General features: G+C 64.5%; 91 protein-coding genes, 1 tRNA gene and 1 pseudogene (1 of these 93 running past the window's edge). 33 read left to right on the plus strand and 60 right to left on the minus strand.

Going from position 1 to position 115,343, the window contains the following annotated elements; genetic code table 11:
• Positions 1-418 (minus strand): annotated as a pseudogene (locus tag GGR61_RS12820) (transposase); the annotation flags it as partial.
• Between the two features lie 70 nt (positions 419-488).
• Here GGR61_RS12820 and GGR61_RS12825 point away from each other — a divergent pair.
• From GGR61_RS12825 to GGR61_RS12835, 3 genes are all read left to right on the plus strand, one after another.
• Positions 489-887: a hypothetical protein gene (locus GGR61_RS12825; protein ID WP_167706739.1), complete on the plus strand. Its 399-nt coding sequence runs from the start codon at positions 489-491 to the stop codon at positions 885-887.
• A 92-nt stretch (positions 888-979) separates the two neighbouring features.
• Complete coding sequence (locus GGR61_RS12830) at positions 980-2,470, plus strand: DUF3987 domain-containing protein (protein ID WP_184621772.1); 1,491 nt, start codon at positions 980-982, stop codon at positions 2,468-2,470.
• 849 nt (positions 2,471-3,319) lie between these two features.
• The gene (locus GGR61_RS12835; RefSeq protein WP_184621774.1) at positions 3,320-4,036 is read left to right on the plus strand and encodes a MobA/MobL family protein; all 717 of its coding nucleotides are present in this window, start codon (positions 3,320-3,322) and stop codon (positions 4,034-4,036) included.
• Between the two features lie 361 nt (positions 4,037-4,397).
• Here the strand turns inward: GGR61_RS12835 and GGR61_RS12840 are convergent, their stop codons facing one another.
• Together GGR61_RS12840 and GGR61_RS12845 are read right to left on the minus strand one after the other, a co-directional pair.
• The gene (locus tag GGR61_RS12840) at positions 4,398-5,030 is read right to left on the minus strand and encodes a hypothetical protein (protein WP_260287747.1); all 633 of its coding nucleotides are present in this window, start codon (positions 5,028-5,030) and stop codon (positions 4,398-4,400) included.
• Between the two features lie 338 nt (positions 5,031-5,368).
• A complete protein-coding gene (locus tag GGR61_RS12845) occupies positions 5,369-5,779 on the minus strand; it encodes a hypothetical protein (protein ID WP_167706732.1) in 411 nt (136 codons plus the stop codon).
• 148 nt (positions 5,780-5,927) lie between these two features.
• Between GGR61_RS12845 and GGR61_RS12850 the strand changes: the two genes are divergently transcribed.
• The gene (locus GGR61_RS12850) at positions 5,928-6,125 is read left to right on the plus strand and encodes a helix-turn-helix transcriptional regulator (protein ID WP_228318198.1); all 198 of its coding nucleotides are present in this window, start codon (positions 5,928-5,930) and stop codon (positions 6,123-6,125) included.
• A 107-nt stretch (positions 6,126-6,232) separates the two neighbouring features.
• Here GGR61_RS12850 and GGR61_RS12855 read toward each other — a convergent pair whose 3' ends face one another.
• The 16 genes from GGR61_RS12855 to dtd all read right to left on the minus strand — a co-directional run bounded on the left by GGR61_RS12855 (position 6,233) and on the right by dtd (position 30,975).
• Positions 6,233-6,742: a JAB domain-containing protein gene (locus GGR61_RS12855; protein WP_184621925.1), complete on the minus strand. Its 510-nt coding sequence runs from the start codon at positions 6,740-6,742 to the stop codon at positions 6,233-6,235.
• The gene (locus tag GGR61_RS12860; protein ID WP_184621778.1) at positions 6,742-7,695 is read right to left on the minus strand and encodes a DUF932 domain-containing protein; all 954 of its coding nucleotides are present in this window, start codon (positions 7,693-7,695) and stop codon (positions 6,742-6,744) included. The genes GGR61_RS12855 and GGR61_RS12860 overlap by 1 nt, the downstream gene beginning before the upstream one ends.
• A gap of 416 nt (positions 7,696-8,111) precedes the next feature.
• Positions 8,112-8,873, minus strand: a complete 762-nt coding sequence (gene drmC / locus GGR61_RS12865) for a DISARM system phospholipase D-like protein DrmC (RefSeq protein ID WP_167706727.1) — start codon at positions 8,871-8,873, stop codon at positions 8,112-8,114.
• 1 nt (position 8,874) lies between these two features.
• Positions 8,875-10,731 carry a DUF1998 domain-containing protein gene (locus tag GGR61_RS12870; protein WP_184621780.1) on the minus strand — a complete coding sequence of 619 codons (1,857 nt, stop codon included), beginning with the start codon at positions 10,729-10,731 and terminating at the stop codon, positions 8,875-8,877.
• A gap of 2 nt (positions 10,732-10,733) precedes the next feature.
• Positions 10,734-14,708, minus strand: a complete 3,975-nt coding sequence (drmA, locus tag GGR61_RS12875) for a DISARM system helicase DrmA (RefSeq protein WP_184621782.1) — start codon at positions 14,706-14,708, stop codon at positions 10,734-10,736.
• Positions 14,709-14,716: 8 nt separating this feature from the next.
• The gene (locus GGR61_RS12880) at positions 14,717-16,594 is read right to left on the minus strand and encodes an ATP-binding protein (RefSeq protein WP_184621784.1); all 1,878 of its coding nucleotides are present in this window, start codon (positions 16,592-16,594) and stop codon (positions 14,717-14,719) included.
• Complete coding sequence (locus GGR61_RS12885) at positions 16,591-20,892, minus strand: type IIL restriction-modification enzyme MmeI (protein ID WP_184621786.1); 4,302 nt, start codon at positions 20,890-20,892, stop codon at positions 16,591-16,593. Before GGR61_RS12885 ends, GGR61_RS12880 begins: the two co-directional genes overlap by 4 nt.
• The gene (locus tag GGR61_RS12890) at positions 20,886-21,521 is read right to left on the minus strand and encodes a restriction endonuclease (RefSeq protein ID WP_184621788.1); all 636 of its coding nucleotides are present in this window, start codon (positions 21,519-21,521) and stop codon (positions 20,886-20,888) included. Before GGR61_RS12890 ends, GGR61_RS12885 begins: the two co-directional genes overlap by 7 nt.
• The gene (drmD, locus tag GGR61_RS12895) at positions 21,518-24,649 is read right to left on the minus strand and encodes a DISARM system SNF2-like helicase DrmD (protein WP_184621790.1); all 3,132 of its coding nucleotides are present in this window, start codon (positions 24,647-24,649) and stop codon (positions 21,518-21,520) included. Before drmD ends, GGR61_RS12890 begins: the two co-directional genes overlap by 4 nt.
• 19 nt (positions 24,650-24,668) lie before the next feature.
• A complete protein-coding gene (locus GGR61_RS12900) occupies positions 24,669-25,127 on the minus strand; it encodes a very short patch repair endonuclease (protein WP_184621791.1) in 459 nt (152 codons plus the stop codon).
• Between the two features lie 21 nt (positions 25,128-25,148).
• Complete coding sequence (locus GGR61_RS12905; RefSeq protein ID WP_184621793.1) at positions 25,149-26,198, minus strand: DNA cytosine methyltransferase; 1,050 nt, start codon at positions 26,196-26,198, stop codon at positions 25,149-25,151.
• Positions 26,199-26,385: 187 nt separating this feature from the next.
• Positions 26,386-27,594, minus strand: a complete 1,209-nt coding sequence (locus tag GGR61_RS12910; protein WP_167706708.1) for an integrase arm-type DNA-binding domain-containing protein — start codon at positions 27,592-27,594, stop codon at positions 26,386-26,388.
• 177 nt (positions 27,595-27,771) lie between these two features.
• Positions 27,772-27,847: transfer RNA gene (locus GGR61_RS12915), tRNA-Ile, on the minus strand.
• Between the two features lie 203 nt (positions 27,848-28,050).
• Positions 28,051-28,317: a DUF6566 family protein gene (locus GGR61_RS12920; RefSeq protein WP_184621795.1), complete on the minus strand. Its 267-nt coding sequence runs from the start codon at positions 28,315-28,317 to the stop codon at positions 28,051-28,053.
• A gap of 232 nt (positions 28,318-28,549) precedes the next feature.
• Entirely contained in the window at positions 28,550-30,427 is a 1,878-nt protein-coding gene (rpoD, locus tag GGR61_RS12925) for an RNA polymerase sigma factor RpoD (RefSeq protein WP_184621797.1), read from the minus strand.
• Between the two features lie 107 nt (positions 30,428-30,534).
• The gene (gene dtd / locus GGR61_RS12930) at positions 30,535-30,975 is read right to left on the minus strand and encodes a D-aminoacyl-tRNA deacylase (protein ID WP_184621799.1); all 441 of its coding nucleotides are present in this window, start codon (positions 30,973-30,975) and stop codon (positions 30,535-30,537) included.
• Between dtd and GGR61_RS12935 the strand changes: the two genes are divergently transcribed.
• The gene (locus tag GGR61_RS12935; RefSeq protein ID WP_184621800.1) at positions 30,974-31,990 is read left to right on the plus strand and encodes a lauroyl acyltransferase; all 1,017 of its coding nucleotides are present in this window, start codon (positions 30,974-30,976) and stop codon (positions 31,988-31,990) included. The genes dtd and GGR61_RS12935 overlap by 2 nt on opposite strands.
• A gap of 172 nt (positions 31,991-32,162) precedes the next feature.
• Here GGR61_RS12935 and GGR61_RS12940 read toward each other — a convergent pair whose 3' ends face one another.
• On the minus strand, positions 32,163-32,684 hold the full coding sequence (locus GGR61_RS12940) for a GNAT family N-acetyltransferase (RefSeq protein WP_184621802.1): 522 nt from the start codon (positions 32,682-32,684) through the stop codon (positions 32,163-32,165).
• A gap of 245 nt (positions 32,685-32,929) precedes the next feature.
• Here GGR61_RS12940 and ribA point away from each other — a divergent pair, with 245 nt between their 5' ends.
• From ribA to GGR61_RS12955, 3 genes are all read left to right on the plus strand, one after another.
• A complete protein-coding gene (gene ribA, locus GGR61_RS12945; protein ID WP_184407978.1) occupies positions 32,930-34,063 on the plus strand; it encodes a GTP cyclohydrolase II RibA in 1,134 nt (377 codons plus the stop codon).
• Between the two features lie 150 nt (positions 34,064-34,213).
• Positions 34,214-34,813 carry a PH domain-containing protein gene (locus tag GGR61_RS12950; RefSeq protein WP_184407979.1) on the plus strand — a complete coding sequence of 200 codons (600 nt, stop codon included), beginning with the start codon at positions 34,214-34,216 and terminating at the stop codon, positions 34,811-34,813.
• The gene (locus GGR61_RS12955) at positions 34,810-36,315 is read left to right on the plus strand and encodes a PH domain-containing protein (protein ID WP_184621814.1); all 1,506 of its coding nucleotides are present in this window, start codon (positions 34,810-34,812) and stop codon (positions 36,313-36,315) included. The genes GGR61_RS12950 and GGR61_RS12955 overlap by 4 nt, the downstream gene beginning before the upstream one ends.
• 106 nt (positions 36,316-36,421) lie before the next feature.
• Here the strand turns inward: GGR61_RS12955 and GGR61_RS12960 are convergent, their stop codons facing one another.
• Positions 36,422-37,480, minus strand: a complete 1,059-nt coding sequence (locus GGR61_RS12960) for a CDP-glycerol glycerophosphotransferase family protein (RefSeq protein WP_184621816.1) — start codon at positions 37,478-37,480, stop codon at positions 36,422-36,424.
• Here GGR61_RS12960 and GGR61_RS12965 point away from each other — a divergent pair, their 5' ends adjacent.
• Positions 37,481-38,305, plus strand: a complete 825-nt coding sequence (locus tag GGR61_RS12965) for a glycosyltransferase family 2 protein (RefSeq protein WP_184621818.1) — start codon at positions 37,481-37,483, stop codon at positions 38,303-38,305. It abuts the gene before it with no gap.
• On the opposite strand, the gene GGR61_RS12970 is transcribed toward GGR61_RS12965, so the two are convergent.
• The 5 genes from GGR61_RS12970 to def form a co-directional block, all read right to left on the minus strand.
• Positions 38,290-39,561 carry an O-antigen ligase gene (locus GGR61_RS12970; protein WP_184407983.1) on the minus strand — a complete coding sequence of 424 codons (1,272 nt, stop codon included), beginning with the start codon at positions 39,559-39,561 and terminating at the stop codon, positions 38,290-38,292. The two genes, GGR61_RS12965 and GGR61_RS12970, sit on opposite strands and share 16 nt — an antisense overlap.
• 152 nt (positions 39,562-39,713) lie before the next feature.
• The gene (locus tag GGR61_RS12975) at positions 39,714-41,435 is read right to left on the minus strand and encodes a glycosyltransferase family 39 protein (protein ID WP_184621820.1); all 1,722 of its coding nucleotides are present in this window, start codon (positions 41,433-41,435) and stop codon (positions 39,714-39,716) included.
• Between the two features lie 48 nt (positions 41,436-41,483).
• Positions 41,484-42,794, minus strand: coding sequence for a 16S rRNA (cytosine(967)-C(5))-methyltransferase RsmB (gene rsmB / locus GGR61_RS12980; protein WP_184621822.1), 1,311 nt, complete (start codon positions 42,792-42,794; stop codon positions 41,484-41,486).
• A complete protein-coding gene (gene fmt / locus GGR61_RS12985; RefSeq protein WP_184621824.1) occupies positions 42,794-43,717 on the minus strand; it encodes a methionyl-tRNA formyltransferase in 924 nt (307 codons plus the stop codon). Before fmt ends, rsmB begins: the two co-directional genes overlap by 1 nt.
• Positions 43,718-44,123: 406 nt before the next feature.
• Positions 44,124-44,636 carry a peptide deformylase gene (gene def, locus GGR61_RS12990; RefSeq protein WP_184621826.1) on the minus strand — a complete coding sequence of 171 codons (513 nt, stop codon included), beginning with the start codon at positions 44,634-44,636 and terminating at the stop codon, positions 44,124-44,126.
• A gap of 131 nt (positions 44,637-44,767) precedes the next feature.
• On the opposite strand from def, the gene GGR61_RS12995 reads away from it, so the two are divergent.
• From GGR61_RS12995 to GGR61_RS13035, 9 genes are all read left to right on the plus strand, one after another.
• Positions 44,768-45,904, plus strand: coding sequence for a LysM peptidoglycan-binding domain-containing protein (locus tag GGR61_RS12995; RefSeq protein ID WP_184621828.1), 1,137 nt, complete (start codon positions 44,768-44,770; stop codon positions 45,902-45,904).
• A 74-nt stretch (positions 45,905-45,978) separates the two neighbouring features.
• Positions 45,979-47,115, plus strand: a complete 1,137-nt coding sequence (gene dprA / locus GGR61_RS13000) for a DNA-processing protein DprA (RefSeq protein ID WP_184621830.1) — start codon at positions 45,979-45,981, stop codon at positions 47,113-47,115.
• A 42-nt stretch (positions 47,116-47,157) separates the two neighbouring features.
• A complete protein-coding gene (locus tag GGR61_RS13005; RefSeq protein WP_003484452.1) occupies positions 47,158-47,631 on the plus strand; it encodes a DUF494 family protein in 474 nt (157 codons plus the stop codon).
• Positions 47,632-47,672: 41 nt separating this feature from the next.
• Positions 47,673-48,407: a pilin gene (locus tag GGR61_RS13010; RefSeq protein WP_184621832.1), complete on the plus strand. Its 735-nt coding sequence runs from the start codon at positions 47,673-47,675 to the stop codon at positions 48,405-48,407.
• A gap of 41 nt (positions 48,408-48,448) precedes the next feature.
• Entirely contained in the window at positions 48,449-49,648 is a 1,200-nt protein-coding gene (locus GGR61_RS13015; RefSeq protein ID WP_184621835.1) for an RDD family protein, read from the plus strand.
• Between the two features lie 184 nt (positions 49,649-49,832).
• On the plus strand, positions 49,833-52,325 hold the full coding sequence (locus GGR61_RS13020) for a DNA topoisomerase I (protein ID WP_184621837.1): 2,493 nt from the start codon (positions 49,833-49,835) through the stop codon (positions 52,323-52,325).
• 6 nt (positions 52,326-52,331) lie between these two features.
• A complete protein-coding gene (locus GGR61_RS13025) occupies positions 52,332-52,895 on the plus strand; it encodes a Sua5/YciO/YrdC/YwlC family protein (RefSeq protein ID WP_184407993.1) in 564 nt (187 codons plus the stop codon).
• A gap of 89 nt (positions 52,896-52,984) precedes the next feature.
• The gene (locus GGR61_RS13030) at positions 52,985-53,740 is read left to right on the plus strand and encodes a DUF4124 domain-containing protein (RefSeq protein WP_184621839.1); all 756 of its coding nucleotides are present in this window, start codon (positions 52,985-52,987) and stop codon (positions 53,738-53,740) included.
• Entirely contained in the window at positions 53,737-54,393 is a 657-nt protein-coding gene (locus GGR61_RS13035) for a DUF4124 domain-containing protein (protein WP_184621841.1), read from the plus strand. The genes GGR61_RS13030 and GGR61_RS13035 overlap by 4 nt, the downstream gene beginning before the upstream one ends.
• A gap of 383 nt (positions 54,394-54,776) precedes the next feature.
• Here GGR61_RS13035 and GGR61_RS13040 read toward each other — a convergent pair whose 3' ends face one another.
• Entirely contained in the window at positions 54,777-55,553 is a 777-nt protein-coding gene (locus GGR61_RS13040) for an SDR family oxidoreductase (protein WP_184407996.1), read from the minus strand.
• 105 nt (positions 55,554-55,658) lie between these two features.
• Here GGR61_RS13040 and GGR61_RS13045 point away from each other — a divergent pair, with 105 nt between their 5' ends.
• Positions 55,659-55,874 carry a hypothetical protein gene (locus GGR61_RS13045; protein ID WP_184407997.1) on the plus strand — a complete coding sequence of 72 codons (216 nt, stop codon included), beginning with the start codon at positions 55,659-55,661 and terminating at the stop codon, positions 55,872-55,874.
• A 758-nt stretch (positions 55,875-56,632) separates the two neighbouring features.
• Here the strand turns inward: GGR61_RS13045 and sppA are convergent.
• The 4 genes from sppA to GGR61_RS13065 all read right to left on the minus strand — a co-directional run bounded on the left by sppA (position 56,633) and on the right by GGR61_RS13065 (position 62,021).
• Positions 56,633-58,534 carry a signal peptide peptidase SppA gene (sppA, locus tag GGR61_RS13050; protein ID WP_184621843.1) on the minus strand — a complete coding sequence of 634 codons (1,902 nt, stop codon included), beginning with the start codon at positions 58,532-58,534 and terminating at the stop codon, positions 56,633-56,635.
• Positions 58,535-58,619: 85 nt separating this feature from the next.
• On the minus strand, positions 58,620-59,996 hold the full coding sequence (locus tag GGR61_RS13055) for an MATE family efflux transporter (protein WP_184621845.1): 1,377 nt from the start codon (positions 59,994-59,996) through the stop codon (positions 58,620-58,622).
• 395 nt (positions 59,997-60,391) lie between these two features.
• Positions 60,392-60,979, minus strand: coding sequence for a DUF3106 domain-containing protein (locus GGR61_RS13060; RefSeq protein WP_184621927.1), 588 nt, complete (start codon positions 60,977-60,979; stop codon positions 60,392-60,394).
• Between the two features lie 4 nt (positions 60,980-60,983).
• Positions 60,984-62,021, minus strand: coding sequence for a hypothetical protein (locus tag GGR61_RS13065; RefSeq protein ID WP_184621847.1), 1,038 nt, complete (start codon positions 62,019-62,021; stop codon positions 60,984-60,986).
• Positions 62,022-62,490: 469 nt separating this feature from the next.
• On the opposite strand from GGR61_RS13065, the gene GGR61_RS13070 reads away from it, so the two are divergent.
• Positions 62,491-64,713, plus strand: coding sequence for a primosomal protein N' (locus GGR61_RS13070; protein WP_184621849.1), 2,223 nt, complete (start codon positions 62,491-62,493; stop codon positions 64,711-64,713).
• Between the two features lie 341 nt (positions 64,714-65,054).
• Here the strand turns inward: GGR61_RS13070 and GGR61_RS13075 are convergent, their stop codons facing one another.
• The 3 genes from GGR61_RS13075 to GGR61_RS13085 are packed head-to-tail and all read right to left on the minus strand — an operon-like array spanning position 65,055 to position 67,047.
• Positions 65,055-65,717 (minus strand): glutathione S-transferase, encoded by a 663-nt coding sequence (locus tag GGR61_RS13075; protein WP_276568260.1) that lies wholly within the window; start codon positions 65,715-65,717, stop codon positions 65,055-65,057.
• A complete protein-coding gene (locus GGR61_RS13080; protein ID WP_184621853.1) occupies positions 65,714-66,544 on the minus strand; it encodes an NYN domain-containing protein in 831 nt (276 codons plus the stop codon). Before GGR61_RS13080 ends, GGR61_RS13075 begins: the two co-directional genes overlap by 4 nt.
• Positions 66,541-67,047 carry a hypothetical protein gene (locus GGR61_RS13085; protein ID WP_184621854.1) on the minus strand — a complete coding sequence of 169 codons (507 nt, stop codon included), beginning with the start codon at positions 67,045-67,047 and terminating at the stop codon, positions 66,541-66,543. The genes GGR61_RS13080 and GGR61_RS13085 overlap by 4 nt, the downstream gene beginning before the upstream one ends.
• 118 nt (positions 67,048-67,165) lie before the next feature.
• On the opposite strand from GGR61_RS13085, the gene GGR61_RS13090 reads away from it, so the two are divergent.
• Positions 67,166-68,458 (plus strand): NAD(P)/FAD-dependent oxidoreductase, encoded by a 1,293-nt coding sequence (locus GGR61_RS13090; RefSeq protein ID WP_184621856.1) that lies wholly within the window; start codon positions 67,166-67,168, stop codon positions 68,456-68,458.
• Positions 68,459-68,510: 52 nt separating this feature from the next.
• Positions 68,511-69,125 (plus strand): trimeric intracellular cation channel family protein, encoded by a 615-nt coding sequence (locus tag GGR61_RS13095; RefSeq protein WP_184621858.1) that lies wholly within the window; start codon positions 68,511-68,513, stop codon positions 69,123-69,125.
• Positions 69,126-69,271: 146 nt separating this feature from the next.
• On the opposite strand, the gene rpoH is transcribed toward GGR61_RS13095, so the two are convergent.
• From rpoH to rhlB, 6 genes are all read right to left on the minus strand, one after another.
• Positions 69,272-70,147 carry an RNA polymerase sigma factor RpoH gene (gene rpoH, locus GGR61_RS13100; RefSeq protein ID WP_010370120.1) on the minus strand — a complete coding sequence of 292 codons (876 nt, stop codon included), beginning with the start codon at positions 70,145-70,147 and terminating at the stop codon, positions 69,272-69,274.
• A 198-nt stretch (positions 70,148-70,345) separates the two neighbouring features.
• Positions 70,346-71,071, minus strand: coding sequence for a uracil-DNA glycosylase (gene ung / locus GGR61_RS13105; protein ID WP_184621860.1), 726 nt, complete (start codon positions 71,069-71,071; stop codon positions 70,346-70,348).
• Positions 71,068-71,910, minus strand: coding sequence for a response regulator (locus GGR61_RS13110; RefSeq protein WP_184408008.1), 843 nt, complete (start codon positions 71,908-71,910; stop codon positions 71,068-71,070). The genes ung and GGR61_RS13110 overlap by 4 nt, the downstream gene beginning before the upstream one ends.
• 8 nt (positions 71,911-71,918) lie before the next feature.
• Entirely contained in the window at positions 71,919-72,869 is a 951-nt protein-coding gene (ftsX, locus tag GGR61_RS13115; protein ID WP_184621862.1) for a permease-like cell division protein FtsX, read from the minus strand.
• Positions 72,866-73,552, minus strand: a complete 687-nt coding sequence (ftsE, locus tag GGR61_RS13120; protein ID WP_184408010.1) for a cell division ATP-binding protein FtsE — start codon at positions 73,550-73,552, stop codon at positions 72,866-72,868. The genes ftsX and ftsE overlap by 4 nt, the downstream gene beginning before the upstream one ends.
• A 75-nt stretch (positions 73,553-73,627) precedes the next feature.
• The gene (gene rhlB, locus GGR61_RS13125; RefSeq protein ID WP_184621864.1) at positions 73,628-75,343 is read right to left on the minus strand and encodes an ATP-dependent RNA helicase RhlB; all 1,716 of its coding nucleotides are present in this window, start codon (positions 75,341-75,343) and stop codon (positions 73,628-73,630) included.
• Positions 75,344-75,541: 198 nt separating this feature from the next.
• Between rhlB and trxA the strand changes: the two genes are divergently transcribed.
• A complete protein-coding gene (trxA, locus tag GGR61_RS13130) occupies positions 75,542-75,883 on the plus strand; it encodes a thioredoxin TrxA (protein WP_184408012.1) in 342 nt (113 codons plus the stop codon).
• A gap of 216 nt (positions 75,884-76,099) precedes the next feature.
• A complete protein-coding gene (gene rho / locus GGR61_RS13135) occupies positions 76,100-77,956 on the plus strand; it encodes a transcription termination factor Rho (protein WP_184408013.1) in 1,857 nt (618 codons plus the stop codon).
• Between the two features lie 217 nt (positions 77,957-78,173).
• On the opposite strand, the gene GGR61_RS13140 is transcribed toward rho, so the two are convergent.
• The 7 genes from GGR61_RS13140 to GGR61_RS13170 form a co-directional block, all read right to left on the minus strand.
• The gene (locus tag GGR61_RS13140) at positions 78,174-79,046 is read right to left on the minus strand and encodes a hypothetical protein (RefSeq protein ID WP_039518532.1); all 873 of its coding nucleotides are present in this window, start codon (positions 79,044-79,046) and stop codon (positions 78,174-78,176) included.
• A 60-nt stretch (positions 79,047-79,106) separates the two neighbouring features.
• The gene (gene aceK / locus GGR61_RS13145; RefSeq protein ID WP_184621866.1) at positions 79,107-80,846 is read right to left on the minus strand and encodes a bifunctional isocitrate dehydrogenase kinase/phosphatase; all 1,740 of its coding nucleotides are present in this window, start codon (positions 80,844-80,846) and stop codon (positions 79,107-79,109) included.
• A gap of 269 nt (positions 80,847-81,115) precedes the next feature.
• Positions 81,116-83,347, minus strand: coding sequence for an NADP-dependent isocitrate dehydrogenase (locus tag GGR61_RS13150; RefSeq protein ID WP_184621868.1), 2,232 nt, complete (start codon positions 83,345-83,347; stop codon positions 81,116-81,118).
• A 402-nt stretch (positions 83,348-83,749) separates the two neighbouring features.
• Positions 83,750-84,313 (minus strand): hypothetical protein, encoded by a 564-nt coding sequence (locus tag GGR61_RS13155; RefSeq protein ID WP_184621870.1) that lies wholly within the window; start codon positions 84,311-84,313, stop codon positions 83,750-83,752.
• 63 nt (positions 84,314-84,376) lie between these two features.
• On the minus strand, positions 84,377-84,670 hold the full coding sequence (locus GGR61_RS13160; protein WP_184621872.1) for a LysM peptidoglycan-binding domain-containing protein: 294 nt from the start codon (positions 84,668-84,670) through the stop codon (positions 84,377-84,379).
• Between the two features lie 99 nt (positions 84,671-84,769).
• Positions 84,770-85,585, minus strand: coding sequence for an NADPH-dependent 7-cyano-7-deazaguanine reductase QueF (gene queF / locus GGR61_RS13165; protein WP_184621874.1), 816 nt, complete (start codon positions 85,583-85,585; stop codon positions 84,770-84,772).
• A gap of 169 nt (positions 85,586-85,754) precedes the next feature.
• Positions 85,755-87,071 (minus strand): M20 family metallopeptidase, encoded by a 1,317-nt coding sequence (locus GGR61_RS13170; RefSeq protein WP_184408019.1) that lies wholly within the window; start codon positions 87,069-87,071, stop codon positions 85,755-85,757.
• A gap of 260 nt (positions 87,072-87,331) precedes the next feature.
• On the opposite strand from GGR61_RS13170, the gene GGR61_RS13175 reads away from it, so the two are divergent.
• The 3 genes from GGR61_RS13175 (at position 87,332) to GGR61_RS13185 (ending at position 95,186) form a co-directional block, all read left to right on the plus strand.
• The gene (locus GGR61_RS13175) at positions 87,332-88,573 is read left to right on the plus strand and encodes an efflux RND transporter periplasmic adaptor subunit (protein ID WP_184621876.1); all 1,242 of its coding nucleotides are present in this window, start codon (positions 87,332-87,334) and stop codon (positions 88,571-88,573) included.
• Between the two features lie 93 nt (positions 88,574-88,666).
• Complete coding sequence (locus GGR61_RS13180) at positions 88,667-91,915, plus strand: efflux RND transporter permease subunit (protein WP_184621878.1); 3,249 nt, start codon at positions 88,667-88,669, stop codon at positions 91,913-91,915.
• Positions 91,916-92,045: 130 nt separating this feature from the next.
• Positions 92,046-95,186, plus strand: coding sequence for an efflux RND transporter permease subunit (locus GGR61_RS13185; RefSeq protein WP_184621879.1), 3,141 nt, complete (start codon positions 92,046-92,048; stop codon positions 95,184-95,186).
• A gap of 759 nt (positions 95,187-95,945) precedes the next feature.
• Here the strand turns inward: GGR61_RS13185 and GGR61_RS13190 are convergent.
• The 10 genes from GGR61_RS13190 to GGR61_RS13235 all read right to left on the minus strand — a co-directional run bounded on the left by GGR61_RS13190 (position 95,946) and on the right by GGR61_RS13235 (position 104,495).
• Positions 95,946-97,313 carry a VOC family protein gene (locus GGR61_RS13190; protein ID WP_184621881.1) on the minus strand — a complete coding sequence of 456 codons (1,368 nt, stop codon included), beginning with the start codon at positions 97,311-97,313 and terminating at the stop codon, positions 95,946-95,948.
• A 167-nt stretch (positions 97,314-97,480) separates the two neighbouring features.
• Positions 97,481-98,101, minus strand: a complete 621-nt coding sequence (locus GGR61_RS13195; protein WP_184621929.1) for a hypothetical protein — start codon at positions 98,099-98,101, stop codon at positions 97,481-97,483.
• Between the two features lie 153 nt (positions 98,102-98,254).
• Positions 98,255-98,836 carry a hypothetical protein gene (locus tag GGR61_RS13200; RefSeq protein ID WP_184621883.1) on the minus strand — a complete coding sequence of 194 codons (582 nt, stop codon included), beginning with the start codon at positions 98,834-98,836 and terminating at the stop codon, positions 98,255-98,257.
• Between the two features lie 120 nt (positions 98,837-98,956).
• Positions 98,957-99,715 carry an HAD family hydrolase gene (locus tag GGR61_RS13205; RefSeq protein WP_184408025.1) on the minus strand — a complete coding sequence of 253 codons (759 nt, stop codon included), beginning with the start codon at positions 99,713-99,715 and terminating at the stop codon, positions 98,957-98,959.
• Positions 99,716-99,925: 210 nt separating this feature from the next.
• Positions 99,926-100,333 carry an EF-hand domain-containing protein gene (locus tag GGR61_RS13210; protein WP_184408061.1) on the minus strand — a complete coding sequence of 136 codons (408 nt, stop codon included), beginning with the start codon at positions 100,331-100,333 and terminating at the stop codon, positions 99,926-99,928.
• 441 nt (positions 100,334-100,774) lie between these two features.
• The gene (locus tag GGR61_RS13215; protein ID WP_184408026.1) at positions 100,775-101,131 is read right to left on the minus strand and encodes an EF-hand domain-containing protein; all 357 of its coding nucleotides are present in this window, start codon (positions 101,129-101,131) and stop codon (positions 100,775-100,777) included.
• A gap of 225 nt (positions 101,132-101,356) precedes the next feature.
• The gene (locus GGR61_RS13220) at positions 101,357-101,734 is read right to left on the minus strand and encodes a hypothetical protein (protein ID WP_184621885.1); all 378 of its coding nucleotides are present in this window, start codon (positions 101,732-101,734) and stop codon (positions 101,357-101,359) included.
• Between the two features lie 335 nt (positions 101,735-102,069).
• On the minus strand, positions 102,070-102,267 hold the full coding sequence (locus GGR61_RS13225) for a CPXCG motif-containing cysteine-rich protein (RefSeq protein WP_006449379.1): 198 nt from the start codon (positions 102,265-102,267) through the stop codon (positions 102,070-102,072).
• A 586-nt stretch (positions 102,268-102,853) separates the two neighbouring features.
• Entirely contained in the window at positions 102,854-103,552 is a 699-nt protein-coding gene (locus GGR61_RS13230) for a M15 family metallopeptidase (RefSeq protein WP_260287816.1), read from the minus strand.
• Positions 103,553-103,688: 136 nt separating this feature from the next.
• Positions 103,689-104,495, minus strand: coding sequence for an N-acetylmuramoyl-L-alanine amidase (locus GGR61_RS13235; protein ID WP_184408029.1), 807 nt, complete (start codon positions 104,493-104,495; stop codon positions 103,689-103,691).
• A gap of 481 nt (positions 104,496-104,976) precedes the next feature.
• On the opposite strand from GGR61_RS13235, the gene GGR61_RS13240 reads away from it, so the two are divergent.
• The 6 genes from GGR61_RS13240 (at position 104,977) to GGR61_RS13265 (ending at position 111,700) form a co-directional block, all read left to right on the plus strand.
• Complete coding sequence (locus tag GGR61_RS13240; RefSeq protein ID WP_184621889.1) at positions 104,977-106,386, plus strand: SH3 domain-containing protein; 1,410 nt, start codon at positions 104,977-104,979, stop codon at positions 106,384-106,386.
• Between the two features lie 332 nt (positions 106,387-106,718).
• Positions 106,719-107,492, plus strand: a complete 774-nt coding sequence (locus GGR61_RS13245) for a L,D-transpeptidase family protein (protein WP_184621891.1) — start codon at positions 106,719-106,721, stop codon at positions 107,490-107,492.
• Positions 107,489-108,796: an APC family permease gene (locus GGR61_RS13250; RefSeq protein ID WP_184621893.1), complete on the plus strand. Its 1,308-nt coding sequence runs from the start codon at positions 107,489-107,491 to the stop codon at positions 108,794-108,796. The genes GGR61_RS13245 and GGR61_RS13250 overlap by 4 nt, the downstream gene beginning before the upstream one ends.
• A gap of 87 nt (positions 108,797-108,883) precedes the next feature.
• Entirely contained in the window at positions 108,884-109,381 is a 498-nt protein-coding gene (locus GGR61_RS13255) for a hypothetical protein (protein ID WP_184621895.1), read from the plus strand.
• Between the two features lie 170 nt (positions 109,382-109,551).
• A complete protein-coding gene (locus tag GGR61_RS13260) occupies positions 109,552-109,902 on the plus strand; it encodes a hypothetical protein (RefSeq protein ID WP_184621897.1) in 351 nt (116 codons plus the stop codon).
• Between the two features lie 619 nt (positions 109,903-110,521).
• Positions 110,522-111,700: a PQQ-dependent sugar dehydrogenase gene (locus GGR61_RS13265; RefSeq protein WP_184621899.1), complete on the plus strand. Its 1,179-nt coding sequence runs from the start codon at positions 110,522-110,524 to the stop codon at positions 111,698-111,700.
• 149 nt (positions 111,701-111,849) lie between these two features.
• On the opposite strand, the gene GGR61_RS13270 is transcribed toward GGR61_RS13265, so the two are convergent.
• The 3 genes from GGR61_RS13270 to tsaD form a co-directional block, all read right to left on the minus strand.
• On the minus strand, positions 111,850-114,021 hold the full coding sequence (locus GGR61_RS13270; RefSeq protein ID WP_184408036.1) for a glycoside hydrolase family 3 N-terminal domain-containing protein: 2,172 nt from the start codon (positions 114,019-114,021) through the stop codon (positions 111,850-111,852).
• A gap of 233 nt (positions 114,022-114,254) precedes the next feature.
• Positions 114,255-114,611 (minus strand): dihydroneopterin aldolase, encoded by a 357-nt coding sequence (gene folB / locus GGR61_RS13275; protein ID WP_184621901.1) that lies wholly within the window; start codon positions 114,609-114,611, stop codon positions 114,255-114,257.
• 80 nt (positions 114,612-114,691) lie between these two features.
• A protein-coding gene (gene tsaD, locus GGR61_RS13280; protein WP_184621903.1) for a tRNA (adenosine(37)-N6)-threonylcarbamoyltransferase complex transferase subunit TsaD crosses the window boundary here: on the minus strand, positions 114,692-115,343 show its 3' portion. The gene runs 413 nt beyond the window's last position; only the last 652 of its 1,065 coding nucleotides appear in the window; the start codon falls outside the window, past its right edge; it ends in the stop codon at positions 114,692-114,694.

Here is a 115,343-nt window from a genome sequence, read left to right on the forward strand (position 1 = left end):
AACGCAACGATGCGCTCGCGCAGTTCGCCATTGCGGTCTTCGCGTGGGCAATAGCGCAGCGCACTGGCGCTCATGCCGATCGCTGCCAAGGCGCGACGCTCGCTGGCACCACGCCCGATCCACTCGCGCACCAGCGTACGACGCGCCGGTGCGCTTACCACTTTTTTCGCAGCGCATCCTTGATCAGGTCGTTCTCGAACACCTGCTCGGCCAGCAACTTCTTCAGCCGCGCGTTCTCGGACTCGAGGTCCTTGAGCCGCTTGGCATCAGGCACGCTCATCCCGCCGAACTTGCTGCGCCACAGGTAGTAGGAGGCCTCGCTGAAGCCATGGCGCCGGCACAGGTCCTTGATCGCCACGCCGCTTTCGGCTTCGCGCAGAAAGCCGATGACCTGCTCGTCAGTAAAACGTTTCTTCACGTCCAATCTCCTTCGGGGTAGGGAATTGGACTCCAAACTGGCGTGCTACTCAAAATCGGGGGGACGTCGTATGAAAACCAGGAACGATATCTCAGCGGAAACTAAGCCGAAAGATGCGGAAGTGCGGGAAACCCGCATAGAGCGAGCGATTCGTCTACTGCAGACGACGGCTGGTGACAGCTTCCAGCTCAAGCTTCGGGAGTTCAAGGCCTTCTATCCAGGCGTTGTCGCCGCCCGCCACAACAAGATGAAGACCAAGCAGATCCTTAAAATCGTTGCCGATGGTGGGCTGAAGCTCTATCCCGCTCTACTAGAAAATCTGATGAAGGCAATGGAACGGATTGAGGGCATGCCTATCTGCCAGCAGTGCGGTCAGACCCTGAATACCGATGAAGCCGATACGAGCACGGGCATGTTCGGGTCGAATAGTGGCGAACAGCCACCGGAACCGCCGAGCGGACTTCCTTAAGCAGCCTAAGTAGTTCTCGACCGATCCGAAAACGACTCCAGCCCTCGGTCTCTGGACCGAGGGTTATTTGCCCATATCAACGAGAATCCAAAGTGAACAATTTCCAACACTCTTTTCCATTTGAAATGCTTCCCAAGGCTGGGGACTTCCCCCTTCCGAAATTCCAAGCCGCCATCCAGGAATGCCTCAACGCACGCAAAGTCCCAGTCAAGATGCCTTACTTCACAGCAGCCGCGGCTTATTGTTCTGCGGCTCAGTTGTTGTTTGACGTGGAAACACCGAACGGTGGCAAATTCGGAACCAACATCTACGCACTGGTAAGCGCCAATTCTGGCGAGGGCAAGACTAGTGTTCGCCATGATTTCTTCCGTGCCTTCGATGAAATCCAATCCGATCTCAAGCATCAGTTCAACCAGGCCGAAGCATCTTACCAACAGCAGGAAGATCGCTGGAAGCGCGAGGAACAAGTGCTATCGGCAAATCTAGCGACAGCTGTAAAGAAGGGACTAGACATTGAAGCAATTAAGGAGCGTTGCGATGAGCATGACCGCCGCAAGCCTGCCGGACCTCGCGAGTTTAACTTGTCCATGAAGGAGCCGAAGTACGCGCCGTTATTGCGAGCGCTGACAGACTTCCCTTGCACAACGATCATCTCAAGCGACTGCGCAATGTACCTCCGCTCCAGCATTCTTCCTTCCGACACGCTGTTTTGCGACACCTGGAGCCACGAGACGATCAATGACCCGCGTGTCAGCGTGGCAAGCTATTACTGTGAAGATCCCCGACTAGCCATGCTACTGATGATTCAGCCAAACAAGCTGGCCTCCATCGTTAAATCTGTGGTCGGAGCAGCGGGGCTGGATTCCGGCCTCTTCGCCCGTATGGTTTATTGCAACTCCGAACGCTCTAACGGTGGCCGCTTCTTGGACATCAATTCCGCCAATATGCCAGTGGAGACTCGCTATCGTGACGAGTTTAATCGCAACATGAAGGAGATTCTGCTCGAAGGAGTCCAAGCTATTTCTTCTCCCGGTTATAGCCGCAAGGTGCTGCGTTTTGGGACAGAGGCAGCCAAAATCTGGATGCTCTATTTCAACTACATCGAAGAGCAACGCCAGCTTGGCGGACGCTACGAAAGAGCAAATGACTGTGCTGCAAGGCTTGCGGAGAACGCGGCTCGAATGGCTGCGGGATTTCATGCAGCCGAGCGATTCGAAGGCGATGAAATCGGGGTGGAATGCCTTTTGAGCGCCATTGCAATCTGCGACCACTCCTCGCAAGACTATATGAAAACCTTCATCCCTGAAGATCCTGATGAAGTCGATGCAATGCACCTGTACGAGTGGCTGAGAGAGAAGCTAGGCAGTCAACCGACTCACAGCGTCGGTCGAGTCCCACTGCAAATGGATTACGATCGCGTTAGCACCGTATCTCGGCTATCTCCTTCAAGGCGCATGCGCGGCAAGAAGGTCCACAAGCTCCTGGATATCTTGGTAAGGAAGGGACTAATCGAGATTTTTTCAGTGCCGGGAGCACGTGGCCAGACTACTGAGAAAGTTCGTCTAATAAGTCGTCCCCAGTAGACGCCGAGCAGGCAGGCAGGGGGGGGGAAGTCGTGCAATCGTGCGAACCCTTCGCACGATTGCACGGTTACCTTAGGGTTGCCTGTCTGCTTGGTTCCTCCCTGGCACCTGTAGCGCCCTACTTCCATCTGCAGCCCACTCCCGCCCTTGAGTAGGCAGACCAGCGTTACCCCTTGACATGCCAACCACCGAGGACAGAGCTGGCCAGCACAATTATCTACACCGATTTACCTTCCAGTCTTTCACCAGAATTTTGGTAGCGCTTCTTTCCTCTCTCTCACAAAATTCACCGCACCTTATTCACACATTTACCGCGATTCCCTTCGGCCTTCTCGTGGCGATTCTTGGGCTAAGCCATACCCCGTTCCTGGTATTGATGCTTCTCCGCAACAGCCGTTAAATTCTGTGCCGCAGCAGACCCTCCAAGATAAGAATGAAGAGCATTTAACTTTTAGACCGCATTTATCCATATTCAGGAAGCGGTATGTTCTTTGACTATGGGAGCATGCCCTCCCCGAATTCAATCCACGGACACTAATATCCATAACCAATCCAATGCGGATATGGATAACTTCATCAGGCACATGAGTTCCCTCACTAAACCACACTCCCATCACGCTCTGTGATTGCCCACATTGATTCGCTGATCGGTATTTTTCTACCGAAAGGGTAACCGTATGTACGGATACACCGTACAGCCCCACACACCCCGATCAGACAACAGCGCACTCGCCTCCATTGGTGGCCTCTGTTGATCAACCACACATGGGGGAGGAATGAGGAGGCGCACTTAACGTTTCTCGAAATGTGTGCCTGCCCACGCCTTCCTGCGCAACCGGAGAAGCACCAGTGTTCGAGTTCCATGCAGAGATCAAGAAGGGCAACAAAGGTAGCGCCGCCGAGCACTGCCGGTACGATGCCCGCATGGGCAAGTGGGCTGCTCAAGATGACCTGCTCGCTTTTGCCTTCGGCAACATGCCCGAGTGGAGCCGGGACCATCCATTGACGTTCTGGAAGTACGCTGACGAGTGGGAGCGCAATGGCGGCGCCGCCTATCGAGAGTGGATCATTGCCCTTCCCAATCAGCTGAGCATCGAGACCAACATCGCTTTGATGAAGGAGATCGCGCAGGCTGTTGTCGGGCCACGCCCTTGGCAGGCCGCCCTGCATGGCCCAGAGGCAGAACTTGGCGGGTGCATCAATCTCCACTGCCATCTGATGTACTCCGATCGCCCTGACGACGGCACTGCACGTCCTGCCGATCGCTACTTCACCCGTTACAACCCTGCCCATCCCGAGCGTGGCGGCTGCAGGAAGCTCAGTGGCGGCAAGACACCGTTCGAGATGAGCCAGGATCTCGTCGCATCTAGGATGACGATCTGCACGATCATCAATCGGTACCTGGCCGAGGCAAGCTTATCGTGGCAGGTCGATCACCGCAGTTTCAGAGCACGCGGCATTGATCGCAAGGCCGAAACGCATCTGGGAAAAGCGCAGATCAGGCACATGAGCCAAGCACAACGGGATGAGTACGTCGCCAACCGCCAATCCGCCCACAGCTTGTGAGGCTCGGCTACAGACAGCGCTGTCATTAGTTACTTGGGGTCCGTAGCTTTTGCTAGCAGGAACTTAAGCTGCAACCGCCGTATTGCGCTGGAAACAACGCCAGATCAAAGCTTTACAACGTAGAGCCTATCCATTGTTCCTGGCGATTTCTGCTGGCATTGCTACAGAACGTAGAGCCAGAGGGCGCAAGCAAGAATACTCAAGGAGGTCCGTTGGCGGAGCCATTGACACTTTCATTGCGCTTAGCGGTCTCGGCCACCAGCCTCTTCTCCACATTGATAGCCTATGAAAAAAAATGGCTCGGTGTCGGTACTACGCAAAGGGAGCATCTGCTCCCTTTGCGTAGTGAGGCGGGCACAGATCAGGGAGATGGCTGCACCTGCAGCCACTTCCCTCCATGAAAAACGTACAAGCTTTCCTCTTCCGTCGAGGGGCAGCAGGCCGGATCATCCGGCCCTGGGACAAGCAACGTCACGTGCACGGTGCCTTCCTTCAAGCTCACCTTCTGGGCTGCGACCGCGAAGCCAGAAACCGACGTCGTGCCGGCCAGCTGCAACTGGGGACCTTCCTTGCGTTCGAATGCCGCCAGATAACCGCCCGCACCATTGCCGTTTCCGCTGCCCTCTAAGGTGTACAGGGCCACCACTTCCGGCTTGCCATCCCCGGTCAGATCGCCTTCGACTATCTTCCGCGCATCTTTGTACTCGGTTGCTCCCTCAGCCTTCTTCGCCTCCTGCGCGATGGCAGCATTGATGACCTCAGCGTCAGGTGTGATCTGGACAGCTTCCTGCGGAGGCACTTTCTCTGCCTCGGCTTTTAAGCCCTTGGCGGCATCGCACTGGATAGCCTCGGCCTCTGCTCGCTTGGTACCCGCCGGAACCTCGCAGCCAGCAAGGTTGATATCGCCGGCTTTCGTTACCTCATCTGCTTTGCCACACCCCGTTACGGCTAGCGCGGCTAGCAGGATCATCGCGGACCGGTAAATCTGCTTCATCTTCATTTCCTTATCGCTTCCTGCACTGTTATGCGGCATTGGCCAATTGATCGATGAAGTCCGGGGGCGGAGAGCCCTCGGACTGAATTGCAACAGTTCCTTCTTCCCCGTAATGCGCCTGCAGCTTGTCGAAAGCGCATTCGCAGACAGACTCGCTCCCTCCGCTGCTGGCACAGCTGCCGATGAATTCGCTGCGTGCTTGGCCGGCCCTGCTGATGCTTGGAGCATGCATCAGCAAGGTAGCCAGGACGCTGCACTGCGGGGACAGCAGCCGGTCAGCAGCTGATGGCTCTAGGTTGCCATCTGGATGGTTGTGCGTGAGCAGCCTCCAGTCGATCCTAAAAGATCGGGCCGAGCATCGACTTTTCATAAGACAAGAGCGTCTGAGAGTCGCCTTGGTCCGTTTCTACTCGGTAGCGGAAGTTGCGTTCGCGGCCTGGCTGGTAGTCGTAAGTGATGCTGGCTTCGCATTCGTAGACGTCTGTGTCCTTGTCATAACTCAGGACGCGGATTTTGGATACCTCGTAGTTGTCCGGGATTTTCCGGAAGGCCTCAACGTTAAACATGTCCATGTACTTCTTGGCTTCCGCGCTGCTCTCGTACCACGTCACGCGCTTCTCCACCGCTTTGACGATCACGTCATGGATCAGGTCCATGGTCTCGCTATCACCACAGTCAGGCGTGCCACCGACACAACCCGACAAAAGAACAGACACCAGCACCATGCTGACTGAGACGATTCCCTTCATTTGATTCCCCTGTGTTGTTAGGTGACCGAGTTGGACATAGGGCGATTGGGCTAGCTTAGACATCGCCAAATGCTAATTCTAGTATGTCGAATAGTAGTATTCAAACCCAGACCATCTCGCGATGGCTCGGGCAGCTCACGAAACTCGGTTGGTCACCGTCTTTGCTGGCAACGTCCGGCGATTGAGAAAGGAGCGCGGGCTGTCGCAGGAAGACCTTGCCGAGGCAGCCGGCGTCCACAGGACCTACATCGGTATGCTCGAGCGTGGCGAGAAGAATGTGACGATCTACAACATCGAGCGCATCGCACTGGCGCTTCGGGTTCGCCCCGGGTCACTTCTCGACTGACAGCAATCCTGTGGCCGGCCCTTCAGGGCTCGGCCACTGAACGTGGAACAAGACGAGTCGATGTACGGCGTGCTGTGCCGAGACCGACCCCAGAGCGGATGTCAGCCCTACACCCATCCCCGGGTAGCCATCGAAACCGCCTGGTGAGCCGTGACCACGAAATGGTCCAGCAGCCGGATCTCCACCAACTGCAAGACTGTCTTCAACTGGACCGTGACAGCTCGGTCGGCTGCTGAAGGCTCAGTGTGGCCACTCGGGTGGTTGTGAGCCACGATGACTGCCGCAGCATTCAAGGCCAGCGCGCGCTGGACAACGATGCGCGGATGCACCTCCGCACCCTCCACTGACCCGGAGAACAAACGCTCTACCCCGACGAGCCGGTGCTGGTTATCAAGGAAGGCAACCTCGAAGTGCTCCCGTATCTCACCGCCCAACCGCAGCCGGAAGAAGGCGCCGCATTTTGAGACATCCCCGAGTCGCGGCCCTGGCTCGCAGGCTCGCTGCTCGAGGATGCGCAGGGCGCGCGCGACGATCTTGTCATCCCGTGCCCGGATGACATCCTGCGATGGTGAAGGCCCGCCACCAGACGGAGCACATGTGCGTGTCTCGGCCTGCATCACGCCACCATCCCCATCACTTCCTCCCACGCGCGCTGCTTGATCTTGGCTCCCTGCCCAAACCAGGCCGCATCCCGGCGGTGGTCGTCACTTCGAGCACGTCGATGATGATCGACGTGCTCAGTGATGGCGTTGAGCAGACCCCAAGCCGTCGCTCGGCTGGAAGCAAGCCTGGATCCTCGCCCATCGCCCTCATACAGCGCGCGCACTTTGGCCACCGCCTGTTCGTTGACCACATGAGCCGCATCGGGAGTGGTGTAGGTCAACACACGGCGCAACAGAGCATCGGCAGCGTCTGGGTCTACGGGGGATTCGCAAAGAGCCTTCATTCGGTCGACGAAACCGCCCCAGGCCGAAACCGTAATGCCGAGCTGTCGCTTCACGAGGTCCGGATCGAAGTGGCTTCGGTGCGGCACCTTGATGGCGCCACCACTGTCTCCCAAGGCAACCGCAAGGGTGTTGTTGCAGACCACCCGGATGGAGGTGAACTGAGCCGTCGTGGCCAGCGTCCCATCACAGGCAGTGGCCAGGAGAAGATAGCCGTCCACTCTGTCTCTCCCCCGAAGCACGGTGCTCTGACCTGTCCTGGCCAGCGCCCAAAACTTGCGCCCTTCCCTCAGGACACCGGCCGTCTCGAGCTCAAATCCGTTGTACGCCGTCAGATCCCGGTAGAACTCCAGGATCTGGCCCGGCTGCACGACCTGGAAGCGCTTGGACACGACTGACAGGGGCAAACGCGTATCCGAGCGATAAAGCACCTTCTGCTCCGGGAAGGCATGGATCACGCCAAGGTTGTGGCTACCCGCAACGTAGCGCACCTCCGCCTCCTCTATCTTCCAGTCCATGCCCGCCTGCCGCTTCCATACGTCGATGGGCTGCCGCGGGGCCAGCCGGTTACCCACGCCTTGCCAGGGTATATCCCCGGCGTAGGCCATCGTTTCGATCAAGTGCATTTCTATCTCTTCGTTGTTGACGGCAAAAACGCACAGGGCCCGGACGACGCCGGGCCCTGTGCGGGGTGCCTTATGTAGTTGGGTTCTAGTCGAACGGGTCGACCAAGTCACCGCATCGGCTACAGGCCGCGCTCACGGTGCATTTGATGACCCCGGCAAGGACCGCCGTGGCCACCACCATCACGCAGTAGATCAGCTCGACCCTGCTCTTCATCCTTACAAGCTCCAACAGAGGCACTATGGGCGCAGCACCTAGACGCGAAGCCACATCACTGCAAGCTCCATGAGGGTGATATGGGTTCGAAATTTCGTCGAATCGTGGGCTGCGATATATCGCCTGGCAGACCTCTTATTGCGTCAGCTCACTACGGAACGACAACGGCCTAGCCGTAGCAGCTCCACTGAGTCTTAGTAAGTCAGACGGATGAAACCGTCCTCGTGTCCACTAACGCCTGCAAATGATCGTGGAGCGACCTTGGGATTTGCCCTCCCGTGAGGAGCACGCCTGCTTCCATATTCTGCTCCATCGCATGGCCGGTCAGGTTGGCGCTGGTGATGAAGCAAACCTCACCATCGGCGACCGCGACTTTGGCGTGAACCCGCCCGCTTGAGAACTTGGCCGCTCGTTCATGCCAAGCGAAGAGCTTCGCGGATGGGACCAGTGCGCGCAGCTTTCCAATCACGTCAAACGAGATGCTGCCGCCGTGATCCTGCGACGATTCGAGCAGCATTGAGATGCTCACGCCGCGCGAGCTGGCTTCGTTCAATGCCCTCACGATGGTCGAGACGTCATAGGCCACGAAGCTGCTGACGAACAAGGCCTGCTTGGCCGTACCGATAACTTGCAGTAGCGCCTGTTCGGTTCGTCGAGCGGAGACGAAGGGCGTAGTCGGACCCGTCCACACGAGTTCCGTGGACTGATGCTTAGACACGTTCTCGAACGCATGGCTGGCGGCGAGCAGCATCAAGGCCAGTTCACTGGAACCAACCGACGTGGCCTTCCAAGCATCGACGAGCCGTTCGACAGCAACCTTGGCCGTGGAAGTGCCGACGACATCCGACAGGGCGACGTTCGTCATCGGTCTCTCGGCCTTCCGAATCGCGCCTGCGAGCGCCCGAACCTTCTCCGGTGAAATGAGACAGGCCACGGCTGTGACGGTTTCCAGCAACCTTTCCATGTCACAGCCCCGCGAAGAACGCGGCATCGCCTCGTTCGAGGGTCTGTACCAGCAACGATCTGTCGAGGTATCGGTTGCCCCGTTCGCACGAGGTTTCGGCAACCAGGCTGCATGAATGGCAGGCTGCCGCGTGCAACGAACGGTCTTTGCCCGGATCGTGTTCCGAACAAAGCGGATCGGACGAACATATCTTCGATCGGTTCAGCGCCTGCCGGAGCAACCGACCGAGGTTTTCCGGCTTGCCGAGATCGACGAGGCCACCCAGCGTCCCATCGGAATCGGCTGCTGCCGTGTAGATGAGGATGCCCGCTTGGGGATTCGCGCCCGACACGTCGGCGTAGATGCGTTCGCGGATGCTCGCCGCGTTGTAGCCGCATTCCAGCGCCAGCTCGCGGATCAGCAGGTGCGAAAGCGTGTGGAGCATGGCGTACCGAATGCCGGGGTAGCCATCGTTCGGGTCGAGATGGCGTGAGTTGCGCCATCCGCGATGCCCCCCCTCAAGCATCCGATCGACATTCTTGACGCCAGCCTGCGCCTCCCATGTCCGCAGCGCTGCCTCATCGAACTGGATGAAGATGCCCTCACCGTGAACCTGATTCGCGGGCACCCAATCCGATTTGCGGCGCGCGAGGCCCGCCATATGCGGTCGCTCGTTCGGATCGCTCGATTCTTCAGGAGCCTCCACGCGGGTGAAACCCAACAAGGCATTGACCTCGCGCAGCCTCTCCAGTAGCAGCACTCTGTCGATCCGATTCTCGAAGCCAGTGGGCGTGGCCACTTTCTTGCTCATAAAGTGCGGGTAGTCGGCAGGCGGATTGGCCGACGTCAGCACTTCCCACTCCGGCCCCTTGATATCGGCCTCGCCGACGACCTCCTGCCCGCCACCGTTGCGATGGGCTTCGATGGCCGCCCAGATGTTAGGTGCCGAATGTTTTTCGATGCCCGGGAGTCCGCCAGTCAACTTCAGCGTTTGCACCACGATCGGCACCATAGCCTCAGCCGTGATTCCCTGAAAGACCGCCCATCCGTCCTGAATCAGTTGGCCGAGCGGGTCTTTGGCCTGCGGGATGGCAAGCGCCGACAGGGTGACCGGGAACCAACTGTTCGTCGAACCTAGCAGGACCGCTCGCGCGTCCTCGTCGCACTCCTCGTCGAAATGATCGAGGTGGGGATGCCTGCCTCGACAGCTCGGCAGGTTTTCCTTCCCTGCCTTGCCGAAGGCGTGCGCCATGCTGCGCGATGCGCCGCAGGCATCGCACTTCACCCACAGGTTCTCGGTCTGCAACGAAGCGCCGCTCTCGAAGAAGCGCAGCGTCCCCTTGCACGAGCTGTTGCCGCCGTGGACGAAGTAGCGCCACGGAAAATCGTCGAGGTGGCCGTCGCGGCAGGCCAAGAGGAAACGCGCCGGAACGGCGTCGGCATCCTTCGCGGGCTGGTCGCCCTTGGAACCACGGCACCCCTTGTGGACGAAACGGGTTCGCTCCGGGCGGAAACGGTTTTCCTTGATTTCGAACAGCCCCGCATCGAAGGGCGACAGCAGGCCACACTTCACACAGCGCATCCAGCGCGGGAACGGACGCACGGGAACACCGATGTTCGCCTCCGCCGACCACGGATCGATGAGTTCGCTCTTCTGGAACGGCGGCATGCGCAGGCTCTCCACCTGCGCACCGAGAACCTTGCGGACGGCGGCGAGCAGGCGCGGCTCACCAATAGGCTGGCAGCGGTCCTTCTCCCACTGGTCGATGCCCAACGTCACCACCGAGAGGTTCGGCAGATCGATCAGCGCGCCCGGCCCGTATGTCCAAAGCAGTTGACTGGGGCGGACTTCCCCGACAGGTGTTCTATTCGTGGTCATGGTCAGTCCTCGTCCTTCGGCACCGGACGCGGCTTCCACCCGTGATCGTCCGAGATGTGTCCCGTGTTCATGATCAGGCGCACGCCCGGCTCCACCTCGCGCATCGACATCGGCACCGTCCAGTTGTCCCACGCATGGATGCCCGGCGACTTGACCAGCCCGACCATCGTCGCCGCCTGTGCACCGCGCTTTTCGTAGGCCAGGGTGCGACCGGGCACGCTCACCTTCTTCGCCCATTCGTCCGCGCGCTCCTTCAGTTCACGCTCGGCCAGCTGCTTGATGGTGTTCGTCTCGCTGACATTCCATGCCCGCCGCACCAGCACGTCGATGGCCTCGGTGATCTCGGGCTTGTTGGACTTATCCAGTTCGCCAGCGCCCACGTTCGGGCTGAAGGCATCGTTCTCCAGACGCATCAGAGACAGGAGCGCGCCGGTTAGGCCGCGATCCATCGCCCGTGGCGAGAAAGGCGTCACCGACTGTGCTTCCACATGCTTGTAGAAGGTCGCGTGGTAATGCTCGAAGGTCTCGTAGTGTGAGAGGTCGCGCGGACGCGCCCATGTGAGCACCGTGCAGACCAAGCCGGGGAAGGAACGGCCCACGCGGCTGGTGGCCTGGATGTACTCCGCCGTGCCCTTGGGCTGACCGTTCACCGCCATCAGGCCCAAGCGATTCACGTCCACGCCTACCGACAGCATGTTGGTCGCCAGCACCACGTCGATCGCGCGGGTATCGCCCTCGCTCCATTTCGTCACGTACTTCCCGGTGGCCGCGTCGAGCACGGCCTTGAACTTGACCTCCAGATCGTCGAGGTACTTCGGGATGTCCTGGCTGGAGACGCGCGACGTCAGCTCACGGATAATATTGACGCTACGCTGCGCGAGTGCGGGCCGTTCGACCATGCTCATCTGCACACGGTAGGAACGTGTCTGCACGTCGTCCTCCGCCAGGCGCCGCATCCCGCCCAGTTCTCGCAACGAATTGAAGTAGCCGACCATCGTCATGTACGGGTCGGCGGGCTCGCCGAAACGATCGAACAGGGCCTGGGCTGCGGTAAGGAAGGCGGTATAGACGCGGATCAGCATCGCTGGCCGTGAGCTGCCGGGCGAGCAAACGCCGAGGTAGCGCCGTCCGGGCCGCTCTTCGATCGGGCGCTGCACCGAGAAGTAGTTGTCCTCCACGTCCAAGCCGTGCGGTGGGAACACCGACACGCGCCGCATGAACACGTTGTTCACCTGTTCCTTGGCTTTACGCACCGTCGCTGTGGACGCGACGATCTTCGGCTTGACCGTTTTGCCATCGAGCGTCCAGCCGGACAGCTCATCGACGGCAGATTCGTATAGCCCGACCATCGTGCCCAACGGGCCGCTGATGAGGTGGAACTCGTCTTGGATGATCAGATCGGGCGGGCGAAGGGGGCTGACATGCTTCACCACCGCCGCAGGTAATCCTTTCGCGGCACGATGACCTGTATTGCATTCGCAGTCAGGCCAGAGCAAACCGTGGCGCTCGCATTCCTGGCTCACACGACCGAACAGCGTGCGCACCTGACCACGCCACGCCATCATGGCGAACTTGTCCACGGTGGCGATCATCATCGTCGGCGGGCGGTGGTAGATCTCCTCGTCCACCGTCAGCACCGGGATGCCGGGGTGCGGCGACTTGCTGGATTTGCCACGGGAGAATTCGCAGTGGCCCTTCTTGTCGCCGCAATAGACCAGCGTGCGCCCGCGGTTCTTGTCGACTTCCACGTCGCGCCCCGGCGCGATGTCGGAGCCGCACCACGGGCAACTGGTCAGTTGCACGGGTGACGCCGCCCCGGCGTGGTGTTTGCCGGGATTGCGGATGTCCTCAATGGCGCGGTGGCTGTCATCGGTAGTGCCCGGCGTCACCTTGTTGCCGACCCACAGGCCGATGGTGAATGGCTCGTGGCCCAAGGCGGAATCGCCGCTGGCCAGTGCCTCTCGCCGCAGCATCTCCATCGCACAGATCAGCGCGGTGGCACGCTGGAACTGCTGCAAGGTCAGCAGGCGCAGCGTGTAGCGCATGATTACGGCCAGACCGCGCGAGCCGTCGTAGCCGCCGAGTTTGCCTTGCAAGCGGCGGATCGCCATCGTGAACGCCGCCACGCCCAGATAGGCTTCGGTTTTGCCGCCGCCGGTGGGGAACCACAGCAGATCGGCATGGGCTTCCATCGGCTGCACACGATCCGAATGCATGGGGTCGGCCAGCGACGGGATCGACAGCAGCAGGAACGCCAACTGGAACGGACGCCAGCTCCGGTTCTTCGGCAGGTCGAATTGATCGACCCTTACGTCTCGCCCACGCCGCACTTCGAGCGCGTACAGGCTTCGTACGCGCTGGATTGCCATCGCCCGATTGGCAAAACGGAAGGCGGCCAACGCTTTTTCATCATTCTTCAGCGTATCGATGCCCTGCTGCAAGCGCGATTGGATTTCCTGACAGCGATCCAACGCCTGCGCGGCCTGTGCGTCATATCCGACCACATCCTCACCGATGCGCTCGCGCTGCTCGGCGATCCATACCGCGTAGTCCTGCGTCAGCACGTTCAGGGCATCGACCAACTCGGTGACGCCAAGTGTGGCGAGCCGCTGCATGTCGAGCAGGCCACTCGCCAGCATCTCCTTCATCGCCGGGCGGTCGGCGGGATCAAGACCCGGTGTCTCCGTGACCTGTACCTCGTACTGCGGTAGCACGGTGGTGCGTACCTCGGTGGCCAGCGTCACGTCATCCGCCATCTCGGCGTGGACGGCGATGCCGTGCCCCACCGCAAACTCCACACGGTTGCGGTAGATCATCTCCAGCGATTCGCGTTCGGTGTCCATACCATCGGCGTCCAGCACGGGGCGGCGGCGAAAGATAGCCCCAGTGGCAGCCTCCACTTCCGCGCGCACGATCAGTTCCGGCTGGAACAGCCAGGCCGTATCGCGGTTAGTGTCAGGTTCCTGCTGCGTATTCACCAGGAACAGCGTCACCAAGCGGTCGCCATTGGCGTTCTTGGCGCGGACGGAACCCTGTATCCGCACCGCCGGACGGTTTGCATCCGGTGCCTGATGGTGAACCACACCTTCGGTCAGCGGCAGCACCAGCTTCCCGCCACAGGGAATGCGCTGCCAGACCTTGGCCTTCTGTCCATTGGGGCGAGTCAACTCGTGCTCCCCGTTGGGCACACGCTCGTAGCTGCCCCACCGCGCCTCGACCTCGATGCGTTCCACGTCGCCATCCACACAGAAGGTCATGCCAAAGCTGCTGGGCACCAGCGACTGATTGCTCGCGGCGTCGATTTCGTCCGAGCTGTCCGATTCGGGTTCCACCCGCCCGGTCGCCGTACCGAACTCGGCACCGGGTTCGTGCTGGCCGGGGACAATGGGGTCGGAGGGTTCCTCGACTTCGTCCTCGGCCAGCGGGCCTTCCAGCCCTTCAATGCCTCCCTGAGCATCATCACGCGGTGCCAACTTGCCGACCAGATAACGGTCGCGCACGCCCATGTCCAAGATGCGTTCGTGCGGGCCACCCGCCGGGCCGAGCAGGTCGTCCATCACCGCCAGTTGCAGCAGTTCACGGATGTAGGCTCGATCCTCGACCGGCGGCACGCCAGTGACGGTCTGGTGCAGCGCAGTGGACAAGGCCGCGACGAACTCGTCCCACTGGACGCGTCCGACGTTCCCCGACGATGGCGGTGCCAACGAAACACTGGCCACCGGCACCGGAGCGCCGGTGGCGGACAGCCGGTCAAAGAAGATCGTGGTGGTTTCGAGGTCGGAGCGAAGCCGCAGCACGTGCCCGGCACGGACGATCTCGCCGGCAGGATTGAGCACGAGCACCCAATCGTCCTCGGCAATGGCCTGATACAGGGAACTATCGCCCTTCAAGACCAGGGTGTAGGGCGCGAGCCTGCGATGGGTGCCGAGACCCTGATCGAAAGCAACCCATGCGTTGATGTTCGTACTCACAGACATGTAGAGCCTCACGCTTTCCTGATGGAAACGAGTGTTCCCAAGTGCGCCATGTTTTGCGCTCGGCTTTTTTTCTTGTAGCCCAGCGCATCACAAACTGCTTCGATCTTCTGGCAGAAGATGTCCGCATTCAGCGGAATCATCCACAGATCGCCGCCAGCTTTATCCCGATTGGTGCTCTGCCATTGCATCTCGTCATTGAGCGGATGCTCCGGTCTGAATGGGTGAATATTGAAAATCTTGTGGTCGACCTTGGTTATCCAAGACGCACCGACCTCCGTGATGGCTCCCCACGAGACCTTCGTGTTCTCGCTCGTCACGAAGAGCACGAAAATCTTCTGGGTCGAGTAGCTTTCAACGAAGAACTCTCGGAGGTAGTCATAAATCTCACGACCTTCCGGAACCCGGCACACCTCTTCGTCGCAGTTCGTGTAAAGGATGTCATCGGCAGGGACGTTGTTGAGAACCAGCATCTGATGAATGATGTCGGCAAACGGTTTGTCCGGATAGGTTTGGCTGATGAGGATTTTCTTCTTTTGGGAATCCACTGCCGCTTTCAGCCCGAGGTCTGGACTATTCGCGTTGATGGATTCGGAAATCGCCTTCTCCATCGCATCACGCGGAATCTTCACCCCCAATTTCGCCAGTGCGCTCGCCGCCTCTTCGCTGGCCTTCTTACGGAAGGCATCCACCGATGCCCGCAATCTGGCTTCGGCATCCCTCTGCACCTTCTCTTTCTGCTTCTTCTTCTCGGCGTTCAAGAGATCCGTGTATGTCTCTCGCCGCTTGAGAATATCGGCAAGCAATTCCCTTCTTACGTATTCGCGCACCGCTTCATAACGCGGATCGTCGGACTTGTAGCCCTGACGGTTGCTCAATGCCATGTCCGGCAATTCAGTCAACTCGAACAGATCGACGTGCAACTGGCCGACGACATAGACTTCGTTCAGCTTGTTCTGGCCGACGACGGGGAGAATGTTGAACTCGCCCATTTTTTCATTGGCGAACAGTGAAATGAAGTTGTCTGGAAAGTCGGTCATCTCCGCCTTCCGTCCGCGGGTGGTCTTGTAGGTTCCGATCCAACCCAGGACTTCGAGCGAGTATTCGTATTCCTTCCCGTCGTTGGCCTTCATGGTGACGGGCAAAATCTTCGCTTTCTGTGGCGAGACGAGATCGTTCCGCTTTTTCGGATAGCTGTCAGTGACTAGGTTGCCCAGTGATGCGAATCTGTCGCCCAGCGTGATCAGCGTGCATAGCTCGCCCATGACGCTGCGGTCGAAGTCGTCGATCGTCACGCTTTCGTTGCCGCGAATGACGTGTATCCGGAAGCCTGAATCGACCAGTGGGAATATCTTGAGGAGATTTCGCTTCACGGCTGCCAACGTCTTGTGCAGCCGATACTGCGGATGGCGCATGATGATGGCGGAGCCATGATTCTTGATGCGCTCGAAGACGACCTTGCCATCTGGAATGGCCTTCAGTTCATGCCCATTTTCCGGATGACGAGTCAGCACGAATCCCGACTTTTCCCCTTTGGCGACGGTCAGGACATCGACGTTCTCGGATACGGAAAGCGCCGCCAGCTTGCCGACGCCCTTGCGTCCCATTTTGCGGCGCTTTCTGGACTTCGTGAGTGAGTCCTTCTCTGTCGTCCTCGACACACCTGCCACATTCAGGTACTTGGTGATGTCGCCCGCCTTGTAGGACATGCCGTGGCCGTCATCTTCGACACGGATGTCCTCCTTGCCGGCAATGATGTAAACGTTCTTCGCGTCAGCGTCATACGCATTGGCGATCAACTCCGCCAAGACGTAGTAGATGTTCGTGTAGAGGTTCGGCCCAAGCAGTTCGAGGATGCGCGGATCGACTTCCAGTCGGTACTTTTTCATTCTTCTTCCTCTGCAAGGAAACGATAACGTGCGCCACGCCTTTCGCCTTGTCGCTCGACTTTTCCGCCCGTGATCAGGTCGGTTATCGCGGCGTTCCACTGACCGTCCGTGATGCCGGTGGCGGCGAGGACGTCGGCCTTGGCGTGCCAGCCGTCCTGCACACTCAGGAAACTGAGGATCGTCGTGGTGGGCGTCGCGCCATTGCTGCTGGCAGTAGTCCCTGTCCCGAAGTCGAGTGAGGGCTGAGCCGTTGCGGCGTTGGTGGTGCGACCGACACGCGGGGCACGCGTTAAAGCGCGTGGCGTGGTGTCGCCGTGCAACCCTTCGGCGACCTGTTCCTCGTAATTTTGGTGATTCAGCTCCAACAGGCGACGTAGTACCTCTCTTGCGAGTCCAGTCTCAAGCCCCAGGCGCCGGCCTCTACCGATCTCTCGAAACTCATACTCAACACTTAGGTCATTCCATCCGTACGCCAGCAGCACCTGCGAATCCACATCCTTCAAGGCGGCTCTAAGATCCAAAATGTCAACATCAGAATTGGCTCTGTCGTGAACCCTGTCCATTAAAGCGCCGATGCCATAAGCATGCGTACGCATGGCGGCTCTCCGCTTGGAGTCAAAAACTTCTGCGGCCCTTTCTATCCCACCCACGCTTCTAGGGTGGGGAAATGTCAAGTAGTCAGATGGGTTGTATCGGCGGCTCCCGCTAGGCATGGTCGAGCAATAAGCCCAACACCATTCGGCGTGGATAGACGAAATTAGTACCCCTAACTCGCGATAGCTTTCCGATGCAACAACCGTATGCGGCCCGGAAAATACCTGATCGGCGTCAACAAAACAGAATGCGAGATGCTTCGAGGGAGACGGTTGAAAAATTACTCGTGACAAGCCAGAAATTGCCGTATAAAGACTTGTGCATCTTTCAGCGTATTGCCACCATCGTTCGCGATATGGACGTCTCTTTTGCTTCTCTCGTTCGGGCCTCACTCTCTCAGCGATGCGACGAAGGCACTGCTCATAATCCTCGGCCACTTTGCCGTCAAAGCTTTCGGAGAAATTTTCCCTTGAGAGCGGCATGCCGCCGAAGTCAATGATAAATTTCTTAGCCTCTTGGGTGGGGCTGTCCACAAAGTCTTCGCCTCTCAGAAATTTCCTTATGATTTCTTGAGACTTCGATGAGCCTTCTATGAGTTCACTGGCTTCGTGGGATTCGAGCACAAAACCAGCCCCAAGAATATTTGAACCCTGAAACGCTCTTCCCTTGTTTTTAGCTAAAGCAAACGGCTCAGCAGATGCCGGCGCATCGGCGGTCAAACTTGCTCCAATGCTTTGGACCAACGAATTGCCGAGCCATACCTCTCCTTTCCATGTCCCACTAAAAATCCATGCAAGTGATATCGTCACTGCGGCGGCGCCGGGCCACTCAAGAAGTGGAATGGCTTTATATATCTGACATCCGGAATGGATTACCCTGTTAAAACCTGTCCTGCGACTATCTCCCTCTTTAACTGCGCTTGTTGCGATAAGTCCCCAAGTCCCATTTCTTCTGAAGATTTGGGACACTCTGATAAAAAAGAAGGCGCATAGGTTTGCATTCGCACTTCCGTCCGTGGTGACAATGTTGGTGAGGTATTCAACATAGCTCTGACCAAGAGCGGCACGCATTCTTCGCCCGCCGAGAAAGGGGGGATTGCCAACGATACCGTCGAAGCCTCCACGGTCGCGCCCGAACACCTCCGGAAACACCAACGGCCAATGGAAAGGCCGACGCGCGGGCTTGTCAGCGGGCAGATCGGTCGAAAGCGCCGCGACCGATCCCCTTCGCATCAAGGCGAGCATGTCGCGGTCGCCATCGATGGCCTGTCCAGCCTGGACGGTCAGCGAGGTCAGCGCGTTCTCCAAGCCTGCGCCATTGCCCCCCAACGCGAACACCTCGCCGATGAACGCATCGGCGATGCTCTCCGGCACTTCCAGCCTGCGACGTGCGTCGGCGTCCAAATGCGCCATCACTTCTACGTCGTGGATGTCGCGGATGGGCATTTCGCGCAACCGTTGCCGCAGTTCGATGGCCTCGCGCACGGCCTGTTCGATGTTCTGGCCGAATAGGCGTAGCTGGCCCTGGCCTGAGGGGGTAATCGAAAGCTGCGTAAGCTGATCCAACCGATGGATGCCGAGCAAGCTGTCGCCACAGCGCAGGTTGTGGTCGAGGAAGCCGAAGGGCCGCCCCTTCGCCAGCGTCACCAGCCAGATGGAGAGTTTGGCCAGTTCCACCGCCAACGGGTTCAGATCGACGCCGTAGAGGCAGCGTTCGGCGATGAAGCGACGGGCGACGACGGTGCGCGCCTCGGTGTCGCGCGGCAACACTTCGACGGTGGCATCGGCTTCGATCACTCGCCCATCGACGCCGACCGTGTGGCCGCGCGCTTCGGCGTGCGCCCATGCCTCCACCAGCCGGTCGGCCAACCACCGGCAGGCTTGCACGAGGAAAGCGCCCGAACCCATCGCCGGGTCGCATATCTTCAAGTCGAGCAGCTCGGCGGGTGATTTCAGCGCCCACGCCGCGCGTGGCGTGCCCTGCGCTGGGCCGACATAGGCGATGGGCGTGAGCGTTTCGGCGACGACGGCCTCGGTGAGGGACTTCGGCGTGTAGTGGGTGCCTGTCTCGCGCCGGTCGGAGCCGGTGGTGACGATGAAGGCACCGGCGGGATAGACCAATGGGTAGCCCCAAGGGTCGGTGCGCACCAAATGGCCGAACGGTTTGATACGGTCGCGCAGTGCTGTGTCGCCATTACAGGCCGTCAGCAAGCGATCGGCGAGCGCATCATCCACGGGGCGGGCCAGATCGTTGCGCACGCGGCTGGCGGAACTGCCGGAACGCTGCTGGAGCAGTTCGGCCAAGCGCGCGGCACCATCCAGCCGTGCGGATTCGAGTTCTGCCAACGTCACCCAAGGCGACTGGGCACTCTTGGTGCCGTCGAGTTCCAGCGTGACCTCGGCGGTGCGCTTGACAGTGCGCTCCAGCAAACCCTCATAGACGTAGCCGATCTGCTCCACGTCCAATGCCCGATACGACAGCGTGCGCCCCTGGAATTGCTGGATGGCTTCGAGCAACAACAACACCGTGCGGTTGTCGATCGGCAGTGGCTTAGCGACGTCGGTGCGCCAAATGGAGCCACGGGCGCGGCCTTCAAGGAAGGGGAAGCGGTCTGGATTGAACAGGGAGCCGCCCAGCGCGGGCAGGCGCAGGTTTTCATGCTCGATGCCACCATACACGGCGCGGAAGAGCGCCAGCATGCGCGACCACGCATCCCAGCGGCGCTCCAGAATCTCGTCCGATTCGGCGCGCAACTGCATGCGCAAAGTCGAGAGCGCGTAGTTGGCTTCGTAGCGTTCGTCGCCCAAGAGCAGCAGGCCCCGCTCTTCGGCGGAGAGCAGGAAGACCAGCCGCATCATCACCGTCAGCGCAGCTTCGTAGAGTTCGGCTTCTTTCACGCCGTGCAGCAGTTCGCGGTCGCGGTCTTGGTCGGCCTTGTCGAGCGACTGGATAAGCACTTCGACCGCGCGCCGCACCTGCTCACCCAAGGCGTCGGTCACTTCGTCCTGATACTTCAGAGAGCGGTCGAAGAGCGCGGGTAACCGTTCCGATTCATCGACGAAGAAGCGCCGGATGCCAAGTAAGTGGACGAAGGCTTGCAGGGTGACGGGTTCCTGCGCCCAGATGCGCGCATACCAACTGGCGAAGGTGGTGACCGCGCCCACTGGCGCATCGACCAGCATCCAGCGTTCGCCGTTGGTGACCAGCCCGAGACGGCAGCCCGTGGCGCGGCAGAGCGTCACCATGCGTTCCGCCGGTGTGCTGGCCCAGCCTTCCAGCTTTTTTGTGGCATCGAGATCGACGTCCGGCCCGTAGGCATGGACGAGCATCAGCGGCACGTCGCCATTGCCAACAGCGGCGAAGTCTGGTGCGAGGCTCACGCCGTGTTCGGGCAACGCGATGATCAGGTGCGTGGCGCACCGGTCTCCGCGTTTGAGTACATCGCCACGACCGTCGTCGTCGAGTTCCAGCCCGCGCGACAGCACTTCGTCGATCCATGCCGTGTGTAGATCGGCGAAGCGGGGATCGTCGGTTTCCAGCGCCTCGCGCCATTCGTCGTAGGCTTGCCGCAGCCGCTTGCGCTTGGCCGCATTGAGTTCTTCCAGTCCCTGTGGGAAGGCTTCTTTCAGAACGGGAACGGCGAGGAACGGGCCGGAAATCTCGATGAGCGAGAGCCAGTCGTGGTGTTGGATATGCGTCACCATTCGGGCTCTTCCACGAAAAATGTGATGGTGACGCCGTCATCGGTGCTCGACCAGCGATGCCCACATCCGCAAACCACGGAGGCATGGAGGTCGATATACGTTTTCAAACCGCACTCCTGGCAATGGATACGAGCGCATTTGCATCCTCGACACTGCCCTGCCAGCCACCAGAAAAACAAGCCATCAAGTGGAACTGCGCCGTCTTGATCTAGAACGATGCAGTCCACGCCACAGGCTGGGCACATCTTCCATTTGTCCGGAACAATCAGATCAAGAGCTTCTTCCACTGAGAGAAGCTCAAGGCCACATCCGACATGGTCTGCTTTCCTCTTGGCGGGCTCCGTCCATCCATTCGCTGCAACGACGATGGCTTTGTTGGCACCAACTGCATCTGCGAGGGCGAGAACTGACTCGACCTCTCTTACATCAATTGGGGTGGCATGAAACTTCGCATCGACGACCATCCTGAGTGAGTGCCCCTTGGCCTCAATTTCGATGAGCACGTCGATTTGCCGTGGCTGGCCGGTAATCTTGTCCGGAACCATAACGTTTCTTTTGACGTTACCGAAGTCGTCGATTTGCTCGTAGAACTCGGCGACGGCCTCCTGATACTCCTGCCAAGTCATCATTTCGCCACCCCCGATGCGGATTCAGGCACGACGAAGATCACCGCGACCGGGAAAGTGCGATCGTCGAGCTTGGCGTAGCGGGATTCGATGGTCTGCGTCTCCATCTTGCGCTCGTCGGGGATGCGCGCGAGGCGCGCTTCCAGCGCGGCGATGTCACGGCGGAGCTGCGTGCGTTCGTCCTCGGAGAAGAGCGAGAGCTGTTCGGGTTGCTCGCCTTTCTTCAACTCGGACTGGATCGCCTGCTCCAGTTCATCAAGGACGGTGCCGATGTCGTCGATTTCCTGCTGCTTGCGGGTCTGGAGCGTGTTGGTCAGGTAGCGGAGACGTTCTTTGGAACGGGCATCCACCGTTTTCAGGATGGCTTCCTGCTGACGGTCGAAGCGGACGCGGAGCGCATCGAACAGGGAGGGAACCGCCGTGATCGGCTTCGCTTCGTCCAACCACTGCTGGACACGGGTGACGCCTTCTTCGCGGCGGAAGGATTGGTCGCGCAGGTAGCCGCCCGATACCGTCAGTTCCTCGTGCAGCCGATGGTGGTTGCCGCCGGTGACGACCAGCCGCGAGACGACGACCACGGCGGGGCCATCGACGAGTGCATCCGGCACGGTACGGACGGTGACGCGGTGCAGTTTCTTCACGTCGTCCTGCGCCCAGATTTCGGCGCGCAGAAGGCGCAGGCACATCTGCACCAAGCGATGGTTCAGGTGGACGAGCACGACGTCGTCGCGGCCACTGGCGACGGCGTGGCCGAAAGTGATGGGTCGTATCTTCTGGGTGTGCGGGTGGCGCAGCCCTTCCAGACAGCGCGCCCACGAGCCGGATAGCGCAGGCATCCGGAAGACGCTGCCCGAAGGCGCGCCCGCCAGTTCGACGGGTTCTAGCGGCGGACGGCCTGCCAGCGCGAGGCCGGTCTTCACGGCCATCAGGACGTGATCGGGCGTGAGGTGGAAATCCTGCTTGGTGGTGAGCAGGCGTTCGTGCAGCTTGGCGACGCGCTCCTTCAACTCGCGCTCGGCGCGAACGAAGTTCTTGGCCCGTGCGATCCGCGCCTCAGCGAGACGAGTGTCCAAATCCTTCAAGGAGCCTTCGATCAGACCGGACATCTGCGGCGCGATGACCGGATTGACGCTGCCCATGTCGGCGCGCATCGAGTCCAGCTTTCGCAAGGCGCGCAGGATGTCCTCGCCGTGGCCGCCGACCGATGCGCCGTTCGGGCCGCCACCATCGACCGGATGCCAGATCAGCACTTCCTTCTCGCGCTGCCCGTGGCGGTCTATACGCCCGTTGCGCTGCTCCATCACGTTGGGGTTGTAGGGAATCTCCAAGTGGATGAGCCGATTGCAGTGGTTCTGCAAGTCGATGCCTTCGGACGCCGCATCGGTGGCGAGCAGGATGCGGACGGGCGAATCCTGCGGAGAGGCTTGGAACGCCGCCTTGATGGGTTCGCGCTCTTCTTGGGAGAGACCGCCGTGGAGCAGGCCGAGACGCTCACTACCGAAGCCGTGGCTGGCGAGGATTTGCTGCATCCACTGGTGCGTGGCGCGGTACTCGGTGAACAGGATCACCCGGCGGTCGTTCCACTCGCCGTTGGTCTTGAGATTGACCGTGAGCCAGTCGAGGATGGCTTGGGCCTTGGAGTCGGCCTGATTGCGAGCACGCTGCGCCCATGCCCTCAAGTCATCGAGCATCGCCCGCTGTTCCGGCGTCAGCGGCATCGAGCGGCGCGTGGCTTCCTCAATGGCTTCGGCGTGTGCGTTCTCGACTTCCCTGTCGTCGGCGTAGTCCTCGTCGGCCTTCAGGATGGCCTTGTGGAGGATGCGCTCGGCCATCGCATCCGGCTTCGCGGGCCGTACTTTGGACAACGAGGCGACGTGCTTTTCGAGCGTAGATGCGAATGCTGCTGGCGACGAGAGCAGGCGCTTCTTGAGGAGGCGATTGACGAAGGCCGTGCCGAAGCCGTTGCCCGCTTTCTCGGCGTCCTTTTCGCGGCTGGCGCAGTAGTCGTCCAGTTTGCGGTGAACTTCGCGCTCTTCCGCCGTGTAGGGGACTTCGAGCGCCTGCAAGGTGCGCCGGGCATACAAGGGATTACCGTCCGCATCGAGCAGATCGCTCTTCAAGCGACGGATCATCACCTGGCTCAGGCGCTTTTCGTCTGGGAGGATATTGCGCGCGAAACGCTGGTCGTCGAGCAGTTCCAGCAGCGAGGTGAACGACTCGGTGTAGCCGTTGTGTGGCGTCGCCGTCAGGAACAAACGATGCTGGAAATGCGGGCCGATGGCACGGACGAAGCGCGTGCGCTGGCTCTCCAGCGCGTAGTGCGCGCCTGCGGCGGGCGCGACGTTGTGGGCTTCGTCCACGACCAGCAGATCGAATTTGCGCGGATGGCCGACGTGCGGCGGGATCACGTCGCGCATGGTGCGCAAGCCCTCCCCGCCCTTGGCCCAATCCATCGACGTGATCAGACGCGGATGCGATGTCCACGGATTGGCGTGGATGCCGCGTTCGCGCCGCAACCGTTTGATGTAGTCCGTGTCCACCACGCGGAATTCGAGGCCGAACTTCTCGAGCATCTCGACGCGCCACTTCTCCTGAAGCGACGCGGGGCAGACGATCAGGACGGTGCGCGCGCGATGCCGCAACAGCAATTCCTGAATGACCAGACCTGCTTCAATAGTCTTGCCGAGGCCCACGTCGTCGGCGATGAGCAGGTTGACGCGCGCCATGTCGATGGCGCGCACCAGCGGGTCGAGCTGGAAGTCTTCGATGCTGACGCCGCTGCGGAACGGCGCTTGGAGAAATCCGCGGTCGGCGTTGGTGGCTGCGCCCCACCGCACGGCCTCAAGGAAGGCGTCGAGCATGCCCGAATCGTCCTGACCCGTGACCGAAGGCAGGCCCGCGCGCTCGATGACCTGAGCGCCCGGCTCGATCTCCCAGACGACTTCAAGTTCTTCGCCAAGACCGTCCTCGTCGATCGACGAGAGCGTCACGCAGTGTTGGGGCGCGGCGGTTTCCAGCCCGGCGGCATCGACGTCGGCCACCACCCATTGACGACGGCGCACCTCGACGAGCTGCCCTGGCTCGGGGCGAGCGCGATATGTCTGAGGTTGCCGTTCGTTCTGGGCATCCATGCGATGGCCATCTTCCTTATCAGTTCTTTTCGTTCACACCGGGCGACGTCGCGCGATGCTTCAAGTCGGCCAAAGCAACCAGTTGTGCGACGGTTTGGGCGGCCTCGGTCGGCGACTCGTGCGACCAGAATCGAAGCACCGTCCAGCCGAGGGATCGCAGACGGTCGTTCGTGTCCGCATCCCGTCGCTGGTTCGCTTCGATCTTTTCCCGCCAGAACTCCGCGTTCTGCTTCGGCCAGGTGGCGTGTTCTGGACAGCCATGCCAGAAGCATCCATCGACGAAGACCGCGATCCTTCGACCGGGAAACGCAACGTCGGCGACGCGACGGGGCTTTCTCAGCACTTCGTAGTCGATCCTGTAGCGCAGACCGATGCGATACATTTCCTGCCGCAGCGCAAGTTCGGCGTCCGTGCCCGTCTGCCTCACCTTCGCCATGCGGCGACTGACATCGGATGATGAGGGCACGAGTCCGGGCATCCAATAGTCCTCGTCAGTCCATCACTTGGCCGGAACCGACGCGAGGTGCTGGTCGATGCTGCGAGCGATGGCGCGACCGAGATCGACGGGCACTGCATTGCCGATCAGCCGACCGAGCACCTTGAAGCTGACCTCACCACGCTTCGGGATGAATTTGTAGTCGCGTGGGAAGCTTTGCAAGATCGCGGCTTCACGAAGAGAGATCGCCCGATCCTGCTCGGGGTGGCCGAAGCGGCCATTGCCGAACCCATAGCATTGGGTCGTCATCGTCGGCGCAGGCTTGTCCCACTCCATCCTTCCGTACACGCCTGGATATGTGCGACCGCTGTCGGCGCGGTGGCATTCAGCGACGAGGCTCTGCGGCCAATCGCGCCAAGTACCACCCGGCTTTGAAACCTTGATCCGCTTGAGGTTTGTGTCAGACAGCGTCGAGGTGACGTGCAGTTTGTCCTTGGGCGCAGACTCACCTGCGCTGAGAGGACGCAAGCGTCCGATGGCTTGCTTCACCGTCTTGGGTTTCTTTAGCGTCGGTTCAATCATCTTGATCTTGCCGTGCTTGGAGGCCAGCAACACCATCCGACGTCGCGTCTGCGGAACGCCATAGACAGAACTATCGACGACGTCGTGCCAAACCTCGTAACCGAGTCGTTTCAGCGTATCGACGAAGTCGTGAAACACCTCGTGCTTGGCGACGGTCGGCACGTTCTCCATCGTGATGACATCGGGCATCGCGCCTTCAGCGAGACGCGCAAACTGGTAGAGCAGACCCCACTTGCCATCCTTGCCATCGAGTTCGTAACGCTGAGCATACGTAGAGAACGGCTGGCACGGTGCGCAGCCCGCCAAGATCGTCACATCGGCGTCGCCGAACAACCCATTGAGTTCATCGGTCGTGACAGTGCTGATGTCACGCTCAAGGAATCGGGCTTTGCCGTTGTTCTGTTCATAGGGGAAGCGACAGGCGGGGTCGAGATCAATGCCCGCGACGACGGGGAACCCTTCCAAAATGAAGCCATGCGTCAACCCGCCTGCGCCGCAAAATAGATCGACACACGCAATTTTTTTTTTCATGCCAATCCCCCTTAGTTTCATCTCAATCGCTATTTGGGGGATCAATCTCCAGAGATACAAGAAATCCTCATCCCCCCATCCGGGCGTGCGCGGGTCGATTTTAGCCTGTTTCTCCCCAGTGCGATTATGCGACGGCGCCTTTGGCACTCAACTGCGTTCCGCATGGCCCGCCCAATAGATCAAAAGTTCAGCCTGCACGACGCATAGGAATGACATTGGCGTCGAGCCTCAGAGAATCCAGATAGTCCGCCCAGGACTGCATCATCTTGCGGCGCTCAGTCAGATGCGCAGTACGGTTGTAGGCGCGCCCCAGAGGATCCCGAACCGCGTGCGCAAGTTGATGCTCAATGTAGTCCGGTCGGAAGCCCAGAACCTCGTCCAGGACTGTTCTCGCCATAGCCCTAAATCCGTGACCGGTGATGGTGTCACCATCGAAGCCAAGATTCCGCAACGCCGCATTGATCGTGTTCTCACTCATCGGGCGCTTCGAACTTCTAACTCCCGGGAAAACAAATTCGCTCCGGCGCGTGAGAGGCTTCAGATCCTCGAAGATCTCTTTCGCTTGGGACGAGAGGGGCACGATGTGGGGTGTGCCTGTCTTGCTGGCAACAAAGCGCCACTCTGCTTTTTCAAGATCGACATCCTCCCACCGAGCCTTTCGCAACTCCCCAGGCCGCACGAAGAGCATTGGTCCCAGCTTCAGCGCCGCCAAGGTCACCGGCGACCCCTGATAAGAATACATTGCCCGCAGCAGATCACTGATCTGCGCAGGATCGGTCATGCTCGCGAAGTGTTTGGTCTGCGGTTGCTCCAACGCTCCGACCAAGCTATCGGCTGGGTTTGATGTCGCCCGTCCAGTGGCAATCGCATAGCGAAACACACGACTAGCAAGCGAGCGCGTCCGTTGCGCTGTCTCGGCAACGCCGCGCTTCTCCAGCTTGCGCAACGCCGCCAGCAGCACCGGCGCTGTCACGTCCGTGATCGGGATATGGCCGATGCTCGCCAGATCCTTCTCGATCAGGCGGCGCTCGCGTTTTACCGACCCTGGAGTCAGCCCCTCCTTGGTTCGCTTCTCAAGCAGTTCAATGGCTATCGCGCTGAAGGTAGATTCGGCTCGCTCGGTCTGCGCGGCTCGCTCGATACGAGCCACCTGGGCCGGGTTAGCGCCGCCCTTAACCAATGCCCGCAGCCGATCCCGCTCGGCTCGCGCCTCGCCGAGCGACATGATCGGGTACTCGGCCAGCGTGATCATGCTTGCCTTGCCCGAGTGGCGATAGCGATAGCGCCACACCTTCGACCCGGACGGCCGCACTTCGATGCACAGGCCATTCGTGTCGGCGACGCGGTAAGCGTCTCCGCGTGGTTTCAAGGAGCGCAGCTTGGTATCGGTCAGCATGTGAGTCAGACGATTGTGAGTCATCGGGCATAGACCATGTCCGTTGACTCACAGCCTGACTCACTTCGATCCTGAATTCAAGTGGATCAACTTGGACTGTGTTACACAAAAAAACCCGCATATAGCGAGGTTTCTCGGGGATCATCGGACTAATCCGGACAACCCTGGACTGCTTAGTGGTGGGCCCACCAGGATTCGAACCTGGAACCAAAGGATTATGAGTCCTCTGCTCTAACCGTTGAGCTATAGGCCCGGCGCGGGTGGGTTGCGAGATGCGAGGCATGTCGGACCTTCCAGCTGAAGCGAAAGTTTACCTGTCCGCGTGCGTCGCTGTCTGCTGTGCGTCGGCACCGTAACGGTCGATGGCCACGCTTACGCTGCGCAAACAAGAAAACCCAGCGGCAGCCGGGCTCTTCACGCGCAAATCCCGAATCCCGAATCCACCAATCCCAGCCGCTAGGCCATCTCGAGCTGCCCGTCGATCAACTGACGACCGGTACGGAACCCGTGCGCGATGGCGTCCTGATACGTCGCCCAACCCGGCCCCTGGCCGCCGACGCGTGGCTGGCGCTTGCCGCCGAGCGCATACACATCGACCCACAACGTCCACTTGGCGTCCGGGGCTGCCTGCTCGGCGCGTACGCGAATCTCGTGGTCGCGGTACGTGGTGGTTTCAAAGCGGCTTTGCCTACTCATAAGACGATCCCGTTTCCGTTCGCCCATCACGTTAGAAGTGCCGGGTAGAACGCGATGTGAGCTTGGGAGAAACCTCGCTTTAATGTTGCGGCACGGTGTTGCTTCGTCGCCGATACGTGAAGTCCACAGGATCGCGTCATCTCGCACAATGCGCCTTACGAGGATCTCCGAACACGCCTCGCCACCTGCGTGGCCCATCACGCAACAGCCCCGCGAGTGCGGGGCTGTTGTGATTTACTGCACGGATACGACCGAGATGTCAGTCGATGTCGAGGAACGAACGCAGCTGTTCCGAACGGCTCGGATGACGCAGCTTGCGCAGCGCCTTGGCTTCTATCTGACGAATCCGCTCGCGGGTGACGTCGAACTGCTTGCCGACTTCTTCCAGCGTGTGATCGGTGTTCATGTCGATACCGAAGCGCATCCGCAGCACCTTGGCCTCGCGCGGGGTCAGACCGGCCAACACATCACGCACCGTCTCGGAGAGATTGATGTTGGTGGTGTTGTCGATCGGGGACTCCACATTGGTGTCCTCGATGAAGTCGCCCAGATGCGAATCCTCGTCGTCGCCGATCGGGGTTTCCATCGAGATCGGCTCCTTGGCGATTTTCATCACCTTGCGGATCTTGTCCTCGGGCATGTCCATTTCCTTGGCCAGTTCTTCCGGCGTGGCCTCGCGGCCGAACTGCTGGAGCATCTGACGGGAAATGCGGTTCAACTTGTTGATCGTTTCGATCATGTGCACCGGAATACGGATGGTGCGCGCCTGATCGGCGATCGAACGGGTGATGGCCTGACGGATCCACCACGTCGCATACGTCGAGAACTTGTAGCCGCGACGGTACTCGAACTTGTCCACGGCCTTCATCAGGCCGATGTTGCCTTCCTGGATCAGGTCCAGGAACTGCAGGCCGCGGTTGGTGTACTTCTTGGCGATGGAGATGACCAGACGCAGGTTGGCCTCGACCATTTCCTTCTTGGCCTTGCGCGCCTTGGCTTCGCCATAGGCCATCGCACGGCTGATTTCCTTGATCTCGCCCAGGGTCAGGTAGTTGGCCTTCTCCATCTCGATCGAGCCCTGCTGCTCGGAGACGATCTGATCCTTGACGTCGCGCAGCGCCGACGACCACTTCTGCTTGCGCTTGAGGGCGTCTTCCACCCACTCCAGGTTGGTCTGATTGCCTTCCCAGGAACGGATGAAGTCCTTGCGCGGCATGCGTGCCACGGTGGTGGCCAGGTGCAGCACCTTGCGCTCGTGATCCTTGATGCCGTTGACCACGCCACGCAGCTGAGTGACCAGCGCATCGGTCAGCGGCAGCGGCAGCTTGAGCGTGGTGAAGATGGCGGCCATGTCCTCGCGCGCCTTCACCACCAGCTTGTGCTCGGCGCCGTTCTTGGCATAGACCTTCTTGAACTTGGCGTATTCGTTGGCCAGGTTCTCCATGCGCGTGGCGACTTCCAGCGGGTCCGGGCCGGTCGGGCCGGCCTCTTCCTCGGCAGCGTCGTCGTCGCCGTCTTCGGCGTCGTCATCGTCCGCAGCATCGTCTTCGGAAACGGCAACCGGGCCAGCGGCGGCCAGCGCCGCGGCAGCGGCGTCGGCTTCTTCGATCAGGTCGTTGAAGCCGACCACGATCTCGGCCAGACGCTTCTTGCCTTCCTTGTGCGCTTCGTAATCGGCGAGCAGCATTTCGGTCGACAGCGGGAACACGCCCAGCGCTGCCTGGACCTGGCTCAGGCCTTCTTCGATGCGCTTGGCGATGGCGATTTCGCCTTCGCGGGTCAGCAGCTCGACCGTACCCATCTCGCGCATGTACATGCGCACCGGGTCGGTGGTGCGACCACCTTCGGTATCAAGCGCGGTCAGCGCGGCGGCGGCTTCTTCGGCGGCGGTATCGTCAACTTCGCGGTTGCCGGTGTTGCCATCGTTGAGCAGCAGGGTTTCGGCATCGGGGGCAACTTCATGGACATCGATGCCCATGCCGTTGATCATGCTGATGATGTCTTCGATCTGCTCCGGGTCGACCAGGTCGTCGGGCAGGTGGTCATTGACTTCGGCGTAGGTCAGATAGCCCTGTTCCAGGCCCTTGCTGATCAGTAGCTTGATGTCGGATTGCTGGGCAGGACGTTCGTTGGCCATGAGTGCTCGCGCCACCGGCTTTGAGATTGGAAAGAGAACCTAGCATTATACCAGCGTGAAGCCCGGTCTGCCGGAATCAAGACGGGACCGCTGGTAGAACTGCGTTGCTAGGGTCTGAGGAGGAAGGTCACCGGGCCATCGTTGACCAGGTCGACAACCATATGGGCACCGAAGCGCCCGGTTTCCACCCCGCCGTGGTGTTTTTCGCGGCAGATCGCCACCAATTGATTGAACGCCCGTTCAGCCTCCTGCGGCGGCGCGGCGGTGCTGAAGCCCGGCCGGTTGCCGGAGCTGGTGTCGGCCGCGAGCGTGAACTGGCTGACCAGCAGCAAACCGCCGCCGGTATCGGTGAGTGAGCGATTCATCTTGCCGGCGTCGTCGCCGAACACGCGGTAGCCGAGCAGGCGTTCGGCCAGACGACGGATCTGCGCGTCGCTGTCGCCGGGCTCCACCCCGACCAACGCCAGCAGCCCTGGACCGATCTGGCCGACGATCTGCGCATCGACCGTGACGGCGGCGCGGGTGACGCGTTGGATCAGCGCAAGCATGGGCACTCTCAGGCGGCAAACTGTGCCGCGCAGCATGCCCAGCGCCGCCGGTACTGTCACGCATGGGCCTTCGTGCGCTGCGCTGTTTAGAATTGCGCGGATGAAACCAGATGTCCGCGCTCGCCTGCTGTACGCCACCGCCGCCACCGTGGGCCGCCTGCCGTGGCCGCTGCTCAAACGCGTGGCCGACGCGCTGGCCTGGACCTGGCGCAAGCTCAATGCGCGCGAGGCGCGCGTAGCACGCCGCAACCTGGAGTTGGCGTACCCGGAACTGAGCGCGCAACAGCGTGCGCAGCTGCAGGCGCAGATCCTTCAATCGACCGCGCGCCAGACGCTGGAAGTGCTGCGCACCTGGACCCGTCCGCCGGCCGACAACCTCGCGCGCCTGCAACGCAATGGCCAGGAGTTCTACGACGCGGCGCTGGCGTCCGGGCGCGGGGTGATCGTGGCGGCGCCGCACTTCGGCAACTGGGAGCTGCTCAACCAGTGGCTGTCCGAGCGTGGGCCGATTGCGATCGTGTATCGCCCGCCCCAATCCGAGGCGGTGGACGGCTTCCTGCAGCTGGCGCGCGGCGGCGACAACGTGCGCCAGGTGCGGGCCGAAGGCCCGGCGGTGCGGCAGTTGTTCAAGGTACTCAAGGATGGCGGCGCGGTCGGCATCCTGCCCGACCAGCAGCCGAAGATGGGCGATGGGGTGTTCGCGCCGTTCTTCGGCATTCCGGCCTTGACCATGACCCTGGTCAACCGACTTGCCGAGCGCACCGGCGCCATCGTGCTGTACGGCTGGTGCGAGCGCGCCGGGGCGGACCTGCAATTCGCGCTGCATGTGCAGCCGGCCGACCCGGCGGTGGCCGACGCCGACCCGGTGCGTGCCGCCAGCGCGCTCAACGCCGGCATCGAACGCATCGCCCGCCGCGACCCGGCGCAGTACCAATGGACCTACAAGCGCTACACGCTGCGCCCGCCGGGCAGCGGCGAGGCCAATCCGTATGCGACGCAGCGGCATCCGCATTAGCGGGTGCAACGCCGATACAACGGTGCAGTCCAGGGCGGTCTCGCCGCGGGCCGGTAAGCCGAGGGTCGGCAATGGATCGACGCGCGGAACGCGCCTGGGCGGCAGGCGATCTGGCGCTGCGTCAGCGCGGCAAGCGACAGGCTCCGGCATGAGCGGTCACTGGCCAGCCCACTCAATCGTCGTGCGGGTCGGCCGGCGTGGCCAGGATGCGCTGATAGAACGCCAGGTCCAGCCAGCGGCCGAACTTGAAACCGGCTTCGCGCACGGTGCCGGCATGGGTGAAGCCGAATTGTTCGTGCAGGGCGATGCTGGCCAGGTTGCTGGCATCGATGCCGCCGACCAGCACATGCACGCCGCGCTGTTCTGCCTCAGCGATGACGCCCTGCAACAGGGTGCGTCCGAGACCCTTGCCGCGATGGTCGCGGTGCACATAGACCGAATGTTCGACGCTGTACTTGAAAGCGGGCCAGGCGCGAAAGGTCCCGTAGCTGGCGAAACCCATCAAGGTGCCGTCGGCCGCCTCCACTCCGATGACCGGAAAGCCGCCTGCCCGCTTGGCCGCAAACCAGCCGACCATGCTTTCCGGAGGGCGCGGCCGGTAGTCGTACAGCGCGGTCGAGTGGGCGATGGCGTCATTGAAGATGTCCAGGATTGCGCTGGCGTGGCGGGCTTCGCTGCAGTCGATAAGAGACATGGGGTCCAATGCGGGCAGGGGGTGGTGGGATTAAAAGGCATCGCCGGGCGATGAACAACGCAGCCTGCATGCAACCATTCCACGCACATGGCGCAACACAATCTGCCAATGCTGGATGCAGCGTTCCACCCGGCCGTGGCGACTGGCGATTGCGAACCACGCAACAATGGCCGTACGCGGCAGGCAACGGCTGCGGCAGCGCCCCGCCTTGAAGCGGCCGTGGCAATCCCCATCTGGAGTCGTGCATGAGCAGCCCCGTCCCCTCCACCAGCGCACAGGCCTTCGGCGATCCGGCCGCGATCCGCTGCGAGCGCGCCGCCTCCGAACTGCGCGCCGGCCGCCCGGTGCTGCTGACAGCGGCCAGCGGGCAGGCGCGTGCGGTGCTGGCGCTGGACAGCAGCACCGCGCAGTCGTACGCGGCGTTCGCACGTGCGGCGCAGGGCCGCCACTGTCTGTTCATCACCCCGACCCGCGCCCAGGTGCTGGGCTTGAGCGCGCCGCAGGGCGCGCGCGTGGCGCTGGCCGGATACAGCTATGACCAACTCGCCGCCCTGGCCTACCTGCGCGACACCTCGGTGCCGGTGCAGTGGACGCCTGGCGATGCCCTGGACGCAGGCGCGGTGGAGATCGCGCGGCTGGGATTGCTGCTGCCGGCGATACTGGCGGTGGAGCTGCGCGATGCAGACGACCATGCCGCCTTCGCCGGTTGCCAATCACTCACCCTGGACGATCTGGATACCGGCTGCGCCATCTCCGCCGCAGCCGGCTACGAGCTGGTAACGCGCACGCCGGTGCCGTTGCGTGGGCTGGGCATGAGCGAATTCGTGGTGTTTCGCGGCGGCGTGGCGCAGCGCGACCAGGTGGCGATCGTGGTCGGCCAGCCGGACCTCTCGGCGGCGGTGCCGGTGCGCGTGCACTCGTCCTGCCTGACCGGCGACCTGTTCGGCTCGCTCAAGTGCGATTGCGGCGACCAGTTGCAACACGGCCTGGCCAAGTTGAAAGACCTCGGCGGCGGCGTGCTGCTGTATCTGGACCAGGAAGGCCGCGGCACCGGCATCGCCGCCAAGATGCGTGCCTACGGTTACCAGCATGCCGGCCTGGACACCATCGATGCCGATGCGCAGCTGGGCTTCGGCCCGGACGAGCGCCGCTACGGCAGCGCGGTGGCGATGTTGCGCGGCCTGGGCATCGGCCGGATTCGGTTGTTGACCAACAACCCCGCCAAGGCCGAGCGCCTGCGCGCAGCCGGCATCGTCGTCGAGGAGCGCATCCCGGTCACTGGCGACATCACCCCGGAAAACGAGCAGTACCTGCGCACCAAGGCTGCGCGTGCCGGCCACGCGCTGGATGTGGACGCGCTGATTCTGGCCGCCCAGTAACCGCAGCCTGCGCCCGCGACACGGCGGCAGCGTCTGCCTGCGCCGCGCAGCGACTCACGCATGCGTGGCCCTGCAAGGCTGGCGGCCTTGACGGCTGGCCAGCGTCGACAGGCCACAGGCCCGTCATCGAGCAGGACACCCTGCCCCTGGATGCGCCCGCCCTCGGCGCCCGGCTATGCTTGCGCACCGCTTCTGCAGGTCAGCCTTGTGCACGACGTTCCACCGCCGCACCCCGAGGTCATCGTCCCTGCTGCTGCCGCAGCGGTTCAGGCCATCGACTACACGCAGTGGCAATCGCTGCCGCGACGCGGTGCGTATGTGGCCGGCGTCAACGGCGCACTGGCCGGCGGCGGTGCCGGGGCGATCGCCGCCAGCGTCACGGCCATGGTGATGCACGCCTGGCACTACTGGCCGCTGGTGCTGGGCCTGACGCTGATCGCCGCGCTGCTGGGTGCGTGGTTCGCTGTCAAACGCCACCGCCTCACCCACTGGAAACTGGACGATCACGGTCTGGCGCTGCAACGCGGGCACCTATGGCAGAGCGACACGCGCATTCCGATCTCGCGCGTGCAACACGTGGACTTGCGGCGCGGCCCGATCGAACGCGCCACGCAGCTGACCACGCTGGTGGTGCACACCGCGGGAAGCCGGCTTAACGCGGTGGGGCTGTCCGGGCTGGATCAGGGCGATGCCGAGCGTCTGCGCGACCGCCTCGCCCACCAGCTCGACCACCACGACGACGCGCTGTGAGCACCATCGAACACCCCGGCCATGACGAACAGCGCCTGCATCCGCTGTCGTGGGTGTTCGTGCTGCTGCAACAGATCCGCCAATTCCTGATTCCGCTGGCGGCACTGGTGTTGTTCGGCAGTCGGGACGGCAGCCGCGACTCGGCCGATCACATCGCCACCGGTGTGGTGATGGCGGTGCTGGTGGCGATCTCGGTGTTGCGCTATTTCACCTATCGCTATCGCATCGGCAACGACGGCGTGGCAATCCGCAGCGGCCTGCTGGAACGGAGCCGGCGCGATATTCCGTTCGCGCGCATCCACAACGTGGTGGTGCATCAATCGCTGCTGCACCGGTTGGCTGGCGTGGCCGAAGTGCGACTGGAATCGGCCGGCGGGCACAAGCCCGAAGCGGAGATGCGCGTGCTGCGGCTGGACCAGGCGCTGGCGCTGGAAGACCTGATCCGTCGCCGCGCGCATCAGCCCGATACCGCCGCGGCGCAAGTGGACACCGACAGCAACACCTTGCTGCGCCTGCCGATGGGCGAAGTGATCCGGCTGGGGCTGATTTCCAATCGCGGCATGGTGGTGGTGGCCGCCAGCGTCGGTGTGATCTACCAGATGATTCCGCGCCGCACGGTGTCCACCTTCGTCGAACACAACGGCGAGCTGGCGTATCGCTATGTCAGCCAGATCCATCCGGGCACGGCAGGGACGGTGGCGTTGCTGGTGATCGCCACGTTGGCGGTGCTGATCGCGATGCGCGCATTGTCGGTGGCCCTGGCGGTGGCGCAATACCACGGCTTTCACCTGAGCGAATCGGAGCGCCGCCTCACCGTGGAACGCGGTCTGCTGACGCGGATCCGCAGCAGCGTGGCGCTGCGGCGCATCCAGTCGTGGACGCTGTACGAGAGCCGCCTGCATCGCCTGTTCGGTCGCCGCCAGTTGCGTGTGGAAACCGCAGTGACCGGTGCCGGCGATAACGAAGGCAGCGCATTGAAAGAACTGGCGCCGGTCGCCGACCCGCAGCGCTGCGATGCCTTGCTGCAACGCCTGCTACCCGAGATCGCCTGGCCGCCCGCGCAATGGCACGCCATCGCGACGCGGTGCTGGTGGCGACTGAGCCTGCCTACGCTGTTGTTGCTGTTGCCGCTGGTGGCTGGCCTGGCCTGGCACTTCGGCAGTCAGGCAGCATGGTTGCTGCTGTGGGTGCCGTGGAGTGGGTTCAAGGCGCATCGCCAGGTGCAGCGCATGGGCTACGCGGTGGATGCGCGTTACGTGGCCGTGCGCGGCGGCTGGTGGAAGCGCTGGTGGCGGCTGGCCGAGCTGGACAAGCTGCAGGTGCTGCAACTGCAACGCTCGCCGCTGGATCGCCTGTCTGGCACCGCCACACTCTGGCTGGACACCGCCGGTGCCAGTGCAACCGGACCGGCCTTGCGGCTGCGCTTCGTGCCGCTGGCGCAGGCGCAGGCGCTGCAGGCGCAACTCGGCGCCGCGTTGGCGCGGCGCAAGCTGCGCTGGTGATTGGTGATTGGTGATTGGTGATTGGTGATTGGTGATCGGTGATTGGTGATCGGTGATCGGTGATCGGTGATCGGTGATCGGGATCAGCAGCGCGCACCACCGGCAATCAGCGCTGCGCCGGGCCCCAATATCCAAGCTCGCGCCGAATCTGCAGCCCTCGCCACCACGCGCCCAACGGCTTGCGGCGCAGCGTACCGAGCTTGCCGGCGATGAAATCCTCGGTGGCTGCAATCACCCGCTCCGACGACTGCCCGTCGCGATACGGATGGATTGCGTCGGCATAACCGGCGAGCGCGTTGCATAGCGCCGCATCCGGCGCCAGCGCGCGCGCCAGCTGCTGGGGCAACTGCGCGGGCTGTTGAAAATCCAGCATGTGCGGCTGTGGCACGCGATTGCGGAAGGTCACAACCGGTTTGTGCTGCACCACGAACTCGGACACGATCGATGAGGTATCGGAGACCAGCACGTCGGCCGCACGCTGCGCGGCCATCACCTCTTCGGGTTCGACGAAGCGCGCATTGGCCCCCGCCAGCGCGCGATAACGATCGAACAGCTCCGGCGCGCACTTGGGATGCAGGGTGAGCAGCCAGTAATGCGCGCCGCGTGCGATATCGGCAGCGATGACGTCGTAGAGCGCGGGCGCAGCGCTCAAGCGCTCGGTAAAGGTGGAACCGAACAGGACGACCGGGCGTCCGTTGGCTGGCGCGCGCAGTGCGGCGCTGCGTCCGCCATCGTCGCGGAACACCGGGTCGAGCTTGGGCCAGCCGGTTTCGACCACCGCAAAATGCCCTTCGCGCTCGGCAAGCGCGCGGAACGACGCCGTGGTGGCCGGGCCTTGCGTGCAATACAGATCGAACAGCCCGCGCACGCGGAAATGCCCGCGATTGTCTTCGCGCTTTTGCACATTGAACCCGTGAAAGAGCTGCACCTTGGCACCCGACACAAACGGCGGCACCCAGTTGGCCGCGCTGAACACCGCACGCGGACACAACGCCAGCGCCGCGCGCAGGCCGACCGCGTGCACGCCCGGCAACACCAGCCCACGGGCACCGCCCTCGAACCAGGCCGACACGGCGTGCCCGCGGGCCTGTAATGCCTGCGCCAATGGCGCCAGAATAGGCAGCGCGTAACGCTCCGTTGCGAACAGCAGGTATTGAGCCATCACATGTCCTCTTCGACCGCACCCGACGAACGGCCGCGCATCAGCGCCTGCATTATCGCGTTCAACGAGGCCGATCGCCTACGCGACTGTCTGCACTCGCTGGCGTTCTGCGACGAGATCGTCGTGGTGGACTCCGGCTCCACCGACGCCACCGTGGCGCTGGCCGCCGCGCAAGGCGCACGCGTGTTGCAGCGCGCCTTCGACGGCTATCGCAGCCAGAAGGCATTTTGCGTCGCGCAGGCCAGTCACGACTGGGTACTGTGTCTGGATGCCGACGAACGCGTCAGCGACACCTTGCGTGGGTCGATCATCGCTGCGCGCGATGGCGGTTTTGCCGAGGCCGCCGGCTACCGCTTCGCGCGGCTGTCGGAGTATTTCGGGCGATTCCTGCGGCATGGCAATGCGTATCCGGACCGGGTGCTGCGCCTGTTCGATCGTCGGCGCGGCGGCTGGCGCGGCAAGCGCGAGATCCATGAAGCCGCGAGCGTGGACGGTGCGGTCGTCACGCTACCTGGCGACTTGATCCACTACCCGTACCGCTCCCTGATGCAGCAGTTGGCCAAGACCCAGCGCTACGCGCAGATGATGGCCGAGCACGACCACGCACGCGGCAAGCGTGCGACCTGGAGCAAGCTGGTACTGGCGCCGGCCTGGCGTTTCTGGCGCGGCTATCTGCTGCGCGGCGGGTTTCGCGATGGCTGGCATGGGTTGATTTACGCCTATGTGCGCGCCAACTACGTCCGCCAGAAGACCATCATGCTATGGCTGCTGCAGCACAAGCAGCCAGTGCAGGACCCCCCACGCGCGGACGATCAGCGCGGCGGCTGAGTCGCGGCCTGCTGCGCCTGGCGCGTCGCCAGGCCCACCAGCAACCCCACCATGGCCGTATAGAAACTGGCCGACACCTGGTGCGCGAACATCGATTGGGTCAACCCGCACAGTGCGTAGCTCACCACGATCATCACCCCGGCAGCGGCCGGCCCACGGAACTGACGCTGGCCGCTGCATCGATGCAGCCGCACGAAGATCCACAACGGCACACCGTAGACCGCCAGCAACAGCAACAGCCCCGGCACCCCCTGGGTGGCGCCCCACTCGGCCAGATCGTTGTGCGCATGGCCCAGATGACAGCGCAGCAGCCAGGTATCGCCGGCGCACACCGGCAGCTCGCGCATCGCAACATCGAAGCGCCCCACCCCCACGCCGACCAGCGGATGCGCGCGCAAGGTGTCCCAGGCCACGTGCAGGCGCTCGATCCGGGCACCGGCAGAGGAATCGCTGTCGCCCACCTCGTAGCGCTGCAGATCGCTGTGCAACTCGCCCAGGCGCATCTGCTCGGTCAACGCCGGCACGCTGACGATCACGCCCACGGCCAGCACCGCGCTGCCGATGAAGCTCAGCAAACGCATGCGTGCGCTATGCCAGGGCGCGCCCCAGATCAATACGCCGAGCGTGACCAGCAGCGACAGCCACACGCCGCGACTGCCGCTGAGCACGATCACCACCACGGTGGCGATCGCCGCACCCACCAACCAGCGCACATTGCCGGCCGGCCGGCAGAACACGGCCACCACCAGCAACATCAGCGCGATGTCGGCAAACACAATCGCATTGGTCCAGCCTTCGGCGCGGTCGGCGCCGTTCATCACCTGCAGCATGGCGATCAGCATCGCCACAAACACACCGGCCAACGCACCGCGCCACAGCCACACCTGGCGCGGCTGCAACGCATAGGCCCACAACGCCGCCCACGGCAGCACCAGAAAGCGCGAGCGGTTATCGACATCGCGCAGGCCATGTTCGAACAACGCAACCGACAGCAGCGACATCGCGATCACCGCCAGCGTCAGCCAACCCAGCGCGCGCAACGACCAACCGCCGGTGGCGATGCCGGCGCGCAGGCTGCGCCACCCCACCAGCGAGCCAAGCAGCAGGCATAGCCCGAACGGCAGCAGGCCGCTGGGAACGCTGACCACCAGCGCGGTCAGCGCGAAGACGCCCAGCTCGGCAATGCGCACGCCTGCCCGTGACGCGATGGGAACGGACGGGGCGAGTGAAGCGGACTGGGTACGCAAGGAATTCATTCAACGATCGGCGGCAAAGGAGGTAAACCGGGGCGACACGCGTCAGCGACGCCGGCCAAGCTAACGATGCCCCGCATGAATCTTTGTTAGACAACGGTCGGCGACGGCAATGGCGCCGCGCAGATCGCGCCACGCGGGGGTGGTTGGTGGCTTCATTCGGTGTCCAGGTTGCCCTGCTCCTTTTCTTCGACGGCCTTCTCCCTGGAGCTGGCAACGCAGTCGCCATGGACCGCATCGGCCGGCACCAGCCACCAGCGGCGGCGATTGGCCACTCCCACCAACTGGCTGCCGCTGCGGTCCACGCAGGTCAGCAAGGCGGTCTCCTGCACCATCAGCCAGCGTTGTTGCGGCTGCTGTGCCTGCCAGGCCACACCGCGCCGCAGCTGCTCTTCCCACGGCACCTTGAAGCCGAAGGTCTGCGCGGGGCGGTCGGCCATCAGCAGGTTCTGCTCCTTCCAGGCCACCAGGCCGAGCTGGGCATCCGGGCCGATCCGCCGCCCGACCTCGCGCATCACCGCGCCCGACGAGCTGGATTCGTTGAAAATGGGATAGCACACCAGCCCGAACGCCACCCACCACGCGCCCAGCAACGAGACCGCCGCAAGCGCCGAGCGGCGCACCCGCAACAACAACAGGCTGGCCACGCCCCACAGGCCGACGGCCAGCAGCAGCCAGCCCAGCGGGTCGGTCGCCTCGCTGCCGACCCCGCGGCTGTCCATGATCTTCTGCTCGAAGCCCGGATGCCCGATCAGCATCGTCACGCCGCCGGCAGCGAAGGCCACCGTCAGCAGCAGCACGAATCCGAACAACAGCCGCTGCACCCCGACCCGACGCAGCAGGCCCGCCGCCAGCGGCGCCAGGGCCAGGCAGAACATCGGCAGCGCCGGCAGGATGTACACATCGCGCTTGCCGCTGGGAATGGTGAAGAACACCAGCACCAGCAGCCACCACGCCAACGGCAGCAGATAACGCGGATCGCGGCGCTTGAGCCGGCGCCGCCAGGCCGGAATCGCCCACGGCAGCAGCAGGATGGTGGGCAGCCACATCGTGGCCATGCTCTGCAGGTGGTACCAGATCGGCTGGGCATGGTCCCAGGAACTGGCGTAACGCTTGGCGGTCTGGCGCAGCAGGATATCGTTGAGATACACGCGGTATTCGGGCTGACCGGCCGTCAGCGCGGTCACCATCATCGGCACGAACCACAGCAGGATCGCCACGAAGAAGAACAGCGGCCCCAGCCAGAAGCGCCGGTCGCGTACATGCACGCGCACGCCCGGCCAGCCACGCGCCGCCGCGATCCCGGCCGGAATCAGCATCAGCAGCGCGATCACGCCCACGCCCTTGGTGATCACCCCCAGACCGGCGGCGAACCAGCCCAGCGTCCACCAGCGCCAGGCCGGCCCCATCAGCAGATGGCGCAGCAATCCGTAATTGGCCAGCGTGATCCAGAACACCACCAGCGGATCGATCTGCGCCTTCTTGGCCTGAAAGGTGAAGTGCAGCGTGAACAGCAGCATCCACGCCGCATAGACGCCCACGCGCCGGGTCCACAGCCGCCGCCCCAGGTCGTACACGCAGGCCAGCGTACCCAGCGCCGCCAGCAGCGACGGCAGCAAAAACGCCACCCGCCAGTTGCCCAGCAGCGTGTAGAAGAGCGCCTGCAGCCACATCAGCATCGGCGGCTTGTCCGAATACAGCTCGTTGCCGCGATGCGGGAACAGCCAATCGCCACTCATCACCATCTGCTTGGCGACCAGTGCAAACCGCGGCTCGTCCGACGGCCAGGGGTCGCGCAATCCCAGCCCGGCACCGATCACCAGGACAGCGGTGATGGCCAGCAGCCAGACATCCTTGGAAGCGCGAGTCTTGAGCATGGAAGGCAGCACTAGAACGTGGACGGGAACGCCGATATCGGCGCGCGATCAGCAGGCTTTAAGCAAAAGTGCGTAGAAGAAACCGTCGCAGTGCTGCTCGCCGGGAAAACGCTGGCGACCCGCACCTGCCGCATGGCCGAACTGCGCACCCAGCGACTGCGCCTGTGCATCGGCCGTGCGTTGCAGGAACGCGGCGACCTGCGCCTGGTTCTCGCGCGCAAGCAGGGAGCACGTGGTGTAGAGCAATTGCCCGCCCGGACGCAGCGTGCGCCATGTCGCATCGAGCAGGCGCGCCTGCAGCGCGCACAAGGCGTCGATGTCATCGGCGCGGCGATGCAGCAGCACGTCGGGTTGACGGCGCACCACCCCGGTGGCCGAACACGGCGCATCCAACAGCACCGCATCGAACGGCTGGCCGTCCCACCATGCGGCGGTATCGGCCGCATCGGCGGCATGCAAGGTCACCTGCGCGCCCGGCACGGTGCGCTGCAAGGTCTGCTGAACGCGTTCGAGCCGACGCGCATCCACATCCAGTGCGGTGAGCTGCAGGCCAGGGTGACGCTCCAACAGATGCGCCGCCTTGCCGCCAGGCGCCGCGCAGGCATCGAGCACCCGCGCGGACGGCGCCAGCGTCAGCGCATGGGCCACCTGCTGCGCAGAGCCGTCCTGCACCGAGACATCGCCATCGGCAAAGCCCGGCAACTGACTCACCGGCACCGCGCTGTGCAGACGCACTGCATCCGGCAACACCGCATCGGTTTCCGCAGCGATGCCTTGCTCGGCCAGTCGCGCGACATAGCTGGCCGGATCGAGGCGTGTACGCTGCACCCGCAACCACATCGGCGCCATCAGCGCGCTCGCTTCGAAGATGGTTTCGGCACGTTCGCCCCAGTCGGCACGCAACTGCTTGCGCAACCAGGACGGCCAGCCGGCATCGGCCGACACCGCCGGAAACCCCTCGCGCTGGGCGCGCCGGAGGATCGCGTTGACCATACCGGCCTGACGCGGCCGACCCAGCGCGCGACATGCGTCCACGGTGGCCGACAAGGCCGCATGCGCCGGCAGTTGCAGCACATCGAGCTGGGCGAAGCCGGCCATCAGCAAGGCCTTCAACTCGGCATCGCGCGGCGGCAGCGGGCGCTCCAGCCACTGCCGCAATGCCACGTCGTAGGCGGGGCGGCGGCGCAGCACCGCAAAACAGATCGCCTCGACCAGCGCGCGGTCGCGCGGATCGCCGACCCCGGGCAGGGTCGCGGCTAGCTCCGCCTTGAGCGAGCGGCCCTGGTCGAACACCGCGGTCAGCACCCGCGCCGCCGCCAAGCGCGAGGCAACGCCGGCCGCAGCGGTGTCAGCCGCCATCAGCGCAGCGCCGGCAGATCGCGGCGCGCGTTGAGGTAATCGGCCGCGGTGATCGCCTTGCCTCCCTCACGCTGCAACACGCGTACCCGCAACGCGCCCGCACCGCAGGCGATGTCGATGCCCTGCTTGCTGGCGGTGAGCAAGGTGCCCGGTGGCTGCTGATGGACCAGATCCAACGCGACTGCGCCATGCACACGCACGCGTTCGCCGGCCAGCACCGCCTCGGCCACCGGCCACGGGTTGAACGCGCGCACGCGCCGCGCCAGTTCCTGCGCCGGCTGCGCCCAATCCAGCCGCGCCTGCGCCTTGTCCAGCTTGTGCGCATAGGTCACGCCGTCGGCCGGCTGCGGTTGCGCGACCGGGCGGATCCCGGCGCGCAGCAAACCCAGACCATCGGACAACACCTGCGCCCCCAGGGCGGCCAGACGGTCGTGCAATTGCCCGCCGGTTTCCTGCTCGCCGATGTCCAGGCGCTGCGACAGCAGTACCGGGCCGGTGTCCAACCCGGCTTCCATCTGCATCAGGCACACCCCGGTTTCGGTGTCGCCGGCCTCGATCGCACGCTGGATCGGCGCGGCACCCCGCCAGCGCGGCAACAGCGAGGCGTGCACGTTCCAGCAGCCATAGGTCGGCGCGGCCAGGACCGCCTTGGGCAGGATCAGGCCGTAGGCCACCACCACCATCAGATCGGCATCGAGTGCACGCAACGTGGCCAGCGCCTCCGGCGAACGCAGCGTCTGCGGCTGAAACACCGGAATGCCGCGCGCGATCGCTTCGAGCTTGACCGGCGACGGCGTCAACCCGCGACCACGGCCGGCAGGCCGATCCGGCTGGGTATAGACCGCCACCACCTCATTGCGCTGCGCGGCGACGCGCAACGAGGCGACGGCGAAATCCGGCGTACCGGCGAAGACGATTTTCATTGGGCGGGGATTCGGGAGTAGGAAATAGGGACTGGCAACAGCGGATGCGGCAACCGAGGTGCGCACGGCAATGGGGATGGGGCAGTCGCGATTCGCAAGGGCAGCTCCGCGCGATGGACGCCAGAGCCGGCGATTCCAGCCTCTGTCGTCAGTGCAATGCGCGGCTGCACTCGCAAGGCCCGGATTCGGTGCAATCCAGGGATGCGGATCGCCGAATGCCGAATCCCGGCTTGCAGGCCCATCCGTGCACGCCGGCCGCGCATCACAGTGGCGGCCTGGGTCATCCGCTCAAGTGCCCGCACGATTGGGTCGGGATTTGCGCACGGGAACTGGCAGCCCGGGAGTCTGGAAGCGGTCAGAAAACCCGCTCCTCCAATCCCACATCCCGACGCCCCGATCCCCGCCGTCAAGCGACGTGCTTACGCTGTTTGGCCAGTTTCTTGCGCACCATTTCGCGCTTGAGCGGCGAGAGGTAATCCACGAACAGCTTGCCGTCGAGATGGTCCATTTCGTGCTGGATGCATACCGCCAGCAGACCATCGGCGCTCAGTTCCTGCGCATGCCCTTGACGGTCGAGATAACGCACGGTGATTGCATCGGCACGGGCGACATCGGCATAGATGCCCGGCACCGACAGGCAGCCTTCCTGGCACACCTGTTCGCCCTGCCTGGTCAGGATTTCCGGGTTGATGAACACCTGCGGGACGTTCTTCTCGTCGCTGACGTCGATCACCATGAAACGCTGATGCACGTCCACCTGACTGGCGGCCAGGCCGATGCCGGGCGCCTCGTACATGGTCTGGAACATGTCGTCGAGCAGGGTTTGAAACGCCGGGCTGATGACCTCGGCAGCATCCACCGGCACGGCCTTGGTGCGCAGCCGCGGATCGGGAAATTCAAGAATAGGGAGCAAAGCCATGGGGTTACCCATCTGGGAACACCGGCGCGGCGCCGGCAAGACGGTGTCATTCTAGCGCAATGCTTGCGTGGCGCCCCGGTTTCTGCACTATAGTGCGCAGACCTGTTGGGGAATCAGGCAAGAAGGCACTCATGTTGATCCGACTTCGTACGGTCGTCGCTGCGGCGATGCTGACCGTCGCGACCTACGCTGCCGCGCAAGCGGTGGGCGAACATCCAGATACGTATGTGGTCCGCAAGGGGGATACCCTTTGGGACATCGCCGGGCGTTTCCTGCAAAAACCCTGGCTGTGGCCGGAAATCTGGCAGGCCAACCCGCAGATCCAGAATCCGCACCTGATCTATCCGGGTGACGTGATCAGCCTGGCCTACCTGGACCGCGTCGCCAAGGGCACCGTCCAGCCCGGTCCGCGCCAGGAAGCACCGATCAACGCGATTCCGTTGTCGGATGTGGAGCCGTTCCTGAAGAACCTGCGCGTGGTCGACGACTTCGACCAGCTGCCCTACGTGGTGGGCCTGGAAGGCGGCCGTTCGCGCGCCACCACCGGCCAGGTCGCCTATGTGGTCGGCCTGGACGATGCACAGCCGGGTCAGCGCTTTGCGGTGGTTCGCCCGACCGTGAAGTTCAGCCTGCCCAAGCCCAACGACGACCTGGATGCGGCCGGCAACATCACCGCCGGTTCCGGCAACATCTGGAAGAACTTCATCGCGCCGAGCACGCGCCGCGAGTTCCTGGGCTACGAACTGGCGCAGGTCAACGTCGGCACCATCACGCGTAGCGCGGCGGGCGGCAACTCCAAGGCGGCCACCTTGCTGCTGCAGGACAGCGGCCGCGAAGTGCGTGCCGGCGACCGCATCGTCGCCGTCGAAGCGCAGCCCTACGACCTGCAATTCGTCCCGCACCCGCCGGCGCAACAGGCACTGCAGACCGAATTGCGCGTGCTGGCCATTTCCGACGCCTTCATCGTCGGCGGAACCCGCGACGTGATCGCCATCTCCGGCGGCGCACGCGAAGGCATCAACAACGGCACGGTGTTCTCGATCTGGCGCAAGGGCCGCACGGTCAGCGATCGGGTCAAGCATTCGCGCTTTTCGCGCACCGACGACGACTTCAGCGGCCCGGCCGGCTCCACCGTCGGCCTGCCCGACGAATACGCCTCGCACGCGATGGTGTTCCGCACCTTCGACAAGGTCAGCTATGCGCTGGTGATGGAAAGCGTCAAGCCGACCGGCCTGGGCTACTTCGTCAAGCATCCCGACGCGCAATAACCGGGGCAAAACCCGACGATGAAATGCGACGGCGCCCGAGGGCGCCGTCGTTGTCTGCGGCCTAGGCTGGCTCCATGCCCCTGACCGCTCACGACCTGCGTGCATTGCTGATCTTGCTGCTGGCCGGCGGCCGCAGCCCGCCGCGGCGTGCGCTGCTGACCGCCTTCGCCAGCCCGGCCGAGATGCTGACGGGCGGGCCTGAGGCCTGGCGTACCGCCGGCTGCGACCAGCAGCAATCGGCGCGCCTGCAGACCCCGGACGCACACCTGCTGGACGCAGCGCTGCGCTGGTGCGAGCAACCCGGACATCATCTGCTCGGTTGGCACGACCCGGACTACCCCGCCCTGCTGCGGCATATCGCCAATCCGCCCCTGGCCCTGTTCGTGGACGGCGACCCGAACGCCTTGTGGCATCCGGCGGTTGCGGTGGTCGGCAGCCGCGCGGCAACTGCGGGAGGCCGCGATCACACCCGCGCCTTCACCTCCGGTCTGGCCGGCGCCGGGTTTAGCATCGTCAGCGGAATGGCCGCTGGCGTGGACGCCATCGCCCACGAGGCCGCGCTGGCCTGCGCTGAAGGCATCACCGTCGCAGTGGTTGGCACCGGCGCCGATGTGGCCTATCCCGCCCATCATCAGGCCTTGCGTAACCGCATCGTCGCGCGCGGGGCGGTGGTCAGCGAGTACCTGCCCGGCACCGGCGCGGTCGCCGCGCATTTCCCGGCACGCAACCGGATCATCGCGGGGCTGGCATTGGGCACCTTGGTGGTGGAAGCGGCGATGCGCTCGGGTGCGCTGATCACCGCGCGCCTGGCAGCCGAGGCCGGTCGCGAGGTGTTCGCCCTGCCCGGCTCGCTGCACAACCCACTCGCCCGCGGCTGCCATCACCTGATCCGGCAAGGCGCCACCCTGGCGCAGGAACCGGCCCAGGTCATCGATGGGCTGCGCCTGCTGTCGGGCGAGCTGGCGGCCGCCTTGCGCGAACGCCTGGCCGCCCCCACTGAAGTGCCCAGGACGCGACCGCACACCGGTCCCGCGCGCCCGGACCCGGACTACCAGCGCTTGTGGCAGGCACTGGGCCACGACCCAACGCCTATGGATTCACTGGTCGAACGCACCGGATTGACGGCCGCCGCGCTGTCCTCCATGCTGCTCATCATGGAACTGGAGGGAAACGTGGTTGCCGAACACGGTCGCTATACCCGCAATCCCTAGTTTCTTCACCTCCACAGCGTCGCGCGACGCAGGCCGAGGGCAATGAAAGAGAGCATTCTCGATGTACTGCTGTACCTGTTCGAACATTACTTCAGCGAAGATGCGGACCTTGTCCGTGACCGTGACTCGCTACAGAATGGCCTGATCCAGGCCGGTTTCAGCCCCGCAGAAATCAGCAAGGCCTTCGACTGGCTGGACGCGCTCTCCGAGCAGCGGCCCAGTGTCGCGCGCCCGCATGTCGATGGACCGGTGCGCATTTACCATGGCCCGGAGCTGGACAAGCTCGATGTCGACTGCCGTGGATTTCTGCTGTTCCTGGAACAACACCGCATCCTCGATGCCGACCAGCGCGAGTTGGTACTGGACCGCGCCATGGCGTTGGACCAGGACGAACTGGATCTGGACGACCTCAAGTGGGTGGTGCTGATGGTGTTGTTCAACCAGCCGGGCGCAGAAGCGGCCTACGCCTGGATGGAAACGCAGATGTTCCTGGACGAGCCTGAACCCGTACACTGAGGCTTGAAGCCGCGCTGGACACGCGTGCGAGGGGAACAGGGATGAGCAGTTGGTATTACGCCGAGGACAACCGTCATCGGCGTGGCCCGGTGAGCGCAGAGATCCTGCGGGGCCTGTATCGCGATCGCGCGATCGCACTGGACACGCTGGTCTGGCGCGAAGGATTTGCCCGATGGGTGCCGCTGTCTACCTGCGCCGATGAGCTCGGGCCGCCGATGTCCGACGCCGTGCGCAGCGCAGCGCTACCGCCGCCAATGCCACCGGTTCCGCCTGCAGCTGTTCATACGTCACCCGCCAACTCGCCTTCTTCGTCAGCGCATCGCCCGCTCGGCAACCGCCCGGGATGGCCGCTGGCATTGGTGCTGGGCGCGGTGGTGGGGATGTTCGTCCTGGTGATGGTGATCGGCATTCTGGCCGCGATCGCCCTGCCGGCGTACCAGGACTACAGCGCACGCGCCAAGGTCGCCCAGGCGATCACCACGCTGGCGCCGTTGAAGCCGCAGATCGCCGAATTCCTCGCCCAGGAAGGCCGTTGCCCGGTCAATGGCGACGCCGGTTTCAGTGCGCCCGAGCAGTATGCGACCGAGGTGCTGACCAGCGTGCGCGTTGGCCGCTTCGACACCAGCGAATGCGGCGTCGAAGCACTGATCCATGCACCGAAGTCGCCCAGGATCGACGGCAAGGCGCTGTGGCTGGATTTCGACGCAGACGCCGACACGTGGCAATGCAGTTCCGAGATCGACGACACCCAACTTCCACCGGATTGCCGCGGCTAACCGGTCACTGCACGCTCAATCGCAACACCCAAGGGGACAACATGACGCAGTGGTATTACGCCGACGCACAGCGGCAACGCCAGGGACCGGTGGACACGGACACGCTGCGTGCGCGCCTGTCGCAGGGCATCATCGACCGTTCCAGCCTGGTCTGGCGCGAAGGCCTGAGCCAATGGGTGGCATTGAGCGAGATCGCGGCCGAGCTGGACGTGGACACTCCGGTGCCGGCAACGCCCGAGCCGAGCGGCTATGCGCCGGTGATGGCGCCGACCAGTCATCCGCAGGCGTCGGCGCCGACTGCCGACAGCGAGTCCAACGCCGTGCTCGACCGGTCCGCCGCGACGACCAATCCAAATGCCGATTCCCAACCGGATCGAACCCTGCCGCCAGCCACCGGGCACGCGCCTGCGCCTGCCGATCAGGCGCCACTGCCGGGCAGCGTGTCGCAACCTGACCAAGCGGGCCCAGCCGCCACGCCCGCGGCCTTCCAGGCCGCTACGTTGGATGCCACGCCGGCCTCTGCAGACCCGACACCGGCAGCCATCGCCACTCCCCTGCCCAGTGCCTGGGACACTCCCGCAGCCGCTTCGCCTGCGTCGGCAACCGCCGTGCACGCTGCGCCCGTCGTCTACGCCGGCCTGTGGCGACGCCTGGCCGCCAGCGTGCTGGACAGCCTGATCACCAGCTTCGCGGTCTATCTGATCGTGATCCCGCTGGTGTTCCTGCTGGCCCTGGGCGCCGATATGAGCAATGCCGGCGCAGCGCTGGACGAAGGCGGCGGCGTGACGATCGCCATCATGGTGCTGTCCTACGGCATCGGCCTGGCCATTCCCACGCTGTACTTCGCCTGGATGCAGTCCAGCCGGTATCAGGCCAGCCTGGGCAAGCTCGCCTGCGGCATCAAGCTGGTCCGCGCCGACAGTGACGGCGCCCGGGTCGGGTTCTGGCGCAACCTGTTGCGCTACCTGGCCTACATGCTGATCAGCGTGCTGACGTTGGGCATCGGCATGATCGTGTCGGCATTCATGGCCTGGAGGGGTGAGCGTAGACAGGCCCTGCACGACAAGGTCTGCGACACCCTGGTGGTGGATCGCTGGGCGTTCACCGACCAGCCCGAGCGGCAGACGCAGGGACTGGACACGGTCTCGATCGTGGTCCTGGCCATTTACGGGGTGATGCTGGTGGTGTCGATCGTGGTGCTGGCCTTCGTGCTGGTGGCCATCGGAATGGGCCAGAGTTAGCAATTCGCGGCGTTGCCCGCTTGACACGGCGGCGTCCGCCGTGATCTTTCTAATAAGAGAGAACTGAACGCCCGGGCTACCATCCCGGGCGTTGACGTGTGGGAAACAGTCGATCTGCTTCCCTCCATCGGCCAATTAGGCCACGCTACCCGCCCCCCGGGCCCTGCCCAAAGAATTTGCCACCATGCCCAAGCACCTGCTCATCGTCGAATCGCCCGCCAAGGCCAAGACGATCAATAAATACCTCGGCAAGGACTTCACCGTCCTGGCCTCGTATGGGCACGTGCGCGATCTGGTCCCCAAGGAGGGCGCGGTCGATCCGGACAACGGGTTCGCGATGCGCTACGACCTGATCGAGAAGAACGAGAAGCACGTCGAAGCGATCGCCCGCGCCGCCAAGACCGCCGACGACATCTTTCTGGCGACCGACCCGGACCGCGAGGGCGAGGCGATCAGCTGGCACATCGCCGAGATCCTGAAAGAGCGCGGCCTGCTCAAGGACAAGCCGATGCAGCGGGTCGTGTTCACCGAAATCACCCCGCGCGCGATCAAGGAAGCCATGCTCAAGCCGCGGCCGATCGCCGCCGACCTGGTCGATGCGCAGCAGGCGCGCCGCGCGCTCGACTATCTGGTCGGCTTCAACCTGTCGCCGGTGCTGTGGCGCAAGGTGCAGCGTGGCCTGTCGGCCGGCCGCGTGCAGTCGCCGGCGCTGCGCATGATCGTCGAGCGCGAAGAAGAGATCGAAGCCTTCATCGCGCGCGAGTACTGGTCCATCGATGCGCATTGCCGGCATCCGTCGCAGCCGTTCAATGCACGCCTGATCAAGCTGGACGGGCAGAAGTTCGAGCAGTTCACCGTGACCGACGGCGACACCGCCGAGGCGGCGCGCCTGCGCATCCAGCAGGCCGCACAGGGCGTGCTGCACGTCACCGATGTCGCCAGCAAGGAGCGCAAGCGTCGCCCTGCCCCGCCGTTCACCACCTCCACGCTGCAGCAGGAAGCCTCGCGCAAGCTCGGCTTCACCACCCGCAAGACCATGCAGGTGGCGCAGAAGTTGTACGAAGGCGTGGCGCTTGGCGACGAGGGCTCGGTCGGTCTGATCAGCTATATGCGTACCGACTCGGTGAACCTGTCGCAGGACGCGTTGTCGGAAATCCGCGATGTGATCGCGCGCGATTTCGGCACCGCCTCGTTGCCGGATCAACCCAACGCCTACACCACCAAATCCAAGAACGCGCAGGAAGCGCATGAGGCGGTCCGTCCGACCTCGGCGCTGCGCACGCCGGCGCAGGTGGCGCGCTTCCTGTCCGAGGACGAGCGTCGCCTGTACGAGTTGATCTGGCGCCGCGCGGTGGCTTGCCAGATGATCCCGGCCACGCTCAACACCGTCAGCGTCGATCTGTCGGCCGGCAGCGAGCACGTGTTCCGCGCCAGCGGCACCACCGTGGTGGTCTCGGGCTTTCTGGCGGTCTACGAAGAAGGCAAGGACACCAAGAGCAGCGAAGACGAGGACGAAGGCCGCAAGCTGCCGCTGATGAAGGCCGGCGACAACATCCCGCTGGACCGCATCGTCACCGATCAGCATTTCACCCAGCCGCCGCCGCGCTTCACCGAAGCGGCGCTGGTCAAGACGCTGGAGGAATACGGCATCGGCCGGCCGTCCACTTACGCCTCGATCATCCAGACCCTGCAGTTCCGCAAGTACGTGGAGATGGAAGGCCGCAGCTTCCGTCCCACCGACGTGGGCCGCGCGGTGTCCAAGTTCCTGTCCGGGCATTTCGCCCGCTACGTGGACTACGACTTCACCGCCAAGCTCGAAGACGACCTGGATGCAGTCTCGCGTGGCGAGGCGGAATGGATCCCGTTGATGGAGAAGTTCTGGGGCCCGTTCAAGGAACTGGTCGAGGACAAGAAGGATTCGCTGGACAAGACCGACGCCGGCAGCGTGCGCGTGCTCGGCGCCGACCCGGTCAGCGGCAAGGAAGTCAGCGCCCGCATCGGCCGCTTCGGCCCGATGGTGCAGATCGGCACCGTGGAAGACGAGGAAAAGCCCACCTTCGCTTCGCTGCGTCCCGGCCAGAGCATCTATTCGATCTCGATCGAGGACGCGCTGGAACTGTTCAAGATGCCGCGCGCGCTGGGCCAGGACAAGGACCAGGACGTCAGCGTCGGCATCGGCCGCTTCGGCCCGTTTGCACGACGTGGCAGCGTGTACGCCTCGCTGAAGAAGGAAGACGACCCGTACACCATCGATCTGGAACGCGCGGTGTTCCTGATCGAAGAGAAGGAAGAGATCGCGCGCAACCGCGTGATCAAGGGCTTCGAAGGCAGCGACATCCAGGTCCTCAACGGCCGCTTCGGCCCTTACATCAGCGACGGCAAACTCAACGGCAAGATCCCCAAGGACCGTGAGCCGGCATCGCTGACGCTGGAGGAAGTGCAGCAATTGCTGGCCGATACCGGCAAACCGGTGCGCAAGGGCTTCGGCGCCAAGAAGGCCACGCTCAAGAAGAACACGGTCAAGGATTCGTCGCCGAAGAAAACTGCGGCCAAGAAGACCGCGACCAAGACCGCGACCACCAAGACCGCCGCGAAAAAGGCCCCGGCCAAGAAGGCCACTGCCAAGAAGGCCGCCAAGCGCGTGGTCAAGAAGGCCGTCAGCAAGGCGGCAGGCTAAGACCTCATGGACCACACGCTCAGTCTGGACAGTGCTGTCGCCGCCCTGGCCCAGGGTGGCGTGATCGCCTATCCCACCGAAGCGGTGTGGGGACTGGGGTGCGACCCGCGTCAGGAGACGGCCGTGCGACGGCTGCTGGCGATCAAGCGCAGGCCGGTCGCCAAGGGCGTGATCGTGGTGGCTGCCAGCGTGGACGTCTTGCATGACTGGGTGGACTTCGACGCGCTGGAACCGGCACGCAAGCAGGAGGTCTTGGCCAGCTGGCCGGGCCCGCACACCTGGATCCTGCCGGTCAACGCCCAGGCGCCGCGCTGGGTGACCGGCGATCACGATGGACTGGCGGTGCGCATCAGCGCCCATCCGGTGGTCGCCGCGCTCTGCGCGGCCTGGGACGGCCCGTTGGTGTCCACCAGTGCCAACCTGGCAGGCGAGCCACCTGCACGCAGCCGTCAGGCACTGGACCCGGCCCTGGTGGCCAGCATCGATGGCGTTGTGGAGGGCGAGGTAGGCGCGCTGGCGCAACCGACGCAGATCCGCGATGCACGTAGCGGCCAAATCCTGCGCGAGTGAGTCGTCGGCGCACGCCGCCTGTCGGCCCGCCTGCCTGTCGAACCCGGTTGCCCTTTGCCCATCGCCGGGCAGACGCGCACACTGCGGCCATGCGTACCGTCCTGACTTTTCTGTTACTGGTCACCGCGCTGCCGGCGTCGGCGGCCAGTGCCGCCAGCAAACCGGATCCTAACGTGCGGATCTATCGCTGCGTGAGCAGCGCCGGCACCGTCGCCCTGCAGGATGCGCCGTGCAGCAGCGGCCGCCAGCAGGTACTGGACCTGCAGCGCCCGCAGGATCCGCCGCCGCGACCGGAGCGCGCCAGTTCAGCGCCTGCCGCTGTCGCAGCCCCCCAGCGCGAGGTGCGCATCATCACCGTGCAACCGCCGCAACCGATGTATGAGTGCCTGACTGCCGAAGGCGAGCGCTATACCAGCGACAGTCCCGAGGGCAATCCGCGCTGGGTGCCGACCTGGGGCCCGGCCTATGTGGCCGGCGACCCGTATCGACGGCCCGGACCGCGTCAGCCTGGCATCCGCCCGCCCGGTCCACGCCCTGCCGGCAGCAGCGACTCGCTGCAGGCCGGCGGCGGGGGCGGCGGCTACTACCGGGGCGGCGGCGGCGGGTATGGCGGCGGCGGTTACGTCAACGGCGTCGGGCAGACGCTGATCGTGCCCTACGGCAATGTGCAGATCCGCGACCAGTGCAATGCGCTGCCCGAACAGGAAGTGTGCTCGCGGCTGGCCGATCGTCGCTGGGAGCTGATCCGGCGCTACAACAGTGCCCTGCAGAGCGAGCGCGAAGACCTCAGCCGCGAACAACGCGGCATAGACGCGCGCCTGCAACGCGATTGCGGCGGCGCATGAGGCGCTGGCTGTTGGTGACACTGATGGTGTGCGCCTGCGTCGCCGATGCACAGGAGGTGGCCATTTACCGCTGTACCGATTCCGGCGGCGCGCTCACGGTGCAGAACATGCCGTGCCCAAAAGGCATGCAACAGCAGAAGAAGATGATGACCGCACCGGCGGCGGTGCCGTTTTCGCCAGGCGGGTCCAGTGCGGCATCGCCGCCGCGTGCGGCGCCACGCCCTGCTCCGCAAACCTCCACCCCTGCGGTCGCAGCTTCGACGGCGCCAGCGGCGGTGGCCTCGGCGCCGCCGGCCATGACCTCCACGTCCACACTGCCGCCACCGCCGCTGTTCGAGTGCACGGCGCACGACAACGGGCGCTACTTCACCGAAGACCGCGAGCCGGCCACGCGCTGCCTGCCGATGCAGACCACCAATCTGGCCGGTGGTCCGGCGACCGGCGGCGGTAGCGCCTGCGAAGTGGTCACCGACCGCTGTGCGCCGGTGCCGGACCAGAGCCTGTGCGAGGCCTGGCGCAAACGTGCCGAGCAGGCCGAGTCGGCCTGGCGCTTCGCCGACGAGGCGCAATCGACCGAACGCCAACAGCGCTACGCGCAAATGCGGCGGGTGCTGGACGAAAGTCGCTGCGCGAATCCCTCCGCCACGCCTTGAGTGATGCATGCGGGAATGCAGGGGTCGGCGGCAGGGCATCGCCGCTGCGCGTCGACGATGCCCCCATCCACCCTTCGGGCACCTTCCCCCGCGATGCGGGGGAAGCGATGCAGCCCACACCGATGAAAAGTTACTTCCTTCCTGTACCCGACAACCGCCGAGTAACGTCTGCCATCCACATTGCGCGCATGGCGAGCACGACGCAGACGAGCGTCGCGCAAGCACGTCCACGCAACGAGTGCATGGGCATCGTTCGTCCCGCTTGAGCGCGGCCTATACCCCGTCACATGATTCGCGTGGACATGCAGCGGAACATCCGTGCCTGCATGCCGATCGCGGCCACTGAGCGCACCCGCCTGACGGCGCGCGCAGTCGTCTGCTGGCTAAAACCCGTAACGCAAAAAGCCGCCATCTACCGCAATGCATTCGCCGGTGATGTAACTGGCGGCCGGAAGACACAGAAAACCGACGGCGGCAGCGACTTCTTCGGGCTCGCCGATACGGCGCATCGGGGTGCGTTCGATCACCTGCTCGTAGTAATCCGAATCCGATAACGGACCGGAGGTGCGCCGCGTGCGGATGTACCACGGCGCCACCGCGTTGACGCGGATGCCGTCCTCGGCCCACTCCACCGCCAGATTGCGCGTCATTTGCTGCAATGCCGCCTTGGTCATCCCGTAAGGCGCACCGCTGCGCACGTGCGTGATGCCCGAGACACTACCGACATTGACGATCGCCGAGGCGGCGTGTTGCGCCAGCAACGGGTGCGCATAACGCGCCAGTTCGAAAGCGGAAAACACATTGGTTTCGAAGATGCCGCGCCATTCGTCTTCGGTGTAATCGATCGCTGCGCGGGTGATGTTGCCGCCGGCGTTGTTGATCAGCAGATGCAGCCCATCGGCATGGTCTTCCACCCAATCCAGAATCGCGCGACGTTCTTCGTCGTCGGACACATCGGCGGCCAGGCCATGCAGTTCGCGCTCGGGAAATTCCTCGGCCAACTCGTCGCGTGCCTGCGCCAACGCATCGGCATCGCGCGCGACCATCAGCAGATCCGCGCCGAAGCCGAGCAGTTCGCGTGCGATGGCAAAACCAATGCCGGCACTGGCGCCGGTGATGAGCGCGGTCTGTCCATCCAGCCGCCAGCGATGGGTTGTCACGTGGGTGATCCTTTTCAAGACGCAGGAAACGGCCGCTGCAGCGCAGTTGACGCGTGCATGCGGCGCGGGGGTTAGGATACCGCCACCCCGAGCGAGGTCACGACCATGAAACTGCATTGGACTCTAACGGCCAGCCTTGTGCTGCTGCTTGGCGCCTGTCAGCGGCCGCAACCTGCGCCCACCGAGCAAAAGCCCGAACCGCAGGCCACCGCCCTGCGCGACCATATCAACAAGCCGTTGGACCAGGCCCACGCCGTGCAGGCAGCGACCGCTCAGGCGGCTGACGATCAGCGCAAGGCGATCGATGCGGCCACGCAGTAAATCCAGCACCTCACAGGTTGCGCCAGACAACATGGCATCGCTAGAAGAGTGCGGCAGACGCGTGAGATGGTGCGCGTACTGCTGCGCTACCACGCTACCGGATGAGGCAATCGCTACACAGCCTCGGCGTCACGGCGAGCGGCTGTCAGATGCGCGAGCGCAGCGCGCGTAACCGCCGTATTGACGTGGCATAGGCCACGCGAGCAGCGGCCACGCACACCAGCCCGTGAGCGTAGTGATTTAGAGCAGCTAACAACACCTGGCGAGCGAGCACCTGTCAGTGAGTGCAGTGGTTTTGTCGGTCGTATCTTGGTGGATGCCGTCAGAAATCCAGATCAAACACTGAGTGGGTCGAATGCGCGCTGCCCTCACCAGAGACTCCGCTGGTTGCTTTATTTAAACCCATGCATGCCGACCATCTCGACTGGTCCTTGCCCGTCCAGCGTCGCGGGACCTTACGCGGCATGGATGCCGCGTAAGCGCTGACAAGGACGTCCTTGCAGCGTGTCCCGCGACGCTGGGCGGGCAAGGGCCCTGCAGCCAGGCCGCAGATCAGCCGGCCTGCCGTAGGCTGACGCGAAGTCGTTTTGTTAGCCGCTCTTAATCGGTCGCTGCATGCACCATCGGAACATCCACCGGATGCAGCCAACACGTGCAACGCCGCTCGGGCTGCACCACGCGATGCACGACGATTACAGAAACAACAACGCCGGCACATGGCCGGCGTTGTCGATGCATCGAGTGCAAACCGTGCTGCGTCAGAAGCCGCAGAAGCAGTACGCCAGCGACTTGACCGGCGTACCGCCGGCCTTGCTGTCGTGCACGGCATCTTCGACGAAGCGTAGCTGGGTATCGACTTCCGGCAGCGAACGCGCCAGCAGCGCGCGCGCCATGCCCGAATCGCCCAGCATCCAGGCGCCCATGCGGCTACCGGCAAAGCCGCTCATGAATTGCGAGAACGGTGTGGCCGGCTTTTCCACATAGTGCACGCGGAATTTGCCCTTGCTCAGCTTGGCGCGATTGGCCGCATCGGCTACCGCTTCGGACATGCCGCCGAACGCATCCACCAGCCCATGTTCCTTGGCCTGCGCGCCGCTCCACACGCGGCCGCGCGCGACCTTGTCGATGGCATCCACCGACTGGTGACGCGCCTGCGCCACCTTGCCGGTGAAGTCGGCGTAGCCCTTGTTGATCACCGCCTGGATCACCTGGCCGGCGGCCGGGTCCAGCGGCCGGGTGATGTCGAAGGCGCCAGCGAACCGCGTGGTGCCCACGCCATCGGTATGCACGCCGATCTTGTCCAGCGCGCGGGTCAGATTCGGCACCATGCCGAAGATGCCGATCGAGCCGCTGATGGTCGACGGGTCGGCATAGATGCGGTCGGCATTCATGCTGATCCAGTAACCGCCCGAGGCGGCCAGATCGCCCATCGACACCACCACCGGCTTGCCGGCCTGCTTGAGCGCGACCACTTCGCGACGGATCTGCTCGGAGGCGAACACTTCGCCGCCGGGCGAATCCACGCGCAGCACTACCGCCTTGACCTCTTCATCGTTGCGCGCCTGACGCAACAACGCGGCGGTGGACTCGCCACCGATGCGGCCGGCCGGCTGCTCGCCACCGCTGATCTCGCCAGCGGCCACCACCACGGCCACCTGCGGACGGCTGTCCATCGGCGAGCCCTGTGCCTGCAACTGGGCCAGGTAGCCGGCGAAATCGATATTGCGGAAACCGGCATCGGCATCGCTGTCGGCGACGCCGCGCTTGGTCAGCAGCGCATCGACTTCGTTGCGGGTCTTGAGCCCGTCGACCAGCTTCTGCTGCAGCGCGAACTTGGCCAGGTCGCCACCGGCGGCGGTCACGCCTTCGGGCAGCGTGTCGATGCCGGCGGTCAGCTGCGCAGGGCTGAGCTTGCGCGCGGTGCCCACATCGCCCAGGTAGCGCTGCCACACATCGTTCATCCAGAACAGATCCGCTTCCTTGGCATCGGCCGAGGCTGCGTCGAGGATGTACGGCTCGGCGGCGGACTTGTACTCGCCCACGCGGAACAAATGCACGTCCACGCCGAGCTTGTCCTGCAGACCTTCGCGGAAGTACTGCCGGTACCGGCCAAGGCCTTCCAGCAACACGCTGCCCATCGGGTCGAGATAGACCTCGTTGGCCTGCGCGGCGAGCAGGTACTGGTCCTGGCTCATGCTCTCGCTGAAGGCCACGATCTGCTTGCCGGAAGCGCGCAGCTTCTGCAAGGCCGCAGCCACTTCGCGCTGCGAGGCGAAACCGGAGGGCTGAAACTTGTCCAGGTTCAACAGCACCCGCTCGATCTTGCGATCCTTGCCGGCCGCCTCGATCACCCGTACCAGGTCACGCAGCTGCACTTCTTGGGCGCTCTTGTCACCCACTGCCTTGGCCAGCGAACGGCTCACCGGATCGGCGCTGAACTGCTCCACCAGCTTGCCTTCCGGATTGATCACCAGCGTGGTGCGGTCGGCCAGCGGCTTGGAGCCATCGCCGCGCGCGAGCGCCACCACGAACAGCAGCAGAAGCAGGAACAAAAAGCCGAAGAACGCCAAGTTGAAGATCAGGCGCCGGGTGAAATTCATCACATCCCACAGACCGACGAAAAAAGTGGCGATGGGACTGCGATGCACGGGGTGGTTCATGGAAAACTCCGTCGAAAAGGCGCTGCGTATAGATCACTGGTGTCCAGCATACCGGCTGGGCAGCGCGCGCGGCATGCGCTGGAAGTCAGGGGGTCACGATGGCAGTCAGACGCCGGCTGGTCTGCCTGAAACGCAGCCCCATCAGGATCGCCGCGGCGGTCAGGCCCAGAATCAGGCCAATCCACATGCCTTGCGGCCCCCAGCCCAGCCACAGGCCGAGCCCGGCACCGAGCGGCATGCCCAGCCCCCAGTAGGAAAACATCGCCAGGAACATCGGCACACGGGTGTCCTTGAGCCCGCGCAGCGCACCGGCCGAGAGCACCTGGATGCCATCGGGAAACTGGAACGTGGCCGCGTACAGCAGCAACACCGAGGCCAACGCGGCTACCGCCACGTCGTCGGTGTACACGCTCACGATGGCGTCGTGGCCCAGCAACAGCACGCTGGCCGAGAAGGCCTGGGTGCCGAGCACGATGGCGTAGCCGGCCCAGGCCGCGCGCCGCATGCCCAGCGGATCGCCGCGCCCGACCGCATGGCCGACGCGCACCGTGGTGGCCTCGGCCACGCCCATGGGCACCATGAAACACAGCTGGGCGACGTTGATGGCGATCTGATGCGCCGCCGCCTCGGTGGACCCCAGCCGGCCGATCAACAGCGCGGTGACGATGAACAGACCACCTTCCATCAACACGGTGATGCCGATCGGCAGGCCGGTCCGCAGCAGCTCACCGATCGCGCGCCAGCGCGGCCCTTCCAGGTGACTGAACAATTCCAGGTGCGCAAAGCGACGCGAGCGCCACAGATACAGCGCGAACACCAGCGCCTGCGCCCACATGGTGATGGCCGAGGCCATGCCCAGGCCTTGCGCACCGTGCTCGGCAAGCCCGAACTTGCCGTAGGTCAGCGCATAGCCGAGCGGCGCCAGTACCAGCAGGCCGCCGAACCCCACCAGCATCGTCGGCAGCGTCCAATGCATGCCTTCGCTGAGGTAGCGCATGCAGAAGTAGAACGTCAGCGCCGGCCCGCCCCAGCGCACCGCATGCAGGAAGTCGGTCGCGCCCGGCACGATATCCGGCGCAATCCCGAAGGTGGGCAACAGCGGCGGAACCGCGCTCAGGAAAGCGAACATCACCGCACCCAGGCCCAGCGACAGCCACAACGCCTGGCGGAACAGCGGCCCGATCTCGCGTTCGCGCCCGGCACCGACCAGTTGCGACACCGAGGCGGTCAACGAGATCAACGTGCCGATCGGCACCAGCATCGGCAGCCATAACAGCGAGGTGCCGACGGTGACCGCGGCCAGGGTCGCGGTGCCATGGTGGCCGGCGATGACGTTGTCGACAAAACTGATCAGGCCGGTGGAGACGTGACCGAGCACCAGCGGCAATGCGAGCAGACCGGTGGTGCGTACTTCCGAGCCGAAGCCTGGCGTCACGGACGCGGGGACAGGAGAAACAGACATGAACAACCGATCGCTGCGCGGACTACGGTCGGGCCGGGAGGCGCTGGCACCGGGTCGCGCGGGGCCGTCATCTTACCCGCACTTGTCGCCCGACCTCATGGCAGCGGGCCGCGACATCGACTGGTCTGTTGGCGTCTACGCCGGTTCGAGGTCCGACGTCGGGATTCAGCTGGCGTCGGCAGGACGCGACGCCAGTGGTCGCATGCATCGACGCCAACCGGCACTGCGCAAAGCCAGCGAGCGTGCCGTTGCCGGGCAGGGAAGCCCCCTGGTCAGCAGCGGCGTGGACGTGCGATGCAGGCCGCCGGCCCTGCGCGCCTGATGCAGTGAGCTTGCTACTTATCTGCAGATCGCTCAACGCGCGCCAGCAATGAGCGCGTTGTCGCTGCGCATGTCTAACGCGACAGCTGGCGCTTCAGCCAGGTGCTGCGCGTGGCGGGCGCCTGCGCAAGCAGGGCATCGCGCAAGGCGGCGCGGTCCTGCGGGGGCGTGCGTTGCGCCAGCACCCCCAGTTGCTCCAGTTGCCCGGCATCCAGGCTGCGCAGCATCGCCAGCACGCTGTCGCGCTGCGCCGCCGGCACGTAGCCGATCAACGGCTGCAACTGCGGATAGAACGCCCCCAACTGCGAGCCCAGCCGCCAGCCGTCGCGATGCAGACGATCCATCGCGTTGAACTGCGTGCGCAGTGCGCGCTGCTGGTCCTCGGGCAAGCCATGCAGGCGCTCGCGTGCCTGCCGCAGCACCACCCGATCGGTGGCGGTCAGGCCTTTCCAGGCCGCATAGCGCGCGCGCAGCTCGGCCCGCTGCGCAGGCGTCAAGGCATCGAAGCGGGCGCGTTGTTGCGCGGCGCTCGGGGTCGCCGGTGTCGCAGCGCTGGATGGTGCGGCAGCAGCGCCTTCCTGCAGCGGCGTCGGCAGCGTCTGCGCAGCGGCCATGCCGGCGACAACCGACAACAGCAGGCCGTACCACGCGATGGTGGTCATCGCTTTAATTTTCGTCATCGATGGTCTCCAACGTGGCGGCGGGCTGGTCGGCGGCCGTGGCATGCGCGCCGGACTCGTCGGCCGGCATCGGATGACCGGCCGCATACCAGGCATAGAAATCCGCCGAACGCGCCAGCTCCAGGTCCGGGTCGGCCAGCATGGCCTGGTCGCGCGGATCCATGCCGGGGGCGGCGGCGGCATCGGGCAGGTCGGCGGCGGGAAGTTCTTCCACCAGCACCGGCGCGGCGTCGGTGACGTGCAGCACGCCGGCCGGCGCCTGCGAGACCGGCTCGGGCGGCAACGCAGGCCGGCGGTGGGTCCACCACCAGCCCAGCGCCACGAGCAGCAACGCCAGGGCAAGAACGCCAAGGACGCTGCCGGCATGGCGACGCCCGATGCGTGGCCAGCGCCACTGGCGCACCGCGCGCACGCGTCGGGCCGCTGGGCGCGGCGGCTCGGGGGACGCCGTCACGGCCGCAGCCGCAGCAGGCTGCAACGGCATGCCGGCCAGGGCGGAATCGCGGAGCTGCCCCAATCGGTTCAACTGGGCCGGGGTGAGATCGCGCAGTTCCTGCTGCGCCGCTTCGGCCAGTACCCGCCAGGCCTGCCCATCCGGGTTGCCGGCCGCATCGCGCGGACAGGCGCGCGCCAACGACTGGCGATAGGCCGCCACGTCGGTGTCCTGGACCTCGCTGGCAGGCGCTTCTTCCAGACCGGCCACGATCCGCAGCAGCAGCGCCAGCCGATCGGCGCTGTGCATCCGTCCCAGGGCCGTGAACGGCGGCAGCCAGGTGCCGGGCATCGGTTCGCGCCGTAGCGGCGGTGCGGTGGCCAGCAGGCTCCAGAAGCGCATCGGCCACCCTGCCATCGGGCGACCGGCCGCCTGGCTGCTGAAGGCACGCAGCGCCGCTGCCAGGGCGCGCTCGGCGGCCGCCCCGTCACCACATTGCAATTGCGCCAGCACCAGACCCCGGCGTTCGACACCGCGCAAGAAGGCTGACAGCGCGGCGGGGGTCACGGGGGCGTCGGGGACTACGGTCATGGGAACTCCAGCATCGGCCGGCATGATACCGACGCGATTGCCGCTCGCCGATGGCTTGACAGATCGACCCGGCTCCACTCCGCCCTCGCGCCGGATGCGGCTGCTACCTGAGCGGGTTGTGCACAGCGGCAGACATACCGATACGCAGGCGTCTGTCAACTGTTGATTTTTCTTTGTTGCATTCGTGTTTCACGCCTAAGTAATTGATAGATATACACTTATGTCGATTGGCTAAAAAATGTCCAACAGGTTGCAGAGGCTAGTGAATCCGCCTTCACAGCGTGGAGCACGAGACTAATTCACAGGCTTATCCACAGGCGGTGTGGATAAACCCGTTTCCTTAGCCCTCACATAGGTTTACGTCCGATTTATCACTTCCGTCACAGAAACGCCCGGTCTGGCGACGTCCCCATTTAGGGGTATCGGCAGGCCTCTGCCGGGGGCTGCACAGGGTCGGTAGACTGGCCGGATGCCTTCGACCGTTGCCACCCTGCGCGTCGCCTTGCCGGTGCCGCTGCCCCAATTGTTCGACTACCTGCCCCCGGCCGACGCCCCGCTGGCCGACCCGGCGCGGGTCGGTTGCCGGGTGCGGGTGCCGTTCGGGCCGCGCGAGTTGGTCGGGGTGGTGGTGGACATCGGGCAACTGGCGTCGGCCGAGGGGCTGCGCCCGGCGCTGGCATGGTGCGACGACGCGCCGTTGCTGGTGGAGGAGCTGGCCCGTTCGCTGCAGTGGCTGGCGCGTTACACCCACGCCCCGCTGGGGGAAGTCCAGTCCAGTGCGCTGCCCGGCCCGCTGCGTCGCGGCGAGCCGCTGGCCGACACCCACGCCTGGGCCTGGCAGCTGACCGAGGCTGGCCGCACCGGCGCTGCCAGCCTGCGCGCGGGCAGCCGCCCCGCTCTGCTGGCCACCCTGCTGCTCACCGGCGCGGTGGGAGAAGAGCAGCTGGAGCCGCTGCTGCCGCACTGGCGCGAGGCCGCGCGCAGCCTGGCCAAGCGCCACTATGCCGAGCGCGTGGCGGTGCCGGCAGACAGCATCCCGCCGCGTCCCGGCAACGGGCCACCGCTCAACGACGAACAGCAAGCCGCCGCCGCCGCCATCCGCGCGCAGACCGGGTTTGCCACCTATCTGCTCGACGGCGTCACCGGCAGCGGCAAGACCGAGGTCTACCTGCAGGCGATCGCCGACTGCCTGGCAGGCGGTCGCCAAGCGCTGGTCCTGGTGCCGGAAATCGGCCTGACCCCGCAGACCCTGGGCCGCTTCCGCGCCCGCCTCGGCGTACCCGTACACGCGCTGCATTCGGGGCTGTCCGATGGCGAGCGGGCGCGGGTGTGGGCGGCCGCCTGGCGCGGCGAGGCCAAGCTGATCGTCGGCACGCGTTCGGCGGTGTTCACCCCGCTGCCGAATGCCGGGCTGATCGTGATCGACGAAGAACACGACGGCAGCTACAAGCAACAGGATGGCATCCGTTACCACGCACGCGACTTCGCGTTGGTGCGCGGCAAGGCACTGGATGTGCCGGTGATCCTGGGCAGCGCCACGCCGTCGCTGGAAAGCCTGCATAACGCCTACGCCGGCCGCTACCAGCACCTGCGCCTGTCGCGCCGCGCCGGCGAAGCGCGTCCGCCGCGCGTGCGCGTGCTCGACGTGCGCAAGCGCCCGCTCAAGGATGGGCTGTCACCAGAGGTGCTGGCCGGCATCGGCGCCACCCTGGCGCGCGGCGAACAGGTCCTGGTGTTCAAGAACCGCCGTGGCTATGCGCCGGTGCTGCTGTGCCACGATTGCGGTTGGACCGCCGCCTGCCAGCGCTGCAGCACGCCGTTGCACCAGACCCCGATGACCGTGCATGCCGGCGGCCGGCGTCTGCAATGCCACCACTGCGGCGCGCGCCAGCCCGCACCGCTGGCCTGCCCGGCCTGCGCCAGCCTGGCGCTGCAGCCGCAAGGCATCGGCACCGAGCGGCTGGAAGAACGCCTGACCGAAGCGTTCCCGGAGTTTCCTGTCGTGCGCATCGACCGCAGCACCACCCAACGCCGCGATGCGCTGGAGACCCAGCTCGCCCGCCTGGGCAGCGAGGCCGGCATCCTGGTCGGCACGCAGATCCTGGCCAAGGGCCACGACCTGCCACGGCTGACCATGGTGGTGGTGGTCGGCATCGACGAAGGGCTGTTCTCGGCCGATTTCCGCGCCGCCGAAAAACTCTCCCAGCAGCTGATCCAGGTGGCCGGACGCGCCGGGCGGGCCGACCGCCCTGGCGAGGTCTGGCTGCAGACCCATCACCCCGAACACCCCTTGCTGCAGACCCTGGTCAACGGCGGCTACCACGCCTTCGCCGATGCCGAACTGCAGCAGCGCGAGGCAGCCGGATTTCCGCCGTTCGCGCATCTGGCGCTGTTCCGCGCCGAGGCCAAGGATGTGGCGGCCGCCAATCAGTTTTTGATGGCCGTGCGTGGCTTGACCACGGCAGATACCACGGCGCAATCGCCTGCGTTTGCCGCAGTGGAATGCTACGGGCCGATGCCGGCACCGATGCCGCGCCGCGCCGGGTTTCAACGCACGCAGTTGTTGTTGTCCGCGCAACAACGCTCGGCGCTGCATCGCTTGCTGGACGCGCAACTGCCTGCGATCTACGCACTGCCGCAGGCGCGACGGGTGCGTTGGTCGCTGGATGTGGACCCGATCGATCTGTATTGAGCCGGGTGTTGTTGCTGCCGACCAAGCCACTTTGGCAGGAGCACGCCCGCGTGCGCATTACCGGTGATGCGCACGCGCACGTGCGCTGCCACGATAGTCGGATGTCATCGGGGCAGCGCCGGGGACGATTTCCCCACAGTGCAATCGAGCCGGTGCTGTCGTCGGCGCGTGTGCGGCTATCCGTGAACCAAACACCGAGCCGAGCCACGCCTCGCTCCATCAACCGCACCCGGTTGTGGATTCTTGATCGGACAAGTGTCTCAACCATCACGCCGAAGCCAATACCACGCCGTCCGCCACACGTGCGACGTCATGGGAAGGCCCGGACGACGCATCGCAACTCAGGTCAGCGCCGTCATCACGCCACGCTGGTACGCAGGCCGCGTACGCAGACGCTGATACCACGCCTGCAGGTGCGGCAGCTCGGGCCGCTCGATCGGCATTTCGAACCACGCGTAGATAAAGCTACCCAGCGGAATATCGCCCATCGCAAACTGCGCGCCGGACAGATACGGCTGCTGCGCCAACGCCGCATCGGCGCGCGCAAGCAGTTCGCTCGAGCGGGCCAACGCTGCGGCGATGCGTGCGTGGTCGCGCTCGGCCTCCGGTGTGCGCAGCACGCCCCAGAACAGGTCGCGGAACACGCCGGCAAACGTGGAGGTGGTCCAGTCCATCCAGCGATCGCCCAGCGCGCGCTCGGCCGGGGCTTGCGGATACAAGGCCGGCGCGTACTGCGCGGCCAGATAGCGCACGATCGCATTGGATTCCCACAGTACCAATTCGCCATCCTGCAGCGTCGGCACCACGCCATTGGGATTGAGCGCGCGATAGGCGGGCGTGTCGTTACCGCCAAACGCACCGCCGACTTCGATCGAGGTATACGGCAGCCCGGCTTCTTCGGCGCACCACAGCACCTTGCGCACATTGCTGGAATTGCGCCGCCCCCATAACGTGACCGAGGGATTGCCTGTCGCCGAGTGCGTCGCTGCGTTTGCCATGGTCATTTTCCTGCTGTGGATTTTTGCGTCCTGCGTGCCGGACGCTTTGCGGGAGAGGTCTGCGCTGCAGCAGCGGCCGCAGGTTGCGCGGCTTTCGCCTGCCCGCCCTTGGGCGCATCGCGCACCCACAAGGCCTGCTCGTCCTGCTTGATCTCGAACACGCCGATCGCACGCACCAGATCGCTGAGTTTGCGATAGCCGTAATTGCGCGGATCGAACGAGGCCTGGTTGGCTACCTGCTTGCCCACCGCACCCAGATGCGCCCAGCCATCGTCTTCGCAGGCGCTGCCGATCGCGTTGCGCAGCATCTGCACCAGTCGCGTGTCGCCGCGCAGCGCGGTGGCGTCCTTGCGGCCGGCGGCGGTGTCGCTGGCCGCTGCCGCCTGCTCGCCCAGCGCTTCGACATAGGTGAACTTGGAGCAGGCATTGACGAACGGCGCAGGGGTTTTCTTCTCGCCGAAGCCATACACCTTCATGCCATCGGTGAGCAGACGCATCACCAGCGGCGTGAAATCCGCATCGCTGGAGACGATCGCAAAACCGTCCAGATTGCGCGCGTACAGCAGGTCCATCGCATCGATGACCATCGCCATGTCCGAGGCGTTCTTGCCGGAGCTATAGGCAAACTGCTGGATCGGCCGGATCGCATATTCGTGCAGCGCCGCCTCCCAGCCCTTCAGGTGCGGGCTCTTCCAGTTGCCGTAGGCGCGGCGCACGTTGGCCACGCCGTAGCGCGCCACTTCGGCCAGCACCACGTCGATCTTGCCGGCCGGCGCGTTATCGGCATCAACCAGCAAGGCGATGCGTTTGTCGGGATTGTCGATCATGGTCATTCCTTGAAGGAGTTGGCGGATTCGGTATCGATTTCGCTGTCGGTGGCATCGTCGGAGGGCAGCGTGTATTGGCTGCCGTCGTGCATCGTCAACACGCCATCGCGCAGGACCTCACGCTCGGACCCGGCACTGACCCAGGTGGCATGCACGCGGCCGCGGCCGCGATCGCCTTCCACCGTGAACACGAAATCGTCGTCGCCCGGCGCCAGACCGGTGCGCACCAGGTCCACCCGCATCGTGTGGATGTGGCCGATATGTTCCTGCACCACCGCATCGTCCTGCAGCGCGGTACGCGCCTGATCGGCAAACAGCGACCAGCCGAAGACGATCAGCCAGCCGAGCGCGCCCAGCACCACCAGGCCGAACAGCACCGCACAGGCCGCCAACCCGATCAGGCCGATCGTCACGCCACTGCGTTTGTTTCCGGTCGCACGCGCAGCAGCCGGGGCTGTCGTGGGCGAAGAGGATGGCAGCGGGGGCAACGGTGGCGGTAATGACGGCATGCAGTCACCAGATCGATGGGTTGCAACATGATGCCGCAGGCAGGACGCAATCAGGCGTCATGTTCATGGCCGATGCGGCATGCTGATAAGACCAAGTCGCATTCCATCGGACCTTACGATGACCTCCTCCCCCTCCCAAGCTCCGCTGCACCTGGTCGTGGTTGGTGGCGGTTTTGCCGGTTTATGGGCTACCCGCGCACTCGACGATCCCGGCATCCGCATCACCCTGATCGACCGCCAGAACCATCACCTGTTCCAGCCGTTGCTGTATCAGGTCGCCACCGCCGGCCTGTCGGCGCCGGATATCGCCGCGCCGCTGCGCCACATCCTGCGCGAACAGCGCAATGTCGAAGTGTTGCTCGGCGATGTCACTGAAATCGCACCGGCCCGCCGCGAAGTGGTGCTCGCCGATGGCAACACGCTCGGCTACGACATGCTGCTGCTGGCCACCGGCGCCACCCATGCCTACTTCGGTAACGATCAATGGGCCGAGCATGCGCCGGGCCTGAAAACGCTGTACGACGCGCTGGTGTTGCGACGCAAATTACTACTCGCCTTCGAGCGCGCCGAAGCCGAATCCGACCCGGCCGCACGCGCGGCCTGGCTCAGTTTTGCCGTGGTCGGCGGCGGCCCGACCGGCGTCGAGCTGGCCGGCACGCTGGCGGAAATCGCCCGCCACACGCTCAAGGACGAATTCCGCCATATCGATCCACGACAGGCGCGCGTGCGCCTGGTCGAAGCCGGCCCGCGCGTGCTGCCCTCGTTCCCGGACGATCTCACCGACAAGGCACGCAAGCAGCTGGAGCGGCTGGGCGTGGAAGTGCACACCGGCACCCCGGTGACGCATATCGATGCGCTGGGCTATCAGCTCGGCGACACCTTCGTGCCGACGCGTACTGTGGTGTGGGCGGCCGGTGTGGCGGCCTCACCGCTGGCGCGCACGCTGGGCGTGCCGCTGGATCGCGCCGGCCGCGTCGTGGTGGCGCCGGACCTGAGCGTGCCCGGCCACCCGGAAATCTTCGTTGGCGGCGATCTGGCGTCGGTGCAGCAGGACGGCCGCCCGGTGCCGGGCGTGGCGCCGGCGGCCAAGCAGATGGGCAAGCACATCGCCAAGGCGATCCGCGCACGTCAGCGCGGCCAGGCCGCGCCGGCGTTCCGTTATCAGGACTACGGCAACCTGGCCACGATCGGCCGCATGGCTGCCATCGTGCATGTCGGCAAGCTCAAGCTGTCCGGCATCGTGGCGTGGTGGTTCTGGCTGGCCGCGCACGTCTACTTCCTGATCGGCTTCCGCAACCGCTTCGTGGTGCTGGTGAACTGGGCGATGGCGTACTGGAGCTACCAGCGCGCCGCACGCATCATCTTCGGTGGCGCCACCAACGACCCGCCACCCAGCAGCAAGGACGGATGACAGCGCCACCGGCCGTGCGCGATGCTGTGCGGCCCGATTCGATGCGCTGATCGTGACCACTGTGCTGTTCCTGCTGGATCTGCTCGGCACCTTCGTGTTTGCCCTGAGCGGGGCGACCGTGGCGGTGCGCAACCGTCTGGACCTGTTCGGCGTGCTGGTGCTGTCATGCGCGGCGGCGGTGTCCGGCGGCATCGTGCGCGACGTGCTGATCGGTGCCACCCCGCCGGCTGCGTTGGTGCATCCGCAGTATCTGCTCACCGCCTGCCTGGCCGGCGTCGCCGGTTTCTATTGGCACTGCGCAGTGGAACGGCTGCGCAACCCGGTGCAGTTGTTCGACGCGGCCGGGTTGGCACTGTTTGCGGTCTATGGCACCAGCAAGGCGCTGGACTACCACCTCAGCCCGCTGAGCGCCACCTTGCTGGGCATGCTCAGCGGCATCGGCGGCGGCATCGCACGCGACCTGCTGGTCGCACGCACGCCGGTGGTGTTGCAGGCGGAGTTATATGCGGTGGCCGCGCTTGCCGGCGGCGGACTGGTGGCCATCGGCCATGTGCTCGGCGTGCCGCAAGCCTGGTCGCTGGCAACCGGCGCCGGCGTGTGTTTTGGCCTGCGTTTCATGGCGATCCGCTATGGCTGGCATCTGCCGGTGGCGCGTCTGCCGGAATAGCTGTCCTCGGCCAACACGACGATGCCGGCCGCATCATCCGGGACGGTCCGTCAGCGTCTTGAAGGCCATGAAAGCTGCACCCCTGCAACGCAAACGGCCCGGATAACCGGGCCGTCTTTGCACCTTGTCGCGCGTGATCGAACCGATCAGGCGACGAACAGCGCCTTCATTTTCTTCAGCGCATTCGCCTCGATCTGGCGGATACGCTCGGCCGACACGCCGTACTCGTCGGCCAGCTCCTGCAAGGTCACCTTGGAGTCGGAGTCCAGCCAGCGACGCTTGACGATATCGCGCGAGCGCGTATCCAGTCCGGCCATGCCTTCGCGCAGCAACTGCAGCTGATTGTCTTCGCTGTCGTGGCGCTCGTAAGCCTGCGACGGATCTTCCTCGTTGGCCACCAGATAGCTCACCGGCGACGGCGGGCCGTGATCGTCGTCTTCGTCGGACGAGGCATCGAAGCCGATATCACGACCGGACAGACGCGACTCCATCTCCATCACTTCGCGCTCGGAGACGTTCAGATCCTTGGCAACCGCAGTCACTTCGGAGGCATTGAGCCAGCCCAGGCGGGTCTTGGACTTGCGCAGGTTGAAGAACAGCTTGCGCTGCGCCTTGGTCGTGGCGACCTTGACGATGCGCCAGTTCTTCAGGATGAACTCGTGCATTTCCGCACGGATCCAATGCACCGCGAAGCTGACCAGACGCACGCCCATGTCCGGGTCGAAACGCTTGACCGCCTTCATCAGGCCGATATTGCCTTCCTGGATCAGATCGCCCAGCGGCAGGCCGTAGCCGTTGTAGCCGCGGGCCACGTGCACCACGAAGCGCAGGTGGGAATGGACCAGTTCGCGCGCGGCGTCCAGATCCAGCTCGTCACGGAAGCGACGGGCCAGATTCTGTTCCTCATCGACCGACAGCACCGGGATCTGGTGCACGGCACCGATGTAGGCGTCCAGCGAACCGAGCGCACTGGGAATCGGGAGATTGTTTGCCACAAGGGCAGTCGAGGTAGTCTGGTTCATAGGCACCATCTTAGCAGTCGAACTATTGGACTGCCGGGTACAGAAAGAGTTCCCAGCGTTCCATTTATAGGACATTCGAGCTTTTGGCCTTGTCGGCGTTCTACCGCGCAGCATCCCGAATTCGAACCTTAAATTACCACCACAGCCCTGCGCAGACCGTGACAACTCCATTGCAGAATCGACCGGCGCCGGGCCCGTTCAGCCGCCGGCCGAGGTGGTGTCCAAGACGTTACGCGGCGGCAGCGACCAGTCGATCGGACTGATCCGGCGGCGCTGCAGATGCTCGTTGGTCTTGGAGAAGTGCTTGCAGCCCAGGAAACCGCGATGCGCCGACAACGGCGAGGGATGCGGGGCCTTGAACACGCGATGGCGCGCCTGGTCGATGACCTTGCCCTTGGACTGCGCGTAGCTGCCCCAGAGCAGGAACACCAGACCTTCGCGCTCGCGGTTGAGGGTTTCCACGACATGGTCGGTGAAGCCTTCCCAGCCCTTGTTCTGGTGCGCGCCGGCACGTCCCTGCTCCACCGTCAGCACCGCATTGAGCAGCAGCACGCCCTGCTGCGCCCACGGCATCAGATAGCCGTGATCCGGACGCGCGATGCCCAGATCGTCCTGGATCTCCTTGTAGATGTTGAGCAGCGACGGCGGCACCGGCACGCCGGGCAGTACCGAAAAGCACAGCCCATGCGCCTGGCCTTCGCCGTGATACGGGTCCTGGCCCAGGATCACCACCTTGACCTGCTCGAACGGCGTGGCATCGAAGGCGGCAAAGATCTGCGGACCCGGCGGAAACACCCGCGCCCCGGCCGCCTTGCGCTGGCGCAGGAAGGCGGACAGCTCCTGCATCTCCGGGCGCAGCAACCAATCGCCCACCTGCGTCTTCCACGACGGCTCCAGCTGGATACGCGCCTCCACTTCCGTCACAACGTGACCGCCTGGTCCTCAAGCCGTGCCAGGCGTAACTGGAACAACACCTTGGTCACCAGCAGGCGTTCTTCGATGGGTTTTTGCACCAGATCGTTGGCACCGGCGCGCAGCAGGTCGGACTGGTTGCGCGGATTGGTGTCGCCGGTCATCACCAGCACCGGCAGGCGCCGCTTGCCGTAGGCGAAATCGATGCGGATGCGCTCGACCACGTCGCGGCCGTTGAGTTCGCCCTTCAGGGTCACATCGGTCAGCACCACGTCGATGCGGCGCTCGGTGCGGCCCAAGGATTCGGCGGTGAGCAGCGCGAAGGCGTCTTCGGCGGTCAGCACGTGCACCACTTTCAGGCTCTGGCGTTCGAGCATGCGCTTGGTCGCCTCGGCCACCACGCGGCTGTCTTCGATGTACAGCACGGTCGCGCCCACCACCGGTTCGGGCTGGACATAACCGCGGATGAAGGTCGCCAGGGCTTCGTGGCCCAGCGCCTTGTCGAAGTAATCGGTGACGTATTCGGTGAAGCGGCGCTCCACCAGGTGCTGCTGCGCATCGCCGGACACCACGATCACCGGCACATACGCCTGCCCGGCCGCTTCGCGCACGCTGCGCGCCAGCGCCAGGCCGTCGCCGTCGGGCAGCGACAGCGAGGTGGTGACCAGGTCCACCGCACCGGCTTCCAGCGCCTGGCGCGCTTCGGCGATGCTGGAACAACCGATCACCTGCACGTTGGGCAGGTCGCGCTTCAACACATCGGCAATCAGCTTGCGCACCAGCTTGGACCCATCGACCACCATCACGCGCGGCGCGTCGCTGATCAGATGCTTGAGGTCTGATGGATGCATGGCAGGTGTCAGGTCTCGGTGGGACGGGTCTGGCGAAGGAAATGGCCGGTCACCAGCCAGGCGCCCAGCCAACCCAGGACCAGGGTGCCGACCAGCACCATCGCAGAATGCAGCAGATCCAGCCCGTGCAGGGTAAAGGAACTGCCGTAGCTGTCGGCCAGGGTCGCCAGCGGCGCACGCAGCGCCAGCCCGGAGGCGGCGATCAATGCGAGCGCGACAGCGCCGGCGCCGAGCCCGTACCAGGCGCCCAGATACAGGAACGGGCGACGGATGAAGCCGTCGCTGGCGCCCAGCAATTGCAGCACGCCGATTTCCTCGCGCCGCGACTGGATATCCAGCCGCACCGTATTGCCGACCACCAGCACCGCGCCGACACCCAGCAATGCAGACAACACCTGCACCAGCCGCTCGCCGAAGTGCAGCCATCCATCCAGGCGCTTGCGCCACAGCGCGTCGTGCTGCACCTGATCGGTCTGCGGCAGCGCCTGCAGCGCGCCGGCCAGCTGCGCATCGTCGGCAGTATCGGTCGGCGTGACGATCAACAAGGTCGGCAACGGGTTGTCGCCGAGCGCATCGATCGCTTCGTCGAGCTTGGCGCTCTCACGCAGGTCGGCCAGCCCCTGCGCCGGTGTGCGCAGCGTGACCTGGGCGACATCCGGGCGCGCACGCAGCTCGCCGGCCAGGGCCTGCGCGGCATCGGCGCCGATCTCGACCTTCAGGAACAGATTGATCTCGCGCGACTGCTGCACGCTGCCGGCCAGCAGCTTGACGTTGTCCAGCGCGATCGACAGCCCCAGCGGCAAGGCCAGCGCCAGCGCCATCACCACGACGGTCAGCAAGGTGGCCCACGGCTTGCGCGTCGCCCGGCCCAGGCTGAAGGCGATGCTGTGCAGGTGGTGGTCGATCCACACGCCAAAGCGCGAGGGCGCGACGGCTTCGGTATTGGCGAGCTTGCTCATTCGGCCAGATCCTGCGGCGAGATGTCATCGACCAACCGGCCGTGGTCCAGGATCAGCACGCGCTTGCGCATCTGCTTGAGCAGCGCCAGATCATGGCTGACCACCAGCACGCTGGTGCCGCGCGCCGGCAGTTCGGCGAACAACTGCATGATTTCTGCCGCCAGTGCCGGATCGAGATTACCGGTGGGCTCATCGGCCACCAGCAGGCGCGGTTCACCGACGATGGCGCGGGCGATGCCCACGCGCTGCTGCTCGCCGGCCGACAGCTGCGACGGCAACGCCTTCTCGCGATGCGCCAGACCGATCCGCTCCAGTGCCGAACGCACCCGCTTGCCGATCTCGTTACGGCGGGTGCCGCGCAGGATCAGCGGCAACGCCACGTTCTCGGCGATGCTGCGGTCGTTGAGCAGGCGATGGTCCTGATAGACCGCGCCCACCTGGCGACGATGCAGCGGAATCTGCCGGCCGCGCACCTTGAGCAGGTTGCGTTCGCCCAGCAGCACTGCACCCTGGCTGGGCCGCTCGCTGAGGTGGATCAATTTGAGCAGGGTGCTTTTGCCGGCGCCGGAGTGGCCGGTCACGAACAGCATCTCGCCATCGGCCACTTCGAAGCTGACATCGGTCAGCGCCTGGTGGCCCCCGGCGTAGTGCTTGCTGACATTGTCGAAACGCAGGACGGTCATCCAGCGATTATGCCGGAGCGCCAGCGCTTGCGTCGCATCGCCGACGTCCGGCGATGCGATTGAGATCGCAAACGATCAGTTACCGGAGACCAGCGACCGCAGGCGACGGCCGATACGGCTCAGCAGCGACGGGTTGCCTGACGGCTTGGCAACGCTGCGCACCGGCTTGGCGACCACCTGGGTCGGTTTGCGCGGCGCGACGGGCGCGGGCACCGGAATGGCCGCCACCGGCTCGGCACCGTCGACCGGACGGCCGTTACGGCGACGCCGCCGCTTGCGCGGTGCGCGCTCGGCATCGTCCACGGTGGGGGACGGCGCCTGGACCGACGCCGCCGCAACCACCGGGGTGTCGGTCGGCGCGGCCGCTGCCGGCGCTTCGCCTTCCACGCGTGGCTTGCGACGCGGACGTGGCTTGCCATCGGCACTGCCGCCGTCACGGCGACCGCCGCCACTGCCGCTGCGCGATGCGCCACCCGGGCCGCTGCGGCCACCGCCGCGACGCTGTTCTTCGGCGGCACGCTGTTCGCGCGCTTCGCGGAAGATCGTGCCCACGCTGTCGCCGGCATCGTCGTCGACCTCCTCGCCTTCCACCGGCGCGCGCGCGGTGCGCGGCAACGGCGTCAGCAGCTCGGTGGTGACCGGCTCGACCGGGATCTTCTGTTCGATATAGGCCTCGATATCCGGCAGGCTCATCGCATAGCGCTCGCAGGCGAAGCTGATCGCATCGCCCTCTTCGCCCAGCCGCGCGGTACGGCCGATGCGGTGCACGTAATCTTCCGCATCGAACGGCAGGTCGTAGTTGTAGACGTACTTGACCCCGTCGATATGCAGGCCGCGCGCGGCCACGTCGGTGGCGACCAGGATTTCGAGCTGACCCTTCTGGAAGCGGTTGAGCAGCGACTCGCGCTTCTTCTGCGGCACGTCGCCCGACAGCACGCCGACCCGGTAACCGTGGCGCTCCAGCGTGCGCGCCACACGCTCGACGAACGCCTTGGTATTGACGAACACCATGGTGCGCGCGCCTTCGCTACGCGACAACAAACCCAGCAGCAGCGTCTGCTTCTCTTCGTCGGACGGGAAATAAATGCGCTGGCGCACCCGTGCGGCGGTGATGGTCTCGGTCTCGACCACCAGCTTTTCCGGCTCGTTCATATGCTCGTAGGCGAGCTCGAGCACGCGATGGCTGAGCGTGGCCGAGAACAGCAGCGTCTGCCGGGTGCCGCGCTCGGGCATGCGCCGCAGCAGGAAACGGATGTCCTTGATGAAGCCCAGGTCGAACATGCGGTCGGCTTCGTCCAGCACGCAGATCTCGCAGGCGTGCAGCGAGACCACCTTGTGCTGCTTGACGTAGTCGATCAGCCGGCCCGGGGTGGCGATGATCACGTCCACGCCCTGCTGCAGCAGCTCGCGCTGCTTGTCGTAGTCCACCCCGCCGTAGACCAGCGCAAAGCGCAGGCCCAGGTCGGCACCGAACTTGACCGCGTCCTTGTGGATCTGGATCGCCAGTTCGCGGGTCGGGGCCAGGATCAGCGCGCGCGGGTCTTCCGGCTTGCGGTCGGCCAGCGCCGGACGGATCAGCAGGCGGTTCATCACCGCCACCAGGAACGCCAGGGTCTTGCCGGTGCCGGTCTGGGCCTGCCCGGCGACATCGCCGCCGGGCAGCGCGACCGGCAGGGTCAGCGCCTGGATCGGGGTACAGCGGGTAAACCCGGCGCTCTCCAGCCCGGTGATCAGCGCCGGATGCAGGTCGAACGTGGAAAAAGTCAAATCGGTCAGCGGTTTGTCGCTCATTATTCCGTCTTCGTGAGGCGCCCTGGGCAGCCCGGGCGCGGCTTGCATCGATGCCGACAGCGTCGCAAACTGCGGCAGTTGTGGCGGACAGCGCGGCTTCAGGACTGACACTTGATTCAGTCGCGCAATGCCCCAGTTTAACGCAATGTGGCGGCCTGCCCGGTCGGGTGGGCCGTTTTGGTTTCCAGGAGACCCAACGTGAGCGACAAGGTTCAACATGTCGGCGATGCCGACTTCGATACAGCTGTACTGCAATCCAGTGAACCGGTCCTGGTGGATTTCTGGGCCGAATGGTGCGGCCCGTGCAAGATGATCGCCCCGGTGCTGGACGATCTGGCCACTACATATCAGGGCAGACTCAAGGTTGCCAAGGTCAATGTGGACCAGAACCGCGCCTTGGCCGTCAAGTACCACGTGCGCTCGATCCCGATGCTGCTGCTGTTCAAGGACGGGCAGGTGCAGGCGACCGAGATCGGGGCAGTTGGCAAGGGCCAGCTGACCCAGATGATCGACAAGACCCTGGGCGGCGCAGCTGCCTGAGTGAATGGGCGTCCAGCAATGGGCGCCCTGTGGTTCGCCAGCAGTTAACTGCGGCCCTGGCAGACGCTTGCGCGGTTGCGCGCAGCGGTGATAGTGTCAGCTGATCCGGCGCACGCTCGTGCACCGCCGTACCCCTCTAGAAACATCTTCTAGACTCCCATCACCAAAGTTCGCCCCCCAGCCGGGCGCTCGCACTCTTAGCGAGGAATCACGCACTTGTCCGATCATCCTTCCTCCGATACCGGGAGCAGCGTCGACGCTCCTGTCGAGAAGCGCGTGCGCAAGCCGCGCGTGAGCAAGACCGCCGTCGCCCATGACGATGCCGGCGCACAGCAGCCCAACCTGCCCTTGCCCGCCAGCCCCGCACCCGACGCTCCACGCGCTCCGCAGGCACCGTCGCACGCTGCCGATTCGGTACCGGCGCAGACGTCCAGCGATGGCCCCTATGCCGGTAACCCGCCCAGCACCAGTCAGGGCGGCGACCGTGGCGAATCCCGCGAAGGCGGCCAGTCGCAGCAGCAGCGCTTCAACCAGGCGCAGCAACAGCAGAATCAGACGCAGGGCCAGGGCCAGCAACAGAGCCAAGGCCAAGGCCAGCAACAGGGTCAGGGTCAGGGCCAGAACGCCGGGCAGAATCCGCAGGGCCAGGGGCAGAACCAGCAAGGCAATCGCCGCGACCGGTTCCGTAACCGCCGTGACCGCGGGCCGCGCGACAGGTTCGGCAACGAAGGCGGCGGCATGCCGTCTTCCGATGGCAGCAACGAGCCGTTCATCGCACGTCCGCATCCGGCCGTGCCGGAAGGCTTCCCGATCTATTCGCTGAGCGACCTCAAGCGGATGCCGGCGCAGAAGCTGCTGGACATCGCCGATCAGCTCAACATCCAGGAAGGCGTGGCGCGCGCGCGCAAGCAGGACGTGATCTTCGCCCTACTCAAGGTGCTGACCCGCCACGGCGAAGGCGTTGCCGCCGACGGCGTACTGGAAATCCTGCCCGACGGCTTCGGCTTCCTGCGTGCCGCCGAAGCCAGCTACCTGGCCGGCCCGGACGATACGTATATCTCGCCCAGCCAGATCCGCCGCTTCAACCTGCGCACCGGCGACCATCTGTCCGGCCGCATCCGCTTCCCCAAGGACGGCGAACGCTATTTTGCGCTGTCGATCGTGGACACCATCAACGGCGAGCCGCTGGAAGCCAGCAAGAACAAGGTGCTGTTCGAGAACCTGACCCCGCTGTTCCCGCGCCGCCGCTTCCGTCTGGAGCGTGGCGATGGGTCCACCGAGGACATCACCGGCCGCATCCTGGATCTAATGGCGCCGCAGGGCAAGGGTCAGCGTGCGCTGATCGTGTCCCCGCCCAAGGCCGGCAAGACGATGATGATGCAGCAGGTGGCCACGGCCATCACCAGCAATCATCCCGAAGTGCACATGATCGTGCTGCTGATCGACGAGCGCCCGGAAGAAGTGACCGAAATGCAGCGCACCGTGCGCGGCGAGGTCATCTCCTCCACCTTCGACGAACCGGCCGCGCGCCACGTGCAGGTCGCCGAGATGGTGATCGAGCGGGCCAAGCGCCTGGTCGAGCACAAGAAGGACGTGGTGATCCTGCTCGACTCGATCACCCGTCTGGCGCGCGCCTACAACAACGTGGTGCCCAGCTCCGGCAAGGTGCTCACCGGTGGTGTGGATGCCAACGCGCTGCACCGTCCGAAGCGCTTTTTCGGTGCGGCCCGTAACGTCGAAGAAGGCGGCTCGCTGACCATCATCGCCACCGCGCTGGTCGAGACCGGCAGCAAGATGGACGAGGTGATCTACGAAGAGTTCAAGGGCACCGGCAACAGCGAAGTGCATTTGAACCGTCGCATCACCGAAAAGCGCGTCTACCCGGCGATCGACATCAACCGCTCGGGCACGCGTCGCGAAGATCTGTTGATCGAGCCGGAGCTGCTGCAGAAGATATGGATCCTGCGCAAGCTGTTGCACCCGATGGACGAGATCGCGGCAATGGAATTCCTGCTGGACAAGATGAAGACCACCAAGTCCAACGACGAGTTCTTCAGTTCGATGAAGCGCTGAGTCGCTCGGCATTCTCGATACAAAAAAGCCCCGCATCGCGGGGCTTTTTTGTAGTTGGGTGATGATGCAGAGTCTCCGGTATTCGATGCGAAGCGCTTGGCATGACACCTGCAGCAACGGTGACAGCCGCTGCTCGATGGCACGACACAAAAACCAGATCTGGTTATCTGCCTGACAGAGCGCGTCGCGCGGGAGCAAGGCGCAAGCCCCTCTTCCCTTATCCCTCCTGCAGCGGCGTCGCCAAGCGAACGCCTTCTCCTCGCACCGAAAACAAGCCATAGCCAGACAGCGCATCAGGACTGTCGATCGATACGGCGTCACTCCTTTCATTACGCCACGGCGCAGCCTGACGCGGGCCCGGCAGGTAGGCCTGCCACTGCTTCTGCCTGGCGTTTAGGTCGCGCTCGGATGAGGCAATCTCGAACGTCACCGGCACGCGCATCACCCAGAAAGGAGCATTGACGTCAGGGCCCTCGGTTGGCGGAAGAAACTCCCAATGACGCGCCTTGCTCATGGACGCATCGGCAAACTCCTGCCGCCAGCGTGCGCGCTTGGACTCGGGCACCAGCGCGGTGAGATTGACCTGCTCGGCGACCACATCCTCGACCTTTCCCGTACGACCGATCTTGAGCAGCAGATAGACCACACCCGTCGCCCCACCTCGGAAGGCATTCACCGGATAGGCAGGTGGTTGCATGTCCTTGGAGCGCACGCTCCCCACATCCTGCGCCTCGCCGCCGAAATGCGCGCTACGGATCGAAATCAGATACCGATTGTCATCGGTCGGCTTGGCGACCAACAGCAGATTCATCGGCAAGGTTGCCGGCAAGGCGCTGCCATCGTCTTTCACCGGATCGAAGCGCCACGCCGCGATCGAGTGCTTGACCCGCTCGCGAACGGCCACCGGTAACTGGGCCTCATCCTTGAGCGCCACTGCGGTGACGACACCCTCGGGGGTCAGTGTCAGGGTACCCGATACATTCATACTCGCCTCGGTCAGCTGGCGAGCGCTGCTGGAACCCGCTTGTGCATTACCGAGCAGTGCCAGTCCCATAGCGAAGCCAAGCACGATTTTTTGCTTCCACTGCATCACGACTCTCCATTGATCCAAGCGCTCTTTGTACCAGTGTGCACATGCAAACGAAACATCTTAGGCCAGCCGACGCGAATCCGCATACGGCGGGGTGTCGGGGTAGTCGTCCTCGCGCAGGCGAGTTTGCAGGTCGCGCCACCATTGCGGGTCGAACAGTTCCGGGTGCAGGTGCTTGACCGCTTCCAGCTGCGAGGGTGGCAAGCCCATGAATAGCGCGAAGCGCTCGGGAAACACATCGCGCGGGCCGACGTGGAACCAGGGCTCGGCAGCCATCTGTTCTTCATAGGTGCTGGGGGTCGGCCAGTCGCGGAAGGTGCATTCGGTGATCAGGCACAGCTCGTCGTAGTCGTAGAACACCGCGCGCTGATGGCGGGTGATGCCGAAATTCTTCAGCAGCATGTCGCCGGGAAAGATGTTGTTGCGCGCCATGTCCTTGATCGCCTGGCCGTAGTCCAGCGCGGCCGCATGCGCGGCCTCGGGCAGTTGTTCGCGCAGATACAGATTCAGCGGGCGCAGGCGCCGTTGCACGTAGCACAACGCAATCAGTACATCGTCGCCATCCTCGCTCAGGCTCAGCGCGCAGCTGGTCTGCAGTTCTTGCAGCAGCGCAGGCGAGAAGCGCGATTTGGGAAACCGCAGGAAGCGATACGGCTGCGCATCCAGCAGACGACCGATGCGATCGAGCTGGAACACCAACTCGTATTTGCCTTCGACCTGCGCGCGGCTCATGGTCTTGGGATACGCAAAACGGTCGCGGATCAGCTTGAACACCAGCGGATAGCTGGGCAGCGTGAACACCACCATGACCATGCCGGGTGTGCCGTCGGCATGCACCAGTTGTTCGGCTGGATGCGCCTGGAAATGGCTGAAAAACGTGCGATAGCGTTCGGTCTTGCCCTGCTTGGCACGCCCGAGCATCGTGTACAGCTCATCGACCGGCTTGTGGGTGAGCAGGCTGCGCAGGAACACCACCGCATCGCCGACGGTGGCCAGATCGGCCTGGAAGTAACTGCGCGAGTTACTGAACAGCTGCGCGACATCGCTCCGCTTGGTCAGTACCGCTTCGGCGCGTAACCCGGCAGCGTCGTTGACCAGCGCAATGACGAACGGGGAAAAGCGATGTTCGCCAAACACCCGCCCGATCAGATACGCACGACGCTCGCGGTAGAACACCGTCTCCAGCAGTTCCACACTGCGCACCGGATGCTCGCCCCAATGTGCGAGATCGTCGAGCAGGCGCACCGCGATCGCGGCCGCGCACCGGGTACGGTGCGCATACGGCAGGGCAAACGCGTAATCGCCGAGCACGCGCACCAGCATGTCGGTCAGCCGGCCCGGCGAGACTGCGTAGGTATGGCGCGCGACCGGCAGCGTGATCGCATCGGTCGGCTCGATATCCAGCGCGATGAATTCGATCTCGGCATCGACCCCGTGGGTGCCGAAATACCGCCGGGTCAGGGTGTTGTAGAAGGTCTTGTACAACTCCTGATCGATCAATCCGCTCAGCAGCGCGGCGTAATGGCTGCGTGCGCGCATCCACAAGATCCGGTCGTGCGCCTGCCCGAGCAACACCGCGCGCAGACGCAACATGCATTCGGTGATGTATTGATCGTAGAGCGCGATGCGTGCGACCGCGTCGTCGCGCGCGGCGCTCCAGTCGCGCGTCTCGAAACGCTGCTTGGCACGTGCGGTGATCTCGGCAAACCGTGCGTGGTAATCCTCGAAGGCTTCATACACGGCCTGGGCGATCGCCAGTGCGCGGCGCTCGGACTGCGGCGGTAACGGGAGCTGGCTCATGGCGGCAGTGTACCCAGCGCATGTTGCGGCGTGCAGCCAAGACAACCGGCCAATCGAGCAGGCGCGTCGTCGACGAATGCCGAGGCCGCTCGCAGCCAGGGACAGCACCCGTGACCGGAAAGACATTGCGCCGTCATGCGAGGCCTGGCACATGCCGACCGCGCTATCGCAATGGCATTAAGCCCAGAAAAACGACAAGGCCCGCCTCTCATCGAGGCGGGCCCTGCCTGTTGCACCTGCTGGACGCACCGCCAGGCGGTGCGTCTGGATCAGGCCTTCAGCGTCGCCAACACGTCGTTGAAGGTCTTGCTCGGGCGCATCGCCTCGCTGACCTTGGCCAGATCGGGGTGGTAGTAGCCGCCGATGTCCACCGGCTTGCCCTGGGCGCCGTTGAGCTCGGCCACGATGGTGGCTTCGTTGTCGGTCAGCGCCTTGGCCAACGGTGCGAACTTGGCCTGCAATGCGGTGTCTTCGGTCTGCGCGGCCAGGGCCTGCGCCCAGTACATCGCCAGATAGAAGTGGCTGCCGCGGTTGTCCAGCTCACCGACCTTGCGCGCCGGCGACTTGTTGTTGTCCAGGAACTGGCCATTGGCCACGTCCAGCGCCTTGGCCAGCACGGTGGCCGACGGATTGTCGTAGCGGTTGCCCAGATGCTCCAACGAGGCGGCCAGGGCCAGGAACTCGCCCAGCGAATCCCAACGCAGGCTGTTCTGTTCGACGAACTGCTGCACGTGCTTGGGCGCCGAGCCGCCTGCACCGGTTTCGAACAGACCGCCGCCGGCCATCAGCGGCACGATCGACAGCATTTTGGCGCTGGTGCCCAGCTCCAGGATCGGGAACAGGTCGGTGAGATAGTCGCGCAGCACGTTGCCGGTGACCGAGATGGTGTCCTGGCCCTTGCGGATGCGCTCCAGCGAGAAAGTGGTCGCATCCACCGGCGGCAGGATGCGCAGATCCAGGCCGTTGGTGTCGTGGTCCTTCAGGTATTTCTCGACCTTGGCGATCACCTGCGCATCGTGTGCGCGCGCCTTGTCCAGCCAGAACACGGCCGGGGTATCGCTCAGACGTGCACGCTCGACCGCCAGCTTCACCCAGTCCTGAATCGGTGCGTCCTTGACCTGGCACATGCGCCACAAATCGCCGGCGTCCACCGCGTGTTCGAAGACGGTGGTGCCGGTGTCGTCGGTGACCTTGACGGTGCCGGCGGCGGCGATCTGGAAGGTCTTGTCGTGCGAGCCGTATTCCTCGGCCTTCTGCGCCATCAGGCCGACGTTGGGCACCGAGCCCATGGTGGACGGATCGAATGCGCCATGCGCCTTGCAGTCGTCGATCACCGCCTGATAGACATCGGCGTAGCAGCGATCCGGGATCACGGCCTTGGTGTCCTGCAGCTTGCCTTCGGCATTCCACATCTGACCGGAGTCGCGGATCATCGCCGGCATCGACGCATCGACGATCACATCGCTGGGCACATGCAGATTGGTGATGCCCTTGTCGGAATTGACCATCGCCAAGGCCGGACGCTGCGCATATTCGGCCTTGATGTCGGCCTTGATCTGCGCCTGCTGTGCTTCCGGCAGCGAGCCGATGCGTGCGTACAGATCGCCGATGCCGTTGTTGGGATCGAAGCCGACCGACGCGAGCGCTTCGGCATGTTTGCTCAGCGTGTCCTTGTAGAACTCGCCGACCACCACGCCGAACAGCACCGGGTCGGAGACCTTCATCATGGTGGCTTTCAGGTGCACCGAAAACAGCACGTCCTTGGCCTTGGCATCGGCGATTTGCGCGTCGATGAAGCTGGCCAGCGCACGCTTGCTCAGCACGGCGGCATCGACGATTTCGCCAGCCTTCACCGCCACGCTTTCCTTCAGCACGGCGCTGCTGCCGTCGTTGCCGACGAACGCGATCTTCAGCGTGCCGGCGGCCGCCAGCGTGGTGGATTGCTCGCTACCGAAGAAGTCGCCCTCCTGCATATGCGACACGTGCGACTTGGAGTCGCTGCTCCACTTGCCCATGCGATGCGGATGCTTGCGTGCGTAATTCTTCACCGACAACGGCGCGCGGCGATCGGAGTTGCCTTCGCGCAGCACCGGATTGACCGCGCTGCCCTTGACCTTGTCGTAGCGCGCCTTGATGTCTTTTTCGGCAGCGTCCTTGGGTGCGTCCGGGTAGTCCGGCAATGCATAGCCCTGGCTCTGCAATTCGGCAATGGCGGCCTTGAGCTGCGGCACCGACGCGCTGATGTTGGGCAGCTTGATGATGTTGGCTTCCGGCGTGGTGGCCAGCGCGCCCAGCTCGCCAAGGTCGTCGGCGATCTTCTGGGCGTCGGTCAGCTGTTCCGGAAACAGCGAAAGAATGCGGCCGGCCAGCGAGATGTCGCGGGTTTCGACCACGATGCCGGCGGTATCGGTGTAGGCATCGATGATCGGCAGCAGCGACTGCGTGGCCAGATAGGGTGCTTCGTCGGTGAGCGTGTAGATGATCTTCGGTGTCTTCGACATAGGGTGCGATGGCTCGTGTGGTCGGAAGGAGCGCCGCCTCCAGTGACGATGGCGCCGGCGTGCGCGACGGAGGTCGCTGATGGCACGCCGATCGGCCAGCGCGTAGCACGCGGCGATGGATCAGCAGGCCATTGTCGCGTCTGAGCCGCGCCCGGGTAAAGCGACCACGGGCGGACGCTCCATCCCGTCACCCGGCCCATCGACATGGATGCAGCTGTAACGAATGGGTCACGCAGTCAAAAGGCGCGATCGTGTGATCGCGCCTTTTGAGGTGTTGCATGTGCGATAGCGCGTATTCTCACCGTGTTGGCCCGGGATCTGCCAGGAGCAGTGGCAGCGCTCATCGCCCCGAAACGGCTGTGCATGCAGTTCGCGTGCGTGGGCACGCAGCCGCTTGACCGATCAATTCACGGAAATGGTCTGCGGCGAACCTGCCGGCTTGCCACCCACCGTCGTCTCGATGGTGTAGGTACCGGTCGGCCAACCGTATGGCTTGTTGAAGCTCAGGTTGGTGGTTTCGGCGCCGTCGGTATTCAGCGTTGCGGTCTGCTCGCCTGCCACCTGACCGTCCTGAAAGATCATCTTGGCCGAAACCGGCACGTTTTTCGCGCTGCCATGGGTCTTGATCGAGACGATGATGGTGTTTTTCAGGCCGATGTTGGCAGAGGGCTTGACGCTCTTGTCGGCCGCCACCTCGGTGCCGACCACCACGCTGGACACGGTGACGCCGGAACCCGTCGCGGCAGGAGCGGCGGTCTCGGTACTTGCAGCGCCGGAGGCGGTGCTTTGGCCAGCCTGGTCACTCGCTGGTGGAGTTCCGGCCGGGCCGGGCATCGCAGCGGTGGCGGCGCCGGAGGTCGGATCCTTGGACACGGCGGCGTCGTCGGCCTTCTTGCTGCACCCGGAAAGCGCAAGGACGCAGGCAAGCGCCACGGCGAGGGTGCTTGAAATGGATATGCTACGCATGGATCAATCTCCAGAGATCGAACGGATCGTTGGTCTTTCAACCGTCTTCAGCGCGCAATGCGCCTATGCCTTGGGAGGCAAGTGCAACACCTGCCCCGGGAACACCTTGTCGGGATCCTTCAGCGTTTCGCGGTTGACTTCGAAAATACGCGGCCACAGATTGCCGTCGCCCAGATGGTGCTTGGCGATGCTGGACAAGGTGTCACCGGTCTGCACGGTGACCGATTCTCCGACCAGCTGTGCAGTGCCATGCACGCTGGTACGCACGTTGGAAACGTCTGGCGCAGGCGAGATCTGTGCGGTGCTATCGACCGAAGACGTCACGTCGGAGAAATCGGCTTTCTTGTCGGCACTCATTGCTGCAATCCTTCGAACATCAGGTCATTGCAGCGTGCGTGCAGCGCCGTTAAGCGTGGATCGCGCCTGGGTGAAACTGGCGCGATCCTGGCTGCGCGGTCATTGGCGCACGTCGCGGAAGATCGACAGCGGTGTCGGCACGCTGGGCGAGCTACGCAGCGGGTTAATGTCCAGCCCGCCACGGCGGGTATAGCGCGCTTCCACTGTCAGCCATTCCGGCGCGCAGCGGCTCAGCACGTCATTGAAAATCCGTTCGACGCATTGTTCGTGAAACTCGGCGTGGTCGCGGAAACTCACCAGATACCGCAGCAACCCTTCCCTGTCGATCGGCGCGCCGCGGTAACGCAGCGTGACGCTGGCCCAATCCGGCTGGCCGGTGACCGGGCAATTGGATTTGAGCAAGGCCGAGGTCAATATCTCTTCCACCGAAGCCAGTTCGTGCGCCGCCAGATACGCGGCATTCGGCGGGCCGTAGTCGTCGATGCTGACATCGAGCATATCGATCGATTCGCCCTCGCCCACCGCATCGATCGGCGGTAGACCGAATTCCACCGCCACATCGGCACCGGCGCGCGTGGACAGGTCGGTGGCGATGCGCGTGCGCACCGCTTCGGCGCTGTTGAAACGCGTGGCGTTGAGCGAGTTCAGATACAGCTTGAGCGATTTGGATTCGATCAAGGCGGGCGAATCGCAGGGCACGTGCAAGGTTGCGGTGGCCACGCACGGCTTGCCCTGCGCGTCGAGCCAGCTGAGTTCGTAGGCATGCCAGCGATCGCGGCCGATAAAGGGCACTGCACCGGTCAGGCCGATCGCCTCACGGCCGGCCGCACGCGGAATCGGAAACAACAGGGACGGGTCGTAGCCGCTGGGATAGGCGACCTCACGACCGAGTGTGGAATCTTCTGGGGTATTCATCCCGTCATTTTAAGTCGAGCGGGCTGGCCGTGAGGTATACGGCAGACGCTGGAGCACCGAGCTGGCGACCCAAGCAGCGGGCCTTCAAGCTGCCCGCCGCCCCACTCGATCGCCAACGCTCAGCGAGAACCGTGCAACTGCACACGATTCCCTATTCCCCACTCCCCATTCAGCCCGCCTCACCCTGATGCAGATAATCCAGCGACACCTGCAACAGCGCGCGCAACCCCACATCCAGCGACGATTCGTCGAGCAGGAACTGCGGCGAATGGTTGCTGGGCGCAGTCGCCGGGTCGATGCCCTTGGCGGTGGAACCCACAAAGAAGAACATCGACGGCACCTGCTGGGCGTAGAACGAGAAATCCTCCGCACCCATCTGCAACGGCGGCTCGTAGACATTGTCGGCGCCGACCACGGCCTGCAGGCTGGGCAGCATCTTGGCGGTCAGTGCGGGGTCGTTGACGGTGGCCGGGTTGCCAGGCTGGTCCGGCACCTGCGCATCCACCTTGGCACCATGCGCGGCAGCGGTGTGCTCGGCCACGGTCTTGAGGTCGGCGAAGATCTGCTGACGCATGCCTTCGTCGAAGGTGCGGATGGTGCCGACCATGTCCACGTCGTCGGGGATGATGTTGTAGCGGATGCCGCCCTTGATCGCGCCGAAGCTCAGCACCGCCGGTTGCTTGGACAGGTTGGCGCGGCGGCTGACCACCGTTTGCGCGGTGGAAATCATGTCGGCGCTGGCCACGATCGGGTCGATGCCGTTCCACGGTGCCGAGCCGTGGGTCTGGCGGCCGATCATCTTGATCGCAAAGCGGTCCGAGGCCGCCATCAGCGGGCCGCTGCGTACCGCGATCTTGCCGGCCTGCACGCTGGAGAACACATGCAGGCCGAACACCGCCTGCGGTTTGAAGTCGGCGAACAGGCCTTCCTTGAGCATCAGCGACGCGCCGCCCTCCTCGTTGCCCGGTGCGCCTTCTTCGGAGGGCTGGAAGATCAGCATCACTTCGCCGGGCAGCTGCTCGCGCATGCCCACCAGCGCTTCGGCCACGCCGAGCAGGATCGCGGTGTGGGCGTCGTGGCCGCAGGCGTGCATCACCCCGACCTGCTCGCCGCGGTACTCGGCGGTGGCCTTGGAGGCGAACGGCAACCCGGTCTGCTCCTTCACCGGCAAGGCATCCATGTCGGCGCGCAAGGCGATCTTCGGCCCCGGCTTGCCGCCCTTGATGATGGCCACCACGCCGTGATGGGCGATGCCGGTGCGCGGCTTGAGACCGAGCTTGCGCAGCTGCGTGGCGACGGTGGCAGCGGTGCGCTCCTCGCGGTTGGACAGCTCCGGATGCTGGTGGAAGTCGCGGCGCCACTGCACCAGCTTGCTCTGCAACGGCGCGGCGGCGGCCTGGACTTCGGGCCGGGGCGCGGCCTGGGCGGCGGCCAGGGTGGGCAGGGCAAGCAGCAGCGCGCTGGTCAGCAGCCGGGAGTGGCGCATCGAAACATCCTCTGAAAATGGAACTTCACTTTAGTCCACCCATGCGCTGGATGGGCTGCAGTGGGGCCCGATTCAGGCCGGCGGTCAACCGCAGCGGCCCTGACGCGTTGCCGCTGCACCGCATCTGTGAACGTGTTGGTCGTTTCGCCGGGCAAGCCGTTACTTCAGTAACACTCAATTGCCTTGCTGCAACGATATGCTTCGCATCGCCGCCCCCACGGTCGCATCCACGCGACCGGCCCGCCCTCAGGAGTTGTCGCATGTCGCGTTTTTGGAAGATCACACTGCTGGTCGTAGCGGTGCTCGTCGTGGTGCTGGTCGCAGTGCGGATGCTGGGCGGGGGCAATCACGGCAAGCGGTCCGGCGCGCCGGACGACACTGGCAGCGAGGACAGCGGCCCGGTGCCGGTCACGGTGGTGGCCGCCACCACCCAGGATGTGCCGGTCTACGCCAGCGCGCTGGGCACGGTCACCGCACTCAATACGGTCACGGTCAGCCCGCAGGTAGGCGGCCAGCTGATGAGCCTGAACTTCAAGGAAGGCCAGGAAGTGAAGAAGGGCGAGCTGCTGGCGCAGATCGACCCGCGCACGCTGCAGGCCAGCTACGACCAGTCGCTGGCGGCCAAGCGGCAGAATCAGGCGCTGCTGGCGACCTCGCGCGTGAACTACCAACGCTCCAACGACCCGGCCTACAAGCAGTACGTCTCGCGCACCGACCTGGATACCCAGCGTAACCAAGTTGCGCAGTACGAGGCAGCGGTGTCGGCCAACGATGCGCAGATGCGCTCGGCACAGGTGCAGTTGCAGTTCACCCGCGTCACCGCGCCGATCGACGGCATCGCCGGCATCCGCGGCGTGGACGTCGGCAATATCGTCAGCAGCAGCTCGACCATCGTCACCCTGACCCAGATCCGCCCGATCTACGTGTCCTTCAACCTGCCCGAGCGCGAGTTGCAGGCAGTGCGCAGCGGTCAGGCAGCCGCACCGCTGGACGTGGCGGCGCTGGATCGCGGCGATGCGCACATCATCAGCGGCGACGGCAAGCTGGACGTGATCGACAACCGTATCTCCGCCGACAGCGGCACCTTCAGCGCCCGCGCGATCTTCGCCAACACCGACAACGCGCTGTGGCCGGGCCAGTTCGTCAACGTGCGCCTGCAGTTGCGCACGATCTCCGGCGGCACCGTGGTGCCGACCCAGTCGGTGCAGCGTGGCCCGGATGGCGATTACGTCTACGTGGTCGGCACTGACAACACCGCGCAGATGCGCACCGTGGTGCAGGGCGTGGAAGTGGACGACAGCCACGTGCAGATCACCAAAGGCCTCAAGCAGGGCGAGCGCGTGGTCACCGAAGGCCAGTTCCGCTTGAAGCCGGGCAGCAAGGTCAGCGCGCTCAAGCCGGGCGAGACCCCGCCAGAACCCACCGAGGCCGAACTCAAGGCCGTGCAGGACAAGCAGGAACGCGGCGGCACCGGTGGCCGCCGTGGCGGCGGCCCGCGCTAACGCCTGACCGCTGGCGACGGGACTTCCGTCGCCAGTGCGCGTCGGCGCCCTGCGCGCCGGTTTCGATTGACGTCTCCAGCAAGGACACCCCCCGTGGGCTTTTCGACCATCTTCATCCGCCGTCCGATCGCCACCTCGTTGTTGATGGCGGGCGTCCTGCTGCTGGGCATCCTGGGTTACCGGCAGTTGCCGGTCTCGGCGCTGCCGGAAATCGACGCGCCCAGCCTGGTCGTCACCACCCAGTACCCCGGCGCCAACGCGACCACCATGGCCTCGTTGGTGACCACGCCGCTGGAGCGCCAGTTCGGGCAGATCTCCGGGCTGCAGATGATGACCTCCGACTCGTCGGCGGGCTTGTCCACCATCATTTTGCAGTTCTCGATGGAGCGCGACATCGATATCGCCTCGCAGGACGTGCAGGCGGCGATCCGCCAGGCCACCCTGCCCTCGTCGCTGCCGTATCAACCGGTCTACAACCGGGTCAATCCGGCCGATGCAGCGATCCTCACGCTCAAGCTCACCTCCGATTCGCTGCCGCTACGCGAGGTCAACCGCTACGCCGATGCGATCCTGGCCCAACGCCTGTCGCAGGTGCCGGGCGTGGGCCTGGTGTCGATCGCCGGCAATGTGCGGCCTGCGGTGCGCATCCAGGTCAACCCGGCGCAGCTGTCGAACATGGGCCTGACCATGGAGTCGCTGCGCAGCGCACTCACCCAGACCAATGTCTCCGCGCCCAAGGGCTCGCTCAACGGCAAGACCCAGTCCTACAGTATCGGCACCAACGACCAGCTCACCGATGCGGCGCAGTACCGCGAAACCATCATCAGCTACAAGAACGGCGCGCCGGTGCGGCTGGCCGATGTGGCCAAGGTGGTGGACGGGGTGGAAAACGACCAGCTCGCCGCGTGGGCCAATGGCAAGCCGGCGGTGCTGCTGGAAATCCGCCGCCAGCCCGGCGCCAACATCGTGCAGACGGTGGAGCAGATCCGCAGCATCCTGCCGCAGCTGCAATCGGTGCTGCCGGCCGACGTGCACCTGGAAGTGTTCTCCGACCGTACCGAAACCATCCGCGCCTCGGTGCACGAGGTGAAGTTCACCCTGGTGCTGACCATCGCGCTGGTGGTGGCAGTGATCTTCGTGTTCCTGCGCCGGCTGTGGGCCACCATCATTCCGTCGGTGGCGGTGCCGCTGTCGCTGGCCGGCACCTTCGGAGTGATGGCGTTCGCCGGCATGTCGCTGGACAACCTGTCGCTGATGGCGCTGGTGGTGGCGACCGGATTCGTGGTCGACGATGCGATCGTGATGATCGAAAACATCGTGCGCTATATCGAACAGGGCAAGAGCGGGCCGGAAGCGGCCGAAATCGGCGCCAAGCAGATCGGCTTCACCGTGTTGTCGCTGACCGTCTCGCTGGTGGCGGTGTTCCTGCCGCTGCTGCTGATGCCCGGCGTCACCGGGCGGCTATTCCACGAGTTTGCGTGGGTGCTGTCGATCGCGGTGGTGATCTCGATGCTGGTGTCGCTGACGCTGACGCCGATGATGTGCGCCTACCTGCTCAAGCCCGACGCATTGCCGGAAAGCGACGACGCGCACGAGCGTGACGCTGCGGCCGGCAAGACCAATCTGTGGACCCGCACCGTGGGCGCCTACGAGCGCAGCCTGGACTGGGTGCTGGCGCATCAGCCGCTGACCCTGGCGGTGGCGATCGGTGCGGTGGCGCTGACGGTGGTGCTGTATGTGGCGATCCCCAAGGGCCTGCTGCCCGAACAGGACACCGGCCTGATCACCGGCGTGGTGCAGGCCGACCAGAACGTGGCCTTTCCGCAGATGGAGCAGCGCACCCAGGCGGTGGCCGCGGCGCTGCAGAAAGACCCCGCCGTGACCGGCGTGGCCGCCTTCATCGGCGCCGGCACCATGAACCCGACGCTCAACCAGGGCCAGTTGTCGATCGTGCTGAAGACGCGCGGCGACCGCGAGGGCCTGGACGAGGTGCTGCCGCGCCTGCAAAAAGCCGTGGCCGGCATTCCGGGCGTGGCCTTGTTCCTCAAGCCGGTGCAGGACGTCACCCTGGACACGCGCGTGGCCGCCACCGAATACCAATATTCGATCTCGGATGTGGACAGCACCGAGCTGGCCACCTGGGCCGGGCGCATGACCGAGGCGATGCGCAAGCTGCCCGAGCTGGCCGACGTGGACAACAACCTGGCCAACCAGGGACGTGCGCTGGAACTGACCATCGACCGCGACAAGGCCAGCATGCTCGGCGTGCCGATGCAGACCATCGACGACACGCTGTACGACGCCTTCGGCCAACGCCAGATCTCCACCATCTTCACCGAACTCAATCAGTACCGGGTGGTGCTGGAAGTGGCGCCGGAATTCCGCAGCAGCACCGCGCTGATGAATCAGCTGGCGGTGGCCAGCAACGGCAGCGGCGCGCTGACCGGCACCAATGCCACCAGCTTCGGCCAGGTGACCTCGTCCAACTCGTCCACCGCCACCGGCGTGGGCAACCAGAACACCGGCATCGTCGTCGGCGCCGGCAGCATCATTCCGCTGGCCTCGCTGGCCGAAGCCAAGGTCACCAACACGCCGTTGGTGGTGAGCCACCAGCAGCAGCTGCCGGCGGTGACCATCTCGTTCAATCTGGCACCGGGGCACTCGTTGTCGCAGGCGGTAGCGGCAATCGAAAAAGCGCGCGAAGACCTGAAGATCCCGACCCAGGTGCATGCGCAGTTCATCGGCAAGGCCGCCGAATTCACCGGCAGCCAGACCGATATCGTGTGGCTGCTGCTGGCCTCGATCGTGGTGATCTACATCGTGCTGGGCGTACTGTACGAAAGCTACATCCACCCGCTGACGATCATCTCCACGCTGCCGCCGGCCGGTGTCGGCGCGTTGCTGGCGTTGATGATGTGCGGGCTGAGCCTGTCGGTGGACGGCATCGTCGGCATCGTGCTGCTGATCGGCATCGTCAAGAAGAACGCGATCATGATGATCGACTTCGCGATCGACGCACGCCGCGAAGGCGCCAATGCGCACGAAGCGATCCGCCGCGCCTGCCTGCTGCGCTTCCGCCCGATCATGATGACCACCGCCGCCGCGATGCTGGGCGCGTTGCCGCTGGCGTTGGGCACCGGCATCGGCTCGGAACTGCGTCGCCCGCTGGGCATCGCCATCGTCGGCGGCCTGCTGCTATCGCAGCTGGTGACGCTGTACACCACCCCGGTGATCTACCTGTACATGGAACGCGCCGGTGAGCGGCTACGCGCCTGGCGTGCGCGCCGTGCCGCCCGCCGCGACGGTGTGACCCCGGCCTCCACCTCGGAGCGCCCGGCATGACCACTGGTGCAGCGAAGGCTGATCGGATTTCCGGCCTGCGGCGGCGCATGCCCACACGCGCATTCGGGCGTGGCTTTGGCCCTGCTTGCCGAATCCCGATTCCCGATTCCCGATTCCCGGCGCCACAGCCATGAACATCTCCGCGCCCTTCATCAAGCGCCCGATCGGCACCTCGCTGCTGGCGATCGGTTTGTTCGTGATCGGATTGATGTGCTATCTGCGGCTGGGTGTGGCGGCGTTGCCGAACATCCAGATCCCGGTGATCTTCGTGCACGCCACGCAGTCCGGCGCCGATGCCAGCACCATGGCCTCCACCGTCACCGCGCCGCTGGAACGCCACCTGGGCCAGCTGCCGGGCATCGACCGCATGCGCTCGTCCAGTTCGGAGAGCAGCAGCCTGGTGGTGCTGGTATTCCAGAGCAATCGCAACATCGATTCGGCCGCGCAGGACATCCAGACCGCGATCAACGCATCGCAATCGGACCTGCCCTCCGGGCTCGGCACGCCGATCTATTCCAAGGCCAATCCGAACGACGACCCGGTCATCGCCATCGCATTGACCTCGGACACCCAGTCGGCCGATGAGCTCTACAACGTGGCCGACTCACTGCTGGCGCAGCGCTTGCGCCAGATCACCGGCATCAGCTCGGTGGATATCGCCGGTGCCTCCACGCCGGCAGTGCGCGTGGACGTGGACCTGCGCGCGCTCAACGCACTGGGCCTGACCCCGGACGATCTACGCAACGCGGTGCGCGCCGCCAACGTCACCTCGCCGACCGGCTTTTTGTCCGACGGCAACACCACCATGGCCATCATCGCCAACGATTCGGTGGCCAAGGCCGCCGATTTCGCGCAGCTGGCGATCTCCACCCAATCCAACGGGCGCATCGTGCGGCTGGGCGATGTGGCCACCGTCTACGACGGCCAGCAGGATGCCTATCAAGCCGCCTGGTTCGACGGCAAGCCGGCGGTGGTGATGTATGCCTTCACCCGCGCTGGCGCCAACATCGTCGAGACCGTGGACCAGGTGAAAGCGCAGATCCCCGAATTGCGCGCCTACCTGCAACCCGGCACCAAGCTCACCCCCTACTTCGACCGCACGCCCACCATCCGCGCCTCGCTGCACGAGGTGCAGGCCACGCTGATGATCAGCCTGGTGATGGTGATCCTGACCATGGCGCTGTTCCTGCGTCGGCTCGCGCCCACGCTCATTGCCGCGGTCACCGTGCCGTTGTCGCTGGCCGGCTCGGCGCTGGTGATGTACATGCTGGGCTTCACCTTGAACAACCTGAGCCTGCTGGCGTTGGTGATCGCCATTGGCTTTGTGGTCGACGATGCGATCGTGGTGATCGAAAACGTCATGCGGCATCTGGACGAAGGCATGCCGCGCCTGGAGGCTGCCCTGACCGGTGCACGCGAGATCGGCTTCACCATCGTCTCGATCACCGCCTCGCTGGTGGCGGTGTTCATTCCGATGCTGTTTGCCAGCGGCATCATCGGCGCGTTCTTCCGCGAGTTCACCGTGACCTTGGTGGCGGCGATCGTGGTGTCGATGCTGGTGTCGCTGACCTTGACCCCGGCGCTGTGCAGCCGCTTCCTGTCGGCGCATACCGAGCCGGAAAAACCCGGCCGTTTCGGTGCCTGGCTGGACCGCATGCACGAGCGCATGCTCGCCGTTTATACCGTGGCGCTGGACTTTTCGTTGCGCCACGCGCTGCTGCTGTCGCTGACGCCGTTGCTGTTGATTGCCGCCACCATCTTTCTCGGCGGTGCGGTCAAGAAGGGATCGTTCCCCGCGCAGGACACCGGCCTGATCTGGGGCCGCGCCAATTCCAGCGCCACGGTGTCGTTCGCCGACATGGTCAGCCGCCAGCGCCGCATCACCGACATGCTGATGGCCGACCCGGCAGTCAAAACCGTGGGCGCGCGCCTGGGCTCGGGCCGCCAAGGGTCCAGCGCCTCGTTCAATATCGAGTTGAAGAAGCGCGACGAAGGCCGCAGCGACACCACCGCACAGGTGGTCGCGCGCCTGAGCGCCAAGGCCGACCGCTACCCGGACCTGGACTTGCGCCTGCGCGCGATCCAGGACCTACCCAGCGACGGCGGTGGCGGCACCAGCCAGGGCGCGCAATACCGGGTGTCGCTGCAGGGCAATGATCTGGCCCAGTTGCAGGAATGGCTACCGAAGCTGCAGGCGGCGCTGAAAAAGAATGCGCGCCTGCGCGATGTCGGTACCGACGTGGATACCTCGGGCCTGCGCCAGAACATCGTGATCGACCGTGCCAAGGCTGCGCGCCTGGGGATTTCGGTCGGTGCGATCGATGGCGCGCTGTATGGCGCGTTCGGCCAGCGCTCCATCTCCACCATCTATTCGGATCTCAACCAGTACAGCGTGGTGGTCAATGCACTGCCCTCGCAGACCGCCACGCCCAAGGCGCTGGACCAGATCTTCGTGCCCAACCGCGCCGGCCAGATGGTGCCGATCACCGCGGTCGCCACCCAGGTGCCTGGCATGGCGCCGCCGCAGATCATCCATGAAAACCAGTACACCACGATGGATCTGAGCTACAACCTGGCACCGGGCGTGAGCACCGGCGAGGCAGATCTGATCATCAAGTCCACCGTGGAAGGGCTGCGCATGCCCGACGGCATCCGCCTCAGCGGCGACGACAGCTTCAACGTGCAACTCAGCCCCAACTCGATGGGCGTGTTGCTGCTGGCCGCAGTGCTCACCGTCTACATCGTGCTGGGCATGTTGTACGAGAGTCTGATCCACCCGGTGACCATCCTGTCCACGCTGCCGGCGGCCGGCGTGGGCGCGCTGCTGGCGTTGTTCCTGACCAATACCGAGTTGTCGGTGATCTCGATGATCGCGCTGGTGCTGCTGATCGGCATCGTCAAGAAGAACGCGATCATGATGATCGACTTCGCGCTGGTGGCGCAGCGCGTGCACGGCATGGATGCGCGCGCGGCTGCACGCGAGGCTTCGATCGTGCGCTTTCGCCCGATCATGATGACCACGATGGTGGCGATCCTGGCGGCAGTGCCGCTGGCGGTGGGCCTGGGCGAAGGCTCGGAACTGCGTCGCCCGCTGGGCATCGCAATGATCGGCGGGCTGATCTTCTCGCAGAGCCTGACCCTGCTCAGCACCCCTGCGCTGTATGTGATTTTCTCGTGCCTGAGCGAGCGCTGGAAGGCGCGCCGCGCCCGTGCGCGCGCGCGCCGTGCAGAACGGGCGGCAACGCGGCGCCCGGCTGCATCGGCGCACTGAGCCGCAGCTGACAAAAGACCGTACTCCGCCAGATGCGTGCGGTCTTTTTTGGGTAACAGATCGCACTGATTTTTTACCAAGCTCACCGTCAGGTGGATGTCGCCAGCTTTTTGCTTCCCATCAGCACACGACCAAGCTGCCAGGTGCGATGCCCTCGGACCGTGTGGCGGCATGGATGCCGCCACCGAGCCTCCACGGACGGATTCACGGCGTGTCCCGCAAGCGGTGAGGGCGTCGCGCCCTCGACGCGCTCGACTTCGGAACAACCAAGCAATGCTGAAGCTCAAGATCCCGGTCGCCTTGAGAGGTAATCGAATGGTGTGGAGATGCCGTCGGGTGCAGAGCGGCTGATTTGCGGGTTGGCTGCAGGGCCCTTGCCCGCCCACCGTCGCGGGACACGCTGCAAGTACGTCCTTGTAAGCTCTTACGCGGCATCCATGCCGCGTAAGGTCCCGCGACGGTGGGCGGGCAAGGACCAGTGGAGATGGTCGGTGTGCGTGGTTACAAGCAGGGGATGGAGCGCGGTAGTTCGATTAGGTGCAGTCTGATCAGCTCAGTTCCATCCGATCGATGTCACTGCCATCCAACACCAACTCATTCGTCAAACCAGGGGCGTGGGCCAACATGCTGCCGCTATCGAGACAGCGCTGAGAACTTTATCGGTCGCTCTTCGTAGTGCGTGCAGTTGGGCGATATCGCATGCAGCACCTGAAACCGTGGGATACCGCTACCTCGCACACACACACCTATGGTGCTGCCTTACACCACTAACGCCTGCAGCGACTCCCGCTCCAGCTGCGCATACAGCGCGAACTCGTCATGCACCTGCACGCCCAACGCCTGCTCGAAACTGCGCTTGCTCGAATGTGCGGCGTAGGCGCGTTGCTCGGCGCCGCCAAGATTGGACTGGAAGATGCCGGCCGCACTGACCGGCAGGAAGTCTTCATAGATGATCGGATCGGCACTGACCAGGCCGAGTGCAATGGCCGTTTCTGCCGGGAATGCGGCCACTTGCGACGGATCGCTGCGACCAGCGTCGGTCAACGCGTAACGGAAGTAGCCCAGCCCTTCCTGACGCAACAGCGCCTCGTCGTCTGGAAAGGCCACGAATGCGGTCTGCAGGCGGGTGGCGTAATCGGCACCTGTACTGCCGGCGCCATCGGCGTCGCGCGCCTGCGCCAGCAGCGCGTCGTACAGCGCGCGGCCCTTGGGCGTCAGCGCAAGCCCGCGTTGCTCGATCTCGCCAAAGCGCGCGGTATGCGTGCCGTGCTCGGGCTGCCCGCCGTCGCCGACAAAGCGCACCGGCTCTTCCAGCGCCTTGAAGCTGGTCTGGCGCAGCAGGATCGGCACGCGCCGACACGGCGGCCCTTCGATCACCGCCTTCGCATCGATGCCGGCACGCTGCATCTGCGCCTGCGCCGCGTCGATATCCAGCGTGCGTGGAGTGAGGTGATTGATATGCGGGCCGTGGAAGCTCACCACATCGGCGATCAGCTTGTGCGCCTCGCTCAGCGCGCGGTAGGTGGGCAGCGACACCGTGGCATCGCCGTGCCAGCGGAAGGTTTCCAGCGCTTCGGCCACGAAACGCTGCGCCTGCCCGGCATCGAGCCCGCCGACACGCTCGCAGTGTTCGATCAACTCCACGACCGCATCGGTGAAGATCTGCCGCTGCTCCAGGATCTGCGCCGCCTGCTCGCGCAACCCGGCATCCTCGATCAGTTCCAGCCGCAGCAGCGAGGTGAACACGCGGAACGGATTGGCCGACAGCGCGGCCTCGTCGATCGGGCGGAACGCGGTGGAATGCACCGGTACACCGGCCACCGACAGATCGTAATAACCCACCGGATGCATGCCCATCACCGCGAACAGCCGACGCAAGGTGGCCAGCTCCTGCGCGGTGCCGACCCGGATCGCGCCGTGCCGCTCCAGATCCAGCCGTGCGCGCTCGTCATTGCGCTGCAGCCGCGCCGCCAATGCCGGATCGGCTTCCAGCGTCTGCGCGTTGACCTGCGCCACCAACCTCATCAGGTCGCCGTACAACGGGACCTCGGCGCGATACATGTCCGACATCGCCTGTGCAAACAGGCTGCGGATGTGATCGGAGGAAACAAACACGGGATCGCGCATGGGACGTCTTTGGCGGAGCCGGCCAACGCCAGCGTTGCTGCATTCTCGCCGACCGCGCCCTGCGCCGACCAGCTGCAGGGCAGCATGTTGCCGCACAGACAGCCGGCGTACGGTTGATGACGCCAGACCTTGCCGCTGCCTACGCCACTCGAACCGCATCGCACGCGCTACAGCCCCGTCTGCACCGCCGCTTCGGCCGCCTCGCTGGCCTGGCGCGCGGCCTCCAACCGCTGCGCATGGTCGCCAAGCTGGCGGCGCAGCAGCGCGTCCAGGGTGATCGGCCGTTCCCAGCGGTCGTAGCTGGCGACGATGGCATGCCGCAGCGCACGCATGTTCGCCACGTCCGGCGCCACCGCCAGGCGCGTGATCACGCCCTCCCAACCGTCGTGATGGTCGCGGCTGTAGGCGCGTACGCTGTCGCGGCACGACAACCGCACCACCTGCGCCCAGAAACAGGCGAAATAGAGATCCCCGGCATGCCAGCCGTGCACCTGCAACAGCGCCTGCACGTAGTCGCGCGGCGTACCGGAGTAGCGCGCCACTTCGTCGATGAAACTGTCCGGGTAACGCTGCGCGTAGCTGCCCATGTCGGCCAGATGCTGGTCCACCCAGGCATCGCCGGTGCCAGGAACCACCGCAGGGGCTGCATCCGTCGTTGCGGCGGATGCGGGTGTGGGCGCAGGCGAACCCTGCGCAGCCGCCCACGCCGGCAGCAGCAGCGCCATCAGCAATGGCAGGGATCGCACCAGGGAGGTCGGCAGTAAACGCATCTGCCGATGATGCCGCATGCCCGCGCCGGTGTCAGGCCGATTGCGGTTCGGGCGCTCCGGATGCATCGGGGTAGCGGTGGTCGGGCATTGCGAACGCGTGCGCAGCATCGGTGATGCCTGCCGTACGAGCATCGCCGCGGCTGACAGGGTGCAGCAGGCTTGATCCCGCTCTCAGCGCAAATCGTAGAACCCGATCTGATGCACTTCGCGGCAACCGGTCAGGTCGCAGGCACCGACATAGCCCGGTCCGATGTAACGCTGCCGTGCATCGCGATTGTGCGGGCTGCTGTAAGGGTCCGGGCCATACAGACCATTGCCGTAATAGATCTGCCCGTAGGGGCGGTTGCGCGATGCGCCCAGCCGCAGTCCCGCGCCATCCATCGGATATCCCCCGACGTAGCCGCCATATCCACCGTAGCGCTCGTGCGAATACCTGTCGGCAGAGAATGCGCTGGCGCTATGCCCGCTCGGACGGCTCTGCAAGGTCGCAATGCTCTGGCCTTGTGCGTCCACATAGCCTTGCTCGGGGTCGAAGCGCACCTTTCGGACATACACCACGTCCCCACCCTCTCGTCGCGTACTCAGGCGGACATAGCCGCCGCCATCGTCGTAGTAGGGCTGACCATCGCGAAAGATCACTTCGCTCGGATTGACGACTTCTTCTTCGAGTTCGGCCGCCACCAGTGCTGGCGCACCGATCAGAGCCAGCAAGACGGCCAGGCTGGCACGGTACGTAGACGACAACATGCGCATTGGTGATCCCTCCAAGATCGGCCAGCCGCATGCGACCGACCTGAGACGTCCTGTTGCCGGGCACCGAGGTCCCCGCCGTTTTCATCTGCCATCCAGCTCGCGCGCTGGCCGCAGCATGCCTCAGCTTAGCGCGTGCTGCCGGGCCAATGCATCCAGGGCGTGCACCGCCGCCGGCCAACCGGCCGGGTCGGGCACCTCGCGCATGCGCGGTTCGTCGGCGGCCACGCCGTGCTCCTGCTCGTGTGCCCAGGTCACCGCGTACGGGGTGTAGATGCCCCAGCCACCGATCGCCAGCACCGGCTCCACGTCCGAACGCAGCGAATTGCCGATCATCACAAAGCGCTGCGCCGGCAGGTCGAACTCGCCCAGCACCCGCGCATAGGTGGCGGGATCTTTTTCGGACACTACCTCGACCCGTGGGAACAGATCTGCCAGCCCCGACTGTTCGATCTTCTGTTCCTGGTGGAACAGATCACCCTTGGTGATCAGCACCACCGCGTAGCTGGCGGCAATCGCGCCGACGGCCTCACGCACGCCGGCAATCACCTCGACCGGGTGCTGCAACGTGGCGCGGCCGATCTCGACGATGCGCTGGATATCGCGTGCCTCGATGCGGGCCTGCGTCAGTTCGATCGCGGTTTCGATCATCGACAACGTCATGCCCTTGGCGCCGTAGCCGAAGACCTTGAGATTGCGCCGCTCCACTGCCAGCAGATGCTGCTGCATGCGGCTGTCGCCCAGATCCAGGTAGCCGGCCAGGATCGCTTCGAAATCCGCTTCGGCGCTGCGGTAATAGTCCTCGCTCTTCCAGAGGGTATCGTCGCCGTCGAAGCCGACCAGTTGAATCGCCTGGCCGTCGCGCTGTGCAAAAGAGGTCATCGCGCAAGTTTAGAGCCTGTTCTCCCGTTTGCGGTGAGTCCAGGGCCGCCTGCTGACGAAGAGATGGCGACGGCACGCGACATCCGCGGCGCCGCTACGTCGGTGCGACCGCGTGGCACCCCTCGTCACCTGGAGCACCGCACGGCCGCAACGCACATGAGGATCCATCGCATGCTCCACCCGCATCGGAGACTGCAATCCTGCTGGAGGTTAGTCCCCGGCCGCGTCACCTGGACCGGGCTGATAGCTGGCGAATTCGTCGCGCGATAGCCGGCCATCGCCATTGCTGTCGAAGCCGGCAAAACTCTCGCGCAGGACGGGGTCGGCACCAGCTTCAGCCGCTGTCAGCAATCCATCGGCATCAGTATCCAGACTGCGAAACGTGCGTGGCACCAAGGTCCCGGCTTGCGGTGCGAGCGATGCCTCCGCACCGCCCTTGGCGCCGGATGGGCCCGCAGGGCTGGCGGGTAGCAACGGCGTGGCGGCGGGCGATGGCGGGTCGATCGGCAACGGCGACATCGTCGGCGTCCTGGTCCCCGCCGTGGCCGGGAGTGCAGGTTGCCGATTGGCCGGAGGCAACTCCGGCGGCGCGGAAAATGCCAACGGTGGGCTCCACAGGGCAACCAACAGGGCGATGCGCAAGTGCGACATGGGAACGAGGCCGGAACGGGATCGCATTACCGTAGCGTGCCGCACGTAAAGAAAACGGGAGCGACCCTGGCAGATCGCTCCCGCATGTCCATCCTTCTCAAACAACTGACTCAAACAACTGATTTTTTGAAGCAACTGATGTTAGAACCGACCGCAAGCCAACGATTGACTTGCGGACAAGTAGCCAGCGGCCGGCGGCACGTACTACACATATGCTTCTCGACTACGCTTCTACGACACAGACGCCGCTCGGTACTGGCGCGACACTCACATCTCCATCTGGTCAGGCATGCGTCTCACCTGACTGACGGATCGCATAACAGGTGATTGTGTGATGTGCAGTTACCTCCGTTGATGATGACGGGCTGGTGTGTTGCAGAACTGCGCTATAGGGTGTGATCGGATTGCTTAGTTGCCTTGCGAGCCGGTGGCGCCGGCACCGCCCTGCTGCTTGGCGACGAAGGCCTTGTACTCGTCCGGGGTCAGCTTGCCGTCGGTGTTGCCGTCGGCCTGGTCGAAGATCTGTGCGAGCCCGGCATTGACCTGCGCTTCCTGCTTGCTGATCGCGCCGTCGCTGTCGGTATCCACGCTCGCCCAGGTCTGACCACCGCCGGAACTTGCGCCACCGGACTGGGCCGAGGTGGCCGAGCTACCTGACTGCGCTGCGGCATCCTGTGAAGTGCTTTGTGCCATGGCCGGCAGCGCCAGAGCGGCGGCAAGAGCGGCGGTTGCGGCGAGCAGCGAGGTGCGGTTGCGATTGTTCATCTGGGTGGTCTCCTGTGCTTGGGAATGCGCGGTGTTGCCGTGCATGGAGCCACCTTACCCAACCCGAATGAACGCACAACCTGGCGCAATTTCCCGCGAAACGTCCTCTTAACCACACTGGCCGCGTTTGCGATTAGCCGGCTGTTAGGCCGCGGTGAGCCAAATCGAAACGCTTCATTCAATTGTCGAAATTATGCGAAATCTGCCGCGTTTTTTAACGCCTTATTACGCGTTTGGCGTGTCGTCGTCCCACGTCCCGGAACTGAACAATTTCCAACCCAGCACCACACCTGCGATCGCACCCATCACTTCCAGCACGACGCGCGATCCCAATTCATTGGGATCGTGGATCTTGGCCAGCGCCAACCGCGCATAGAGAGGCGACTCCAGCCGGACGATGCTGGTGTAGACGAGATTCCAGATGTCGTAACCGGCGCCGATGGCCACCGCGAGCAGGCAGGCGATGCCCAGCGTGTGACCGTGGGTGAACTGCAGCCGTCGGCCGATGTGTTCGACCGCAGCGAACATCACCACGCCAAGCACAAGCGCAATCAGGCCTGCTTCCAGCGAACCGAGCAGGCCAAAATGCAAAGACAAATTCATCGCGACGATCCAGGCAGCAGGTGCATCAGTCTAGCGGCTGCAGCCGATGGAGCGCGGCGCAAGGCGTCCAACAGCCCGCCCATGCGCATCGGCGATGATCGGCGTCATCGTCCAGCTGCACCACCACAGCCGATGATGGCAGCCCCCGCATTGCCTCGGGGCTACGGCGCCCGCCAGGTGATGCCGATCATCGGATGTGTTCGGCTTCGATGGCTGCACACGGCTGGGGAGGCACGCCAGGGCTGATGGCCTGGTCGAAAGACGCATCCCGGCACGGCCGGGCCATTCCAAAGAAAATGACCCGCTCACGGGTTCGACAGCCAACGTGCGCCCGCTCACGCATCGTCTTGCCCACGCGCGCTGACCTGCGCCTCGCCTTCCTCGTCCCACTGCACGCTCACCGAGATCGGCTTGCAGCACACCTGGCAATCTTCGATGTAATGCTGGTCGCCACCGGTCAGATCCAGCGTCAGCGTGATCCACTCCCCGCAGTACGGGCAGGCGATATCGACAAAGCGTTCCGGGTCGGACATGGCAATTCCTATGAGCGAGGGGAGATCACACCACGCCGCGCAGCCGAGGTGCGTCGACAAGCGCAGCGGCTAAGAGCGGCTAACACAACGACTTCGCGTCAGCCTACTGCAGGCAGACTATCTGCGGCTTGGCTGCAGGGTCCTTGCCCGCCCAGCGTCGCGGGACACGCTGCAAGTACGTCCCTGTAAGCGCTTACGCGGCATCCATGCCGCGTAAGGTCCCGCGACGCTGGACGAGCAAAAACCAGTCGAGATGGTCGGCATGCATGGGTTTAAACCAAGCAACCAGCGGAGTCTCTGGTGCGGTGTCCTCGCCGCTGGCGGGACCGTGTGGCGGCATGGATGCCGCCACCGAGCCTCCAGGGATGGATTCACGGCGTGTCCCGCCAGCGGTGAGGGCACCGCGCATTCGACCCACTCAGTGTTTGATCTGGACTTCTGACGGCATCCACCAAGATACGGCCGACAAAACCACTGCACTCACTGATAGGCGCTCGCTAGGTTGTGTTAGCTACTCTAAGTGTCAGCGGCTGTCGCGCCTGGCACCTGTCAGGTTTTCGGACTGCACCGACGTCGCCGCTTGCAATCAATCGACCGGCACATCGTACGCGGTCTCGGGGCTCGGCTCAGGACGGAGGGTGAAATGCCACCATTCCATCGGATAGTTGGCAAATCCTTCGGCCGCCATGGCGCGTACCAGTCGCTGACGGTGCATGCGCTGCGTCGCGCTGATATCGCGCGCATCGGTATGCGCCCGCGGATCGAAGAAATCGAAATCGGTTCCCATCTCAACTGCACGGCACGGGCCCTGCCGGCAATCCAGCAAGCCCAGATCCACCGTTGCGCCCCGGCTATGCCCGGAGGGCTCGGCAATGTAATCGCCCAGCAGCGCACGCTTGTCTACAGTCGGGTAATACCGCGCCTTGGTCGATTGCTCCTGCAAATCCGCAGCCCAGAGCACGAATGCCCGCACCGCTCGCACCGGCCGATAGCAATCGAACACCTGTAGCCGATATCCATCGCGCTGGAGGGTGTGCGCCACCCGCGCCAATGCCTCGGCCGCAGGACGCAACAGATAGCAGGTAGGCGCCGAATACCCTGGCACCACACGCCCGGTGAAGTTGTCGCTGCCTGCATAGCGCATCTCCGCGACGATCTCGGGCGCGAGCGTATGCACGTCGATCAGACCCGCTTGGCCAACGGTCTTGGCCGACGAGACGCGCACATCCGCTGCCGAGGCAACGCTCGGTACGAACGCGATCAACAGCAGCGCGGAACAGGCCATCGACCGCCAGCGACGAGACGCCATGTGCAACAACCTGACGTGCTTCATTGCGCTCCTGGACATACAGAACTAGAGAACCCAACGATACCCCAGCATCCGAACCGGATCGCCAGGCGCCGCAGCGGCCGCGATGCAATCACGAGCCGTCACCCTCAATCGATTCGGCAGTAGCAGGCGGACTCGCTGGCCTGGGCGATCCGGTCAACGCGTAAAGGATGCGCGCATCCTCGGCATCCAGCGTGTGCGCCTCATTGCCGCGATAGTGATGGTGAAACGCCCGCACTGTGGCGGCCGGGTTGTCGAGACTGTAGCCAAGCACGGCGAGCGCTTGCCAGGGATCGAAGCCCGGCGGGGCGGCAGCGGCATCGGCGGCAGGCCAGCGACCAAAGCCTGCATCGGCCAGACGCTTCCATGGGAACAACGGCCCCGGATCGGTCTTGCGCGTGGGCGCGACGTCCTCGTGGCCGACGATCTGCGTGCGTGGAATGCGCAGGCGGGTGCACAGGTCGTCCAGCAATACCAACAAGCTGTCGATCTGGGCAGGCGCGAATGGTTCGCTACCGTCGTTGTCCAGCTCGATGCCGATCGACGCGGAGTTGATGTCGGTGATGGTGCCCCAGCGGCCGGCACCACCGTGCCAGGCGCGCTCGTCGTCGCTGACCAATTGATACCGCTTGCCATCGCCTCCGATCAGATAATGCGCACTGACCTTGCCCCCACGATTGCGTCCGCGCAGCGTGCTCAGGCTTTGCTGCACCGAGTGCTGGTCGGTGAAGTGCAGCACGATCAGGATCGGGCGCCGCGCGTCGTAATTGGGCGACGGCACCCATTGGGCCAGCGGATTGCGCTGCGGCGCATGCGCGCAGGCAGCCAATGACAGCACGATCAAGCAAAGCGCGGCATGCCGCCAGAACGAGAACGGCAGCGTGGACAGGGGCGGCATCGAAATCTCCTGGCGAAACGACAACGGGCATCTGCCATGCCGTTGCCTTGATGGACATTGCATGCGACCAACCCATTATCTGCCCAGTTGGCCACGTTGGGGGCACAGAAGCCGCATTGCCCGACAGGTCAGCGGACACGTTGCGGACGGTGGCATATCCTGAGCCGGCGTCTTGTCCGATCCGATGCTCGATTGCCGCAAGGTTGCTCCACGTACGAACGCGGCTGCACCGCATCACGCGCGGCTCGCGGGCGTCGCTCGGCCGATGACAGCTGGCACTACACCGGCACGGCTGTTGAGCGTGCACCGCCGCGTCGGCACCATTGCAGCATCGTCCGACCGGACAATTGGCACGCCCGGCAGCGGCATGCGTACACTGCAAGCCATCTGCCCTCACCGTGCATCGCGAATGCGCTTGCAGCATTCGCGCAGCGTTGCGCCCGTCATCCGTTGCCGCATGTCGCCTTCAAGAGCCTTCTCCATGCCACTGTCGCGCTACTTGCCGACGTTACTGCTGGCCATCGCGCTGCCCTGCCTGGCAAGCTCGGCAACCGGTGCCACAGGCGTGCAGCAAACCGTGCCGTTTGCCATCAGCGATGCGCAGCTGACCGCCGATTACTGGATCCAGCGCAGTCGCACCGCGCAAATCCCGCGCATGGATGCCGCGCAGATTGCCAGCTTCAATACGCGCCTGCTGCGCGACGATGCATCCATGCACGATCTGGCGCAGTTGCCGCAGGTGGTATCCGCCGTCGAAGTGCGCGCACGCATCGAGGCGTTGTCGGCCACACCGACGCAGGTGTTGTACGACACCAATGGGCACCGCATCGATACAGCGCATCTGGCGGCCTTGCGCGCATCCCTGGCGCTGGACGCGCTTGCCGCGCAGGTGGCACCGCGCTTCGCGCTGGTGCTAAGACGCGCCGCACTGCGCACCTTCCCCACCAGCCAACGCGTGTTCACTACCACCGACGACCACGATATCGACCGCTTCCAGGAATCGGCGCTGTCTGCCGGCACGCCGGTGGCAGTGCTGCACGACAGTGCCGATGGTGCCTGGCGATTCGTGCTCGCCACCAACTACGCGGCGTGGATTGCGGCCGATCAGATCGCCGAAGGCGATCGCGCCGAGGTGCTGGACTACGCAAGGCGCAGTCCACGCCTGACGGTCACCGGTGCCCGCGTGGAAACCGCCTATACGCCAGAACTGCTGCCTGTGTCTGCGGTGAAGTTCGACATGGGCGCCAGCGTGCCGATCCTCGGTGACTGGCCTGCGCACCAGCCGGTCAATGGTCAGTTGCCGCTCGCTGCCCATGTGGTGCAGTTGCCGCTGCGCAATCCCGACGGTCGCCTGCAGTTGGTGCCGGCGTTGATTCCGCGCAGCGCCGACGTGCATGTGGGTGCACTACCGGCAACAGATGCGGTACTACTGCGTCAGGCCTTCAAGTTCCTCGGCGAACGCTATGGTTGGGGCAACGATTACGACGCGCGCGACTGCAGTGGCTTTGTGCTGGATGTCTATCGCAGCCTGGGCATCGTGCTGCCGCGCAATACCGGCGATCAGGCCCGCAGCCCAGCACTGCGTCAGGTGCCGTTCGATGCGCGTGCACCATTGCCCAAGCGCCTGCAGCAACTCGCGCAGCTACAGGTCGGCGACCTGATCTACATCCCCGGCCACGTGATGCTGGTGATCGGCCATGAACGCGGTGCACCGTGGGTGATCCATGATGTGGCCGGCGCCAACTATCGCGCTGCCGACGGCAGCATGCAGCGCGCGCGCTTGAACGGAGTCTCGGTCACGCCACTGTTGCCGCTGCTCGGCACCGACGGCACGCCGTTTAGCGACCGGATCACCCGCATCCAACGCATCGCAGCGCGTGATACCCCATGAAGATCGCGGACATCCCGCGCTGAATGCGCCCGTGCACTCGCCCGTCCTCGGGCAACGCGACCTTACTTGTGCTGGCGTGCACGTCGAACGGATGCCATCGGGTCTCGACCACGCGCCTGGTGCGCATCCGGCACAGCCGTCGACGGCTGACCGGCTGAGCATCGCTGCAACCATCCGGGCGACCAGGTGGCGCATGCGACATGCCGCGGCATTGCTGAGTACAGTAGCCGCAAGAGGGTGTGGGTGAGAGGCCCCGGCAGCGCACCACACGCCCACCGGACACCACTGACCTGACGCCGCCTCGTCCTGCTTGACCATCCCCCGGAGCCCGCATGCGCCTTGCCACCTTGTTTCGATCCGTCGCGCTGTTGGCATTGGCAAGCGGTAGCGTGTGCGTGACTGCCGGGCCAATCGATGCGTTGCATCAGGCCCGTGCGCTGATCGTGGTCACCACGGCGGATTGGGACAGTACCCAGGCGCGCCTGCAGACATTTAGGCGGGTGGATGGCCGGTGGCAACCGGCGGCACCGGCATTTGCCGTTGCGCTGGGCCGGAACGGCAGTGCCTGGGGCGAGGGCCTGCATCCTGCACAGGCGCAGGGACCGCAAAAACGCGAAGGCGACGGCCGCAGCCCGGCCGGTGTGTTCGCGATCGGCCCGGCCTTCGGATATGCGCCAAGCATCGACAGCGCGATGCCGTATCAAGCCATGACGGCGACCAACTACTGCATGGATGTACCGACCTCGCCGCTGTACAACCGCATCGTCGATACCGCAGAGGTAGGCCAGGCGGCAGTGGCCGGCTCGACCGAGCCGATGCGGCTGGACCTGCAAGATCCGGGCGATGCGCGTTACAGCCAGGGCTTTGTGATCGCGCACAACCCCAGCGCGATTCCCGGACGCGGCAGCTGCATCTTCGCGCACCTATGGCGTACGCCAGGGCAGGTCACCGCCGGCTGCACCGCGATGGCGCCTGCCGACATGCGCCGCGTGCTGGCCTGGTTGACGCCCGACGACATGCCGCTGTTCGTGCTGTTGCCGCGTGCCGAATACGCACGCGTGCAAGCAGCCTGGCGGTTGCCCATGTTGAAAGAGGCGGCACGATGAGCACACCTGCGTCCGCACCCGATTCGACCGGCATGGTGCGCGTGGTCAGCCGCTGGCAGATCGTGGGATTGTCGATCAACGATGTGATCGGCAGCGGCATCTATCTGCTGCCTGCGGCCACCGCCGCACTGCTGGGGCCGATGAGCCTGTGGGCGGTGATGCTGGCGGGCCTGGCGGTGGCGTTGCTGGTGCTCTGCTACGCGCAGGCGGCGAGCTATTTCGACACGCCGGGCGGCAGCTATCTGTACACGCGCGAAGCCTTCGGCCCGTTCGTCGGCTTTCAGATCGGCTGGATGATCTGGCTCACCCGCATCAGTTCGGCCGCCGCGCTGAGCAATGGCCTGGCCGATGCAGTGGCACGGTTCTGGCCGACGGTCGCCACCGAGCATTGGGCACGCCTGCTGGTGGTGGTTGGTTCGTTGGGCTTGCTCACCGCCATCAACGTGATCGGGGTGAAGTCGGCCGCACGTACCGGCATTGCGCTGGTGATCGGCAAGCTGGTGCCGTTGCTGCTGTTCGTGGCGATCGGCCTGTTCTACGTGGACTGGTCGTGGGCATTCGCCGGCACCGCGCCGGATGTGCGCGATCTTGGCAATCTCGGCGAAGCGGCCTTGTTGCTGCTGTTTGCCTACGCCGGCTTCGAGAACATTCCCGCTGCGGCAGGCGAGTACCGCAATCCGCGTCGTGATGTGCCGTTCGCGCTGATCACCATGATCGTCACCGTGACCCTGATCTACGCAGCGGTGCAGGTCGTCGCGCAGGGGACGCTGCCCAATCTTGCCGCCTCGCCCACGCCGCTGGCCGATGCCGCAAGCCGCTTCGGTGGCGAAGCGCTGGCGCTGATCCTCACCGTGGGCGCCACCATCTCCATCCTCGGCACGACCAGCAACACGGTCATGCTGGGCCCCCGCTTCCTGTTTGCGCTGGCACAGGATGGCTACGGCCCGGCGTTCCTGGCACGCGTGCATCCGCGCTTCCACACGCCTGCGGCGGCCGTGCTCACCCAGGGCGTGCTGTCGCTGGTACTCGCGCTGTCCGGGTCGTTCACGCAGCTGGCCTTGCTGTCGATGGTCACGCGCTTGTTTGCGTATATCGGCACCGCAGCTGCGGTGATCGTGCTAGCGCGCCGCTACCGGCAACGCACCGACACCTTGCGCCTGCCCGGTGGGCCGGCGATTCCCATCGCGGCGTTGCTGCTGTCGTTGGGGCTGCTTGCCAGCGCAAGCTGGCAGAACCTGGCAGCCGCCGGGGTCGCGTTGCTGGTGGGTTGGGTGTTTTATCTGTTCCCGCGCAAATCCGCCTAGCGGTTTCGCAGCGCGCTCGCGCCAATCTCACGCACGTCTAACCAGGCGCGCCCAACGCTGCAGTTCTCATCTGCATGGGAGCTTGCAATGAAACTGCGCCATGTCTACAGCACCGCCGATCTCGACAGTGCACAACGCGTTGTGCACGCCGCACGAACCGCAGGCATCGACAACGATGGGTTGTCGCTGATTGCCCGCTCGGATATCGAGCTCGAACGCATACCCGACGAACGCAAGGACGCCACCACCGATTTCCTGCCCGCCGCCGCACGCGGCGCAGCCACTGGCGGCGCGGCTGGACTGGTCGCAGGATTGGTCGCAATTGCCGTGCCTCCGATCGGCCTGACCGTGGCCGGCGTGGGCGTGATGGCGGTGGCTGGCGCCCTGGTCGGTAGCTGGACGTCGGCGTTGGTGGGAGCCACCGTGCCCGATCCGATCCGGCGTCAGTTCGAAGAAGAGATCGAGGCCGGGCGGGTCCTGGTGATCGTCGATGCGGACGAGGCGGAACTACGCAGTGTCGAACCCACGCTCATCGCCGCAGGGGCGAAACACCTGCCTTACGAAGTAGCATCTGCGGCGACCTGACAGCCAACGGTTGTGCGCAACGATCAACGTGCCGACATGTCGCTGCAGCAGAGCGCAATCACAAAGGAATTGCTCAAGACATGCGCGTTGATGCCCCCATCACTTCACTTGTCAACGGAGTTAACATCGGCGGTTCTACCGTAGGTCGTACATTCACCACGGAGACGCGCATGAACGCACCGTATCAGATTCCCGGACGTGCCCCGGACGAGAACAGAAGCCAGAATGTGTCCAGCTATTGGCGCGAACGCTTTACCGAAGAGCCTTATTGTGCAGAAGGCGACCGCTACGAAGACTACGAAGCGGCCTATCTGGCCGGTCACGAAGCGCGTATCCGCGACGTTGCACGCGCCTACGATCAGGTCGAAGCCGAGTTGCACCGCGATTGGGAAGCCAACCGTGGCTCATCGTCACTGAGTTGGAGCAAGGCGCGTCATGCAGTCCGTCGTGCCTGGGAAAACGCCACCGACTTTGTGACCGGCGATGCTTCCAGTTCCGACGCTACGAAACGCCACCGCTAAGGTGGCGTTTTTCATGCGGTGGCCGCAGCTATCGGCTGATGATGGTGGCGGACTAGAAGAGGTTCCTGCGCTAACACCGGTGACATCACACAGCTGTATCGCATCGTCACCAAACCGGCACTGCGCGCTGCGATTGCATGATGCAATCGCTTCGCCAGGCATCGTGATGCCGCCCATGCGCAGCGCCGGCGCGTGGCCTGCTGACCAGCCGGAGCGCGCAGAACGCGGAAGATGCCGCTACTGCCGAGTGGCATTGCCGCAGTGCCATCTACCTGGTCGCGCACATGTTCTTCAACGACCTCAATGCCAATCTGCACAACTACGGAGTGAACGCGGGTCTTGCTCGTCGCGCAGCTTCGCCTGCATTCCCGCTGCGATCAGGTACCCGCCGCCAACGGCAACACCGTTCCACCGGCTGGTGGAGCAATGTCGTTGAAGTCCGCTGCAAGTAGACTGCTTTGCATGTTTAGTGGAACCACGATGTGAGACGCCGGCCACCCGCAGAAAGTGAATTGGTACAGGGGCGCGCTCGACGGCGTGGTGTAACGTGAAAAACCCGACGCGGGATACGTTGCGGGAAGGCTGCAGCGTAACCACGATCTATCCACTGGAGGACCTCATGTCTGCCCGCCATCTGCTTGCTCTGGCCTGCTCGGCCACCCTGTTCGCCGCCAACCTCGCGGGTGCAGCTCCCGCTGCCACCGCTGCAGCTTCCATCCCAAAGGCGCAATGGCCGTTTCAGGCCACCACCGTTGCCGACTTCGACCAACCCTGGGCGATGACGTTCCTGCCCGACGGCACGCTGCTGGTGAGCGAAAAACGCGGGGCATTGATGCGCCTGGATCCCGCAACCAAGCGCAAGAGCGCCATCACCGGCATTCCGGCCGTGGCTTACGGCGGCCAGGGCGGCTTCGGCGATGTGCTGACGCATCCGCGCTTTACCCAGAACGGCCTGGTCTATGTGAGTTATGCCGAGCCGGGCCAGGGCGATACCCGTGGTGCAGCGGTTGCGCGCGCCAAGCTCACCCTGGATGCGACTGGCGGCGGCACCTTGTCGGATCTGAAGGTGATCTGGCGCCAGGACCCCAAGGTCAGCGGCAATGGTCACTTCGGCCATCGCCTCGCGTTTGGGCCGGATGGCAAGCTGTGGATCAGTTCCAGCGAGCGCCAGAAGTTCGATCCCGCCCAGGACATGAAGGCCAATCTCGGCAAGCTGATCCGGTTGAACGACGACGGCAGCGTACCGGCCGACAACCCGTTCGCCTCTCAGGGCGGCGTGGCCGCGCAGGTGTGGTCGCTGGGCCATCGCAATATTCTCGGCATCGCCTTCGATGGCAAAGGCCGTTTGTGGGAACACGAAATGGGCCCGGCCGGTGGCGATGAGCTCAACCTGATCCAGCGCGGCGCCAACTACGGCTACCCGATCGTCTCCAATGGCGATCACTACGACGGCAAACCGATCCCCGATCACGATACCCGCCCGGAATTTGCTGCGCCCAAGATCAGTTGGACCCCGGTGATTTCGCCAGCCGGCTTTGTGATCTACAACGGCAAGCAGTTCCCGGCATGGCGCGGGAATGGCTTCATCGGCGGGCTGTCGTCGATGGCCCTTGTGCAGGTTTCACTCGGCGATCAACCACGCGAAGTGGCCCGCTACGACATGGGCGCACGCATCCGTGAAGTGGAACAGGGCCCTGACGGCGCGTTGTGGTTGCTGGAGGACGAAGACAACGGCAGCACCGGGCGTCTGCTCAAACTGACGCCCAAGAGCAAGGCGGCGATCGAGAACGAGGCCTGACGCCCAAGCCCCTGGGTCAGCAACATCGTGCCACCGCCACACGTTCGCTACGTGCTGGCGGTGGTTGCGTCACCACTGCGATGCCCAAGCTCCTGGATGCACGAGGCCCGCTGCGCTGACAACGGCCACGCGAGCCAGCATCAGCCGTTTCAGCCTTGCAACAACTCGAACGTCACTGCCTCGCCACTCTTGGCCGATGCGCACACCCACACATCGAACACACCGGGCTCGGCGCCGAACACGCCCTTGGGGTTGGTGAATGCCAGCGCATCGCGCGCCAGCGTGAACACCACATCCCGACTTTCGCCCGGCTGCAGCAGCACCTTGCGAAAGCCCTTGAGCTCGCGCACCGGGCGCACCCGGCTGGCCACCCGATCGTGCACGTACAGCTGCACCACTTCCTCGCCGGCAACGCTGCCGGTATTGGTCACACGCGTGGTGATGCTCAAGGTCTGATCCCAACCCAGTTGCGCGCTGCTCAACTGCGGCTGCGCATAGGCAAAGGTGGTGTAGCTCAAACCGTGGCCGAACGGATACAGCGGCTCGTTGGGCATCTCGCGCCAGCGCGCCTTGTACTCGGACAGCGTCGGCAATTCCGGGCGGCCGGTGCGCAGATGGTTGTAGAAATACGGCTGCTGCCCGGTCACCTGCGGAAAGCTGATCGGCAGACGCGCCGACGGGTTGTAGTCGCCGAACAGCACATCGGCCACACCGGTACCGGTCTGCGTGCCCAGGTACCAGGTCACCGCAATCGCCTCGGCATCGCGTACCGCACCGTGCAACGCCAGCGCGCGCCCGTTACGCAACAACACGACGATCGGCGTGCCGGTGGCGGCGACGGCTTCGGCCAGCGCCTGCTGCGCCGGCGGCAACACGATCTCGGTGCGCGACTGCGCCTCGCCACTGAACCGCTGCGGCTCGCCCAGCGCCAGCACCACCACATCGGCGGCCTGCGCCGCATCGATCGCAGCAGAGATGCCGCCTGGCAGCGGGTCTTCCAGCCCGCAGCCGGGCACCACGTGGATGTTGTCGCTGTCGACCACCGCACGCACGCCCTGCTCCAGGGTCACATAGCGCTCCTTGTCGCCGAACAGCGTCCAGCAACCTTCGATGTTCTCGCGGTCCTGCACGAACGGCCCGATCAGCGCGATGCGCTGCCCGCTTTTCTTCAGCGGCAACACGTCGCCGTCGTTCTTCAGCAGCACGATCGAACGCCGCGCGGCATCGCGCGATAACGCATCGTGCGCGGGCAGATGCGCGGTGTCCGCTTCGCGTGCCGGGTCCAGCGAGCGATACGGATTGTCGAACAACCCGATGGCGTCCTTCAGCTGCAACATGCGGCGCACGCTGGCATCCAGCGTGGCCATCGGCACCTCGCCGCTTTCCACCAGCGATGGCAGATGCGCAGCATAGAAGCCGCTCTGCATGCTCAGGTCCAGGCCGGCCAGGAACGCTTTTTTGGTCGCATCGCGCTCATCGGCGGCGTAGCCGTGTGCGATCAGCTCCATGTCGGCGGTGTAATCGGAAATCACCACGCCGGGAAACTGCCATTCGCCGCGCAGGATTTCGGTCAGCAGCTCGTGGTTGGCGCTGGCCGGCACGCCGTTGATGTCGTTGAACGAGGACATCACGGTCAGCGCACCGGCATCGAAGGCGGCCTTGAACGGCGGCAGATGCACATCGCGCAGGGTTTGCGGCGCGATATCCACGGTGTTGTATTCCATGCCGGCGGCCACCGCGCCATAGGCGGCAAAGTGCTTGGGCGTGGCCAGCAGGCAATCGTCGGCGGTCAAATCGGCGCCCTGGAAGCCGCGCACGCGGGCGGCAGCAAAGACCGCGCCCAGCAGCACGTCTTCGCCGGCACCTTCGGCGCCACGTCCCCAGCGCTGGTCGCGCGCGATGTCCACCGCAGGCGCGTAGGTCCAGTGCAGACCGGCGGCGGTCGCCTCGATCGCAGTGGCGCGCGCGGTGCGCTCGGCCAGCTCCGGCTCGAAACTGGCCGCCTCGCCCAGCGGAATCGGGAACACCGTACGCATGCCGTGGATCACGTCGGCGGCCAGGATCACCGGGATGCCCAGGCGGCTCTCTTCCACTGCCACCTTCTGGATCTGCACGCCAAGCGCCGCGCCGACGCCATTGAACAACGAGCCGACCAGCCCCTGCCGGACCTGCTGCAACACCTCGTCGGCGTTGAGCACGTTGGCCTCGGGATTCACGTCCGGCGCGAACGGCCGCACCATGTCGGCGAACACACCCAACTGTCCGACCTTCTCTTCGACGGTCATTTGGGCAATCAGGGTTTCGATGCGATCAGCAGCCATGAGATCCTTGAGAAAACGTTTACATGGCCGTCAATTCTAGCCTGACGCGGCCACGAGGGTGCAAGTTTCGGGATTTGCAATGCGGGATTCGGGGTTTGTAGAGTCCGGTTGAACCGTGCGCTGGCGCTCTGGATCGGCGGCACGGTGAGGGATCCGTGGTCCGACGCCACCTGGGTCTCTCCGGGACTCGGCCATGGTCGACCCTCGCCGACCGCTGCAGCGGCCGGTGGCCGTCAGCGGGCCCGCTCACGCTCGATGATCACCCCCACCGCCTGCGCGCCGCGCACCGCACCGGGCTTGCTCAGCTTCAGCCGCAGCCAGTGCACGCCGAACTCGTCCAGCACGATCGCCGCGCAGCGCTCGGCCAGGGTCTCGACCAGACCGAAATCCGATGCCTGCACGAATTCGATCAACCGCTTGCTCACCGCCTTGTAGTTCAAGGTATCGGCGATGTCGTCACTGGCAGCCGGAATGCGGTTGTCGAAGCCCATTTCCAGATCGAACCGCAAGGTCTGGCGGATCCGCCGCTCCCAGTCGTAGATGCCGATGAGCGCATCGATGTCGAGACCTTCAATAAAGACTTTGTCCATGGGGAATAGGGAGTCGGGAATAGGGAATGGTGAAGAGCACAAGCAACGGCGGCAGCGCGAACGGAATCGGAATAGCGCTCTTACGATTCCCGATTCCCGATTCCCGAATCCCGCGCCGCCGCCAACGGCGGCAGCGCAGCCATATCCCAACGCGGCGTCACATGCACCGCCGCATCGGCGCGCTCGCCGGCTTCCAGCCGTAGCGCGCCGGCGAAGGCGATCATGGCGCCGTTGTCGGTGCACAAGGCCGGGCGCGGGAAGCACACCCGGCCGCCGCGTCGCTGGGCCGCTTCCTGCAGGCGCGCGCGCAAGCGTCTGTTCGCCCCCACGCCGCCGGCCACCACCAGGGTGGTGCAGTCGGCCGCATCCAGCGCGCGCAGGCATTTGATCGCCAGCGTCTCCACCACCGCGTCCTCGAAGCCGCGCGCGATGTCCGCGCGCGTGGCATCGGACTGGTCGCTGGCCCGCCAGGCCAGCAGCACCTGGGTCTTGAGCCCGCTGAAACTGAAATCCAGGCCCGGCCGGTCGGTCATCGGCCGGGCGAACTTGTAGCGCCCCGGCGTGCCGGTTTCGGCCAGCGCCGCCAGCTGCGGCCCGCCCGGATACGGCAGGCCCATCATCTTGGCGGTCTTGTCGAAGGCCTCGCCGGCCGCATCGTCCAGGGTTTCGCCCAGCACCTCATAACGACCCAGCGCCTGCACCGACACCAATTGGGTATGCCCGCCGGACACC

It is taken from the genome of Xanthomonas sp. 3058 (assembly GCF_014199765.1).
In the GTDB taxonomy this organism is placed as follows: domain Bacteria; phylum Pseudomonadota; class Gammaproteobacteria; order Xanthomonadales; family Xanthomonadaceae; genus Xanthomonas; species Xanthomonas campestris_B.

Bases quoted from the DNA above. Each gene is read 5' to 3' on its own strand.
- dprA (WP_184621830.1), top strand. From the start codon at position 45,979: ATGCCCCTGACCGCTCACGACCTGCGTGCATTGCTGATCTTGCTGCTG.
- GGR61_RS12825 (WP_167706739.1), top strand. From the start codon at position 489: ATGAAAACCAGGAACGATATCTCAGCGGAAACTAAGCCGAAAGATGCG.
- GGR61_RS13020 (WP_184621837.1), top strand. From the start codon at position 49,833: ATGCCCAAGCACCTGCTCATCGTCGAATCGCCCGCCAAGGCCAAGACG.
- GGR61_RS13005 (WP_003484452.1), top strand. From the start codon at position 47,158: ATGAAAGAGAGCATTCTCGATGTACTGCTGTACCTGTTCGAACATTAC.
- GGR61_RS12935 (WP_184621800.1), top strand. From the start codon at position 30,974: ATGGGCACTCTCAGGCGGCAAACTGTGCCGCGCAGCATGCCCAGCGCC.
- GGR61_RS13025 (WP_184407993.1), top strand. From the start codon at position 52,332: ATGGACCACACGCTCAGTCTGGACAGTGCTGTCGCCGCCCTGGCCCAG.
- GGR61_RS13235 (WP_184408029.1), bottom strand. From the start codon at position 104,495: ATGCCGCCCCTGTCCACGCTGCCGTTCTCGTTCTGGCGGCATGCCGCG.
- GGR61_RS12860 (WP_184621778.1), bottom strand. From the start codon at position 7,695: ATGCACTTGATCGAAACGATGGCCTACGCCGGGGATATACCCTGGCAA.
- rpoD (WP_184621797.1), bottom strand. From the start codon at position 30,427: ATGGCCAACGAACGTCCTGCCCAGCAATCCGACATCAAGCTACTGATC.
- GGR61_RS13270 (WP_184408036.1), bottom strand. From the start codon at position 114,021: ATGGCTGCTGATCGCATCGAAACCCTGATTGCCCAAATGACCGTCGAA.
- ftsE (WP_184408010.1), bottom strand. From the start codon at position 73,552: ATGACCGTCCTGCGTTTCGACAATGTCAGCAAGCACTACGCCGGGGGC.
- GGR61_RS13240 (WP_184621889.1), top strand. From the start codon at position 104,977: ATGCCACTGTCGCGCTACTTGCCGACGTTACTGCTGGCCATCGCGCTG.
- GGR61_RS13045 (WP_184407997.1), top strand. From the start codon at position 55,659: ATGAAACTGCATTGGACTCTAACGGCCAGCCTTGTGCTGCTGCTTGGC.
- GGR61_RS13085 (WP_184621854.1), bottom strand. From the start codon at position 67,047: ATGCCGTCATTACCGCCACCGTTGCCCCCGCTGCCATCCTCTTCGCCC.
- GGR61_RS13250 (WP_184621893.1), top strand. From the start codon at position 107,489: ATGAGCACACCTGCGTCCGCACCCGATTCGACCGGCATGGTGCGCGTG.
- GGR61_RS13065 (WP_184621847.1), bottom strand. From the start codon at position 62,021: ATGACCGTAGTCCCCGACGCCCCCGTGACCCCCGCCGCGCTGTCAGCC.
- rhlB (WP_184621864.1), bottom strand. From the start codon at position 75,343: ATGAGCGACAAACCGCTGACCGATTTGACTTTTTCCACGTTCGACCTG.
- GGR61_RS13015 (WP_184621835.1), top strand. From the start codon at position 48,449: ATGACGCAGTGGTATTACGCCGACGCACAGCGGCAACGCCAGGGACCG.
- fmt (WP_184621824.1), bottom strand. From the start codon at position 43,717: ATGAAAATCGTCTTCGCCGGTACGCCGGATTTCGCCGTCGCCTCGTTG.
- GGR61_RS13190 (WP_184621881.1), bottom strand. From the start codon at position 97,313: ATGCGCGATCCCGTGTTTGTTTCCTCCGATCACATCCGCAGCCTGTTT.
- GGR61_RS12995 (WP_184621828.1), top strand. From the start codon at position 44,768: ATGTTGATCCGACTTCGTACGGTCGTCGCTGCGGCGATGCTGACCGTC.
- GGR61_RS12885 (WP_184621786.1), bottom strand. From the start codon at position 20,892: ATGGTGACGCATATCCAACACCACGACTGGCTCTCGCTCATCGAGATT.
- GGR61_RS13200 (WP_184621883.1), bottom strand. From the start codon at position 98,836: ATGCGCATGTTGTCGTCTACGTACCGTGCCAGCCTGGCCGTCTTGCTG.
- GGR61_RS13150 (WP_184621868.1), bottom strand. From the start codon at position 83,347: ATGTCGAAGACACCGAAGATCATCTACACGCTCACCGACGAAGCACCC.
- GGR61_RS12900 (WP_184621791.1), bottom strand. From the start codon at position 25,127: ATGCCCGGACTCGTGCCCTCATCATCCGATGTCAGTCGCCGCATGGCG.
- def (WP_184621826.1), bottom strand. From the start codon at position 44,636: ATGGCTTTGCTCCCTATTCTTGAATTTCCCGATCCGCGGCTGCGCACC.
- GGR61_RS12970 (WP_184407983.1), bottom strand. From the start codon at position 39,561: ATGAATTCCTTGCGTACCCAGTCCGCTTCACTCGCCCCGTCCGTTCCC.
- GGR61_RS12905 (WP_184621793.1), bottom strand. From the start codon at position 26,198: ATGAAAAAAAAAATTGCGTGTGTCGATCTATTTTGCGGCGCAGGCGGG.
- GGR61_RS13030 (WP_184621839.1), top strand. From the start codon at position 52,985: ATGCGTACCGTCCTGACTTTTCTGTTACTGGTCACCGCGCTGCCGGCG.
- GGR61_RS12975 (WP_184621820.1), bottom strand. From the start codon at position 41,435: ATGCTCAAGACTCGCGCTTCCAAGGATGTCTGGCTGCTGGCCATCACC.
- GGR61_RS13175 (WP_184621876.1), top strand. From the start codon at position 87,332: ATGTCGCGTTTTTGGAAGATCACACTGCTGGTCGTAGCGGTGCTCGTC.
- GGR61_RS13215 (WP_184408026.1), bottom strand. From the start codon at position 101,131: ATGAACAATCGCAACCGCACCTCGCTGCTCGCCGCAACCGCCGCTCTT.
- rsmB (WP_184621822.1), bottom strand. From the start codon at position 42,794: ATGGCGGCTGACACCGCTGCGGCCGGCGTTGCCTCGCGCTTGGCGGCG.
- GGR61_RS13255 (WP_184621895.1), top strand. From the start codon at position 108,884: ATGAAACTGCGCCATGTCTACAGCACCGCCGATCTCGACAGTGCACAA.
- rpoH (WP_010370120.1), bottom strand. From the start codon at position 70,147: ATGAACCAGACTACCTCGACTGCCCTTGTGGCAAACAATCTCCCGATT.
- GGR61_RS12920 (WP_184621795.1), bottom strand. From the start codon at position 28,317: ATGGGCGAACGGAAACGGGATCGTCTTATGAGTAGGCAAAGCCGCTTT.
- ribA (WP_184407978.1), top strand. From the start codon at position 32,930: ATGAGCAGCCCCGTCCCCTCCACCAGCGCACAGGCCTTCGGCGATCCG.
- GGR61_RS13060 (WP_184621927.1), bottom strand. From the start codon at position 60,979: ATGACCACCATCGCGTGGTACGGCCTGCTGTTGTCGGTTGTCGCCGGC.
- GGR61_RS13090 (WP_184621856.1), top strand. From the start codon at position 67,166: ATGACCTCCTCCCCCTCCCAAGCTCCGCTGCACCTGGTCGTGGTTGGT.
- sppA (WP_184621843.1), bottom strand. From the start codon at position 58,534: ATGAACCACCCCGTGCATCGCAGTCCCATCGCCACTTTTTTCGTCGGT.
- GGR61_RS13205 (WP_184408025.1), bottom strand. From the start codon at position 99,715: ATGACCTCTTTTGCACAGCGCGACGGCCAGGCGATTCAACTGGTCGGC.
- GGR61_RS13010 (WP_184621832.1), top strand. From the start codon at position 47,673: ATGAGCAGTTGGTATTACGCCGAGGACAACCGTCATCGGCGTGGCCCG.
- GGR61_RS13245 (WP_184621891.1), top strand. From the start codon at position 106,719: ATGCGCCTTGCCACCTTGTTTCGATCCGTCGCGCTGTTGGCATTGGCA.
- GGR61_RS13185 (WP_184621879.1), top strand. From the start codon at position 92,046: ATGAACATCTCCGCGCCCTTCATCAAGCGCCCGATCGGCACCTCGCTG.
- GGR61_RS13170 (WP_184408019.1), bottom strand. From the start codon at position 87,071: ATGCGCCACTCCCGGCTGCTGACCAGCGCGCTGCTGCTTGCCCTGCCC.
- GGR61_RS13155 (WP_184621870.1), bottom strand. From the start codon at position 84,313: ATGCGTAGCATATCCATTTCAAGCACCCTCGCCGTGGCGCTTGCCTGC.
- GGR61_RS12870 (WP_184621780.1), bottom strand. From the start codon at position 10,731: ATGACCACGAATAGAACACCTGTCGGGGAAGTCCGCCCCAGTCAACTG.
- GGR61_RS12950 (WP_184407979.1), top strand. From the start codon at position 34,214: ATGCGCCCGCCCTCGGCGCCCGGCTATGCTTGCGCACCGCTTCTGCAG.
- drmC (WP_167706727.1), bottom strand. From the start codon at position 8,873: ATGGAAAGGTTGCTGGAAACCGTCACAGCCGTGGCCTGTCTCATTTCA.
- GGR61_RS12840 (WP_260287747.1), bottom strand. From the start codon at position 5,030: ATGAAGCAGATTTACCGGTCCGCGATGATCCTGCTAGCCGCGCTAGCC.
- GGR61_RS12890 (WP_184621788.1), bottom strand. From the start codon at position 21,521: ATGATGACTTGGCAGGAGTATCAGGAGGCCGTCGCCGAGTTCTACGAG.
- GGR61_RS13225 (WP_006449379.1), bottom strand. From the start codon at position 102,267: ATGTCCGACCCGGAACGCTTTGTCGATATCGCCTGCCCGTACTGCGGG.
- aceK (WP_184621866.1), bottom strand. From the start codon at position 80,846: ATGAGCCAGCTCCCGTTACCGCCGCAGTCCGAGCGCCGCGCACTGGCG.
- GGR61_RS12940 (WP_184621802.1), bottom strand. From the start codon at position 32,684: ATGTCTCTTATCGACTGCAGCGAAGCCCGCCACGCCAGCGCAATCCTG.
- GGR61_RS12845 (WP_167706732.1), bottom strand. From the start codon at position 5,779: ATGAAGGGAATCGTCTCAGTCAGCATGGTGCTGGTGTCTGTTCTTTTG.
- GGR61_RS12965 (WP_184621818.1), top strand. From the start codon at position 37,481: ATGTCCTCTTCGACCGCACCCGACGAACGGCCGCGCATCAGCGCCTGC.
- drmD (WP_184621790.1), bottom strand. From the start codon at position 24,649: ATGGATGCCCAGAACGAACGGCAACCTCAGACATATCGCGCTCGCCCC.
- GGR61_RS12910 (WP_167706708.1), bottom strand. From the start codon at position 27,594: ATGCTGACCGATACCAAGCTGCGCTCCTTGAAACCACGCGGAGACGCT.
- GGR61_RS13070 (WP_184621849.1), top strand. From the start codon at position 62,491: ATGCCTTCGACCGTTGCCACCCTGCGCGTCGCCTTGCCGGTGCCGCTG.
- GGR61_RS13265 (WP_184621899.1), top strand. From the start codon at position 110,522: ATGTCTGCCCGCCATCTGCTTGCTCTGGCCTGCTCGGCCACCCTGTTC.
- GGR61_RS13220 (WP_184621885.1), bottom strand. From the start codon at position 101,734: ATGAATTTGTCTTTGCATTTTGGCCTGCTCGGTTCGCTGGAAGCAGGC.
- GGR61_RS13230 (WP_260287816.1), bottom strand. From the start codon at position 103,552: ATGGCCTGTTCCGCGCTGCTGTTGATCGCGTTCGTACCGAGCGTTGCC.
- GGR61_RS13160 (WP_184621872.1), bottom strand. From the start codon at position 84,670: ATGAGTGCCGACAAGAAAGCCGATTTCTCCGACGTGACGTCTTCGGTC.
- drmA (WP_184621782.1), bottom strand. From the start codon at position 14,708: ATGTCTGTGAGTACGAACATCAACGCATGGGTTGCTTTCGATCAGGGT.
- GGR61_RS13140 (WP_039518532.1), bottom strand. From the start codon at position 79,046: ATGCAGTGGAAGCAAAAAATCGTGCTTGGCTTCGCTATGGGACTGGCA.
- GGR61_RS13195 (WP_184621929.1), bottom strand. From the start codon at position 98,101: ATGCGGCATCATCGGCAGATGCGTTTACTGCCGACCTCCCTGGTGCGA.
- ftsX (WP_184621862.1), bottom strand. From the start codon at position 72,869: ATGAGCAAGCTCGCCAATACCGAAGCCGTCGCGCCCTCGCGCTTTGGC.
- queF (WP_184621874.1), bottom strand. From the start codon at position 85,585: ATGAATACCCCAGAAGATTCCACACTCGGTCGTGAGGTCGCCTATCCC.
- dtd (WP_184621799.1), bottom strand. From the start codon at position 30,975: ATGCTTGCGCTGATCCAACGCGTCACCCGCGCCGCCGTCACGGTCGAT.
- GGR61_RS13055 (WP_184621845.1), bottom strand. From the start codon at position 59,996: ATGTCTGTTTCTCCTGTCCCCGCGTCCGTGACGCCAGGCTTCGGCTCG.
- GGR61_RS13110 (WP_184408008.1), bottom strand. From the start codon at position 71,910: ATGCATCCATCAGACCTCAAGCATCTGATCAGCGACGCGCCGCGCGTG.
- GGR61_RS13075 (WP_276568260.1), bottom strand. From the start codon at position 65,717: ATGACCATGGCAAACGCAGCGACGCACTCGGCGACAGGCAATCCCTCG.
- GGR61_RS13260 (WP_184621897.1), top strand. From the start codon at position 109,552: ATGAACGCACCGTATCAGATTCCCGGACGTGCCCCGGACGAGAACAGA.
- folB (WP_184621901.1), bottom strand. From the start codon at position 114,611: ATGGACAAAGTCTTTATTGAAGGTCTCGACATCGATGCGCTCATCGGC.
- GGR61_RS12855 (WP_184621925.1), bottom strand. From the start codon at position 6,742: ATGCAGGCCGAGACACGCACATGTGCTCCGTCTGGTGGCGGGCCTTCA.
- GGR61_RS13035 (WP_184621841.1), top strand. From the start codon at position 53,737: ATGAGGCGCTGGCTGTTGGTGACACTGATGGTGTGCGCCTGCGTCGCC.
- GGR61_RS12880 (WP_184621784.1), bottom strand. From the start codon at position 16,594: ATGAAAAAGTACCGACTGGAAGTCGATCCGCGCATCCTCGAACTGCTT.
- GGR61_RS13080 (WP_184621853.1), bottom strand. From the start codon at position 66,544: ATGACCATGATCGACAATCCCGACAAACGCATCGCCTTGCTGGTTGAT.